The sequence below is a fragment of the Maribacter algae genome (assembly GCF_047345745.1).
GTDB lineage: Bacteria > Bacteroidota > Bacteroidia > Flavobacteriales > Flavobacteriaceae > Maribacter.
In genome coordinates, this window is record NZ_JBLFES010000004.1 from 230,686 (window position 1) to 346,028 (window position 115,343).

The window sequence follows — 115,343 nt, forward strand, 5'->3', positions numbered from 1 at the left end:
ACTTTCCGTAATGGCGACCACGCGCTCGAAACCTTCGGTCGTAAATTGAAAGGTTTCACTGGCCGTTTCGGCGCCTTTGCCATCTTTGGCTACCACGCGCCAATAGTAGGTACGGATTATATCAAGTTCGCCCTCAATATCATAAGTAGTAGTTGTAAGATCAGTCGCTACCATCACCGATGGTTCTGAAACCACATCAACATAGACATCATAGGTCACTACATCTCCATCTGGATCAGTGGCCTGTTCCCAACTCAGGGTCGGGAGTCGGCTTACATCGGTATCCATATCAGGAATTTGCAATAGCCCAAAAGCACCAGGTGCTTGGTTTTGAGGTGTCGGATCTGGATCAGGGTCTGGATCGGGTTGCCCAATTGGATCCGGATTTACAATTTTGGGTGCGTCGTCTTTGTTACAGGCACCGCTACCCATTACTAACATAATCACAAGAACTAATTTTATTTTTTTCATGACTTCACTTTTTTGGCTAAATATTCTGAGTTCTTTTTTTTACCCAATCGCACATCGCCCTTGGCTAATTGCAAAGGATTTTAGCAAGATGGCCGGTATCTATTTATAGCTAATCATCTTCATAACTGTACGTTACGAGGCCCGTAATGTTACCCTGAGAATCTTGTAATGTGGACGATATGGGGTAACCGCTTTCATTGTATTCATGCTGAAAGCGCAGCGTGTTAATAGATATGCCAGTACTGGACCTGACGACCATGGTCCTTTGGGTGAGATTGTTCTTAAGTGGCCTGATAAGCTCGCCGCTAAAACTAGGGAATACCAAGCCTAAATAAACAGGCCCGTAAATACCTCCATAAAACCCGTTAAACACAAACTTCTCATCTACGATACGAGACCAAGGGTTTTTCATGGCGTCATAGGCAAATGTTATCTCCTCCTTAAGTTTAAAACCCTCCCCATCGCTCCTATTGATTTCATACGTGTCTTTAACGAGATTGTCATTTTCGTCCCACACTAGTGTTTTTCTGTGCAGAACGTCCTTAACCTCTGTATTTTCTTGGCTATCTACTACGGTGTATGACGAAGGCAAATCGGCGTCACCAGTGTACGAATATGTTGTTTTCCTATACGTATATCCGCGGCTTTCCAGCTCAGTAGTAAATACCCGATTTTTAGTGTCATAAAATATGGTCGTCGTTATGTCATTATAATCCTCATTCTTTCTCCTTAGCTGTATCATTTTACCGGCACTATCATATGATAACTCTCTTGTCTCTTTTGCATCTCCGCTTCCTATATTAAAAGATATTAGCCTTCCGTCACCATCGTATTCCATACTCTCCCAACTCCCTTCATTGCCAACCAAACCATTAAAGGTTATCTGCATATTGTTCATAATGTTTAAAGAGTCAAAGGTGAATTGATATTCTTCCTTAATTGTTTCTTCTTGATTTGATAATTCAACGGAATACTTGCTTAAGTAAGGGAGGGGAGCTACAGTAAAGTTTCGAACTTCTGTAAGGGTGGTCGCGCCATTGTTATCTTTGGCAAGTACTTTCCAAAAATATTCTGTGTTTCTCAAGAGCATATCATCTAGTTTAAACGATGTAGTACCTAAATTCATGGCGATAGGAGACAAGGTGCTTTTTTCGGCACCTAAATAAATATCGTAGGTAACCGGATCACCATCGGGATCAGTAGCGGCCTCCCAACTTAACTCTGGTAGTACATCTACATCGGTCGCATTGTTATGAACTGTTAAAAGAGAGAAACTCCCCGGTGGCCTATTTTCTGGCTTTGGATTTGGATCTGGATTACCTATTGGTTCAGGATTCTGTGTTTTGGGTGCGTCGTCTTTGCTGCAACCCAGCACGAAAAGCGCTAAACCCGTTGTGACTAAAATTCGCTTTATTTTTTTCATAGTATATCTTTTAATCAAAGACCCAGATATCGTTGTAGTACTTTTCTGGGTTATCCCAATCCCAGCCACCAATCAATAACAGCTGGTCGTTTAAGGCATTTAAGGTTGGTCTTACCCTTCTTTCATAATTTCCCTCAAGTGCAAAGCGAGTCCAGTCTTGTCCGTTTTCCGAATACCAGATATCGCCAAATACTCTCGAAGGGTCATCGCCCCCGTAAAGCCAAATCTTATTGTCGTGCACGACTGCGGCATGAGATACCCTCGGTAAAAAAGGGGCATTAGGCGTAGCCTCTGTCCATGTGGCACCATCGGCAGTGTACCATACATCGTTCAGATAATCGGTGCCATCAAAGCCGCCAATGACCCAAAGTTTGTTATCGAATACGACCGAAGCATGACCAAATCTGCCAGATGGGAGTGCTGATTCTTCATTCCAATCGGTCATATTTTCCGATGTCCATACCTCATCCAAATATTCGTTATTTGGCCCTACCCCACCAAGAATCCAGACTTTATCTTGAAAGACTGCTGCCGTATGCAATTCCCTTGCCGACCATTCGGCGGGAAATTTCGAACCATTCTCATCAATACCAATCGTAGGTATTATTTGATTCGTACGGGAGTCGATGCTCGATGTGGTTCTACCACCAAGAAACCATAACGTTTCTTGAAAAGAAACGGCTGCATGCCCCCTTAACGGACCAAAACCAGGATCTGCGCGATTTGTCCAATTGATACCATCATCAGAAGACCAGACGTCTACCAAGATTCCGTCTTTGTTCTGACCCCCATAGAGCCACAGCTTACCATTGAAAAAAGTGACCGTATGTAGCATTCTTGGGGCGAAGTCGGCCATTGGAATGGTGGCCGACGAAGGTTTGTTCAATCTACGCGTAACAAACGACAGGGTATCGGTAACTGTTTCTAAACCTGCACTGTCTTTTGCTTTTACTTGCCAGAAGTATTCAGTAAATAAAGAGAGACGGTCATTAATGGTATGGGTAGCCGTATTCAAATCGGTTATTATACTATCAAGTGCGTTTTCTTCTTTGCCCAAGAAAAGATCATAGCGCACCATATCCCCATCGGGATCTGTCGCCGTATTCCACCTAAAAGTAGGGGTCAAGGTTACTGCTGTATCCTTATCTTTAACTTCCAATAAAGAAAATGCACCCGGAGCTCTATTTTCTGGCTCAGGTTCGGGTTCAGGTTTGTCTACCGTTTCAGGTTTTGGTGTGGGTGGTGCATCATCTTTATTGCATCCCCACGCAAATGCTATTAAAGCTATTACTATTAAGGTTCTTGCCTTTTTCATGTTCGAAATTTGTAAATGGTTTTATTTATAGCACTAAAATCGATTGGGGAAGAACTATGCTTTTAGTGGGTGTTGGGTTTCAATAGGGTAAAAGTATTTTATACGATGTATAGGGGTTGTGAGAGGAGTTCCAAAATTGAAACGATCGTTGAAAAAGAATACTTTGGACATACCAAACCATCTCTTTTACTTCGGTTTTCAAAGGCTAATGAGCAACAAAACCCCGACTACGGCAACATCGGATTTCTAGGTGTAAAAATCCCCTCCGGATTTTCCATGGGCACCCAAACGTGTAAAGTCCAAAGGCTAAATTCGGCATCTATTTTCCAAACGTCCTCACTACCCGAATATCCTTCGGGCGGGGGTGGTGGGTTATCTAAATCCTTAATGGGAACACCATATTCTACCGCCACCAATTCCATACCACCCGATGCAGTTTCGATAAAGATCAAAACCTCAGGGTTCTCCACATCAAAAGTTTCATCCAACAAGTCGGCATTCAAATAATGAAAGCCCATTTGAGTACGATATTCCGTAGCTTTAATATCATAACCCTTGCTTTTTGCAGTATCAAAATCTTTCAATGGGGCAACGGCCAGTTTCAGTTGTTCCACTTCATTTTCCCAAGCTTCTATATTCTCCTTGTCGCAGGCATTGAGGATAAAAACGGCAAAGAGCAGCAGTATAAACCAGAAAAATGATTCAAAACCGGTATTTTCTCTACTTTCTAAATCTTTCATGATGTTATCATTTAAAGGTTAATGGTTCAAAACAAAATTTTGGGGAATCTTCTTCTTTGAATGGAAGTAGTTTGGGAAACCACCCGTCATTCGCTTTTGAAGAGTCCTGATGGGTAGATTTCCGCCTAACACTAACTCAAACACTCAATTTTTAGCTGTAGCAGGATTGATTATGGTTGCCAATTCGGTAATGCTATTTGCAGGAAAACCGCCTTTTTCGGCGTGTTGTTTAAGGGCTTCTTCATTTTCAGCCTTGTAAACACAGTACACTTTGTTTTCGGTCACATAACTATGGACCCATTCTAAGCCGTTGCCCATTTCTGCAATAACGGCATTCGATTTTTGTGCGATGCCCGCTAATTGCTCCTGAGAAAGTTGCCCGGCATTGGGTATATCGCGTTCTATGAGGTAGGTTTTTAAGGCTGTCGATTCCATATTTTTTGTTATTGGGTTCTTATCAGTTTTTTGGGCATGCGACCCTATGGTCGTCAATACTATTGAAATGATAAGCACTTTGAATAATCCTTTGGTTTTCATGTTGTCCTTGTTTAGAATTTATACTCCAAAAGTAGCGGAGCATTTTCCCAAGAACGCCTACATTTCGTTCAAAAAATGAAACAAATAATGCACAATGAGCTACCTCGATTCAGGAATACGGAATATCCCCCGAAATGTCGGGTTCAATAAAAACAAAGTCCAAAATCAAACAGAAAAAATACGTGCTTCTCGAAATTAAACCCTAAGAGATTAAAGTGTAGACACACCTCTTTCAGTTGACAATATCATATTGACCAACAAACAGCTATACTAACTTTTAAAAGTATAACGCGGTTTAAGAATTATGTAAAAGGATATTGGTTTTGCACTACATTTTAAGGTATTGTAGTGGTGCTAATCCGAAACGTTTTTGAAAACACTTCGTGAAATAGGAGGGACTGCTAAATCCGGTTTCGAAGGTCGTTTCCGAAACATTGCAACGAGCATCTAGCATATGCAGGGATTTGACCAAACGGTATTCCCTGATTAAATTATTAGGCGACATCTTAAAAAGTGCAACACATTTTCGATACAGCTGCGATTTGCTTAGGCCAAGTTTATGACAACAATCTTCTACGGTAAGTTCGGCATCTTGCCAGTTCTTTTCCAAAACTTGCATCATCAGTTCCAAGAATTTTTCTTCCCCGATGGTCATACTTTTTACGCGTTCTAATCGCTGGTCATTTTGACGATCCGACTTATTCAACTCATCAACTATTGAGGCCAGCACGATTTGGTTGCTATCGGCTATAGTGCAGAGGTGGCGCGCAAACTTAATAGTGGTGCCGAACAGTCTATCGCTCTTATCAACCGGTAAGCCGGCATTGAGGCTCATGCCCAAACCTATTTCCTCAGAAAGACCAGCCACCTCATTTTGAATACCTAATGCACAATTTATTCCTTGTGAGGCAGAAATGAACGAGACTACGAATCCCTCACCCTCCATTTCAACGAGACGCCCCTCATGTTTTGCAATCTGCTGCTTGACATTCTTTGTAAACTCGTATAAAACTTCCCTTGCCTTGGCAGTTCCTAAATCGTGTTCAAGCAGTTTTGCTTTAATTGTGGTAATAACCAATATGATTCGAAAGGCAGGGTCGTTAAAAATCTTCAGACCGGTATCAACGGAAACACTGTGGTTTTCGGGGTATTTTATTCTTCCTAAAAAAGCTTGTACAATACCGCTATTCACTTCTATGATTTCGTGGGGTATGAGTCCGTGGGCATCATTATGCATCTCGATAACCGATTCTTTGTCCGGCGCTTCAAGCAAACAAAAGGCGCTGCCATGGGCCTCATCGACCCAATATGTCATTACCCTGCAGCCATAATTCCCCTGTATCTTAAGGTCTTCCTGATGCGCTTGAGCAACATGTTCGGCGATTACTCCGGGAACAATATGTAAATCCATATAAATTGGCATAGTGGGCTTATTATGTTATGACTCAAGATACTCAAATGTATCGAAGATTCATTTTCTGTGGCAAAGAAACGAAGTCTAGACATCTAAAAATGACAGATTTAGTTCAAATACTTGTAGAAATAAGTCAATCTCTATTCATGCTAGCTTGAAATTAAGCATATAGAAGTATGATAATTTGACTTTTAACAAAAAATACAATTTTTTGCACCCAGATACGAATAGACAAGTTGACTCACACTTATACTTCAATCAGGCAAAATTTGGAGTATTATCACACTATAGCTATTTTCCATTTGTCCGTCGAAATGTCACAAAAATGCAAAGAATATTGTAGGGTAAGTATTGTATGTTATGGGTTAATGTTTTGCTCTAGCGATATTGTTTTCCTAGGTAAACTAAGAACTGAAAACAGATTTTCTTGAATACTTTTATGAAGCCTAATTAATGGTAGAATTCGATAAGTTATTACAAGATTAAGTAATGCCGTACGAAGAACTTTTTATAGGACTTTCTATTCCTCATCAATTCAAAATCAATTATACTAGAATCTCAATTTTTGAATTCAGAAATATTATATTTGAAATGTGTTCAACTATAAACTCCAAAGCCCCAACGGAAATCGCACAACCCTACCACTCCAATCCCTCCCATGCGGACATGCTTCGCCAGTCCGTATCGGTAGTCTTTCCGCTCTCGGCTTTCCCTACACCCTCGGAACCGCACGAAAGAACAAGCGGCAAGAGGCCGCTTGACCATTCTTCTCCCTACCCACAATAATAAGCAGCCCTAGCCTATGTGCCCATAACCCAAAAATCGCTCCATACATCTACAATACGTGCCTTTGCCCCTGTAAAGTAGTAACTTAGGAACATGGATATCCTTATCAAATATCTCTTATTGGCATGTTTCGCCTATGTCTATGTACGGTTATTGATTCCCTATATTGGATTCTTTACCCGATTTATGTTCAACGAAAGAGTTGGGTGGGACAAGTACATAGAGAAACCTCGACTGGTATTTTATGGTCTAGGGTTAGCTCTGATGCACGGTAGTTATTCGACATTTTTTGAGCGAATTGAAATCTTGCCCCAACTTTTCTATACACTCAATTGGTTCGTTTTTATTTGTGGCATTGCACTTACACTATTAACCTGGACTAAAAAATTCAAAAATGTTTTTATTCCTAAGATTAAGGAAAAATTAAAAAGCAGAAGGAATTTCAACATTTCGATTACCGAAGACCAATTAAAGAATATCTACAACAGTCTTGTCCGTTATGATATGATTATCTGCGAGCGAACGGAAATTGATGATTTCATGAAGGTCTTCAAGGAAGATTGGAATGCCCATGATTCCAAAATATATTTCAAATTGGATGCACCGAGTTGCAGGGAGTTCTTTGAATTATTTAAGGTCAACTTCCCTAAAAATTCATTAACCGTAATCGACTTCTTCAAAAGATCTGATACCATCCGAAGGGAAGATGGCAACCCCTACACCTACTCTACCGTCAAGGATGCCAAATCAAGAACTCCGATTTCCAAAAAGAGCAACGAGTTACAATCTATCTTTTATAACCTATAGTAGTCGTTTGTTTGCTTTTGCCCTTAATATGCCTGCATTGCCTTAAATGCTGACATTTCCTTTCCATTCCCTTATTAGTTTAGCGCTAGAATTCTGCTAAAAAGAACAAAAGTTTTTGTGCATTGTTTAATCCAAAATTAGAAATAAATGGACTATCTGGAATTAGAAGAACGGCTCGACCGTATAGAACGCTTATTGGTGGCGAATAAAGAAGTACTCACGTTTGAGGAAGCCTGTGAATACACCGGTATATCACGTAGCTACCTATACAAGTTAACCGCAGCAAGGGAAATCCCCCACTCTAAACCCAACGGCAAAATGCTGTTTTTTGAGAAGACAAAACTTAACATTTGGTTACTACAAAATCGTCGAAAATCAAAAGCGGAAATTGAGAAAGAAGCTTTGGAATTCACCTTTAAAAATAGACAGGTTTAGATTAGTAAATGACTTTTAAAGTCATCGTTAAATACTCTTTCTCTCCTAAATATTTAGATGATAATACATGATTAAACTTTTATGGATAGGGAGAAGGAAGAAAAATGAAAACAGTAATAATAATTACATCTGAGTGAGAATTCAAGATGTGTCATTGTAATGACAAATCTTGCTTTTGCTCCCGAAGGTCGCAAAAGAATAGGAACTGGTAATCGAGTTTTCGATGTATGATTGAGCATAAAGTATTTTGATGAATAAAGATTTTAAAACCTAAAATGAAAAGAGAGTTTGTACAATTTCGATGTTCTATTTATGAAAAGAAGCTCTTAAAAATAAAGGCAAAAAAGAGTGGGCTTTCCATAAGTGAATATTGTCGTCGTGCCGCTTTTGACCATAGGATTATTGAACGGTTTTCCGATGAACAAATCAATGTATACAAATTACTGGTTCAGTATCAGGTCAATTTTAAACGTATTGGAAATATGTACAAAAAACGGAATCCAAAATTATCAGAAGAGGTTGTGCAATTAGCGAATGAAATACGGAAACATCTTTACAATTTTAAGAAATGATAGGCATGGGGAAATCCATATCGCACACGGGTGCTTCTATAGGCTATGGATGGAATGAGGAGAAAGAGGCCAAAGTTATCTATCGAGGTCATTTGGCTGGCGACAACCCCAAAGAAATTACCCAAGAGTTTAAAATCATACAATCCCAAAACCAGCGATGCAAAAAGAACACCATGAGTTTTGTGCTGAGTCCCACCATAAAAGACGGACAAGAATTGAAGGACAAACAACTTACAGAAATCACACAACGGTTCATAAAAGAAATGAAATTACAAGAACGACAGGCAATTGCATTTGTGCATCGGGATAAAAGTCATTTGCACATCCATTTATATGTGAACCGTATTGGTTTTGATGGCAAGGCTTACAAAGACAACTTTATAGGAAAAAGAAGCCAGCAGGCTGCAGAAAAAGTGGCGCAGCAAATGGGATTGACCACAGTTCGGGAGGTACAACAAGAAAGACTAAATGAAATTCAAAGCATACGACAAGAAATAAGGCAAGTTCACGAAAAGGTTCTAACCGAATTGAAACCCAACGATTTTGACCAGTATATCAAATACATGAAACAAAGAAATGTAGAAGTTATTCCAAGTATCAACAAATCAAATCAGTTGCAGGGCTTTCGCTTTGAATACAACGGGCAAAACTTAAAGGGAAGTGAAGTACACCGTTCTATGTCAATGGCAAGAATCGCAGAGCGAATTGGTTTTGGCAAAACCGCTTCCCAAAAGATAGTGAAGGACAATACGCTAGAACTATTGGGCAAGACGGTTGGAATATCGCCCAACATCGCAGCCACAATTACTAAAAAGGTTATCAAAATGGCTGTCAAGAAAACAATTGGTTTAGGAATGGAAATATAAGATTATGGCAAAATTAGATGAAATAGCAGAGTTGCTAACGGAAGAAATCAAAGGCTTCGAGAATTCGGTCAACCGAATGGAAGAATTGAAAGCCTTTTTGATGACCTATAAAGTACAAGCCGATACCTCAGATATCGACTTTATTCTAAAGGAATATAACGGCTATCAAAGGAAATCCGTTGAAGACCAACATAAGCTGATGGCCAATGTGGTCTACTACATTAAAAAGTCCATCACATTTCCAAAATGGGCGATAAGGTTGTTCTGGGGTCTTTTGGTCTGCATCATTTTGGTTTTAGGATTTTCCGTTTATAAAGTATCTCAAATTTCTGAAATAAAGCATGAAGCATTCGAGCAAGGAGAAGAAAAAGCGGTGGCGCACTTTAGAGCTTTTTTCGAGTCCATCCCAGAGGCAGGCGAACTCTATCAAGAATGGCGTGAACCCAAAAGCAAAAAGTAAGATGCGCCCTATCCGGTTTTTGCTTCACGTTTATCTGCCGGAACACTACAAAAACCGGACAGGATCCACGCGCAAAGTTTTTGGGTAAGATTTGGGGGGGATTCTATCAATTAAGAATTAAACTTTTCATATAAATCCCTCAAAAAATATTGTCCGTTTTTGGCAAACTCATTACAAATCCTGTTAGAATAGTTTGTTAGTTTTTCATTTTCAAGGAGATACATGGATTCAGTAAATTCGATAATCTCTTTCTGCATTATTGAGGCATAATAGAAATCCTTAAATACTGATTCCATGAAAATATCACAGGCATAAATGCTGCTTTCTATAACATCACCTTGCAATTTTAATCTATTTAAATTTTTAATTAGTTCATCGAAATCCCTACCATGCCTTGCGAAATTTGAAGTTTGTATTATGAGCTCATAGTTTTCCTCATTAAGTTCTTCGATATATTTGATAAGATAAAATAAGGTAGGCATGTCCTTAGATTCGACATCGGCACTATCTTCTAGAATTTCAAGGGTAAGGTTCCAAATTTTAAAAATCTTTCTCTTGAATAGGCTTTTACCATTGGCATCCTGATTTTCCAAATATTGGTCATATTTAAATGACAAGGAGTGAATAATACTTCTTATTTTCTGAATATTCTTTTGATTCAAAATATAAGTTAGAATTTCTCCTTCTCTTAAATCTTCATAATCAAAGATGTAAAAAATGGTTGCATGAACCTCCAAAGGGTCAGTACGCATTGTTGAATCCTCGACTTTCCAATCTTCTTTTATCGCCTTTATATAAACATCCTTAAATGTCTCATACTCAAATTTTGAATTTGGATATTCAATCAAATGACCGCCAAAGTAGGACTTGATGGTCTGATTATTTTTTGATGGTATAGACTGTAATTGATTACTTGTCCAAGTATAATCTAAAAAATAAAATCGATTTCTGTGCCAGCCTAAATACATATAGAACTCCTGGATATTTTTTTCGATTAATTTCTCGTAGGCTTCTTTTTCTTTATCTGACCACCTTGGGCTTTTATCTTCCAAACTTTTACCTTGTAACCGTGCTTTTCTTAAAGACAAGTCGAATAATGTGCCTATTATAACTCCCGATGTTGAGTTAATGGCATGCATGGCGGACCCCAATTTTCCTTTTGCTTTGTCCTCTAATTCGTCACTTAAATATTTATCCAAAAAAACAAATACAATTTTCTCAGCTATCGGCAATAATTTAGCATTAAAGGCTTGTTCATCTCTTCGCATCCCAGCACTTAGTAGTCTACAAAAACTCTTAACTACATCTAAGTGATCATGTTTATATGATGCGTTTTTTAATTGTAGATGATTTGTAGCAAATTCAGTCTGTTTAATATACTTAAAAATAAAATTTAGAACATTTTTCCAATTGATTTCCCTGTCATTCTTCCAACTCTCAGTAAGTGCGGAACAAATCTCTGAAATGTGTCTATAAGGCGTTTGCAAAAACAAATCACAATCATCATAAAATTTTTCAGGTGATTCTTTAATAAAAGTATTTAGGTTACTTGCCAAACCTTCAACGCAGGGCTCTCGAGAACTCCTTTCAGGGTCAAATGTTTTTAAAATCCCGACTAAATTTCTTACTGAAATGGTTTTTAGTTCTTTCTTACTAATTGGAGAGGTACTTCCAAAGGTGATATTACCCTGTTCTCTTGGCCTAATTTGCTTTTTTTCCTTATTTAATTTCTTGGAAAACAATTCATATTTTTTCTCAAATAATAAATTGGTGCTTAGTGCTGAATACCACAGAAGCTTATAATCATCTAGGTATTTACTCTTATCGTAATAGTCTTTATCCTGAGAACCATTCTCAATTATTTTTTCAATAACTGAAGCCTCCCTGAGGTCTAAGGAATCAGCAATTTCTTCTAATAAAAAATAAAGATCATGTGCCCAAAAATTATTAGAAAATAGCATTTTCTCATCATTATTCTTTATCAAATCAAAGAAGATTTGTTTTGAATATTTCCATGTTTTAGCAAATAGAAACAAAGAAAGTTTAATAAAGTGTTTATGATTATATGTATCACTTAAAAAGGCAGATATAATTTCCCTTATTCGCGTTTTAGATTGCTTAGATATTTCTACGCATGTAGTTTTTAAGAAGATTGAATAAATTGTTTCAATGGAGTATGATTGTTTGTCAACTTCATCGATGTGAAATATGCTCTTAATCCAGAACTCACTTATATATTCGGCCTTCAAATAAATTAGTAGATTATGGGCAATAAAAAAAATAATCTTATTAGAGCAATATTTTGAAACACCTGAATAAAAAACTGGATTCTCACAAGCTTGTTTTAATCTATACGCCCTAATAATAGGGGAATACTTACCAGTTTCATAGCTTGACCGATCTCTAAATATTTGCTGGTCCGATATTTCAAAAACTAATTTGACTAATTTTTCAATTTTCAGCTTGTCTTTATTAGTTATTTCCTCTTTATCGAAAAAAGAATATATGAGCTTAAAAATTGATTCGCTTTGAAGGTTGTTCTCATATTTTGTATTAAAAAAACTAGGTATGTAATCAACTATTCTATCCGGTACGTAATCTTTGGGTAAATTTGTTAGTATATCTAGAAGAAAGTACCAAATTCTGTAATTTTCAAGTATTTTTATGTTCTTGGAGTAGCTGCATATCTCAAGTATAATTTTTATTAAAACTTCAGAGTTTTTGTCATCTACATTACCCTTTTTAATCTCGAGGGATATAAATTCTAAGTATTCAGCTTGGTTCCATAAGGCCTCATCCAATATATATTCAGGAGAAAAAAAGCCATTGTTATGTAAAGGTTTTAGCCAACTTACATTTTTAAGGCTAATATAAAAATGTCTCTCCTTCTGTTTGTCTTTAAAGATGTTGCTTAATGCTGCAAGGATTTGTTTTGTAGGCTTCTCAAACTTGACAATTCGTTCAATTTGCTTTAATTGGTTAATAAAGCTCCCCAGTAGCTTCAAAAGAATTAATTCATAATCAAACCATAACTGTATAACTTCTTTTGGATCTCTAGGTGATTTTGTTGCGCCTCTCCGATGCGCATACTTTACAAATTTTGTGGCAACTTCGATATACTGTTTGGCAAAACTATCATCGATAGGCAAATCTAGAGCCACTAATATTGATACTACATTCCCTCGGTCTTTAAGTGAAGGTTCTTTGAGCATTTTCTCCTTTGCACCTATTGGCGCAAGAATATCCCTCAAGCCACCATCTATTTCCCGTGCAACATGTGCTAAGAGATAAGATTTTGATTTCAGGTTTTCAGTATGAAGAATATCCAATGCATCCATGTAAAAAGATGATATCTCTTCTCCTATACTTTTTAAACCGTTATATATATTTTGTTGTGCTTCGTTCATTGCCATGAATGTAATTTATAGTAATTAGACAGATTTAAGAAGTATCCCGAAAAATAGATTTTAAATATCCCTATGAATTTGCTTAACAACTAAATTTAAAAAATATTTCACTAATTGTAATTAAATTACCATATATGTAATTTTAATTATATCTTTGCGTTCTAATTAATACCATTGATCAAGTGCACGTCATTTCATTTAAAAAGCTGAGGGAGTATTTTTTCAAAGAAACCAATGCTAAAGTGGCCTTACAGGATTGGTATAAAAAAGCAAATAAAGCCGAATGGGATAGTTTTGCCGATTTAAAGAACACCTTCAATTCTGCTGATAGCGTTGGAAATGGCAGGTTCGTTTTTAACATAAAGGGAAATCATTACCGAGTTGTTGCCATAGTACGATTTAAGTTTAAGAAAGTATTGATTCGATGGGTCGGTAATCATCGGGATTACGACAAAATAAAGAATATAGATAAGTTATAAGATTATGGGAAAATTAATAACACATGCAGCATATGTAAAAGCGAATCTTCGCTTAGAAGAGTTGATAGATGTTGTGGATGATAATACCCTAACTGATGACCCGTTAGCAAAAGAGTTTCTAGAGATTACCGATATTATTGAACAATATGAAGAAATACATTTCCCCATCGGTTTACCGACCTTACAGGAAATGATTGAGTTACGAATGTTCGAGATGGGTCTGAAACGAAAAGATTTAGCTGCGCTATTAGATACAAGTGCTTCAAGAATCAGCGATTATTTAAACGGTAAAAGGGAAATCACATTGAATGTTGCCAAAGCCTTACATCAAAAATTGAATATCGATAGTGATATTATTCTTCAATAAAAACAGCATGGAAAGCATTATCCTATCAAAAGAAAACAAAAGTGTTCACCTATTTTCCACCTCGAACGCCCCTACCCCAATGTTTACGGGAGAAAGAAGATACTGCATCGGGAAGTAATATTAGAAGTACAACATATAAACTATTATACCACAGTAAGGGTATGAAGGATATTCTTAATCTTATTAAATACTTCTAATAGAATACTTGTCACATAAACTATCCGTTAAAACAATACTTATCCATAATCTGTCGTTTGAAAAATGAATTAACTATGAATCAATGACAAACACATTACTACTACATGTTTAATTTTTTTACAAAGAAAAATTATTTAGTTGATTATTTAGACGGGTTTGTAGACATCCATAATCACATATTACCTGGATTAGATGATGGTGCTAAAACCGTTGAAGATTCTATCTCACTACTAAAAGGTATGGGAGAATTTGGAATTACAAATTTTATATGTACTCCACATATTATGGATAACTATTATCCCAACGATATTGATACGATAAAATCTTCTTATAAAAAGCTTGAAAAAAGTTTACCGGAGAATAGCCTTGATGATGTAAAAATAGATTTTGCGGCAGAGCATATGATTGATTCTAATTTTGAGAATCTACTTGACCTAAATCAAATTATACCCTTGGCAAAAAGTTATATTCTTGTTGAAATGTCCTACTTACAGGCTTCTATTAACTTTGAAAGTTCATTAGAGAAAATAAAGGAAAAGGGACTTTTCCCTATTTTGGCTCATCCTGAGCGTTATGTTTTCTTACATACTTATTTTAACAAATACAATGTTATAAAAAATAAAGGAATCCTTTTTCAACTTAATCTACTCTCTTTGAGCGATTACTATGGAAAAGAGGTCAAGAAAATTGCGTTGAAATTATTGGATAAAGGATTAATAGATTTTGTTGCTTCCGATGTTCATAACCTGCAGCAAATTAATCATCTAAAGGAAATAAAACTAAACAAGCATGAACTAGATAGCATTGAACCGTTAATTGAAAAAACAAAATATAATTTCAGTTAGTTTCATAAATTAGAATTTCCACCATTTTTTGGTGTTTTTCCCATAACCATAGCCATATTTGCCTCCATATCCAAGATTATCATGCTTTACATCATTGACTACAAAAGATAAAGCGGGCAACTTACCTTCTTCATGAAGCTTAACCGGAAAATCTATAACTTTAGTCTCTGTATTACCAGCTCTTACCACGTACAATACATGGTCCGCATACTCTGTCAACAGCAAAGTATCCGTAACTACCATCAAAGGAGCTGTATCTACAATAATATAGTCATAAAGAGAACTTATCTCTTCAAATAGCGTTTTTACTCTCCCGTTCATTAGCAATTCAGATGGGTTTGGCGGTACTTTTCCGGAATAAATAATATCTATTGTATTTGTGTGAACCAACATGGGGTTAATTACATCCTTCGCCGATAAAGATTTGTTAAACAGATATTCAGTAAAACCTAAATCACCTTTGCTTTCTGATATATTAAGCTTATCAACATTTTTGCCTCCAAAAAAGGTGTGTAGCTTTGGATTTCTAATATCAGCCCCGATTAAAAGAATTTTCTTATCAGTACTCGCTAATATCATGGCCAAATTAGAAGAAACGAATGTTTTACCTTCTCCAGGTACAGTAGAAGTTACGTAAACTATATTTCCATTCCCTGATTTTTTTGATTTCAAAATATAATCAAGATTTGTACGTAAAATACGCATGGATTCAGACAAGGCAGACCTGTCATCTTTTTGTACAAGTAAACTTTCTTTTTTTCCAATGCTGGGAACTTCACCTATTACACTAAGATTGTTAACTAGTCCTTCCAATTGGGTCCTACTGTTTATCTTATTATCGAACATTTGTCCAGCATAAATAGCGGAAAAAGGAATTAGTAAACCTAAAATAACAGAAGCCAAGAAAATTATTTGCTTTTTTGGCTTAACCGGAGCCCTTTTAGCTAAATGAGCTTTATCAATTACTTTTGATTTGGGTGAACTAGATGCTAAGGTTATCTGGGACTCTTCTCTTTTCTGAAGCAAGTATAAAAATAAGGATTCAGTTGTTTGTTGTTGTCTTTCAATATCTCTTAACTGTCTTGAATTACTAGGAGCCGAGTAAATTTTAGTGTTGATTCTGGACAACTGACTAGATAAATTGTTCACTTGCATCCCAAGGTTTCTTTCCATGCCAGAGAGACTTGAACTAATACCTTCCTTTAAACTGTTTAACTGTTGATCCAAGTTTACAATAACCGGATTCTGTTCGTCAGCACTTTTTAAAAGTCTTTTTCGCTCCAAGACCAATTCATTATAGCGAGCTGTTGTATTGGCTATGCTCCCATCGTTCAAACCAACATTTGACGGTAATACTTCATAGCTATCTTCTTCAGCAAGATATTGATTCATCCCAGCTGCAATATTCAGCTGTGTCCTTGCATTCTCAAGCTCAGCCCTGTTAGAGGCACTTACGTTTAAGGCTATATTGGATTCACTTGCAATATCCGTTACCCCTTTCTGGGTCTTAAAATCTTCTGCACTTTGATCAACCGTATTTAATTCAAGAGATATTTCTTCTATTCTATCGTCAATAAAATTAGAAGTTCGGTCAGCGATTATTTTTTTATCCTCTATTGCATTTTGATTATACACATAAATCAATTTATCCAAAATGTTTATCGCTTTCTCTTTAATAGGATCTGTCAAGGATATGTCAATAATATTGGAGCCCTCCTCAGCTGAAACAACGATGACCTTTTTTTGATAAGTCTCTGCAACGGTAAAGATCGGGCGAATGTCAATTCTAATTTTTCGGTCAATATACTTTTCTAATAAAGAGAGATTAGGCGTTAAAACAATATCCCCTATCTCTGTTTTGATGTTCTTTCCGTAGGCATATATTTTTCTGGGGCTATCTTCTTCCAATCCATAACCAAAAGTATTGTCCGATTGTATATCTACAAAAAAAGTAAACTCAGAATTATTTATAATCGAGTCGTTTTCAATAAAATTGATATTAAAGGGCCTGTTATGATAAATCTCGGTGCTCTTAACATTACCTAGGACAGTATGTGTAATATTAAGTTTTAAATCTTGAACTACTTCTATAAAATTTCCCCTAGAATTAAGAATTTCAATTTCATCTTCTACCTTATTGGTTCCTGCTCCTAAAATATCCAAATCATTAAATGCAGATAGTTCTGAAGACGCATTTTTATCTTCTAGAATATGAATTTTGGCATTTGCTTCATATTCTGGAGTGGCATATCTGATGTATAGAAACGCAACGATCAGTCCCAAAAGAGCGAATATTATAAACCATTTCCAATGTTTGGTATAGGTCTTAACGATTTCCGAAATATCAGTTTGAGTACTTAAGCTTTGTTTTGATTCCATTTATTTTGAAATAAATTATTGAAAGTAAGGGCAGCAGATTATAACAACTATCTAATTATCTATTTCTAGAGATAAGAATAACAGTTGAAGTTATTAATAAGGATACTATAGAAACGTAAATTGATGCTCTATTATCCAATGAAGAAGACGTGATAGCCGATTTGTTTGGTTCAACATAAACCACATCATTCTGAGTAAGATAATAAACAGGAGAATTCAAAGCTTCCTTTTGAGTTAAATCTATTCTAGTATATATTTTTGAGCCATTGAAATCCCTTATGACTAATATATTGTCTCTAACCCCTCTTATTGTTAAATCCTTTGCAAGTCCCAAGGCTTCTAGAATGGTAATTTGTTCTCCATTGACCAAATAAGTGCCTGGCGAATTTACTTCGCCCAAAACCGTAATGGTAAAATTCTTAAGTCTTATGTTAATAATAGGGTCTTTAAGGTAAGGTTCAAGCTTGGATTTTAGTAATTGTCTAGTTTCCTCGGAAGATAGTCCTATGATTTTTACATTGCCCAAGACCGGAAAATTAATTTCGCCGTTTTTATCAATAATATAGTCCACCTGTTCTGGGGAAACGCCTCCCTCTTCCGCTCCTTTCAATAAGTTGAAAGGGATACTTGCTTCTGGATCTAATGTAGAAACATGAATACTTATAACGTCGTCTACCTTAAATTTTTGACTATACGAATTATCACTTATCAAAGTTTCATATGCGCTAGCATTTTGGAAATAAACCACATCTTTTTTAGATGCACAAGAGGTAATTAAAAGAAGTAATAATGCATAAAAGCTATTACGATAAGAATTTGTTTTCGTTAACATTATATTGTATTTAAAGTGTTTAGAATTTCTGCAAGAATAGTAAAAAACTAGGATTCTACTATTTTCAAATTATTGGTTTTTTTATCGTTCTCATTATTTTTCTTGTCCAATTCACAAAGTTCAGAGTTTTTGGAAATATATTCAGGTACGATTTCCTTCATCATTTTCACTGTATTTCCATTAAAGAACATATTTGTTATGCAAAGCTCTTCAATTTTAGACCTTGTTTTTATATAATCGATTTCTCTTACCTTACTGATTTTTATCTTATTATGGTATGTAGGCATGGTATTCTCGCCGTTGGCCAATAATTCTTCGTACAGTTTCTCTCCTGGACGAAGCCCTGTAATCTTAATATCAATATCTTCTGGATATCTTAGACCTGACAATTTTATCATGTTTTTGGCCAAATCATATATTTTGACGGATTCCCCCATGTCAAAAATAAAAATTTCACCTCCTTCACCCATAGATCCAGCCTCAAGAACAAGTTGTGAAGCCTCTGGAATGGTCATGAAGAACCTTGTAATGTCTTTATGTGTAAGTGTTAATGGACCTCCTTTTTCAATTTGTTTTCTAAATAGAGGTATGACCGAACCATTAGATCCAAGAACATTGCCAAATCTAGTAGTGATGAATTTTGTTCTTTTTTCTTGTTGCATACAGCTAATATACATTTCGGCAATTCTTTTACTGGCCCCCATAACATTTGTAGGGTTCACCGCCTTATCCGTGGATACCAACACGAATTTGTCCACTCCATGCAACAGGGATAAATCTGCCACTGTTTTGGTTCCGGCTATATTAATTTTGATAGCTTCATAGGAATTATATTCCATTAAGGGAACATGTTTATAAGCAGCGGCATGAAAAACAATATTGGGCCTATATTCTTCAAAAAGGGCATTAAGTTTATTTTTATCCCTAACATCTCCCACGATTGGGATAAAATTATGAAACCCATTTTGTTTTAATTCTTGTTGTAAATCATAGAGAGCGGATTCCGCTTGATCAAGTACAATAAGTGATTTATAAGAATATGTGCATATTTGCCTAACAATTTCACTACCAATAGAACCTGCACCACCGGTAACGATGATGGTTTTATTTAGCAGCTCCATGGCAATTTTACTATTCTTGATTTTAATAGGTGCCCTGTCCAATAAATCTTCTATCTGAACATTTTTAATTTGAGAGACTTTTAGCTCTCCGTTTATCCAATCTTCGATAGGAGGCACAATCTTAACGCTCACTGGAAAGTCTACAAGACCTTCCACCATAGTGCGAAGCTTTTTAGATTCTATATTTTGAATGGAAAAAATAATTTCTGAAATATGGTTCTTCTCTATAAAATTTCTATTTAAGGAATTCACACCATAAACTCTTACTCCATTTATACTTTTTCCAACTTTTTGTTCATCATTATCTATATAACCTACAACTTTTATATTACTTTTTGAGTGGCTGGTCAAAGCACTATGGGTCAATATTCCAGATTCTCCGGCACCATATATAAATACTCGCTTAGCACTTCTTATTTCACCTGAAAGGTTTTCATAAATGGCTTTAAAAATATATCTTGAAGAGGTCAATGCAACAAAACTAATCAAGCTATTAATAATAATAATACTTAGCGGAATCGTAAAGTTGTCCAAAAACAAAACCTGTCTATTGATCATAATCAGAAATATCATGATAATGCTTGATAAACATATGGCATTGAATAAATTATACACGTCCCTTACTCCCGTATGCCTAATTACTCCTTTATAGGAACCTACCGCTACAAACGAAAGTAAGGCACAAAAGACGATTACCGGTAATTGAACTAAAAGATTTTCAACTTCAAAATTAAGTGTAAGATTAAATCTTATAACGTAGGATAATATAAAAGATAGGCCTACCGTGACTAAGTCAATAGCAAGAACCAACCATTTTGATGCGTATTTCTGAGCATTATAGCTTAAGTATTTCCGTATCATTTTATAATATTTTTTATTATACTGACAACTCTTAATAAATCCTCTTTAGTGAGGTTAGAACCACTTGGCAGACAAAGACCTCTATTAAACAAATCTTCCGAAGTGCCGTCAGAGTAATTTAACCTATCTTTAAATATAGGTTGTAAATGCATGGGTTTCCACAGAGGTCTTGATTCAATATTCTCTGCTTGCAATTCAAGTCGTATTTTTTCCCTAATTTCAAAAGAAGGGGTAAGAATGCAGGACAACCATCTGTTTGAATACGTTTGAGCGGGTTCTTGTAAGAATTTTATTCCCGGTAAATCCCCTAAACTATCCTTATAAAAACTATAGTTAGACCTTCTGGCATCTACCCGCTCCTGAAGAACTTCCATTTGCCCTCTTCCTATACCAGCCAATACATTACTCATCCTATAATTATATCCGATTTTGGAATGTTGGTAATGTGGGGCGTTATCTCTGGCCTGCGTAGAAAGGTGAATGGCTTGTGCAATGTGATCTTTGTTTTTCGATAATAAAGCCCCGCCACCAGAAGTAGTGATTATTTTATTGCCATTAAATGAAAGTATGGATATCGCTGCAAGGCTACCACACTTTTCGCCTTTATAAATACTACCTAGAGCTTCAGCACTATCCTCTATTACGGGTATGTCGTACTTTTCGGCTATTTGATTGATTTCATCTACCTGGTATGGCATCCCATATAAATGAACCGCAATAATTGCCTTTGGTTTCTTATAGTGTTTTATTCTATGCTCAATAGCATCCTCTAACAATTTAGGAGACATATTCCAAGTATAGCTTTCGCTATCTATGAAAACAGGTTCGGCACCAAGATAAACTATTGGATTTGCAGATGCCGAGAAGGTAAAGCTTTGACATAAAACTTCATCACCTTTCCCTACACCAAGAATTTGAAGTGCTAGATGAATTGCACCCGTTCCAGAACTTAGCGCGGCTGCATGAACGTTAGATTGGATAAAACTTTCAATATCACTTTCAAATCCATTTACATTCGGCCCTAAAGGGGCAATCCAATTAGATTCAAAAGCATCGTTTACATAGCCTCTTTCAGTACCTCCCATGTGGGGAGACGAAAGCCATATTTTACTTTGCGTGGTTGTTTTCAAACTAAATAGGTTATTCAGATTTATGTACGGCCAAAAATTAAATTTAGCCTATCGGGTCAGGTACAAATGTAAGTTTATTCAATTTAAGCTAATAATATAGAAAGGTTATTTCGCTAAAACCTTTAAAAAAATCGGTTTAGGACATACTTCAAGATATTCAACTAAAAATATAGCTCTTGTTGAAACTATTAATGCTTTAATCAAAAAGGAAAACAAATCCGTATCTGTAATGTTTTAGGTATTCACATATATAATAACACACTTACCTCTATTCTTTCACAGTGTTCTGCTATGCGATATGTCATTTTAAATTTATTGCCCATAAGCTTATCTTCAAACTTATAAATTCATATTTTTCCTGTATTTAAAAGAGAACAACTGTAATTTAACGATAAACATTCCCTGATTTTATAGAAAACGCTTTCTTTTGCACTTTTCAAACAAAAACCATTAACTAATTGCAAATTTAATATCCAATACTAAAATTCTAAATTTGCATAATATAGTATAAAATTAAAATTAGATGAATTTAACCGTAATTGGAACAGGATATGTAGGCCTAGTCAGTGGTACCTGTTTTGCTGAAATGGGTAATTATGTTACCTGTATTGATATAGACAATGCCAAAATCGAAAAATTGGAGCAGGGAATCATTCCTATATATGAACCGGGCCTAGAGGCTATGGTCAAAAGGAATACAGCAAACGGAACATTACATTTTAGCACCAAACTTTCAGAAAACTTGGATAAGTGTGATATCGCCTTTATTGCAGTGGGCACACCAATGGGAGATGACGGTTCGGCAGATTTACAATATGTATTGAAAGTGGCTCAAGAAATTGGGCAAAACATGACTAGCCCCCTTATCATTGTTGATAAATCTACGGTTCCGGTAGGCACAGCGGACAAAGTAAGGGCCACGATAACAAAAGAGCTTGAGAAAAGAAAACTTTCCATAGAATTTCATGTGGTATCCAATCCCGAATTTTTAAAAGAAGGCGATGCCATCAATGATTTTATGAAACCGGATAGAGTGGTTATCGGATCGGACGATGATGAGGCAACGGAAATGATGAGAACGCTCTATTCTCCTTTTTTTAGAAGCAGCCAGGATAGGTTGATTACTATGGATGTAAAATCTGCGGAAATGACCAAGTATGTAGCAAATGCTATGCTCGCTACCAAAATATCCTTTATGAATGAAATTGCCAATATTTGTGAACTGGTTGGGGCGGATGTGAACAAGGTAAGGATAGGAATAGGTTCGGATAGTAGAATAGGTTATAGTTTTATATATCCCGGTAGTGGTTATGGTGGTTCTTGCTTTCCTAAAGATGTCAAGGCATTGAAAAAGACTGCGCAAGAGAATGGTTATGATGCACGCTTAATAGGATCGGTAGAGGATGTGAACAATGACCAAAAGTTTGTCATTGCCCAAAAAGTGGTAAAACGGTTTGGAGAAAATCTTAAAGGGTTGACCTTTTCTATTTGGGGGCTGGCCTTTAAACCAGAAACGGATGATATGCGGGAAGCTCCGGCTATCTATATCATCAAAGATTTGATAGCACGGGGAGCTACTATCAATGCTTATGACCCTAAAGCTATGGATGAGGCCAAGCATTTTTATCTAAAGGACGTTCCCAATATCACTTACTTCAATTCCAAATACGAGACCTTGGTAAATTCGGATGCCGTAATACTATTAACGGAATGGAAAGAGTTTAGATCTCCAGACTTTAACGAATTGCAAAAACAATTAAAACAACCTGTATTTTTTGACGGTAGAAATCAGTTCAAAGATGAACGTATGAAAAAATTAGGGTTTGAATATTTCCAAATTGGGAAAAAGTCTACTTTCGAATAAGTTTTATCAATATTATTCTTACTTTCTCACTGAACTCATTCATTATAAAGGCCGGTTTATAAAATACCGGCCTTTTTGGTTTTTATATTCAACATTTTAAAACAAAATATAAATAGAAGTTTTGAAAGAGGAAAAGCATACCAATATTGAACTGTTTTAGAGTTTGTCTAAAAATAATCTTACTAAGTTCTTGGGGTGCAACATTGTTAATGAAAAATATAATTATTTTATCTGCACTTAATAATCATACTATTAAAAAACATAAAGAAACGTTAAAAAAACAAGCGGTTCATCGAAAAGAGAGTTAGCCAAAAAACAAATACACCAACTTAAACGTATTGGTATAGTGTTTAGGTGCATTTCATCGAAAAAAAATGAAATACAACGATGATTTACATCACTGATGATATTTTTGAACCCCAAATAAATTAAACTTAACGTTTGCTTTTATGAAACTTGACCTACCCAACTTCTTTACCATGGTATATCTATGCTTTTTCTTAACCATCTTTTCATCTTGCAGTAAAGATTCTGACCTACTGACTGACTATGTTATCAATGATTCCGAAACTATTTCAGGAATTTCCAGATATGTAGTAGACGATACCTATTATGTCAACTTTAATAACAGTATGGTACTGGATGTTCTTGAAAATGATTCGTTTCCAAACAATAGCGAAGTAATTATTACAGAGACCTCTGACCCTAATAATGGTACGGTCGTTATCAATGCAGACAACACCCTAACGTATACTCCCGGCGAAAACTCGGAAGAAGAAACAGAAGGCGATACGTTCACTTATACAGCGGAAGAAACGACAGAGGAAGGTGAGGTCGTTGTGGAGGAAGGTTCGGTCACCTTAGCTGATTTAGATAAGAAGTTGCCCACCTCAGGAGATAACATCTATTATGCAACAGTATCTGGTAGAGCTTCCAGCGATGGTAAAACCGAAGAAACGGCATGGGATTTAGTACATGCTTTCAAAACTGCAAAAGCTGGGGACATTGTTCATGTAAAGGCTGGGGAATACAAGGATTTAAAAATTTTTACTTCAAGAAGCGGCACTTCTAACAGTCCAATTAAATTTATTGGATACAAAAATAAACCTGGAGATGTAGTATCAACTATTTTTTCAACTTACACAAAAAATGATTTTGACCAAGATAATTCAGTATTAAAAGGAGATAGTATGCCTCTTTTAACCAACAATAGGGGATCGAATAAAGACCCTGATCCGGAAGATAGAGCTTTTAACATTGATCATAGTTTTATACATATCGAAAATTTTATGACTCAGTATTATGACTATGGTTATGATATCGATACGCGAACCACGGGAAATGTACTTATCAATTTCGTAGCAAATGAAATGGGAAACTGGAACCCTTCAAATTCTGGATGGAATCAAAGTTTTGCCCTACCAGATTCTCAGGGAGGTAATCTAAGTGGGTTTGGTATTAGAGCCAAATCATCTGAAAACTTATTAGTAAAAAATGTAATCACTTTTAATGCCGGCCACGCAAATGTAGATTTTATAAGTTGTAATAATGTTGTATATGAAAATGCTAAATGTTATGCGACAAAAAGAGGCAATAGTACAGACTATATGACAATTTTCTATGGAACTTCAAATTCTAAAGTGAAAAATTATGAAGCCTACAGGGTTTCTGGTCTTCCACATGCGAATAGGGCTTTAGTTTTAATATGTAACTCAAGTAACAATGTCATAGAAGATGTGTATACAGAGAATTTAAGAATGGTTGTCCATATTAATTCTAATAACAATATTTTTAGAAATATCACGTCCCAAGGCAGCGGAAATCCTTTTGAAGCAGAATTTTCAATCAGTACAAATTCAAACAATAACATAATCTACAACTTCAAGGCAGATAATAGTGGAGGTATTAACTTTAGAGGCGGGGATAACCAATGTGGTGGATCAAAAAGCACGGGGACAGGAAATAACAACTTTTTTATAAACCCTGTAATAACCAATGTAATTCCTTGGCACGAGGCTGCTATTGATTTTGGTTTTCAATCAGCTGGTAACGGGAGTGCTGGGAAGAATTATATAATTGGAGGCACATTTGATAATGCCCCGAACTTAATAAAAGTCGATAGACCAAATGAAATGTTATTTTTAGTCAACTGTACATTTAGTAATATCTCTAAGGGTTTCATGGGATCAAGGGACAATGAAGGTTTTGTCCCAAAGGTTACCTATGATCACGTCAATTTTTACAATATTCCTTTTTCTTTACCATCAGGAACCAGTATTACATCATTAAACCCGAATTTTAATGATGATAAATCGTTGAAGAATTCAAGTGGCCTTGTTGATAAAGGTACTGATGCCACAAAATATTTTAAAGATTCAAAGCTAGATTTTAATGGTATAGTACGTGGAAAAGGTGATGGATGGGATATTGGTGCGTTTGAGCATTAATTTAAATCTCTATAAAGAAAAAGCTTTCGAAAAATCAGATTTTTCGAAAGCTTTTTTTTTATGATTACATAACTACTAAAGAGCAAAAGAAAATGATAATTGACTTATTTGGACTAAATTTTAGGTATCTACATCCAAAATTGACCGTAAGTAGACATAAAACGAATTATAGGGATTATTTTAGCAACGAATTAAACAATTCATTCTCAATTTATATACATCCAAACAGATCTATATTTAAATGTCTAGAGTAGAAAAAGCATTGAAGAACGCTAAAGTTAGTGTACTATTTTATTTACTGGCGACATTTACAGCTTTTTTTACAAGAAAGATTTTTTTAAACTATTTAGGGGATGATTTTATGGGGCTCACAGGAACCCTAAAAAGTATTCTCGGCTTTTTGAACTTAGCTGAATTAGGTATAGGGACAGCAATAGGCTTTACTCTATATAAGCCATTATTTGATAACAACGAAAATGAGATTAAACGTTTAGTAAATTTAATTGGTTATTTATATAAGAGATTAGGCTTTATTATTATTGGAGCTGGGATTATAGTTTCGCTTTTTTTTCCATTGATATTTGAGAATCAGTCTATAGATAAGAAAATAATATATATTGGATTTTACTCTTACTTGATATCGGCCGGTTTTGGTTTCTTTATAAATTATTCACAAGTAGTTCTTCAATCAGATCAGAAAGGTTATGTAATTACCTCTATATTTCAAAGTTTCAATATAAGTCGTCAAATCGTACAGGCTCTCATAGCATTTTATCTAAAGGATTTTGTTTTATGGTTGATTATGGAGTTGGTTTTTTCACTTCTCAATAGTTATTACATTAATAAGAAAGTCAAAAAAACATATCCGTTTTTAAATGGCAAAGTAAACCTAAGTACCAGTATCCGAAATGAATATCCTACGGTTATAAAAAAAATCAAACAGGTTTTTGTACATCGAATTTCTTCGTTTGTCACTTCCGGTACGGATCAGATATTGATTTATGCCTTAGTTAATTTGAAAAGTGTTGCTTTTTTTGGCAACTATTCTATGATTTTTACTCAAGTCTCTACTCTAATTAATACGATTTTCTCAGGAATTGGTTCAGGTATTGGCAATTTAGTAGCAGAGAATGATGCTAAAAAGATAAATGATGTATTTTGGGAAATGATGGGTATTAGATTCTTTTTAACCGGAGTTTTCGTAATTAACTTATTCTTTTTAATTAATCCTTTAATAACTGTTTGGTTAGGTTCAGAATATATTTTGAGTGATTTATTCGTTTATTTAATGCTTTTTAATTTGGCCATGCAAATAATTCGACTTCCTATTGACAATTATGTAACCGCATATGGCCTATATCAGGACACATGGGCCCCTATAGCCCAAATGTCCATAAATCTAGGTGTCTCTATATTTTTTGGAATCAAAATGGGAATCTCTGGCATTATGCTGGGAACAAGCATTAGTATGTTTCTAATTATTTTCCTTTGGAAACCATATTTTCTTTTTAAAAAAGGATTTAACCAAAAAGCTTCTATAAAATTCTGGCCTAAGTTTCTAGTTATGTTACTCTCATTTACGCTCTCATTTATTGCCACTTATATCATAGTAAATAAATTTATTGAAATTAAATATCTAACACTCTTTGAAATAGGTTGGTCCGCCATTAAAATCAATCTTGTTCTTTTACCTTTTTTAAGCCTTATTTTTTATTCATTAAATGAAGGGTTTAGAAAATTCTCTTCTCGAATTTTAATTATGTTAAGAAAATATGCTCCATAAAATAAGTGTAATAGTTCCTGTATACAATGCCCAAAAATATTTAGCCAGATGTTTGGAAAGCATAAAAAATCAGACGTATGAAAATATAGAGGTTCTTCTTATTAATGATGGATCCACAGATTCTAGTGGTGAAATCTGCGATAAGTTCTATCAAAATGATGAAAGATTTCAAGTTTTTCACAAAAGAAATGAAGGAACAAGTAGTGCTAGAAACAAAGGATTAGAATATGCTTCCGGTAATTATATAATCTTTATAGATTGCGATGATTACATCAAACCCAATATGTTTATTGAACTAATAAACTGTGCGTTGAACGAAGATTTAGAATTGGTAACATGCCAATATATTACTACAAGAGATGAAGTTGTAGGCTTAAAGTCAATAAAGACCAACCAGAATAAAAGCGCTGTAGAGGATTTTTTAGAGGGTATGAAGTATAATCCTCATGGGGTTTTTAATGTTTGGAATAAATTAATTTCTTCTAGTTTGGCCAAAAGTGACCTTTTTATTCATGGAAAGATTCATCAAGATGCGCTATACATATCCAACTTGCTCGGAAGAATTGATGAGATAGGGGTCATAAAAAAACCACTATACATTTATAATGTTGAAAATGAAAGCGTTACAAGAAGCAATTATACACTTAAAAGGGTGGAAGGAATAGAAGTTGTTCTACGTGCTCATTCTAATCTAGCTAAAATAGCACGCACCGAAGAATCCAAAGAAGCTATTCGTGTCTGGTTTACTGAATTTTTATTTGGTCATTATAGCCAACTGGCAACTAATCGGCAATTTGACAAAACTGGTAAATTAAAGAAAACTCTTATTTCCCTTATCAAATTAAATCATAAGAAAGGCACAAAAGACTTAAGATATGTTATAGCTATATTTACCCCTCCAAGTATATTTGGATTATTTCATTCCTTATATCTGAAATTCAAAAACTCATGATATGTGTACTTTAAAAATGAGAGCAAATAATTGTCAAAAAATAGCGTTGAATATATAAATCATGATATTGAAACAATACCAAAGAGGCAATTTTCTTATAGGTTCGTTCCTGATAATAACTATCGTATTCTATTACGCTGGTTTGCATCTTGATTTGCAAGAATTAGGGTTCACTATATTATTTCCTAGCTTATTTCTATTAGCATTAGCTTTGGACATAAAGACAATAGCCATAAATAGTAAGGAAATTACAATCTACTTATTATTTTTAATTTTATCAATGGTGTCTATATTTTATGAAAATATTGTAGTAGATCAGTTTTTATTTTCAACTCCTAAAATATTAGCCTCCTTTATGGCCGCTTATGTGGCTGTAGCACTTAATAAGAATAATAAAAACTATGAAGATTTTTTTCATTATGGCTATTTACTAATTTTATTTTTTATAATCTTCTTTGAATATTTATTGGGGAACTTCAATATTCTTGAATTTTACAAGCCACAGGTATCAAGGGGAGTTTTTCTCTACAACGCAAACTATTATTCATATATAAGCTTGTTTGCCAATTTTTCTATTTTCAGACTTTATCTTAAATACCCAAATAAATTGACTGTTTTTGGTTGTTTTATTTTGCCTATACTAGCTTTGGCCATGTCTTTTACCACACAATCTAGATCAGGTTTGCTCTTCGTTATATTAATTAATATTGCTTTTTGGTTTTGGGTAAATACATTGAAAAAAAATGTCCATCCCCTGAAAAAATTATTCAGGAAAGTAATATTAGTAGTCGGCGCACTTTTTTTCTCAATTCAATTTTTTAATTTTTATAGTCAGTCAAGTATTCAAGAAAGAGCAACTCAAGATGGAGGTAGGGGGTATTTATTCAAAAGAGGATTGGAAGTATTTGCGGAGTACCCATTTACAGGAGTTGGGACTGGTAATTTTATTTATTACAATAAAGGAGGTTTATTTACTCATAGTTCTTATTCAGAAGCTTTGGCAGAACACGGACTTTTTATTGGAGGTTTAATGATATTAGTTTTTGTACTACCACTAATAAAATCTTTTAAATTATACTGGGAAAACAAAACAAATACAGAAGTTAAGTTAAGTCTCCTATTTTTCGCAACCTTTTTAATTTACAACAACGTTTATGTTTTTTATAAAGCAAGTTTTGCAATGATGTATTTTTTCCTAATGATAGGTATTCATTATCAAATTGAAAGTAGAATAAAAAAATTGGATGGAGGACAATAAAAAACCTAACATAGCTTTTTTACTAGGCAGTACAAGTTCTAATGGTGGAATTGAACGTGTAACATCCATCATTGCACATCACCTAATAGAAGAAAAAATTGCACATATACATGCTATAGGATTTCATCCAAGAGCTACCAAAAGATATTATGAATGGAATCAAAGTGTTTCATTTTTCGATTTGTTGTCAGAAAAAAAGACGATGAAATCAGGTATTCTTGAAGCTAGAAAAAGGCTTAGACAATACCTTAGAGAAAATAATATTGATATTCTAATTTCTTGTGGCCATATTTATTGTCTTCTTGGGTTTTTATCAACCTTTGGATTAAAAACCAAGTTTATCTATTGGTCCCACTCAAGTTTGTTTGGCGCAGAAAAAAACAACTTTAAAAAAGTTAACGAACATATAGGAGCCCTTTTCTCAAATACATTGATTACGTTAACAAAAACGGATGAAAAAAATTACAGGAAAAATACTTTCGCTAAAAATGTCGTTCAAATATATAATCCAATTGATGAAAAATTATTGGACGAGAAAATCGAGTATAGGAAAACTTCAAAAAAGATTATTAGTGTTGGTAGATTAACATATCAAAAACAATTTCACACTAATCTTATTGATGTTGCGAATAGGGTTCTAAAAGCCAATCCAGAATTCACATGGCATATTTATGGGAAAGGGGAGTTAGAGGCTGAGATAATTGAACGGATTAAATTTCTAGGACTAGAAGATAGAATTATCCTTGAAGGAAATGTAAATAATCTATATGAACTCTACCGTGAATACGCTATGATGGTCATGACATCCGCTTACGAAGGGTTTCCTATGACACTTTTAGAGGGTATGGCATGCAAATTACCCCTAATTAGCTTTGACATACCGACAGGTCCAAATGAAATAATTGTAAATGGTAAAAACGGGTTTTTGATACCAGCTTTTGATTGTGATGAAATGGCAAAGAAAACCGAAATATTAATTCTTGATGAAAACTTAAGAACTAACTTTTCAGAAACACAAAGTTCAATGATAAATGAATTTCAAATGAATCCTATAATTAATAAATGGAAGGAATTGATAAACAATCTAACTAATTAAGTTAGTGTAAAATTATCTGATGAATAGGCCGATATTCCAAAATTGATTTTAACATCTGAAAATACTTTCTCGCTTTAAATTATGAAAAAAAAAGTATTGGTTATTAGTAATATTGCGCCATTATATAGAAATATCTTATGGCAAAAATTATTGGATAACATAAAATACGATTTTCATTTTCTATTTGGCAAAGATTCAAACTCAGGCATAAAACAAATTAATACTGAAAGTGAAGAATTCGCAACGTCTTATTCGGATAGAATACATATTTTAAGAAATAAGTATTACAAGGGAAAAGTGCTTTTTTGGCAAAGTAATCTAATTACCAATCCTTTATTTTCTTCTGCTGATTATGCTATAATCACTGCAGATTTTTGGGTACTTACTAATTGGATTTCTGCAATTATTCTGAGGATAAGAGGCGTAAAAGTTATTTTTTGGAGTCATGGTTTCTATGGTAACGAAGCTTTTTTGAAAAAACAGTTGAGGCTTATTTTTTTTAAGCTAGCAAATAAGCATTTGCTCTACGAAAGGCGTGGCAAAAAATTAATGGTCGCAAAGGGGTTTAATGAAAAAAACCTTCATGTCATATTTAATTCATTAGATTATGGAAATAGCCTAAAATTTAGAAAGAATATTAAAGATTTTTCAAAAAGGTCAATTTATCCCTTTTTTTCAGATGTAAATGCTGCAACACTAATATTCATTGGGCGATTGACAAAAATAAAAAAGCTAGACTTATTAATAAATAGTGTAGCGCATTTGGTAAAAGAAGGTAGGAATCTTAATTTATTAATTATCGGGAACGGAAATGAAATTGATAATTTAAAAAACCTTGTAAGCATCAGAAAAATTAATAACCACTGCCATTTTTACGGACCCTGTTATTCAGAACAAATGTTATCACGTCTTATTTCCAGTGCAGACTTGTGCGTTAGTCCTGGAAATGTTGGACTCACGGCAATACATTGTTTAAGCTATGGTACGCCGGTCCTTACACATGGTAATTTATCCAATCAAATGCCAGAAGCAGAAGCAATAGAAGAAGGTTATAACGGTTTGTTTTTTGAAGAAGATAATATGGATAGTATGGTTGAAAGTTTAAGACAATGGCTTTTCGAAAATCAACTATCGAGAGAACAAATAAGAAATAATTGCTATAATATAATAGATAAATTTTACAATCCTCGTTATCAAATGATGGTGATAGAAAATTTATTGAATGGAAACGCGCCTTTAGTTTAATCCTCGATATTAATGATAAAAATCTTACAAATAAACTCTGTAGTTAATACAGGATCAACTGGCAGAATCGCAGAAGACATAGGTAATCGCGTACTATCAAAAAAATGGGAAAGCCATATAGCCTATGGCCGTTATGCTAATCAAAGCTCTTCTAGGCTAAAAAATATCGGAGATAAATTCAGTAATTATTACCATGTTTACTTAACTAGGGTTTTTGACAAACATGGATTGGGTTCTACATCTGGCACAAAAAAATTAATATCCTACATTGATGATCTTTCACCAGATGTCGTTCATCTACACAATATACACGGATACTATCTGAACTATAAATTGCTTTTCAGTTATTTATCGGAAAAATCAACGCCAACAGTTTGGACTTTACATGATTGTTGGTCATTTACGGGCCATTGCGTTCACTTTGAGAGTATAAATTGTACAAAATGGATGGTTTCGTGCAACAAATGTCCTCAAAAAACATCATATCCCTCTAGTTATTTATTTGACCGCTCCGAAAAAAACTTTAATGATAAAAAAAAGAGTTTCAATTCCTCAAATTTAACAATTGTTCCAGTATCCCATTGGCTAGAAAATTTGGTTAAAAAATCCTTTCTTTCCAAGAATAAAATTCAAGTAATTCAGAATGGCATAGATTTAAACATTTTCAAACCAATAAAAAACAGTAATCTAAAAAAATTACTTGGAGTTGAAAATAAATTCATCATTCTTTGCGTTGCTAGTATTTGGAATGAGGGAAAAGGATTTAAAGATATAATTGAGATCAGTCAAAAAATTGACAGGGATGAAATTATAATCATAGTGGGCTTGAACAAAAAACAGCTGAATTCTATTCCCAATAATATAATAGGTGTTGAAAAAACGGGAAACATAAAGGAATTAGCGGAATTTTATTCAGAATCTGATGTTTTTCTAAACCCCACTTATGCGGATACTTTTCCTACTACTAATTTGGAATCTCTAGCTTGCGGAACGCCAATTGTCACATATGACACAGGTGGAAGTCCCGAAGCCATATCGAAAGAGACAGGTTACGTAGTTGATCAAGGTGATAAGAAAGGGTTATTGCGCGCATTAAAAAAGATAAAAGCAAAAGGTAAAAATTATTTTATGAATGCATGCATTAAACGTGCACGGGACAACTTTAACAAGGAAGATCGCTATAATGATTATATAGAACTTTACAATAATTTAATACAAAGAAATAAATCTAATGTTTAAAGATAAGACACTACTTATTACAGGAGGTACAGGTTCTTTTGGGAATGCGGTACTGAACAGATTTCTAGAAACGGACATAAAGGAAATTCGTATTTTTTCAAGAGATGAAAAAAAACAGGATGACATGCGGAATGAGCTTAAAAATAAAAAGGTGAAATTCTATATTGGCGATGTACGCAATTATGCCAGTATCGAAAAAGCAATGCGTGGTGTTGATTATGTATTTCACGCAGCTGCCTTAAAACAAGTGCCTTCCTGCGAATTCTTTCCTCTAGAGGCCGCAAAAACGAATGTTTTCGGTACACAGAACACTATAGATGCTGCCGTTGCCAACGGAGTCAAAAGAATTATTTGCCTTAGTACGGACAAGGCCGCCTACCCTATCAATGCCATGGGTATAAGCAAAGCGCTTATGGAGAAGGTAGCCGTTGCCGCATCACGTAACATACCCAACGATGATACTATTGTCTGCTTGACAAGGTACGGCAATGTTATGGCCTCTAGAGGTTCAGTTATACCTTTATTCGTAAAGCAAATAGAGGATAAATTACCATTAACGGTAACCGATCCCAAAATGACCAGATTTCTCATGTCATTGGAAGATGCTGTTGATTTGGTGATTTTTGCCTTTACCAACGGAAACCAAGGTGATCTTTTTGTAAACAAAGCTCCGGCGAGCACCATAGGCGATCTTGCCAAGGCCGTTAAGGATATTTTTAATGCGGATAACGATATAAAAGTTATTGGAACACGACATGGCGAAAAATTATACGAGACCCTATGTACCCGGGAAGAAATGCAAAAGGCCGAAGACATGGGAGAATTTTACAGAATCCCAGCAGATAATAGAGATTTAAATTATAGTAGGTATTTTTCCGAAGGGGACTCCAATATGAGCGAAATAGAGGATTACCATTCCCATAATACGGAACAGCTCACGGATAATGAATTAAAAAATACACTCTTGAACTTGGATTACATCAAAAATCTTCTATAAATGTCAGAACATTCGTTAATTACTGGTAACACGTTTTCCGATGAAAGAGGTACGCTTTCCTTTTTCAATTCGTTGGATATGTCACCTATTGTTAGAATGTATCATATTGCTCCAAAAAACAAAACTCAAATAAGGGCATGGCAGGGGCACAAAATTGAAAAAAAATGGTTCTACTGTACCCACGGTAGTTTTATCATACACTTAATCCAAGTTGACGATTTCAAAAATCCCTCTCAAAAACTTATATCAAATAAAATCAAATTAAAAGAGAATGAACCTCAGGTTTTATGTGTACCCAAAGGATATGCATCTGGTATAAAAGCCACCGAAGAGAACTCAAAATTATTGGTTTTTTCGAACGCTAATTTGAGTACTTCAAAAGAGGATGACTACAGATTTAAAGCCGATTTCTGGAAAGTGGATTGGAATTAAAGCTTTTAAACATTAAAAAAGTATGAAAAGAAAAGTTGGTATTACGGGCCAAGCAGGTTTTGTAGGAGACCATTTGTATAGAACACTTCAGTTAAAGGAAAATATTGAACTTGTTCATTTTAAGCGTTCCTATTTTGAAAACGAAGATGATTTGACAGCATTTGTGGCCAATTGTGATGTGATTGTCCATTTGGCGGCAATGAACCGACATAAAGATCCACAGGTAATCTACGACACCAATGTTGAACTGGTTTCCAAATTAATTAAAGCTTGCGAACAAAAAAATGTAAAGCCGCACATAATCTTTTCATCTTCATCTCAGGAAAGTAATGACAACTTATACGGACAGTCCAAAAAAGAAGGCAAAAAACTATTTATGGATTGGTCCGCCAAAAGTGGGGCAAAAGTAACTTCATTGACTATACCAAACGTATTTGGACCTTTTGGCAAACCAAATTATAATTCTGTTGTAGCTACTTTCTGCCACAAAGTTGCGCATAATGAAGAACCTACGATTATCAATAATAGTGAAGTAGGCCTTATCTACATCAATGATTTGGTATCAATTATTATCAAAGCCATAAATGAGGATACGATTGGAGTAAGCTTTAGCGACAAAATTACCGAGGTTCCTATTGCACCTCCTACTCACGTGAAAGTATCAAAAATACTTTCTTTGCTTTTAAAGTATAAAGAAGACTATATGGGGAAGGGAATTTTCCCAAGCTTGGAAGACTCTTTCGAAAAAGCGCTGTTCAACACATTCCGATGCTATGTCCCTAAAGAACACTACCCCGTAAAATATACCAAACATACCGACAACAGAGGAAGTTTTGTTGAAATTGCCAGAACAGAAACAAGTGGTCAATTCTCATTTTCCACCACCGTACCAGGTATAACCAGAGGCAACCACTACCATACTAGAAAAGCGGAACGGTTTGCCGTAATCAGTGGAAAAGCCTTAATTCAATTAAGAAAAATTGGAACTGAAGAAATCATAGACTATTATTTGGACGGAAACGAACCCTCTTATGTGGATATGCCTATTTGGCATACACATAATATTAAAAATATAGGGAAGGAAGAATTGATTACGCTTTTCTGGATCAACGAACCATTTGATCCAGAAAATGCTGATACCTATTTTGAAAATGTTTAATAAAACTAAATCATAAAAATATTCATTTGAAAAAGCTAAAAGTTTTAACCGTTGTAGGAACACGCCCGGAAATTATTCGTTTGGCATGTGTTTTAAATGCATTGGATGCTAACAACGCAATTGATCATACCCTTGTGCATACAGGTCAAAATTACGATTACGAGCTTAACGAAATTTTCTTTGAGGATTTAGGCATTCGTAAACCTGATGTATTCCTGAATGCTGCGGGAAAAAACGCCACGGAAACCGTTGGTAATATTTTAATTAAAATAGACCCTGTTTTGGAAAACGTACAACCTGATGCTTTTTTGGTGCTGGGTGATACCAATTCCTGTCTATGTGCAATTCCTGCCAAAAAAAGAAAGATACCTGTTTTTCATATGGAGGCGGGCAATAGATGCTTTGATCAGCGCGTGCCGGAAGAAACCAATAGAAAAATAGTAGACCACGTAGCGGATATTAACCTCACCTACAGCGATATCGCCAGGGAATATCTTCTGAGGGAAGGTCTATCTCCGGACAGGGTTATCAAAACGGGAAGTCCAATGTTTGAGGTGCTCCATAAATTTAAAGGGAAAATTGAATCTTCTAATGTACTTCAAAAGCTAAATCTAGAAGAAGGCAGGTTTTTTGTTGTGTCTTCACATAGAGAAGAGAACATAAGTAATCCGAAAAATTTTGAGGGACTTATTACTTCATTGAACCAAATTGCAGAAAAATATGATTATCCCGTAATAGTATCTACACATCCTAGGACTCGGAACATGTTGGATTCAAAAAAAATAAAGGCGCATAAAAATGTCCAATTTTTAAAGCCATTAGGATTTTCGGACTATAACGCATTGCAATATCATTCCTTTGCTGTATTATCCGATAGTGGAACTATTTCTGAAGAATCTTCTATCCTTAATTTCAGGGCACTGAATATTAGAGAGGCGCATGAGCGTCCCGAAGCTATGGAAGAGGCTTCCGTAATGATGGTAGGGCTTAATCCTGAACGGATTTTACAAGCATTGGTTGCATTAGAGGTTCAAGAAAGAAATCCCAATAGAAATTTTAGACCCGTCGCAGATTATTCCATGCCCAATGTCAGTGAGAAAGTGGTTCGTATTATTCTCTCTTATGTAGATTATGTCAACAGAGTGGTCTGGTCCAAGAACCTATGAGCGTTCCATGAAAAAAATTATCTTTCTTTCTTTAGGTTTTCCTGATGTAACAGTTTCTACACACTTGTATACGGATTTAATGCACGAATTTCTAAAACATGGACATGATGTTTTGGTGATGGCTCCTTCATTTGACAATAAAAAAAAAACAGAGCAGGTAATAGAAAGTGGAATGAAAATCATCAGAGTACCCACTGTAGGGGTTTATGGAAACAATAAATTCATAAAAGGATTTTCGAACATACTTCTTCCCTATCAGTATAAAATGGCGTTGAAAAAATTTAAGGTCGATCTTGATTTTGATTTGGTGATTATGCCCACGCCTCCCATTACGCTTATAGATTTGGCTCAATGGATTAAGAAAAAATCAAAAGCAAAGCTATATCTCATTCTAAGAGACATTTTTCCGCAAAATGCCATAGACCTGAAAATGATGAAAGCGAATGGAATGATACATCGTTATTTTAGAAAAAAAGAAATCAAGGTCTATAACTTAGCGGATAAGATAGGGTGTATGTCCCCGGCCAATATTACCTATTTGAAGAAGCACAATTTAAATTTGGATGATGACAAATTACATCTATTACCCAATTGGGAAAATCTTCAAAACTTAAACAGTGCGGTAAGTGAAGCGGAAATACGAAAAAAATATGAGTTGGAGAATAAGCTAATAGCCATATTTGGTGGAAGCATGGGTATTCCGCAACAAGTAGAAAATATTATTGAACTAGCACGTAAATGTATTCATCTTAACGATTTGGTTTTTTTACTTATAGGAAGGGGCACGGAATATGAAAAAATATCAAAAATGGTGACAGATTTAAAGCTCACCAACGTAATTCTTAAAAAAGCACTTCCTAAGCCAGAGTATTTTGAATTGCTCAGGATTTCAGATATAGGGCTTATTTCGTTGAACAAAGATTTCACTATACCTAATTTTCCTTCTAGGGTAAATTCGTATTATGGATTGAAAATACCTATTTTGGCCTCAGTTGATGAGAATACAGATTTTGGGGTAATTCAAGAAGCTATAGGTTGTGGCCTCTATTCAAAGGCCGGAGATACAGAAGCCTTTATGAAAAACCTTTTAATCTTGTATGGCGATAAAAAATTAAGACAGCAAATGGGACAGAAAGGATATGACTATAAATTAAAAAACCTATTGGCAAATAACGCTTACGAAACAATTAAAACAAACATTTTTTAGAAATCAAAATATTATTTTCTAAAATGACAACAATTAATCAGGTTTTGATAGGTTGGTTTGACTTTATACTCCTAATATAATCTTATCACGCTTATAGCCTTTCTGTATTTCCCTAAAATTTAAAAAACTTAGTGATTGAGCCGCATTAACCAGCAGTTCTTATCATAACAGGATGTTTACGGTACGCAGGAAAAAAACCTTCATAAAGATTCGCTGTTAACATGTCACTGGGAATGGTACCATTTGTTAATAGATGGTATGCTTTTTCATCAACAATATACTTCCATAATTTAAAAGGTCTATGATCTTTTGAGAAACCACTTTTAAATCTAAATAGTGAATCCTCATGTCCACCTCTACCACCTCCAAGATTAAAATATTTGAACCCTTCTTGAGTAGCTTTAATTCTCATCTCGTCTATAATGAGTTTAACAGGATTTAAATCAAAATGGTCACCGCTCATTCCTGACAAGTGATATTGTACAATGCTTCCCGTTTTGATAAAAATGGCACCTCCTATTATTTCCTTTGTATCATTATGAACACAGATAGAGAGTTCTGATTCAAAATCATTACTTGCTAGAATTTCATAAAAATACTTTTCTTCAAAAAAATAGCTGTCATCCGCATCTACGCGTTTCATATTTTCATAATAAAGACGAATAAATGTTGGTAAATGCTCATGGACATTACCTTTAATAACAGAACAGGATTTTCGAGATTTATTTAAATATGTCTTTAGCCTTCTATTGAACTTAGCCCTTTGATTTTCAATAGTATCCGTTAAATCTATATTGACCACTTGACCGGATACTATGACTTTACCTAATCCTTCAAGGTGATTCTCTTGATAGTTAAAAAACGGATGCAATCTTGAAAAAACAGTGATTATATTATTTTTCTTAAAAAAATCTTGTAATTCTTTTTTAAAATTATTTTGTTCAAAATTGCTGTTTATGTTCTGTTCCAACACGCCGGTATAACCATACACAGATGTAGCATCTTTATAATTTGAATTTTCTATATCTCTGATTAGTAGTGGTAACAATAAAGAGTTTTCACCATCAGTATATCTTAAAAGGATAGGCGATTCATTATTGTTCTTCGAAAAATGATGATAATCGTAGGTAAAGTAAAAATCCGAGTCGTTGACTAGGGCCAAATTCTCATCCCAAGCCTTTTTATCTTTTATAACTTGAATCATTTTAATGGTAATTTTGGTTATACTATTGGTTAATTAAATCTAACAAATAAATCCTAACGCCACTATAACAAATGGTTTACTTTTAGATAGTAATAGATTGGGTACTAATTATAATTATATTATCGGTTTGTATTCAATTGAAATAAATGGCTTTCCAATCTTAGGTTCTGAACATAGAGGCAGACGGTGTAAGTCCTAAATATGCCATTCCCGCTTGATTCATCCAATGTGGCTGAACAATACCATGCTGAAGAACGGCATGAATGTCTCTATGTATCCTTTCAATCCTGAATAGACTGTATAAGGATGATGTTCCTGCAACGGCATAGATTTCTGATACCATAGCTCTAGATGCATTCGCGGCCTGACATGAGGCAGTCCATACATCTGCTAATTCTTCATCAGTATAAGATTCTCCCTTGGATGATTTCTCCCAAAGTTTAGTAACGGAATTGTGTAATTGTAATCTCTGGGAACTTAATATAGTCCTACTTTTAGCAATAGCGGATTGTACTGTGAGCCTATCGCGTAAATCCGGGTTTTTTCCAGGTGTGACCCTCTCCATGCACATACCTGTCAACTCATCTATAGCAGCTTTTAAAAGTCCTAATGACATAGCAGCGCAACCAGATGCATTAATACAACCTATTGGCAATCTACTGTAAGCGGTATCAATAGGTACAGGGCTATTAAAATCTACCGCAAATTTTTCCGGGACAAAAGTTTCGGCTACCTCTATATCATGACTTCCAGTGCCTTTAAGCCCACCAACCTTCCAAGTATCGAGTATTTTTACGGCACTTTTAGGAATAAAAAACAATTTTAATTTTGCTCCTGGCCCAAGGGTTTTAGGTAAATCCTTCGAGGTCACTAAACATCTTAGAACAAACCAATCGGCTAATTCGCAACCGGATACCAATGTCCAACGACCTGAAACCATATAACCATCCGCAACTACATTTGCTAGACCTTCCGGGCGAGTTGAATTTGCATATACATGGGAAAAATTACCATATACATTCTCCATATCTTCTTTAGCAAGATAACGGCCAAAAGTACATGCTAAATGATTGTTCCAAACAATCCATGCAACAGCAGCTTCTGCACTACTTAGCGTTTCATATACTCTGAGTGTTTCTACAGGATTATCCTCCCATCCGCCCATAAATTTTGGTAAACCCATTCTAAACAATTCAGCTCCCTTAAGATGCTCAACGATAGGACAGGCCAGTTTTCTAGAGTTTTCAGTTTCTTCCCTATTCGAAATGGCTAAAGGGTAAATTTCCTTTGCTTTCTGTGATGGTGATAGTTTAGTTGATTGTGCAGAAGAAAGAGTATGCATAAATAAAACTTTTTTATCTAAATATTAACAATACTTTAAAAATAAGATCAAAATACTAATAATCATAATGATGCTAATCATATATAAAAATATTCTTAATTAAACAGTGCTTAAAAAAAAATAGTTTAAACGATAAAAAATAATGCCAAGGGGAGTATTCCTAAATAAAGTTTCAAACTATTAATAGTTTTACTATTAAAACCTGTTATAACTACCATTAATACAACATTCTACGAAAACGATAATGATTATTTCATAAAAGCTTTTTTCTAAAAAATCTTTCTTTCAACCAACGATTTAATTTTATATGGTAATAGGATAAGTTTAATATCCAACCCATCCAAAACTTATTTTTTCTGAATAGGAAAGGTTTAATTTTTACCAAATATCTAAATATCTTTTCTGGCGAAATTATAAATTGTCCGAGTAGTTTTGATTTCGTGAATCCCAGTTCGTTTGGATCATAATTTATGCCTACTTCATTAGCTCCCACATTTTGATAAAACCCTTGGGAAATTTGGTGTATAAATTTTATCTTCTTTTTTCCTGCTAACAATCCCAGTCGCAATGCCATATTAGTCATATACTTTTGAGCTATTTCCTGCGAATATGAAATAGGTCTTAGTTCTTTACAAAGCTTATCAAATTGAAGATTCATAAAGTCTTGAATTGGAGCTATGTAACTTTCAAAAATTTTCTTTTCGTTTGCTTCATGAAATTCTATGGTAGGAGAATTTTCAGACACGCTATAGCCGACGGTGCTTCCGTGCGGAGCGGCTAAAAGTTGTTCGTAAAGTTGACCATTTGCAAGCAATATTTCATCAGAAAAATCCCTGTACGGGTAAATAGAGAAATTTAGCCCAAAACGCTTAGTTTTTTCGGTAATAGTATATATTTCTTTTAATCCAATGTAATAACCGGTTACAGCTATGGTTCCTCCTAAAAATTCATGAATACATTCTTGCATGGTACCTCCCCAACCTACATCTACCAAAGTGACACCATTTTTATGGAAATCTACATTAAAAGAATTCAGATATTCCTTAAAAGCATGATTTTGTTCCTTTCTATTCTTGTTATAGTGTTCAACAAATAAGGGTTCTCTTTTTAAGGATTCAAGTACATCCGATGAAACAAAATCATCAATGATAGCGTCCAAGTCTATATTTACTCTTTTGCCTAAAAGTTCTGCAGTATCACTATTAATACTAAAAGAGTCTAAAAAATCTCTTGTGGACATTTTATCATATTTCTTTTTTATGTAAGCAAATTCCTCTACCTCTATTTCCTTAAAAGAAACTTGCATTGCAGCGTGCCGCGATACTTTTAAATAATGTGTGTTTATTTTAAAATCTTCGAATACACTATTTACGGCTTGGTATTTGTCAAATAATTCCTTTAAATAATGTCCTTCCCTTGCGAGAAAAAAAAGGTCTTTCACTCCTTTTTTTCTACATTCTAAATAGAGTCTTTCAGTAAAAAAATAAAAATGTATGATGTATTCACTAAATATGAAGTTACTCTTTCTACAGTTTCTCTCAATCTTTTTACATATGGATTTAAAATCGTTTTCAACCGTGCCAAACAGATTTTTCTTATTTCTGATTTTATGTTTGGTATGTTTTAAATATTGAGCAAATATTCCGTTTTTGGCTGCATTTAAAAAATCGCTTTTTTTATTGTCCCCTAACATTGCCGTTTTTTCGGCTATAGAATTTGTTTCTTTTAAAAGATATGGATATAGATTCCCATTCTCTTTGCTTTTTCCGTAATCACATGAAACAAAGACATCATCAAAAATATCTTTGATACCATGGAATGCCAACACTCTATCAATAATTACTTTGGGTAAATGAAAATCCGAAATAGCAAAAATCCGGTAACCCTTTTCTTTCAAATAGGATAGATTACTGATCAATCCTTCATTAATAAATTGAACGGATATTTCCGCTAGATAATCCGTCTCCGAAAACACATCAAAAAAAACAGAAAAATTAAGAGATGGCTTAAGGTACTCGGCATTGATCAGCCGATTATAGATATCAGTCACTAATTTATCATAGGGTATTTCTGCTTTGTTACAACTCAAGTCTCCAGTAAGCGTCTCAATGGCATTTAGACGTATTTTATATAAAATTATGATGTCAATTTCCAATCCAAGTTCGCCGATCATCATTTTTGACCATATGCGATAGACTTCATATGGATGAACGGTCCTATGCAATAACGTATCAAAAAGATCTGTGAAGACATTTTTAATTTCTTTCCTTTTTTCAATATTTCGAGTAATTTTATCCAAGATTATTTATTCTTAAAATTATTCAAATGTAATATCTAAAAGTAATTCTTTCTGTTGTTATCGTAGGTTTCAAATCTAGTTAAACATCCTATTTTAATAAGTATTATCTCTTAAAATAAAATGTAAAAAGGGATAATTTAAAGAAATTATATTAACGAAATATATTATATGAAATTGCCATATAAACATTTTAAACGATAACGTAAAAATTTAATACCAAAACTAAATCATAAAGAATAAAATACCATGAATTTCGTTACCCTATTGAAAAAGAGTGAATTCAATAGTATTTTTTAAAAAAAGTATTATTAGTTCATTTTTATTTAAAGTGTTCATAACAGTTGGTAAATGAGGTAATTAATTTACAGCTACTACTGATTTATCTACTCAAAATCACCTATGAAAATTCGAGTCTATCCCTAAATAATTTATGAAAAAAGTCGCATTTATTGCCCTTAAATATTCTAGTATCACCTCTGAGCCTAACCTCTACACTGATTTAATGTCCACTTTTTTCGAAAATGGACATGAAGCATTTGTTGTTGCTCCTACACTAGAAGAAAACGATGAAATATCTCTAAACATAGAGGCTGGTGTAAATGTATTGAGAGTACCAACATTAAGATTATTTGGAAACGGTCTAATCAAAAAAGGAATATCCAATATTTTGTTACCCTATCAATATAAAAGGGCATTAAAAAAAATGAAGATTCAAATTGATTTCGATTTAATCATTATTCCTACTCCCCCGATAACCTTAATTTCTGTCGCCCTATGGATGAAGAAACGCTCCAATGCCAAGTTATATCTTGTTCTACGTGATATTTTTCCACAAAACGGAGTTGATTTAGAGCTGATATCTAAAACGGGGCCTGCCTATCGCTATTTTAGAAAACTGGAAAAAAAATTGTATAAAAAGTCTGACTTTATAGGATGTATGTCACCAGGGAACGTTAACTACATAAAGAGGCATAATCCCTATATGGATTTTTCAAAATTACATTTACTTCCCAATTGGGAAGGATTGGATACAAATGAGAGAGATGAAAGTGTTACAATTGAATTACAAGAACGCTACAACATTTCAAATAAAGTGGTAGCATTATATGGTGGCAATATTGGCATGCCCCAACAAATGGAAAATATCATACATCTAGCGGAAAGTGTTCAACATTTAGAGGACCTTGCTTTTTTGATTATCGGTTGGGGATCAGAGAAAGAACGGATTATTGCAATGGCCAAGGAAAAAAAACTAAAGAACATGATTTTTGTGGATAGCGTAACACGTATTGAATTTTCAGATATTTTAAAAATAGCCGATATAGGACTGGTATCACTTAATGAGAATTTCACCATCCCTAATTATCCTTCAAAAGTAAATGCTTATTACAAATTTAAAATACCTGTATTGGCCGCTGTAGATAAGAATACAGATTTTGGAGTTGAACAGGAAAAAATTGGCTGCGGTTTTTGGTCCGTATCAGGAGATACAAAAACTTTTACTGAAAATTTATTACGGTTATATGAAAACGAAACACTACGAAAAGAGATGGGACAAAAAGGGTATGAGTATATGATAAACAATCTAACGCCAAAACATGCGTATGAACGAATCATTGCCCAATTGAATTAATTATATATTTCTTTTGTTATTGATTCACAATCTTTTTATAGTTTAAACACGTTATTTTAAAAATTTTCGTTAGAATATTTTAGAGTAGTTTGAAGATGTTTTGAAAAACAGAGATTGATATATAATCTAACAATTGTTAACTTTAAAATTAAGATAGATAACTCTTTCAGCAATAAGTCATTCAAAAATAAATAGAGCTATGAAACGAAGAACATTTTTTCTAAGGACCGGAGCGGCAGTTTGTGTGGCCACAGTTGGTTCGTTGGCATATGTATATACTCAAGATGACCCTGCAAATGGAATTTTTCATCCTTTTATCGAGGAGTTTTTATCCGATGAGGATCTAGAAAAAATTGCGAAAGCTCATTTAAGTAAAGAAAAAAATGTTCCTGATGTTCAGGAGCAATCGCCAGATAAGTTACGCAACAGCATTATAGAAGATTTCAATGGGGAAAATATTGAAATTTGTGACGGTTGGGTACTCTCCAAAACAGAAATAAATCATTTAGTTCAAAAAATGCAAAATGAAACAAACTCTTAAATCAGAGGAAATAGAGAAAATAATCGAATCCGAGATTTGTATTGTCGGTGCCGGTGCTGCAGGTATTTCGCTTGCTCGCAAACTAGATGAATTAGGCCGTTCCGTTTTGCTTTTGGAAAGTGGAGGATTTGATTATGACGCCGACACTCATGCTTTAAATGCTGGTGAAAACATAGGACAGAACTATTTTCCCATACAACCGTGTAGATTACGTTTTTTTGGTGGAACAACGGGGCATTGGACTGGGCAATGTTCTACTTTGGACGATATAGATTTTGAAGAAAGAGACTGGGTTGCAAATAGTGGATGGCCCATCAAAAAGAAAGACTTGGATAAGTACTATGAAGAGGCTCACGAAATTTGTGATCTTCAGGAATATAATTACAGCACCGATCATTGGGAGAAAAAGTTGGATGAAAAATTTATTGCATTTAACAACAAATTGGCCAGAACCAAAGTTTTCCAAAAAAGTGCACCTACTAGATTTGGAACAAAATTCAGGAAGGATATTGTAGAGTCCAAAAATGTAAGGCTCATAACAAATGCAAACCTTACTTACATAAATCTAACAGAATATGGCAATGAGGTCGAAAGTCTTACATTATCCACTTTGGAAAGTAAAAAAACACATACGGTAAAGGCCAAAGTATTTGTATTGGCTTGTGGCGCTTTTCAAAATGTAAGACACTTGCTCAATTCCAATAATGTTATTAACAAAGGAGTAGGTAACGAAAATGATTTGGTTGGAAGGTACTTTATGGACCAACCACATGTTGACACCTCTGATATGTTATTGCTTTCCCATATTAAAATGGGTTTTTATTATGATCACTCCCTAAATTCAAAAGCCTTTGGAATGTTTGCCACTTCTGAGGAAATACAACGTAAATTAAAATTGCAGAATTACTCAACTCGAATTGTAACAAAATCAGAAGCGGGGTCTTTAGGTTATAGCAAAAACCCTAAAAGTTATTTAGACCAATGGCAAAGACTTGATAAAAGAGTCAAAAATGTAGGAAAGCTTAGAAATATAATTGGAGATGATTCCGTTGACTGGATTATAGAGAAATTAGTGATCAACAAAAAAGAGGTGAAAATAAAGGAAGATGGTAAAATAGAAACATCTCATTACATTTTTAATACAAGATGTGAACAAGCTCCAAATCCTGATTCTAGAGTTGATTTGGCCGATACCAAAGATGCCTTGGGTGTTCCCCATGTAAGACTTAATTGGCAATTATCGGAATCCGATAAATTGTCAATTTTAAAATCCAATATTATTTTAGGTTCAGAATTGGGAAGGCTAGGAATAGGGCGCCTTAAAATAGATGACTGGCTTTTAAAAGAAAAAATCGAGTGGTCCAAATTACTCAGTGGAGGTTACCATCATCTAGGAGTAACACGTATGAGCAACAACCCGAAAGAGGGCGTAGTAGATAAAAACTGTAAAGTCCATAGTGTAAACAATTTGTTCATTGGAGGGTCCTCCGTTTTTACAACCTCTGGTGTATCCAACCCTACCCTGACCATTGTAGCCCTGGCCTTGAGGCTCGCCAACCATTTGGATGGTCAATATTTAAAAGGAAAAACCTCAAACGCCTAATGAATAAGACACATAGTAATTTTAAACCCATAGAAATATCCTATGCGCCCCATTTAGCTTTCTAAAATGAAAAGCATATTGAAGCTTTAAATTGGTCAAAAAAAATGGTTTAGTGTTAAAACTAAAAACTGGTATTTTTGCTTAAGCTTATGTCCATAACGTTTAAGGTAGTGTGTTTCCATACCATGTAACTTTGCATTGGCTATATCGCTTACCGGGTTATCCCCAACCATTAAAATCTCATTAAATTGCAGTTCTTCTTTCTCTTTTATATGCTGAAATAGAAAGCCTTTATTTTCCTTACTAGCATTTTGTGAAGCGGAGACAAAAATTTTATCATAAAGATGTTCTATTTCATGATAACGAAGAAGTTGGGAAATCAGCTCTTCATCTGAATGAAAATCTGAAACACAATATATTTTATAGCCCAATTCCTTCAACATTTTTAAATCGGCCACCGTTTTTTTGTTCAAGTATTGCACGCTAGATTCCGATTCAAAGTCTGCTTCAGAAGAATACTTTAAAAAATTTTCAAAAGACGTTTCTAAACTTAGCTCTTTCTTTTCCAACAACCTCTCATAAATTTCCTTAATCACGACATGGTAACTAAGCTCAGATTCTACTCTGCCCAGCTTTTTGCTAAGTGATTTCATAGCTCCTCTTCTTATCTCATAGATTTCTGTAATGGAAATTGAGAGCTTTAACTTGGTCTTTAAAATCTTTGCCCAAATTTTGAAAGGTTTTAAGGGGTGTACTTTTCTGTGTATTACCGTATCATAATAATCAAAGAATACATATTTTACAGATTCTAGGCTTTTGGCCTTTGCAATTAACTGGCTATTCATTTATAAGGGTATTTGGGTAATTCTGAAGTGAATGTTCTTTATGAGTTATGCCCTGTAAAAGTGGTCATGGTTTTACTATCACTACTATTTATACCTTCGGATTTGAAAACCTTGGCAACAGTCAAAATAAAAATTTTAACATCCAATACAAAAGAAAGATTGTCAACATAGTACACATCTAAGCTGAACTTTTCTGGCCAACTTATGCTGTTACGGCCGTTCACCTGGGCCCAACCGGTAATTCCAGGCTTCACCTCATGCCTTCGCAATTCTTCCTTTGAATACAGCGGCAAGTATTTTACCAATAATGGTCTCGGGCCAATAAGGCTCATATCACCTTTGAGAACACTCACTAGCTGTGGTATTTCATCAAGGGAATACTTTCTCACAAAATTCCCGACCTTTGTCATACGCTCAAAGTCTGGTAAAAGTTCCCCGGCTTCATCCACCTCATCTGTCATTGTTTTAAATTTAATGATAGTGAATATTTCATTATTTTTTCCAGGTCTTCTTTGAAAGAAAAAAGGCGTCCCTTTGTTTACTAAGCTTAATAATATTATCAATATTACCAAAACGGGTGAAAATATAAGCAAACCAAAAAAAGCCGCGATAAAATCAAAGAACCTCTTAAAAAATAATCGGTACATATTTTAATTTGTTTTTCGTTATTAATCTTTAAAAGTAATTTACTAATTATCTTAGCTCTATATACACAATTTAAGTCGCGAATTACGATAAATAATTTCTTATTACTTACAAAAAATATACAATTAACTGGTTTATTCGTTAAAAATCATTCGAGTTCTTTTTTCAAATTAAAAAAAGAATACTTCGCGTAATTAAAACCGTTTATTTACGTTTCGTATTATGACCAATAATATAAGTCAATCAATTTTCAAATTAAAAACCACTTCACAAAGCGGAAATGTCCAATAAACTTTTTTCTAAGTTATCGTCCATTAAAAATTGTAAAGTAATTTTTTGTGATTTTCATGATTTGACTATACATGAAAGTGTACAACAAGACCATATTCATAGGTTATGGTCAAAATTAATGATACGCGAACTTGGACTTGGTTTAAAAATCGATGAACTTTATTTATTAAGAAAAGAAGCTGAAAAACATTTAGCGGAAGAATCAAATAAAAAGATAATTGAAGTCAGTTCTGTAGAGCTAATCCCAGAAGTTTACAATAGATTAGTTTGTACCGATAATATTAGGCATAATGAATTTTCCAAATTCAAAGCGTATTTTTTGGATTTGGATTTCAAAGCTGAAGTATTGATTAAAAATCCTAATGCGAAATTGGTACAAGCATTAAAAAAAATCAAGGAAAAAGGATATACCATTCATTGTGTATCTCAAATATCGGTTTCTTCCAAACTTCTTCAAAAGTGTATAGCGTATTATGAACTTGACAATATTTTTGAAGCTGTTCATGTTCCTGCCGATTTTAAACATAGCGAACAATCGTGGAACATATACGCCAATATATTGGACAAACTAGCTTTGGGATGGGAACAAGTAGCCATACTGAATGCAAACTCAAACATTAAAAATTCCAATTTCAATGAATCAGAAATACAAGTAATTGATATATACAATGAGCTTAATATAATTACCAAGGAAAAAATCTTAAAAAATTCAGATCAGCGTAGTTATAGAAGGGTGGTACGTAATCTTTATAAAAAGTGTAATAATAAATCAGCACCCCCACACAGTGATTACATTCTATTCTATTACGTTTATATAGAGCGTCTATATAAAAAAGCGAAAAAAGACAATATCAAAACCATCTTTTTTTTGGCTCGAGAAGGATTGTTTCTTAAAAAGCTATTTGACTATTATCAAAATGAGGTGTCTATTAACGAAAAAGATAACATAACTGCTTATTACTTCAAAGCTTCTAGAAATTCACTTATGTTGGCATCTTTCAAGGATTTGAAGGTAGAAGAATTTGAGTATTTGAAAAGAAGATGGCCAACGTTATCAATAAATAGTTTTCTAAAAAATTTCAATTTTACCCAAGAAATAATTTTAAGCATCGTTAAAAATGCTGGTTTGGAGGAAAAAAAAGATGAGGTTCTAGAAAATTTCCTAGATTCCAAAACTTTTGAAACGCTTATGAAAAATGAGCGGTTCATAGAAGCTTATGATAAAACACGTAACGATCAAAAAAGGTTTTTTAAAAATTATTTAAGTTCTTTTAATGTTGATATCGAATCCGATGGCTTCCATTTGGCGGATGTTGGTTGGGGGGGGACTATGCAAAATCGCTTATATGATTTCTTTAATGAAAAAATAGAGGTCCATGGTTATTATTTAGGGGTAAGAGAAATAAATAACATACGGAAAAGAACCATAAAGAATGGACTTAATTTTAGCGTATACCCCTATCCTGATTTTTTTGATCATATTTTGATGGCCAACGTTGAATTGAATGAGCAACTATTAGCGGCAGGTCATGGCAGTACCGTTGCCTACACGAATAAAGATGATTCTTATACGATAGAACATCACGAAGAAATTGACAAAAAGATATTCGAGAAATTTATCCGTGAAACCCAAGACTTTATGTTCAGTCGTTTCAAGGAACTCACCCATAGTCTTAAAACTATTTGTTATGACTATGATTTGGAACAGTACGAGATGACAGACCATGCCCTTAGAATAGGCCTTTTTGCAAGTAAAAGAAAGGTCAGAAGAGAAGTAGAAATCTATAAGGGATTCTACCAAAACGTTGGGAATTTTTCCGTTGGGCTCGCCATGGGAGAAAATTTTGATAGCGCACAAAAAATAAGACTGGTCAAAGATTTCTTTTTAAAGCCTGAACATGTTTTTAGATACGTATTGCGACTTAAGCCAATGCTATTGCGCAAAAAGAAATATCTATTGGCTCATCTTATCCCCACCCGTTTTATGTATTACCATATAAAGTTAAGGTGCCACACCAAACAGCTAACGCCAAAAAGAAACAGTATAGAGTAACATAAATGACTTTCTCATCAAATAGTTGAATGAGAAACCTAGTGTATGACATTGTTATAGTTCAAATTAGAATAGTTTTAGGTTTATGAAAACAGTAATGATTTTGGGAGGTGCCAAAGGTGTTGGAAAGGAAATTTTACGATCTTGTCTAACAAAAGGTTATAACGTAGCTTTTAGTGGCAGAAATACTGATGAGGGTAATGAAGTAATCAAATCCTTCGGTTCGGAAGGCAATCTATATTTTCATAAAATAGATTTGAACAGTATTGTTGAAATTAAGAATTTTTACAAACAGACCCTTGAACATTTCGGAACTATAGATGCCTTGGTGTTATATGCCGGAATAACTCCGGTATCTTCAATCATAGACACGGAAGAAAACGTCTATGATAGCGTTTTCAACATAAATCTTAAAGCTCCGTTTTTCTTATTGCAATATGTATTAAAATACATGATGGAACAAAAATTTGGTTCTATTATATTTTTTGGATCTGCTCACATGGATTATGGGGAAATTGATCGAGCACCATATGCACTGACCAAAGGTGCACTCTACACATTGTCTAATCATATTGCACACCACTACGCAAAATTTGGAATCAGATCAAATTATATCGTGATGGGTTGGACAAATACAGAGGGCGAAGTTGAATTGAGATCTAAAGAAGGTATGAGTGAGGAAGAACTTATTAAAAAAGCATCGAATATACTTCCTATGGGAAGAATGTTAAACCGTTTTGATCCTGTACCGGCAGTAATGCACCTTATCTCTGATGACTCCGCAATGACCACAGGCTCAATTATAAGGGTAACCGGTGGGGAGTACATTTGAGAATCCAGATTATGCCTTTTTAAAACTTTTTAGCTATATTATGAAAAGGCTCTCTTACACTTTTAAAGCCAAAAGCCATTGCTTTAAAGTGCATAGTTTTGACTAATTTTGGAGTCGATAAAATTTCACCCCATGAGCACAACTAAAATCAGTGTTATTGTTCCGATATATCGAATAGAGCAATATCTTCCAAAATGTATTGATAGTCTTTTACAGCAATCCTTTGTAGACTTTGAACTAATATTGGTAGATGATGGAAGTCCTGATAATTGTCCTCAAATCTGTGATGATTATGCCAAAAACGATAAAAGAATTATTGTAATCCATAAAAAAAATGGTGGCCTCCTAAGTGCAAGAAAAGAGGGGCTTAAACATGCCAAAGGAAAATACATTGCCTATGTGGATGGGGATGATTGGGTAGATAAATATTACTTGGATACCCTATTCAAGCTAGCTGAAGCAAATAATGCAGACTTAGTAATAACAGGGCATTTTAGAGAGTTTAATGGGAAAATTGAAACGATTAAACCAAAAATGGTGGGGATTTATGATGAAAGTAAACTCAAATCCTCGATAATTCCGAATGCTATTTATAACGGTAATTTTTGCGAACATGGAATCTCCACATATGTTTGGAACAAGCTATTCAAAAAAGAATTATTAGTTCCTGTTCTTTCCGAAATTCCAAACGAGATAATTATGGGCGAAGATGCCGCAATAACATATTCCTACTTGTCAATTACCAAGAGATTGGTAATTAGTAGTATTCCGCTTTACTACTATAGACAAAGGCATGATTCTATAGTCAAATCGATAGAAAACCCAAAAACGGAGTATTATCGTTTAGGATTACTAATGAATTTATTAAAAGCGAAACTCAGTACGGTTTTAGATAAGAAAAGTTTACAATTACAAATAAAGTTATATTTATACTCACAAATCCTTGTGAGATCTGGAGGGGTTGTTCTCAACGAGGCCGGCAATGTGTTTTTCAATCCTTTCTCAAAAATAAAGAAGAATTCGAAGGTGGTCGTTTATAGCTCTGGGTCTTTTGGACAGCACATTTTAACGACAAATCTTAAAAGCGGTTACTTTAAAGTCGTTCAATGGATAGACGTTGATTTTCATAACTTAAAAATTGGAGAAAATTTAGTACAACCTATCAGTTCTATAACAAATGAAGAATTCGATTATTTAATAATTGCAACTATAAATCCTTCTATTTATGAGCTAATTAAAACAGAATTGCAATTAATGGGTATAGACAACGAAAAGATAGTCACGATAACTACCAACGAAAAGGATATTGATGACGTTCTCCATAATCTTGGTTTTGATGAAAATTTTATATTTCAAGAAAAACAAATTTTAGATAAAAGTTTGCTCCATAAATAATTATATTACATACTTTCAAAACCTACACAAATTATCAACCAGTTAACATGAATAAAAAACTTATAATACTAGGGGGAAATCCGGAGACTGCTGTTTTTGTTAAAACGGCTATGGAAATGGGAATATATACGATCGTAATAGATATGAGTCCTGATTCTCCAGCAAAAAAAGTTGGAGACAAAAGCTATGACCTAGATGTTTTTGATATTGACAGTGTAGTAAAAGTGGCAAAGGAAAATAACGTTGATGGAGTAATAGTAGGGGTAGCGGATATTTTAGTAAAACCTTACAAAGAAATTTGTGATAAATTGGGCTTTCCCTGTTACGTTACCGAGGAAGCCGTTAAAGCCTTTTGTAGTAAAGACGGATTCAAAAAATACTGTCTTAAGCATAATATTCAGGATATTCCCGGTATTTATATAGATAGCAACAATATAGACAAGCCACATAATTTAGGTTATCCCCTTATGGTCAAACCGGTAGATAATGGCGGCGGCGTTGGTATGAAAATCTGTAGAGATGAAAAGGATTATAATGCGTCTGTCAAAACGGCTCTAGAGTTCTCCAAAAAAGGTGTTGTTTTGGTTGAAAGGTATATGGATTGTGATGACATGGCCGCTTATTATACCTTTAGAAACGGCATACCTTACTTATCGGCAGTTTCCGATAGGGTAACAACAAAAAAACAAGGAGATGCAAGTCCAGTCTGCATTGGAGCCATCTTCCCCTCAAAATATTCTGATTTATTTGTAAAAACGGTGCATCCAAAATTATGTGAATTATTCAAAGCACTGAACATTCAAAATGGTATTTTGAATATCCAATTTTTTGTTGAGGACAATATCATCTATGCCTACGATCCCGGATTTAGATTACAAGGCGAGGCGCCCAATATCCCAATTGAACATATTAACGGATTTGACCATAGAGAAATGCTTATAAATTTTGCATTGACCGGTGTTTTCGGCGAGGATGATATAGCTGAAAAGAATGATTATATGTTTAAAGGAAAAATGTCCTGTACAATTTGGGTTTTACTAAAGGGTGGTAAAATTACTTCAATTAAAGGCTTGGATACGATAGAATCCGATAATAGTGTGATCTTTATTTTGGATAGATTCAAAACCGGAGACATTATTTCTTCCGATATGTTAGGCACAGAAAAACAAGTTTTTGCCCGTATTTATCTAGTAGAAAATTCTATTTTCGAGATTAACGATAAAATAAAAGAATTTCAAAAAGTATTGAAAATAAACGATACTAATGGGGAGGATATGATTTTGGAATGGTTAAAACCTTTCAATACCGATTATTACAGTTCATAAATAAGGATGGATTTAGCCTATACTTTCAATCAATCATTATATCATATTTAAGAATGACTAAAGAAAAAGCCATATATGATTTTATTTACAACCCCTTATATCTTAATCAAGTAATATATTAATATTAAGTTTAGAAACTAATTACTTGAAAATCAGACCTCCTATTCACCTTATGCTTTTCTTCAGGACAATAGGTATTATCGTCACATCCGTTAAGTAGTTTTTGTTCACCATAGGCTTCGGTAGTTAGCCTATCGGACATTATTCCTTTCGAAATCAGATAATCTTTTGTCTTTTCGACCCTTCTTTGCGATAACCAATCATTATACTTGGAACTGCCCCGAGAATCTGTGTGCGACGTAATCAGCAGCTTTAGTGCTGGGGTTTCATTTAATATAAGCGTTAAGGAATCTAACAGTATTTCCGATTCTTTCCTTAGAACGGAGGAATTCAAGCCAAAATATACATGTCCCAAACTATTTATTCTGTTGGTGATATCTTGTTTTCGCTTATTTTCCGCGTCTAATTTAGCTTGTTCGGCAGCCGCTAATTGTGCAGCTTCTTTTTCTTTTTTCATTCGCTCCGCCAATAGTGCTTCATCCCGTAACCTGTTCACTTCATTAATAGAATCTTGCTGGCGTTGTTTTTCTTTTTCAATAGCTGCTAACAATTCTTGTTTTTCCTCTCCCCTTTTTGACAATCCTTTTTCTATTCCAAATTGATAAACAACACCTGCAGCATGCTGTAAATGATTTGTTGCTCCACCGTCTTGACTCATGGCCCATTTTCCCGACGAATTAAAATCCAAGCCCCATTTATCGGAAATCCAAGTTCTAAATCCTACAACGGCGTTGTAAGTACCTCTTCCTATATTGTTGGCATCAGTATAACCGGCACCAATACCAACATAAGGGTCAAACCAAGCTGTCTGACCTATAATCTTGTTCAAATCGTATGTAATTCGAGCATCTACCCCAAAATAATTAATATCATCGGTGTTTATGCTTTGGTCAACAATTTTGCCTTCCTTGTATCTATTTAAGGTACCTATAGCCTCAATTCCTAATCCATTTTTAAAATATCTACCGATACTTACTCTAGATGGATAAGGTAGAATATTCCATTCATCACTTACATTAAACAACCCATCAAAGACATTTCCGGAATCGTCTACGGCATTTATCCCTATACCAACGATCCAAGAACTTTGTACAATACTGTCTTTAGCAGTAATTTGTAGTTCATCTTGTGCCTGCAATGTAAAAATACCTTGAAATACAAATAAGATTATGATAAGTGATGAGGTCTTCATAGTAAATTAAATTTAGGGTTCTAATGAGCAAAACTAAGTTCAATATAAAATAATATCAAAAAAGAACTATGAATGACAAGGATTCTCGTTAGATAGATAAAAGGCTATTTTTCAACGATGTAAATAAACTACTCAATAACAACTAACTTTTTGCTGAGCGGCATTTTATAGATATAGAAAGGACTAACCAATGCATTGGTAGTGTCTGATTTTTGAAGTTTTCTCTTTTGAATGACAAAAGAGGAATCCGTTTCTTTAGTGATAAATGGTACTTTAGGATTTGCACTTGATTTTTCACCGGAACACCAAACAAAAAGCATCTCTTTTTCAAAGTCTACCGCAGGCAATGGCAAACCGGGTTTTCTAGTTCTGTTTATTTGCCCATAAAATTTCATTAAGGCTTTTTGGTCTTTGATTAGAAGATGCTCCTCAGTTTCTGCACCACTATAATTATCTTGAACAATAAGTTCCATTTTTACGTTATCGTCATCAATATTACTCGCAGAGATATTCTTTTGCCCTTTACAAGCCGTACTAAGAATGGCTATAACAAAAATTAATGATAAGCATCTAAGCATTTTTGAACCTGCTTTTATAAGCGTTCTCATAAAGTTCTTCATATAAAGGTAGAATATTCAAAATATCAAACTTTTGGGCTTCAAATACTGCTCTTTGTTTGAATTCTTCCAGTACAATATCATCTTTCAGTATTTTCAAAGCATTATTGGCCATCTCATCTACATCACCAACATCGCTCAAAAAGCCTGTTACTCCATGAATATTTACCTCTGGTATTCCTCCAGTATTGCTAGATATGACCGGAACTTTGTTAATCATTGCCTCCAACGCTGCCAAACCAAAACTTTCCGATTTTGATGGTAAAAGAAATAAGTCCGAGAAGCAAAGTATTTTATCAATTTCATTGCTGTTTCCCAAGAAAATTACCTTATCGGCAATTCCAAGTTGTTCGCTAAGAACTTCTGCTCCTTCTTTTTCGGGACCCTCACCTACCATAATTAACTTGGCAGGTATCTGTTCCTGAATTTTATAGAATATACTTATCACATCAGGAATGCGTTTCACCTTTCTGAAATTACTAATATGCGTTACTATACGTTCATTGTCATCTGCCATATTGGCTCTTTGGCAATCGGTAAAAGAAATACTATATTTTGATTTATCGATAAAATTAGGAACAACTTTAATCTCCTTTTTAATATCAAATATTTCCAAGGTCCTTTCTTTTAAACTTTGGGAAACGGAAGTGACCACGTCCGACTGATTGATGCTAAAAGTCACTGCCGGTTTGTAAAAATGATGTTTCCCCACCAAAGTAATATCCGTTCCATGCAAAGTGGTGATCATAGGAACATGAATTCCTTCTTCCTCCAACATCTTTTTCGCCATATAACCTGCATAGGCGTGGGGAATGGCATAATGTACATGTAAAAGATCAATGCCGTACAATTTTATCGTATCCACCAGTTTACTGGATAAGGCGAGCTCGTAAGGCTGATATTTAAACAGGGGGTATTCCGGGACGTGTACCTCGTGAAAATGGATGTTATTGGTCAATAAATCCAAACGTACGGGTTGTTTGTAAGTTACAAAATGAACCTCGTGTCCCCGTTCTGCCAGTGCTATTCCCAACTCGGTAGCCACAACGCCACTACCACCAAAAGTTGGATAACATACTATTGCTATCTTCATCTTACAAAACTAGTTTTTAATTTAAAATAGCATCATAAATAGCTTGCTGAATTCTTGTTCTTAACCCAGATTTAACTAAAAGTGTATTGGATGCGGACGGATAAGTCCTGTTCGAAAGAAAAACATAAACAATTTCCTCTTCTGGGTCGGCCCAGGTATAAGTCCCCGTAAAACCGCTGTGCCCGAAGCTTTTTCTAGAAACACAACCACAGGTGGGACCACTTTTTTCTAGCTGGGGTTTATCAAAACCTACACCACGCCTAACATTTTTATCGCAGAAATAGCACTTGTTGAATTTCTCTACGGTCCTTGATTCAAAAAATCGATTGCCACCATAGTATCCATTTTGAAGGTACATCTGCATAATTTTGGCTACATCGTTAGCATTGCTAAAAAGTCCGGCATGCCCTCCTACTCCTCCCTGCATTGCGGCTCCCATATCATGTACGTAACCCTGAACGGTCTGGTATCTGTAATATTTGTCCTCTTCCGAAGGAACTATTTTATTTTTGGGAAACTGATCCAGCGGATTATAGGTAGTGTGTGTTGCCCCAATTCGTTCATAAAGAAACTCATTGTTTAAAGTATCCAAACGCTGATGATACGTGTCCTCAATATACTTTTTCATAACATAATAAGGTACATCACTGTATCTGTAACGGTTAGATTTTAAATCCTGTCTTCCAATTCTATTATATATTGAATCGTTATAAGCATCTGTCAAATAGAGATTATCCGCAACTTTGGTTGAAAAGCCCGGAGCAAGCGAGGTACGATAAAATTCCTTGGAAGGCTTTCTGTTCTTATCCAAGGTTCTCACGTAAAACGGAATCCAAGCGGGAAGCCTACCGTAGTGAGATAACGCTTTTAAAACGGTAACATTCTTAATCTCCGTGTCCGAATAATCGGGTACAAGTTCTTCAAAAGTATTGCTCAAATCTATTTTATCGTCTTCTTCCATCCGCATTACTTGCGGCAACGTTGAGAGAATCTTCGTCAACGATGCCAGATCATAAATATGTTCCTCAGTGACATTAGATTCTGAGGTATAGGTTGGTTTCCCAAAACTTTTGTTATAGATTACCTTTCCTTTACGGGCAACCAAAATTTGCGCTCCCGGGAACATCAAACTATCCAAACCATGCTGGACCAGAGTATCTACTTTACTCAATCTTTTTGAACTCAGCCCAACTTTTTCCGGAAAACTATAACCCAAACGTTTTAAAGGTTTGGTTGAAACCCCAGAATTGGCAGGAAATTCTGAATGTGCCGTTACCGGTAGTTTTCCTTTGGCAGGAATAGCTCCAAAAATGAGTTCCGCTGTCTTTTGTTGTGCCAAATCACTATTCTGGTAGCTCATCACCACTGCATCTATATTCTGAAAAGAATCGATATCAGATAAGGCATAGGGCTTTGCAAATACAGATAAAATGAGGTTTGAAGTTCTCAGATCAGCAAGCTCTTTAAGCCATGTCAACTCTTTATTGGTAAATTTATAGGCTTTCCACGGACTTTCGTTACTTTTATGATGTCCTACGATAATTAGATTGTAATCGGTAAGCTTACTTTTTAAAGAAGCGATATCACCTGCATTTACCTGCGTTACCTTGGTATATTTGTTCAATCTTTTCAGGAAGGCGTCATTTGAAGCATCCCCCAATTTTACATAGGCAATCTTCTTGTTATGAAGATTTCTGATTCCTAAAAGGTCAAACCTGTTTTTTACTACCGTTATGGCATTTTCAATGGCTTCTTCATAGACTAGATCGTTTTCCAAGGAATTAAGGTCCTCATATAAATTTTTTAAATCGATAGGTTGATAATTATTAAGCCCTACTTTATATTTGGCCATCAGTATTTTCTTTACGGATGCGGACAATCGCTCTTCCGTAATCCTGCCCTTTTCGTATTGTTTTAAAAGTTTTTCTTTAGCTTCCAAAATATTTTCCGGCATCAATAAGATATCGTTTCCAGCATAAAAGGCTTTCAGCGCTACCTCGCCTTCGGACCCAAATTCAGAAGCTCCTTTCATATTTAGCGCATCCGTGAATACGAGGCCTTCAAAACCCATTTCATCCCTAAGAATTCCTGAAATAATCTGTTCTGAAAGCGATGAGGGCAAGCCTTCTTTCAGTTCCAGGGCAGGTACTTCCAAATGGGCGACCATAACACTGCTCAGACCGGAATCGATAATTTTTTGATAGGGATATAGCTCTAAACTGTCCAATCTTTTTCTTGAAAAAGGAATAATAGGCAAAGATTTATGTGAATCCGTGGCGGTATCTCCATGTCCCGGAAAGTGTTTCCCGGTAGAAAGTACCCCGGCACTTTCCAATCCTTTCATAAAAGCGATACCCTTCTCCGTGACCACCTCCCTATTTTCCCCAAAAGAACGGTTTCCGATAATCGGGTTTTTTGGGTTTGTATTGATGTCGATATCCGGTGCAAAATTGATGTGAACTCCTAGTCTTTTAGCATGTTTCCCAATCTGCTTTCCTACTTTTTCCACAATGGCGTTGTCGGCTATGGCCCCTAAAGTCATATTCCATGGAAAAGCATAGGTAGAATCCAAACGCATGGCCAGTCCCCATTCCGCATCCATACCTATGAGCAATGGTATTTTTGAAATCGACTGTAGTTCATTGGTAATCTGTGCTTGCCTAACCGGACCTCCGTTAGAAAAGATTATTCCGCCCAAACTATGGTCCTTCACCAACTTTTTGAATCCGTCTATTTGTTGTGAACTTTGATTGGAAGCTATACTGACCATAAACAACTGGCCCACGCGCTCTTCCAATGTCATTTTTTCGTATTGGGAATTGACCCACTGTATTTGGGAAAGACTGTCTTTAACAACCAATGGATTTTGACCGTAAAGTCTATTAAAAGCTAAAAATAAAAGAAAGTAAATAAGACAGGGGCGCATATACTTTTTAGTGTAGTAAGATAACTTAAAAGGACTAAAAATATTGCATTTCATCGATGAAACCTAATAAAATCAATATGTATAGCCTTGTTCTTTAAAGAAATCTTGAGTGCCAACTCTCCGATGCGGGCACCTCCCAATGTTCTGTATACTCCCCTTTAGTAGCTACAAGATTATTGAACACAATCGTGTTTTTAGAAATAGATTTGTTTTTTGCCATCTTTTTAAAATCAAGCAGGGGCTTGTAGGCCACAAATTCTCCTTGCTTGAAAGAAACATTCATTTTATCCAGTAGCATTACGTTATATTTTTGCTCCAAATGTTTAATGAAATGTACGGAAGCATCAATGGAACAGCCTGTGGCAGTTTGTTGACCTTGGTCCAAAGCGATAATTAAAAACCGATTGTATTTGATTTCATAACCCGCTCTTAAATCATTCCCATGTGCAGTCCACAGTTGTAAAAATGAATCGAGTTCTTCCGTTATTGCCTCAAGTTCGCTTTCCGAAAAACTTCGATTGCATTGGTATATCCATATTCTGGAATCATCAGGAAGTTGTTCAAAAGGAACCAACATATTTTTGAATGTGTTTTTAATTAATCGAGAATTTTTTTTAACCCTTCCTTGGCATTATAGATACGTTCTATTTCCATAGCATCCAAAGGTCTTTTAAATATAGACAATTCATCAAACAAACCAATATAGCTTAAGCCTAACAAAATATTGGCATTTTCCTCGTCCCACGTAAAAGGGTCTTTAATTTCTGGACTTTTACCCATACTCTTACCATTCACGAACAATTCAGAACTACCGTTTTCAGTATTCAATTTAGAGAAATTCATCACGATATGTGTCCATTCCTTATCACTAAAAGGAGGATTTTCTACCCATACCAATCTTTTTGAAAAATCTGGATTTTCGTCAGGTCCTAATTTATTTGGGTTCCAGATTTCTAAATCGCCCAGAACTCCTAAACGAAAGTTCCTGGGATTATCTTTTGTAAAGTCTACCCATAGCGCAGCATCATTATAGTTTACATCCGTTATTTGAATCGGGTCGCAATATCCTGGTTCCAAATCTTTCTCAGGATTCAATTTAAGCCAGAAAGAGATTGCTCCGCTCCAATTTTCCGTGGAATATCCTATGTTTTTAGCTGCTTTGAAAAAAGTAACCATCTTACTTTTTTTCTTAAAGCGGATTGCATTGCCGGATAGACCCTGACCTTCTGCAAGTATGACATCCGGATTCAACAATCCGGGTTTTGCCTTTTCTATGTTTTTTCTTAAATCTGCCGTATAGATACGTTTGTCGCCAACAGCGATATCCGCAGATGTTCCCTCATCAAAGGAGGCGTAGAACAACAAATCATCCGCTATTTTCTTTTCGCTTTCAAAAGAAAATAAAAAAACAGCGCAAAAAGGTAACATCAAACTTTTAAAAAAGTATTTCATAGTGTTCCAGTATTGTTTCAATTATAAATCTTCAGCTGTGGCAATAAGTTCTGCAATATCCATCACCGCTATGGAAGCTTCTTTTTCCTTGTTTTTAACCCCATCCGTCATCATGGTGTTGCAAAAAGGGCAGCCTGCGGCTATAATTTCCGGTTTGGTTTCCAAGGCCTGCTCCGTTCTTTCAATATTTACATCCTTATCTCCTTTTTCAGGCTCTTTGAACATTTGGGCACCTCCGGCACCACAACATAGGCCTCTGGATTTACAGCTCTTCATTTCTACCAATTCAGCATCGAGCTTACGGATAAGGTCTCTTGGAGCTTCGTAAACATCATTGGCCCTTCCTAAGTAGCATGGGTCGTGAAAAGTGATTCGCTTTCCCTTAAAACTTCCACCTTCCATTGAAATTCTTCCTTCCTCCAGCAATTGCTTTAGGAACTGGGTGTGGTGTACTACCTCATAGTTACCACCTAGCCCGGGATATTCATTTTTTATGGTATTGAAACAGTGGGGACAAGCGGTGACTATTTTCTTTATTTCATAGGCGTTCATGACCTCTATATTGGTAACCGCCTGCATTTGGAACAAAAATTCGTTCCCGGCACGTTTGGCAGGATCACCAGTGCAGCTTTCCTCTGTTCCCAAGACGGCAAAAGAAACATTGGCCTTGTTCAATATTTTTACGAAAGCCTTGGTTATCTTCTTTGCCCTATCGTCAAAACTACCTGCACAACCTACCCAGAAAAGTACTTCGGGCTTTTGACCGGCAGAAAACAATTCTGCCATCGTGGGCACTCTTAGTTCATTAGCCATAACAACGTTTTTATGATTCTTGACTCCAATTGAGTCTATCCATTTGGTTAAACGGCCAAGGTGCGCCGTTGTTCTCTATATTTCCCATCATATTGTTCAAGTCCGAGGGTGCCGCCGATTGTTCCATGACCAGATACTGGCGCATGTCCATAATAATGGATAGTGGGTCAATACTTACCGGACAAGCTTCAACACAGGCATTGCAAGAAGTACAAGCCCATAGTTCTTCATTTGTAATATAATCCCCTAGAAGCTGTTTGCCGTCTTCTTTGAACTCTCCTTTGTTCGCATCTATATTTTTTCCCACTTCTTCCAATCTATCGCGCGTATCCATCATGATTTTACGAGGAGAAAGTTTCTTTCCGGTCTGGTTTGCGGGGCACTCGCTCGTGCAACGTCCACATTCCGTGCAGGTATAGGCATTCAGAAGTTGTACCCAATTCAAATCCTGTACGTCTGAAGCCCCAAATTTTTCAGGATCTGGAGCGTCCTCGGCCGAAGCAGCGAATGGGTCGGCATCTGGGTCCATCATCATTTTCACTTCTTTTGTGACTATATCCGAGTTTGGAAACTGTCCTTTTGGCGTTAGCTTTCCATAAAAAGTATTTGGAAATGCCAATAAAATATGTAGGTGTTTGGAATAATAGAGGTAATTCAGGAAAAATAATATTCCCGCAATGTGCAACCACCATGCAGTCCTTTCAATCAGAATTAAGCTGCTTTCTTGCATTCCATCGAACAGTGGTACTAACAAACCACTGACCGGAAATGCACCTGCCTGGGTATAATGTGCCGCTCCCAGTTGTTGCAATTGAAAATCTGTTGCGTTCATGGTCAAGAACAGAAACATCAAAACCAATTCTATATAAAGAATAAGATTTCCGTCTTTTTTTGGCCACCCTTCCATTTCCGGTTTCAGAAATCGTTTCAGTTTAATGACATTTCTTCTGACCCAAAAAGCTACTACTGCTATGATGACCAAGAGTGCCAATATTTCAAAGGAAGCAATTAAAAAATCATATACAGGGCCCAAAAAGGCAAATATCCTGTGGGTACCGGAAATACCATCAATAATGATTTCCAACACCTCAATATTGATGATTACAAAACCAATATAAACGACTATGTGCAAAAAACCTGCAATGGGCCTTACCACCATTTTTGTTTGACCAAGGGCAATCCTGGCCATATTTTTCCACCGTTGCGGTTTATTGTCGCTTACATCGGTATCCTTACCCAGAAAAATATTCCGTTTTAATTTGCCAACATTTTTGGCAAAAAAACCAATTCCGAAAATCAGTAAGCCAACAAAAATTATATTTGGAACGTATTGCATTTTAATTTTCTATTTTCTCAGCGGGATCTTCTTCCGGCACGGTATAATCTCTCTGCTTCTTTCCAAAGACCGAGACATTGACATAGCGTTTGGGATTCAATCTAAAATCCTGTAACAAAAGGTCCAGCTCTCTTGAAGCATTGCTCAGGTTCGTATATAATTCCTCGTCGCTCATCAATTTACCCAACGTACCGTCCCCACTTTCGATCTTCGCCATAACCTTATCCAAATTGGCCATGGTAGATTCCAAATTGGACAATGTGCGTCCTAGGTTCGCATTGTTCAGGGTGTCGGACAATTTTGCAAAATTAGCCGTAAGCATCTCTAGATTAGAGAACGAGCTGTCCAGCTTTGTCTCATTGTTTTTAAGGATATTGTTGAGTACTTTGGCACTTCCGTTTAGGCTTGCCATAAGTTCGCTGAGACCATTTATAGCCTTTTGTAAATCTTTCTTGGTCTTGGTGTCCAATACATTGTTCACATTTATTAAAACGGAATCTGCATCTGTTACGGCGGACTCGAATTTTTTGAACAGAGGTGTGAGTTTTTGCTGGGCAAGTTCCGTAAGTCCCGGTCGCGTATTTGTTTTTAAGGTATCTCCCGAAGCAACAAATCCCATATTATCGAAAATCGGGGTGATTTGAAGCCCCTTTCCTCCTATAATCCCCGTATCATAAAGCTCAACCGTACTGTTTTTGGAAAACTGAAATTCACTGTCTACCGTAAAAGTGACCAATAAATTTCCGGCATCATCTATAAAACGAATGTCATTCACTTTCCCGACACCCAATCCGTTAATGGATACTACCGTTCCGGGTTGTAGACCACCTACGTTGGGATATATTGCGTAGAGGGTTTTACTATCATCGAATAAAGGGGATGATTTTAAATAGCTGAAGCCCATGATAAATAAAAGAACCCCTCCTATAACTATTATTCCTGTTTTTAATTCCCTGGATAGTTTCAAATAATTCGTTTTTTGATTCCTTACAAAATTAGAAATAAATATGACAAGCCAACTTTTACTGTGAAAGCGCTTTTAAGGCTACAGGAACCGAAATGCGTTCACCTCCCTTATAGGCAACAATATAGGCAGTAGTGTACCCTTTCAATACCGCATTGGATTTTAACTTTTCAGCTGCACTATATGAATTGGTCTCGCCATACATATACCTGAAAAGGTCTTTATAGGGTTCTTTGGAAATATTGCCCAATCCTCTAAAGTTACTGGAAATCAATGGCAAATCTTTACTCCCCGCCATAAGTTGTACTTTGAAAATAATGTCCTCAACTTTCTTTACATCTGGGATAATACTTTTGTTTTCAGCAGTGGTTTCAGTGGTCGTAGGAACTTTTTTAGTAATAGACTCTTCTTTTGTAGTCGATGGAGTTTCCATTTTTTTCTCGGGAACTATAGCTACTTCCTCCTTTTTTTCAGGAATTGGTTCTTTTTCTATTGCTTTTGGGACCGTTTTCTCAACAACAGTGATCTTTTCTTCCGTTTGAGGAATTCCGGTGTCTTGAACCGTATTGGCTTGAACTCCTTTTTTATAGTTTAAAATAGCCTCCGCAATGGCCTTGCCCATTTCAGCTTGACCCTTTTTCGAGTTTAGATAGGCACCTTCATTTTTATTGGTAAGAAAACCTGTTTCAACCAGAACACTCGGCATGAATGTCTGGTGTAAAACTATAAAACCTGCTTGCTTCACTTTTCTATTCTTGCGTTTCAGCTTGCCCGAAAAATTATCTTGAATCATTTTTGCCAAGGCTATGCTCTGATCCAAAAATTCCTCTTGCATAATGGTAAGTCCAATGACGGATTCAGGAGAATTTATATCATAGTCCGCATATCTAGTTTCATAGTTATCCTCCAGATAGATTACCGAGTTTTCCTTTTTCGCAATTTCAAAATTCTGTTTGTTCGCATGGAGTCCCAAAACAAAAGTTCCTGCCCCGTTCGCGTCGGAAGAATGCGAATCACAATGTACCGAAACGAACAAATCCGCATTGGCCTTGTTCGCAATTTCACCCCTTACATATAAATCAACGAAGGTATCATCCTCACGCGTGTAAATAACTTTTATATTTTCATGTTGTGCTAAAATTTCGCCAACTTTCAGGACAATATTCAAAGCTATTTTCTTTTCCAAATAACCGTTGCCAAGATTTCCCGGATCATGCCCTCCATGCCCCGCATCCAAAACCACCACGAAGGGATCATCTACTTGAGGCATTTTTATAAAATTTGGAGAAGCAATAACAAATGGGGAAAACGCAAAAAGACCTAAAACAAAAAGCAGTTTTATTTTCATAAAAAGAGGGGTTATTATAGCCCGTATCATGGTTAAAATTATGGTAATTACCTATTAGGGGAACAAAAAATATATGTATGTTTGACAACTAAAACCAACGGCTCATAAACCGCCAAACCTTTACAAAAATAGGATATATAGCCTTGCAATCAAATAAACACTACGTACTTTTCCTACTTCTTCTTTTTATTGGCGTGTTTTTTACACAAGCTCAGGAAGATAAGATTGTGCCTTTACCAATAAAAGCCGAGCAAGATACCATCATTGCCCCACTTTTTCCGGTTCCGGTACAACGAGACAGTGTTTTGGCCGATTCTTTGGCAAATGATTCCATAAACAAAAAACCACCTTTATTACTGGATAAGATTACCTATAAAGCAAAGGATTACGTAAAGCTCAGTCAAAAAGAAAACAAGATCTATCTCTACAACGAAGCGGAAATCTATTACCAAGATACCGAACTAAAAGCGGGTATTATCATTATGGATTATGTTAAAAACGAGGTTTATGCCGGTAGATTAAAGGATTCCCTCGGAAACTACACTCAGCTTCCCTACTTTAAGCAGGGTACCAATGTGGTTATCCCGGATTCTATCCGATTTAATTTCGATACACAAAAAGCGCTTATTTGGAACTCCAGAACGGAACAGAGTGCCAATGCGGGGTCCTTGGGAAGCGATGCCATGAAGGTATATGCCGAAATCACCAAAAAGGAAAACGATTCCGTTTATTTTTTAAGCGAAGCTAAACTCACCACCTCAAAAGACACCATTAACCCTGACTATTACATACGTGTACGAAAGGCCAAATTTGTGCCTAAGAAAAAAGTGATCGCAGGGTATAGCAATCTTTATATTGCGGATGTGCCAACTCCCATCGCTATGCCATTTGCATATTTTCCTCTTTCCGTGGGGAGGGCAGCCGGAATTTTAATGCCTTCCTTTGGGAACGACCCGAATACAGGGTACTTCCTCCAAGATATGGGATACTATGTTCCCATAGGCGATTATGCTGATATTACGTTTAGTGGTGATTTTTATACAAATGGGAGCTGGGGTTTTCGGACAGCCTCCATCTATACAAAAAGGTATAAGTATAGGGGAAACATAAACTTCAGATTTGAAAATCAAATACGAAGTCAAAAGGGTTTTAGTGATTTTAGTAGGTCCGAAAACTATAATATTCAAATTTCACATTCCCAAGACCCTAAAGCCAGTCCAAACTCAAGGTTTTCCGCTTCGGTAAACCTTGGTAGCAGCCAATTTTTTAGGAATTCCCTGCAACAACGAAATTTACCCAATACGCAAAATAATACGTTATCCTCATCCATCTCATATTCTAAAACCTTTCCGGCATATCCTTCGGTGAACATGAGTCTTACGGCAACACATACGCAATTAACATCACCAACGGCTCTGGAAGACAACCCGGATAATATCACTATGACCTTGCCAACACTACAGGCCAGTATGGAGCGTATTTTCCCGTTCGCAAAACGTGATGGTATCAAAAAAGGCGTCATACAGAACATCAATTTTCAATACGATGTGAATGCTCAGAATAGACTCACGACCAATGATGAGGATTTTTTAACGGGAGCTATGTTCGATAATGCCAGAGTGGGTGCAAGGCACAGAATTCCGATAAGCACCAACTTTAAGGTCGCCAAATATTTTAGTGTAAGTATGGGCGGTAGCTATGAAGATGTATGGACCCTCGAAACATTTAACCAACGCTTTGATGAGGAGACCGAATCTGTAGTTACTGATACTATCAGTGGCTTTGACCGTTACAACCAATATAATTTTAGCACAAGCTTGGGAACCACTTTATACGGAACCTTCAATTTTGGCGAGGATAAAAAAATACAGGCCATACGCCATACGGTAAGGCCTCAGGTAAGTTATGGATATGCCCCCTCTTTTGAGCAGTTTTATGATGAATACAGAATTCCCGGTGATGAAGAACCGGTTCAGTTTAGTCGTTTTCAAGGGACTTTGAACGGTGCCCCTAGATTAGGAAAATCCAGCAGTATCAATTTTTCCATTGCAAATACGCTAGAAGCCAAGGTGCGGGATAAGGATTCTACTAAACTGGAGCCCAAAAAGATTCCTATCTTAAGTAATTTCAATATCTCTTCAGGATATAATCTAGAAGCGGATTCCCTTCGGATAAGTCCTTTGACCATAAACGGTGGTACTTCAATTTTGGATAACAAGATGTCCATAAATTTTGCTGCAGGACTGGACCCTTATGCCATTGATAATAACGGTCGCCGTATAAATACCTTCAATATTGATAATGGAGGTAGTTTGCTAAGATTGACCCGCGCGAATGCCAATATTTCCTACTCCATAAGCAGTGAAATGTTCGGAAAAAAAGATGGCGAGGAAGAAGAGGAAGAAGAGGATCCTTTTGACTATGTTGCGCAAAGTGGTGGAAGGACGGACGATTTATTCGGTAGGGCCGATAGTTTTTCTGACCGGCCTTATGAAAGGGAAGATAAAGATGAGGATATAGAGAATCCGGTCTACGGAACAAAAATTCCTTGGAATTTCAGGTTGGCCTATGCTGCCACCTATTCCAATACTGCCAGGCAGAATGAGTTTACTACACATTCATTAATGTTTTCCGGAGACATAGAGTTTGCCCCAAGATGGAAAATTGGGGGGTCTTCGGGTTATGATTTTAAGAATAAAGGATTTACATTAACCCAACTTCGGTTTCAGCGCGATTTAAAAAGTTTTAGCATGCGCTTTAATTGGACTCCTTTCGGACAGTTTAAAAGATGGTATTTCTTTATTGGGATAGATGCCTCTATCTTAAAAGATCTGAAATGGGAAAACAGAAGTCAACCTGTTAGAAATTAACATATGAAAAAAATTATCAATACTTCCAAAGCACCTGCACCTATAGGCCCTTACAATCAAGCAGTTTTAAGTGGCGACACCCTTTTTATCTCCGGACAAATACCCATGAACCCGCAAACCAATACGCTCGTTACAGGTGATATTAAGGCTGAAACAAAGCAATCCATGGAAAACCTCAAGGCTATTCTAAACGAAGCAAACATGACTTTTGAAAATGTAGTGAAGTCCTCCATTTTTTTAAGTGATATGAATCAATTTTCAGAAGTAAACGAGGTATATGCCAACTATTTTAATGCAGATACGGCACCGGCCAGAGAAACCGTGGAAGTGGCAAATTTACCAAAGTTTGTAAATGTTGAAATTTCTATGATTGCGGTGAAATAAACTTCACATATTCTCCCTGTGAAACTCTACAAGACCATCAATAGGCCTTTGACGGATCACCCCCACGATAAGGTCATTTCGCTTTAAAACCATTGTCAATTCATCCCTTAAATAATGGGCAATACTACCCACAAAATTTACAGGCACCTTTGTGGCCAACTCAAACTGCATTACATAATTATTAATAAACTGTTGGAAACCTTTATCAATAACTCCCTTGGAATAAGGATGTTCTTTGTTTTCTATTAAGAAGCGTGCAAAAGTGGCCAAATAGGTGTTGGGGTTGGGTTGTTTGTAAAGGTTTTCTTTAATGACATCTGCATCCAAATCATATTGTTTTGCAAACTGGATACCCAAATCCTGGGGCATTTTATGAAAATAATAATCACGGATCAATTTGCGGCCAAAATAATTACCGCTTCCATCGTCCATAGGAATATATCCCAATGAGGTAACTTTTTGAAATAATTGATGCCCGTCATAATAGCTACAATTAGAACCGGTACCTAAGATACAGACAATACCTTGATGTCCAATTTTGGTAGTAGCGAAAATAGCAGCATAAGTATCTTCTTTCACGTCCGCTTTCGCATTTGGAAAATATTCGTTAAAAATATCCTTTAGGAATTTTTTCATGCGATCTGTGCCACATCCGGCACCGTAAAAATATAGATGTGTGACCTCTTTTCTATTTTTGGAAAGTTCAAAGTTGTTGGCTAGTCGGTCTTCTATGACTTCCCGGGTCAACACTTCTGGGCTCAAACCCAACGTTTGCGTCAAAAAAAGCTGCTTCCCTTTACTATCCAAAGCAATCCAATCCGATTTGGTCGCTCCACTATCTACAATTAAAATCATTTGCTATCGCTTTTAAAAAAGATTCCTGAAAATAAGGAAAAAACCTCATTTTCAGGAATTTATTATAATTTTGAATATCTTTTTTAAAGACTGTTCACGTGCTGTATTAAATCGACCATCTTATTTGAAAAACCGGCTTCGTTATCATACCAATTGATCAATTTAAAGAATTTAGAGTTCAATTCTATACCTGCATTGGCATCAAATACACTGGTATGGGACTCACCTACAAAATCTTGGGAAACTACCAATTCTTCGGTATATCCCAAAATCCCTTTCAATTCGCCCTCACTCGCATCTTTGAATGCTTTTTTGATTTCATCGTAAGAGGTCTCTTTTTGCAAGCGAACCGTTAAATCAACTACGGATACATCAGCCGTTGGCACACGAAAAGCCATTCCGGTCAATTTACCTTCCAATGCAGGGATAACTTTGGTCACCGCTTTGGCCGCTCCAGTGGAAGCAGGGATAATATTGAGCATGGCACTTCTACCACCTCTCCAATCTTTCTTTGATGGACCATCAACAGTCATTTGTGTGGCCGTGGTAGCATGAACCGTAGTCATTAATGCCTCCTCGATCCCAAAAGCATCGTTCAACACTTTGGCCATCGGCGCCAAACAATTCGTAGTACAGGAAGCGTTTGAAACAATCTTGTCAGATGCTTTTACTTCTTTATGGTTTACGCCCATTACGAACATAGGTGCATCTTTGGACGGAGCGGAAATTACCACTTTCTTGGCACCACCATCAATATGATATTGAGCGGTTTCCAAAGTCGTAAAGATTCCGGTACACTCTGCGACAATTTCGGCATCGGCCGCATCCCAAGCAATGTTCTTAGGGTCTCTTTCTGCGGTAATTCTTACCGTTTTACCATTTACGATTAGATTTCCATCTTTAACATCTACCGTTCCATCAAATTTTCCGTGAACGGAATCGTACTTTAACAAGTAAGCTAGGTGTTCTACATCTAACAAATCATTAATCGCTACTACATCTACGTCACCTCTTTTAACGGTAGTTCTGAAGACCAATCTTCCTATTCTACCAAATCCATTAATTCCTATTTTCAAATTTGACATTTTTACTTGTTTTTATCTATTAAAATTATGTTGTCATTATTTCGGATACCCTTATGAGTTCCTTGTCTATTTTTGTGTGCCCTTTTATTGCCTTTTCAATAGGGGTTAGAATAAGTTTGTTGTCCTGTACCCCCACCATTAGATTCGTTTTTCCTTCGAGCAGTGCTTCTACGGCTTTTACTCCCATCCTACTGGCCAAAACCCGATCATAACAAGAGGGAGAACCACCACGCTGCATATGTCCCAAAACAGAAACACGCACATCATAAATTGGCAGATGTTCTTCTACGTATTCTTTAAGTTCAAAAACATTTTTACCTGATTTATCGCCTTCGGCAACAATTACGATACTAGAAGATTTACCGGACTGTTTACTTCGCTTTAAGGATTCCAACAGTCTGTCCAATCCTAGGTTTTCTTCCGGTATCAAAATTTCCTCCGCTCCTGCCCCAACACCTGCGTTCAAGGCAATGTGCCCAACATCACGGCCCATAACCTCAACAAAAAATAAGCGATTATGAGAACTTGCCGTATCGCGGATTTTATCGATTGCTTCAACGACAGTGTTCAAAGAAGTATCAAAACCTAAAGTGAAGGTGGTCCCAAAAATATCATTATCAATGGTTCCGGGGATACCTATAATCGGGAAGTTATATTCTTGATTAAAAATCATGGCACCGGTAAAACTACCGTCCCCGCCAATTACCACAAAAGCATCTATGCCTTCTTTTACAAGTTGTCTGTAAGCCCTTTTCCTACCTTCGGGAGTCCTAAATTCCGTACATCTGGCAGACTTCAAAATAGTACCTCCTTTATTGATGATATTGTTGACACTCCGGGCGTCCATGGGCTTAAAATCACCTTCGATCATTCCTTGGTAGCCTCTGTAGATACCTACACAATCTTTTTTCAAATAAGCACAGGTCCTTACTACGGAACGAATGGCCGCATTCATCCCCGGGGAATCCCCGCCAGAAGTAAGCACTGCGATCTTTTTGATTTCTGAAGACATAAAAAAATTTAAGCCAACGAAATTACTAAAACTTATATCAAAAAAGAAATGACAACCTTTTGAAAACAAGGAAAATTAATAGAAAACGTTTGCGCTGTTAAATTTTAATCAAATATTGACCTAAACCTATGATTTAATAACATTAAAACTGTTAAAATCATTATTGAATTGATTTTGGTTTAGAAGAAAAGCGAATTAAGCTGTCCCTACCCATGACAGACTCTGGATTAGGTTCCACAACTTCTACTTTTTTAATTTCATTTTCCTTTTTTTCTTTTCCCAAAATTTTCCTGAAAAGCTCCTTAAAATCATTGAAGTCTACATCATAGGACAATCCCGCACCTTGGGTAGAACCTTGCTGGTCTGGAAGAAATGCCTGGATCTCACTTTGTCTGCTGAAAAATTTGGCACTCAATGTGCCTTCCTCATTTAACAGTACCTGAATCTCAAAATCTCCAGCGACCAAGGTTTCGCTGGAACCGCCGACCGGAACACCTACTTTGCCATTGAAAAGTACCCTGTCACTTATTTGAGTGGAAACCGTTACACCAATACGATCATCCGTATCGATCTCGGAAGCACGGTCTTGAATACCCTGCTCGTAGGACAGACCAAAATTCAATTTATCATTACCACCGCCCAGTATGGAATTGAGAATACCGGAAGCACTTTGTACGAGATTACCGGTGATGGCCTGCTGATTGATGCCACTTTGATCGTTTACAAAAGTACCCTGTGCCAATAGAAAAATGGCATTTTTCTCTTCTACCGTAGGATCCTGAAGCCTATACTGTAATTCCGATTGAACAATAGAATTGGTCCCGGGAAAATCTATGCCAAATTCAATATCCGGGCTTTGTAATTCTCCCGTGAGTTTTATGATTACGTCAGTGGGTATTCTCCTGGTGAATTCCTGACCATCCAATAATGGCGCGGGATTGGCATTTAAGGAATATATCGCTTCCATATTCAAATCCGCTTCTAAGGGTTTTTGGTCCCAATTAATGGTTCCACCGGGTTTTACCCTAAATCTTTTATCGATGATACCACCAAATTTATAATTGAATTCTCCCGTTACGACAACGAAATCCCCATACATTTCAAATTTACCATTGGTGTTGATCTGTATCAACAAAATTCCTTCTCCGGTACCCTTCAAAGAACTTCCCGTTTTAGTGTCCGTTACAATTTCTACTTCCGCATCTGGAGTCACATCCAAGTTGAATTCCAACTCCAACCCTTGGTAATCTTTGAGTTTTAATTGCTCTTCGATTGTTTTTAACCCCTTCTTTTCAACAAAATTGATAAAGGAATAGTCCCCAACACTGGCTACATCGCTCAGCGGAATTTTTAAGGAGGTCCCCCTGGCCGTTTTACCATCAACAGTGATATTTAATGCCGTAGTGGGTCCAAAAATACGTCCCGTACCATTTAGATATCCAGTACCATAATAGAGATCACCTTCTTCAAACTCCTTGTTCAGGATTAAAAAACGGTCGTTATTGGTGTCTACATCCAAATTCAACACCCAGTCCTTAAAATAACTATGGGTAATGGTCCCGTCTATAGTCCCTTTGGTATTTTTATAAATGTCCGTTAACCCTATATTATCAAAATTGAAGGTTTGATTGGAAAGTTCTACCCTGGAACGTGGTGCAAAACTATAGTCCACGTTCAGGTATGGGATGGCAATCCCGGCATCGTCCATCGTCAAAAGGCCATCAAAATTAGGGTTGTCCACACTTCCCGTAATGGAGACCCTTCCATCTACCTCTCCCCTAATATTATCAATGACCCCTTCTCCAAGCGGGCTAAAAGGGTCTAGTTTAAAATCATTGAAATTGGCAATTAAATTTGCTTTTGGCATTTTTCCCCTATTCTCTACCATTCCTATAACACCAAACTTTTCTATGCCGTTTTCACTGAGTTGGGAATTCACCTGAAATTCAGTTAAATCCCTATTCCCAACAATACTTACGCCCAAATCGCCTAAGGGCACTTCATTGATGCCGAACCCCTCTATATTCAAGTTAGAAGAAGGTAGGTAGATACCATCTTTCTGAAGAATATTCAACGTTCCATTGACCTCTCCTTCCAATTTAAGACTATCTATAAGCGGTGTAATTTTATCCAAGGATACTATTTTGAACTGTAACTGTAAATCTTTGTAGGTTGAATCTGCCAACTGACCCCTTAAACGTATCTGTTCTCTTTGCTCATTGTTCATGACTATTTCTTGAATAGTAATACTATCCAAAGAGCGATTAATAATGACTTTGTTCTTGGAATTCCCTTCTTTGTTCAGCACCCATTTGTTTCCTTTAAAATTAACATCCGAAGTTTTAAGGCCGATGACCGATTTGTTTTCTTTATTAAAGGTGTGATAGAAATTAAGGTTATAACTATCATTGAGCTCACTACCTCCCTTGAATTCCGAACGAAAAAAGAGAGTGTCTTTCAGGGTAGTATTAATTAAATTGAAATCTTTTAAATCATAATAAGGCGTAGTCAAATCCCCTACGGAAACGAAGGTGTTGAACAAAGGATTTTTATTGTCGATTTTTATTTCAATATTATCGGCCTCATTGCCATAAGCGACAATACTGGGCGATTCAAAATTTAATTTAAAATCCCCATCGTCCGCCACTATTTTTCCTTTTATAAATGTATTGGGATCAAACTTCACCTCAGGAAAGAACACATCTACAATTTTATTATAAATTTTGAAATTAAACGATAAATTTTGACCACCGGTAATCTTGAACGGGCGGTAATTGGTATATACGCTTCCCAATGAATTTTGCACCAATTTACCCAGCTCCCTTACTTTAAAATTACCTTTCATAAAACCGGTAATGATATCGGGAGAATTAATGTTTATAGTCCTTACCGAATCGTTTTCGAACTTTGAAGAAATGGTAAAATCATCAAAATAATAGGTATCGTTCACGTTTTGATAATTGGTATTTGCAAAGTTGACATCACCCACCAAATTATCCAGATTGGTTCCGTTGATGTCCATATTTACATCTCCTTTAAAGACGGAAACACTATCGTTGATGAAATTCAATTTCTTGAAATCTGCATAGGCGACGGAAGCTACGAAATTGAAATTGTTACGTTCTTCGGCAAAATCTGCCAACCCTTTAAAATTAAATTGGATGTTCTCATCGTTGCTCACCAAGGATCCATCAAACAATTGCTCTTTTAAAATTCCCGAAACCTTTAAATCCTTATAATTATAATTGTTAAATTCAATGGAATACACCTGCCCGATTACTTCCGTATTCAACTTATCCTTTACAAAACCCTGCCCTTCCACATTAAAGTCCAAGGTTGTTTTTCCTAAACTTTTCCGTTCCACAAAATCCCCTAAATCAAAATCTATCAAAGAAATAAATCCTTTATAGGAGGCTTCATCTATATCATTGAAATTGCTTAGGACCATGTCTACATAGCTACTACCAATCCTAGTATTCAAATTCACTTTTGCTTCAACAGAGGATTCCGTTATGAGGGCATCTCCCCTAACGGTAAATTGCCCCAATTTACTCAAGGTAGATGGTAAGGAATTCCCAATTAAATTGGGCAGCAAAGCGTTTAATTGATAATAACTGCTCGTAACGTTTTTCATCTTGGCATCCAAAATGAAAGCTTTTTGTTTGTTGAAAAGATTTTTGAAATTAAAATCTCCTCGTATCCCCGTATTATCCGTGAACAAGAAAAGATCTTCCATGTTCAAGTCGTTCAGCACACCGTTTACATTGGTAGAAAGTGTAGCAACTTTTCCTCTGCCAAATTCATCATATAACAGATTAACTTCGTCAAATGCAACAGTAGATTCCTTAAAATCGGCAACTACTTTTACTTTATTTAAAAAATCTTGAAAATCTTTTCTGTCATAATTAAAAAGAAGGTTCCCGTCCAAAGTAGATTTAGGCGTTTTTATATTTAGGGAATCAAACCGCATTTGTTGTTTGGTATACTTGAAATTGGTCGCCAAATTTTCTACGCTAATGCCCCGTTTACTAAAAAAGGACATCCTGTCAATATCCGTGGAAACCTCAGGACCTAGAATTTGAAAAGTTCCTGCCTTGATATTTAGGTTCTTAAAATCCAGCACCTGATCGTTTTCAAGGTTTGCATCAATATATTGAAATTTACTTTCTTTGATATCCACAAAAGATGAGGAAAGAAAAAATGGTGGTGTGCCAGGTTTTCTCGGTTTGCCATCGTCTAATTTATCAATGAATACCTCTAAATTGGTATTTCTTTCGCCGTAATAGGTCTTTAACTTAAAATTGAGCTTGTTAATGGCGATATCCCCAAACTCCAATCTTCCCTGTGCAAGATTTCCAATACTAAGAATCGAAGTTTTTAGTTCATCAATGTAAAAAAGTGTATCCTTTTGGTAATCTTCAACATACACACCTTCCAAGGCGGTATCCCATGATATCAAGGATGCCTTTAACTTATCAATACTGATATTCGTCCCAAATTCTTTGTTAATGGTATTGGTCGCATATTTTGCCAACTGCGTTTGCACGTAAGGCAGGGATAGTACCAATGTCCCCAAAACACATATCAGAACAAGGACCAGAACGGTTCTAAGCAGTATTTTTCTTAATTTTCTGATAGGCCTTTATGTTTTACCTTTGTACTCCAATTTTTATTCCAAAAACCTTGGAAAAAGAAACTATTTACATTTTAGCAATAGAATCGTCCTGTGACGACACTTCTGCCGCTGTTTTAAAGAACGATACCGTACTTAGCAATGTAGTGGCCAGTCAGGAAATTCACGAGGAATATGGAGGTGTAGTACCGGAGCTAGCGTCCCGTGCACACCAGCAAAATATTGTTCCCGTAGTCAATCAAGCATTGGCTCAGGCAAATATCGATAAAAAACAATTATCAGCCATAGCATTTACTAGAGGACCCGGTTTAATGGGCTCACTTTTAGTGGGCACCTCTTTTGCGAAATCACTGGCATTGGGTTTGGACATTCCTTTAATCGAAGTGAACCATATGCAGGCGCATATTTTAGCACATTTTATTAACGATGCTTCCATGGCAAAACCTAGTTTTCCTTTTTTGGCATTGACCATTAGTGGCGGGCATACCCAAATTGTAAAAGTCTCCGATTATTTTAAAATGGAAATTTTAGGACAGACCTTGGATGATGCCGTTGGGGAAGCTTTTGACAAAAGTGCGAAATTATTGGGTTTACCGTACCCCGGTGGTCCTTTAATCGATAAATATGCTACCCATGGAAACCCTTTAAAATTTCCTTTTCCAAAACCAAAAGTAAAAGGACTGGATTTCAGTTTTAGTGGATTAAAAACGAGCATCCTTTATTTTATTCAAAAAAAGACTGCCCATAATCCAAACTTCATTAAAGAAAATTTAGAGGATATATGTGCCTCTGTTCAATACACTATCGTAAATATTCTAATGGACAAGCTAAAAAAGGCTACCAAATTAACAGGAATTAAAGAAGTGGCCATTGGAGGAGGCGTTTCAGCAAATTCAGGTATTCGGAAAGCGTTAAAAGATGTTCAAAAGAGCCATCAATGGAATGTTTATTTGCCTAACTTCGAATATTGCACGGACAATGCGGCGATGATAGGAATAGTAGGTTATCTGAAATTCAAGAACAAGGATTTTTCGGCACAGGACATTACGGCCAAAGCGCGCTATGCGATTTCTTAGTTATTTAAAAACGGTACTATGCAACTTTTCTACAGTCAAGATATTAATGAAAATGACAGCACTTTCACTTTTGATGCCACGGAAAGCAAACACATTATAAAAGTATTGCGAAAGCGCACCGGTGACACATTATTTATCACCAATGGAAACGGCTTGTTGGCCAAGGGGCAAATTTCAGATGAAAGTCCAAAAAGCTGTACGGTGACACTAAATACCTTTAAGCAAAAACATCCGGACAGACATTATTTGCACATGGCGGTAGCTCCTACCAAAAGTAACGATCGGTTTGAATGGTTTTTGGAAAAGGCAACGGAAATCGGCGTTCATGAAATTACACCTATCATCTGCGAGCATTCCGAAAGAAAAGTAATCAAAATGGAGCGTATGCAGAGAATAGTGCAAGCAGCCATGAAACAATCGTTACAGACGTATCTTCCAAAAGTCAATGAAGCGGTCAGCTTTCAACATTTTATAGAAACCCATCAAGAGAACATACGTTTTATTGCCCATTGTGACCCCTCGGAAAGGTTTGAACTTAAAAGAAACGTAGCTCCGGACAAACCTATCATAATCTTGATAGGTCCTGAAGGTGATTTTTCCAAAATAGAAATTAAAAACGCACTGCAATCCGGTTATTTGCCTATTTCCATGGGAAAAAATAGATTGCGCACGGAAACAGCGGCAGTAGTTGCTTGCCATACTGTTGCGCTAATCAACAACGCTTAATTTTTTAAATGGCCAATTGGGCAGCTCCGGTGATCTTTAAATCCGAATCTTGAGAAATCAGCAGCAGTGATAGTTCATCTTTTTCATTGTCCAAATTCGGTATTGAAATAGTATTGGTCCCACTGGGTTCTTTAATATCCAAATATTTTTCGGCCACAACGATATTGGAATTTTTTAGCACTCGATTTCTATTCTCTCCTCTCTTTACGGAAGTAATTCTTTCATTCAAGACCAAAACGGCCCTAATTTCTTTATTCTCTAAAATTCCACCGATCTCATACTCAAAATTAATTTTCCTACCTACTCTGTCGGCATTGAATTTTATGTTGTTTTCATTTACTTTTTTTCCATATTCATCAATTTTGTACAAAACTTTGGAACGGTTAGAACCTACTAAGTGCTCTTGACCATTAATTACAAGTTGTGGGGTGTAATTACTTCTACTTCTGAATTTTCGATTATAATTTCGTTGTTTTACCGTGTAGGCGGACTTGCTAAATGGATCTTCCCAACCAATGTAGTTCCAATAATCTACGTGATAGGACAAGGCCAACACATTATCGTTCTTTTCTTTTACCTCTTTGAGTAAATTATCCGCCGGAGGGCAACTGGAACAGCCTTGGGAAGTAAACAATTCCAAAACTATGGTCGATTTATCCATAGGAGTAGATTCTTTCGTCTCTACCATAGCTTCATGACTTACTTTATATTCTTCAAACGCCATAAGCCCAAGAACAAAACTTAGTAAAACAGGGAGAATAAATTTTTTCATAGCGATATTATGTAAATTTGATGTAGAATTATTCGTGTATACATGAAACAACTTACAATCTTGCCGATACTTTGTGTTTTTTTTATGATAACGATGTCCTTTGGTCAAGAAATTGCCATATTAAAATACTCCGGTGGTGGTGATTGGTATGCAAATCCTACGGCATTGCCCAATCTTATCCGGTTTTGTAATACGAATATCAACACAGCTATAGAAACGAAACCAAAAACTGTTGAAGCTGATGGTTCGCTTTTGTATCAATACCCCTTTCTTCATATGACAGGACATGGAAATGTTGTTTTTTCCGCAGAAGAAATTCAAAATTTAAGAATGTACTTATTGTCCGGTGGATTTTTACATATTGATGACAATTATGGTATGAAACCCTATGCTATACGAGAAATAAAAAGAATTTTTCCGGATAAGGAATTAGAGGAACTCGGGGTGGATCACCCCATTTTCGCAACAGCTTATAAATTCCCCCAAGGGTTACCAAAAATACATGAACACGATAATGCTAGACCACAAGCTATGGGAATATTTCATGAGAATAGATTGGTTCTACTTCTTACTTTGGAAAGTGATCTTGGCGATGGCTGGGAAGACCCCACCGTGCATAACGATCCTGAGGAAATACGCCAAAAAGCTTTAAAAATGGGTGCTAACATCATTTCTTATGTATTTAAAAATTAGTGTATGACATCCAGAACAATTTCACAAGGTATTTTACGTGCTGTCGGAATAATTGTTGGCACAGTACTTTTATTCTACTTTCTGTACTTGATTCGTTCAGTATTGGCTTATTTGGCTTTTGCAGCTGTCATTGCATTGATAGGAAGGCCAATTGTACTCTTTCTAAGAAGAAAACTGAAATTTCCGAATATATTGGCAGTAATCCTCACAATGGTTCTTATGGTTGGAATACTCATTGGCATAATAGCTTTGTTCATCCCCTTAATTTCGGAGCAAGGAAAGAATTTATCGCTTTTGAATATTGATGAGCTTCAAGGCAACATCAATACTTTATATTATCAAATAACGGACTATTTAGGACTTTCCAAACAAGTGGTCGAGGAAGTTATTGAAGAAACGGAAATAGAGAAAAATATATTGGAAGGATTGGATTTAGGGTTTATTCCCAACTTTCTAAATTCCTTTTTGGACATTCTTAGTACCGTCAGCGTCGGACTCTTTTCTGTGATTTTTATTTCTTTCTTCTTTCTGAAAGATAGTAAGCTTTTCCAAAAAGGGCTCCTTACGTTTGTTCCAAAAACAAAAGAAACCGGTACAGTAAATTCCATAGATAAAATAAACAATCTACTATCCAGGTATTTCGTGGGGCTGTTGTTACAGATATTCATCCTTTTCATAATTTATACGATTGTGTTATTGGTGGTAGGCATAGAAAATGCCATTGTTATCGCCTTTCTGTGTGCGCTTTTCAATATCATTCCTTACATAGGCCCCATTATTGGCGGTGTACTTATGCTAACGTTAACGATGACCAGTAACTTGGATGCGGATTTTAGCACTGTCATTTTACCCAAAACAGGATATGTTTTAATCGGTTTAGTAATTGGTCAATTGGTAGATAATTTCTTTTCCCAGCCCTTTATTTTCTCAAATAGCGTAAAGTCCCATCCGTTGGAAATATTCCTAGTCATCATTATTGCCGGTCTTCTATTCGGTGTGGTCGGTATGATTGTAGCCGTGCCAGGCTACACTGCCATTAAGGTAATTTTAAAAGAATTCTTGGCCGAAAACAAGATTGTGAAATCCCTCACGGAAAATCTTTGATGTAGCTGTGAATCCGGTTATCCTAGAACAAGAAGTACAGGACTATATAGCTGCAAATTTAAAAAGCGACCCGATAAGGCTCCTTTTTAAGAAGTCTCCTTTTCCCAATATTTCCCAAAAAGAACTGGTGGCCCAAATTGAAGCTAAATCTAAAAGCGAAAAAAAACTGCCCACTTGGTTTTCAAGGTCTAATATTTACTACGCCAATAAGCTCAATATTTCCCAAACCTCGTCGGAAGCCACCGCAACTTACAAAGCGAAACTGCTAAATGGTAAAACCGTCATAGATCTTACCGGCGGTTTTGGAGTAGATACCTTTGCCTTTAGTAAATGTATGGATACCGTTTTCCATCTTGAAAAGAATAAATCATTATCGGCCATTGCAGCACATAATTTTTCAGTCTTAGGAAAAAAGAATATAAATATAGTCGAAGGAGATGGTATTGAGTTCTTGAAAAATAGCGATCAAGATTTTGATTGGATTTATATAGACCCTTCCCGGAGGTCCGAAAACAACAAAAAGGTGTTCTTTTTGGAAGATTGTGAGCCAAATGTTACACAGCATTTGGACTTGTTTTTTTCCAGGAGTGAAAACATTCTTATCAAAACAGGACCCTTACTGGATATTTCATCGGGTATAAAACAATTGAAAAATGTTAGTGAAATTCACATTGTTGCCCTAAAAAACGAAGTAAAGGAGATACTTTGGTTGTTGTATAAAAATCATCATGCAAAACCTATTATAAAAGCGGTAAATATTAGTGAAAAATCCATCCATTCTTTCGACTTCACCATCGAGGAAGAAAAGAGTGCTATCGCAGAATATTCTGAGCCTAAAATCTATCTATACGAACCAAATGCAGCCATATTAAAATCCGGAGCCTACAACACGATAGCGGAAAGGTTCAAATTAAAAAAACTACATCAACATTCACATTTGTATACTGCCGATACATTGATCGATTTTCCCGGGAGAAGCTTCAAGATAGAGTTCGTATCACTTTACAACAAGAAAGCGATAAAATCATTCGATTTTAAAAGAGCGAACATAACCACACGCAACTTTCCTTATTCGGTGGTAGAAATAAGACAAAAAACAAGACTGGCAGATGGTGGGGATATTTACCTGTTTTTCACTACAAGTTTTGAAGATAAGTTAGTTATTCTACAAACATCAAAAGTTTAAACAAATCAACTTCAGTTTTGGTTTTAAATTGAAAATTGACTTAATAGGTAAGAATAGTGAATATTTACAATTCATAGAAGTTCAAGGATTGAATAACTTTAAAATTGCAGCTAAGTAAATAGGGATTTATTCTTTATCCGATCTCAACCTTTGTTCATTGAACCAATCAAATAAACCATCAGTTTTATATGCTTTTGTCCAGGAATTATGCCCTGTTTGTGGATATCTGGTAAATCGTACATCATAGCCCATCGCTTCTAGTTTTTCAACCATCGTTTCCGATTCGGAAAAAGGAATGGATTCATCCTGCTCCCCATGAAAAACCCAGATGGGCATTTCCTTATTGATCCATGAAGCGTATGGTAATGGTGTCATTCCACACACAACCGCCATAGCTGCGAAAGTATCAGGGTATTGAACCGCCATTTCCCATGCAGCACCTCCTCCCCTGCTTAAACCAGTAATATAAACTCGTTCTTTATCCACTCTATTATCAGCGATGACAGAATCTAACAATTGTTTTACAGCTCTTGTATTCCACCACTTTTTTGAATTTGGATTCTGTGGAGCAAGAATCAAAAATGGAAACTCATGACCATCCGCAATCATTTTAGGAGGTCCACTGCTTTTTAACGTATTTAATTCACTACCGGCTTCACCCCCGCCATGTAGAAATAGTAATATTCCATATTCTTTGGTATTTTCTGAAGAATATTCCTTCGGGAAGTAGAGATAATATCTGAGATTTTCAACAACATTGGTCTGCAGTTCGTCATCTATTAGATTAATACCGGTTTGTGAGGCGCAGCTTTGAATAACTACAAATAAAAATATCTTTAAAATTACATTCAAAGTACTTTTTAAAACATTGTTCTTCAAAAACATAACGAATCAAAAAAATTAAAACCAATATGAATTTAGTTTTTATTCAGGACATAGCATTTGACTCGCACAAAAAAGGAGCCTAAAAAGGCTCCTTTTTTATGGATTTTATTTTATATACTATCGGTATAACGTAAAGTGACCTACATATCGCTGTACACTTTTACTGCTGTTGGCATTAACGACATACCAATAATCACCGGTAGGCACTTCCTTACCTTCATATTTTCCGTCCCAGCCTTTTACTTTATCCAATACAGCCACTACCCTTCCGTAGCGGTCGTAAATTTTAACCTCAACATCATTGAAAAGCTCTCTATTATTAGGAGACCAAACATCATTTTGGGTATCCCCATCAGGTGTAAAGAAATTTGGGATTTCGATCATACCATTAAATTCAAATGGGACTTGTAACAAGGCTACGCAACCTCTAATGTCAACTACTCTTACGTCCACTATTCCGCTTTCATCTGTGATATAAACGTTTTCCTCACCAAAGGACTCACTATTAAAGAAATACTCATATCCGCCAAATCCGCCTTCTGCCGTGGCCGTCAACTCATTTTCAGCAGTTTTGATGACGGTCAAGGTCAACGGTTCATAACTATCAATGGTAAAATCTTCAAAACTGGTACATCCATTACTGTGATACACATAAACGGTATGGTCGCCAGGAACTAAATCTCCCCATGTATTCTCTACACCGGCCTCGGCCGTTATTGCATCAGTGGGATCCGCAGGATCTAGTGCATACATTAAATCAGGAAGCAAGCTTTGATCCTCGATGGTAATAGTAGTTGTGCTATTTGGAAAAATACCCTCGCAACCGTATTCAACTACAGGTTCTATCCTTAAATCGACACCAATACCAATGGTAAATACAGCTGTATCGGGACATAAATTCGCATCCTGTATATAAATTGCATAAGAAGCGCCTCCCTGTAAATTCTCGATAGGTTGTCCGGTAAAAGGTTCAAAAACTGCTGTTCCCGTCTCGTCTACTGGATCAATCATCTCTACTTTGTACTCAAAATATGGAGTTGGACTCACAGCCATATCCACAAATGGTGTTCCACCAGAAATATTAAATTGTGCGGTACCGTCGCTAGCACCTATACATAATTCAGGAGTGGTACTGATATCAACTATTTGTAAAACATCCGGTTCTGTTATTTCTACAGTTCTTTTTTCCGAACAACCCTTATCATCCTTGACCAATACTTCATAAGTTCCTGCTGCCAAATCTTCAAAGGTGAAGATACCAGGAGTAGCGGGATCGCTAAAGAATTCATCAAAATTAGGCTCAATGGCAAATTGTAACAGTCCTATTCCTCCACTCTCAACCTCTACGGTAATAGTACCATCCTCTTCCCCGTTACAGGTAACAGGTGTTGGTGTTGCATCTACCACGATTGGATCAGGTCTAATTATGGCGAATGGCCCTCCTATCTCTTCACAATTGGCCACACCACTGGTTACACCAATATAATAATCCGTTCCCGGCCCTAAGTTTTCAAAGGCTCCATCCGTAGTACTTGTTGCCAGTATCGTTGCACTAGGGCTAGGATTATATGCGTCTGGACCAGGGTCGCCTTGATACAAGGTGAATTGATATATTCCCAAACCTTGCGTTGCGGAATACTCTATTCTACCATCCAACTCACTTGCACACGATATATCATCTGGAGAACTTACAAATAAATTTACGTCTGTTGCATCCGTTAAAGTAACCCCATCAGAAGGAACAGGGGCACAAGACGAACCTTTTTCCCTAACCTCAAAAATATAAGCGTTTACATCTGCCGGTCTTGGTAAGGTTACTGCTGTATTACCATCCTCGTTCATATCCTGCCATGGTTCACTTCCATCATTTCTCCTATACTCATATACAACGCTTGGGTCTGTATCACCGTTTTCGACACGCAAACGCAAAATACCGTCCCCACCACAGCCAGGAACCTGAACCAAGTCCAAGTTTGGAATAAGTGGTGGCGGCGCGATTACCTCATAAGGTTGCGTTATATGCGAACATCCAAAACCGGATTCAATCTCAATGGCATACCAACCTGCCCCGATTGTACCTCCAGAACTACCGGTAAATACGAACGGGTCTTGATAACCTCCTGTTTCCCTGATATCCGTAGGATTACCAGAACCATCTACCGCATTACTGTTCAAGTATAACAAGCGTAGCTTATAACCGGCACCCGGAACACCTCCGGACACACCTGTAGTCGCGGTAACAATATCTCCCGTTCTGGGGTCGTACACCTCCAATACAGCGTTATTATCTCCCGGACAAATTAAATTCGAAGGCTCCCTAATTTCTGCTTGGATTTCAATGGTTTCTACCACGGATATATCAAATGTTGCCGGGCATCCTTCCTCGTCCCTTACTTCTACCCGATAATCACCAAAAGCCAAGTTTTCAAAAAGACTATTTGTTGAAAATGGTACTACTATGTTAGGGTAAGTACTTGTCCCATCGTCTATTCTTAATTGATATTCATATGGATTGCCAGCAGAAATCCATCCTCCTAAACCGGTAGCGTCTATTTGTCCAAAATCATTGGAACACCCGGCTTCCTGTAATGCTATTGCAGTAACCGATAATGGAATAGGAGTCCTAATCGTTGCTACATTACTGGATGCTGGACATTTTGTTCCATCACTAGTAGTTATATCCACCCTATAGTTTCCTCCTGGAAGACCGCTGATAAGTTCGGGATTGGTGCTGGTATTTAAGCTTACCGGTACTCCGATAGCAGTTTCTACACCTGTACCATCAATACTATACAATTGATATTGATAGTTTCCGGGTGTGACATAATTCCCAATATTTATTGATAATGCCCCATCGCTACCCGGTATTAATGGTGTAGAACATGTTACTCTTTGCGCTTCGCTTATCGTAACTGTAGGTGGTATAGGATTGTTTACGGTATATGGTAAAATTGGATATGTACATCCACCATTGTCATTCACCTGCAAACGATATTCCCCTGCCTGCATTGGTAGGTCAAACTCTACAAAACCTGCTCCGGAAACAACTTGGTCGGCCACGGCGGCAATAGAAGTTCCTTGGTCCTCTATAGTAAAATTGGTAGTTCCGGTAACCGCTATTCGTATCCGCTCTGGATCTTCACAGTTCATAGGTGTTACTTGTGTAATTGTTGCCGTTACATTTGTAGGAGGAGCAATTGTTATATCAAAAGTATCTTCACAATTATTACTATCTATAGCATAGATAGTTATTGTTTGCGTTGTCCCATCGTCTACAATAACAAAATCACCACTACTTTGGTAGCTATCAGTCGGATTTATTCTATATCGATATGGTGCTCCATTACCGGGATTATCTATCTGTGTAGAAATGGTAGCCGTACTGAATCTATTAGCCCCAGTTTCACAAGCGAAACTTACTGCAGGTGCAGAAATTTCAAAAAGTGGCGGATTAATAATATCAAACTGCTCTTCATCAAAACAACCTCTGTCCGTAACCACTTGGACCGTATAGGTATCCTCATCCAAATTGTCAAAGGAGCCCGAAGCATTTGTAGCTATTGGTGTTTCCGTTCCAGGAACAGGTAATGCGCCGGAATATCTATATAAATTATATTCTCTGATGCCGTCAATATCCGTACCGGATTGTAAAACGATTCCTATACTACCATCTACCACATCACGACAGCTCATATCACTTTTACCAATATCCTGAATCACTGGTGCCGTTGGGTCTTCCCTTAAAATATCATCCACAGTAAACGAACAAAATTGACTGCCATCACCTGCTATATCATCGGTTACCACCACTTGGTAATCTCCTGGAGGAATTCCCGAAAATATACCCGTGGCATTATTGTCAATATAGCCTCCTACTGCATTTTGCAGTTCAAAATCGAAATTACCACTACCCCCGTCCGCGTTTATGGTTATTACACCATCACTGTCCGTACAAGTAGGATCTGTAGAAAAACCACCTGAAGCCGATAGAATTTGAAAAACCTCTGCCGTAGTGTCCACATCACAACCATTGGCATCTATTACATTGACATCATAGGTACCTATGCCTCCAACGGTAAAAACAGCTTGTGTTGGCACTCCTGGTACATATGTCGGTGTCTGTACAACACCATTCAAGGTAAAAGTAGGCGTATCCACATTTCCGGGCATTTCTACCGTAATGGTAAAACTACTTGGCGGAGTACCCGTAATACACTGGTTGTTCACTACTACATCCGGAATCGGTAAATCCTCGTCCAATTGGACTACTGCCGCCGAAGTCATAAATTGACAACCTCTGCCATCCTGTACCCATATATCGTATGAAATACCTGGTGCAAGTGATCCAGGCAAAGCTACCGTAGTTTCAGTCCCGAATTCCGATGGCGCTATTGGAGATGGTGTACCAGCTGGAACAAATGCATAAACATAAGGTCCGCCATCACCGCCACTACCTCTTACGGTAAGTTGACCCAATGCGTTACAATTGGCATTTATATTTTCTATTACATCTACTCTGGGCATGTCAAGAGTGGCTATTGCCGTATCGCCTCCAGAACAGGTGGTTCCATTATCATATATCAAAATAGAATATTCACCTTGGGGAACGTTATAGCTAAATGTGGTATCGGTTCTGCTGTCCGTGATAACTGCTCCGGTATCCAAGTTCAATATTTCAATATCCAGGTTCCCAGTGGTTCCGGCAACCGTGTACGTAAGTTCCACCAAATCTCCCGGAATACATGTTCCGTTGTCTATTGTTAAATTAACGTCCAAATCAAAAGTTTGATCTGGTACGGTTATCTCTTCTTCATAGATACAACCAGTATCGTTATCGCGCACTTCCACAACAAATGTCTCTCCAAGCTGAATGTTTGGAAAACAATGTCTCCTGGCTCCTGAGTTAGGTGTGCCAAACGCTGACGCCGGAACTGTGACCAAACGAATATCAAAAGGACCAACTCCTCCTACAATATCCACACAATAAGTAAAACCGGTAGCCGAACAACTTACCGGTAAAGTGGTATTATCCGGAACTATATCTACAATCGTATTTCCTACCGTAACGTCATCAATATCATTACATCCTCTTGAATCCAGCGTTATTAAACGATAGTTTCCAGAAACGATAGCATCATTTATTATATCCAAAGGATAAGTTGTTGAACCGTCCGTAGTTACTCTGGTTATCTCATTTCCAAAAAGGTCCTCTACGATAAACGTGTATTCGGGAACTCCTCCTACTGGTGCGTTCAAAATTCTAACCCCTCCGGAAACGACATCACTTAAAGGATCACAACTAGCATCTATGGGGGCTACGTTTGTATCAGGAGCTGGTGTGCCATCTGCCACAACCTCAATTCTCGTAACCGCCGTAACGCAATCCCTATCGTCCTTAACCACATATTCATAGAAACCTGCGGGTAGACCAGAGTAAATGGTTTGATCTGTAAATGTAAAAGATGTAGCACCGGCATTGGGATTATTTGGGTCTGCCACCAAAACACCAGGTGTTGGCGCAGGAGCAAAAACAATCTCAAAAGGTGGTACTCCGGATGAAACCGTAGGAAGAATTTCAACAAATCCACTATTGGGATCACTACAACTTGGCCCCACTATTCTTTCTGTGGCCGCAATGTTATTAGGTGGGTCGAAAACGATTGGAGCAGACGTTCTTGGACAACCATTGTTATCCGTAATTTCAACCGTATAGCTACCCGCTGTTGATACGGAGAAGTCATAAGGATTTGATGGTAAACCGGATCCAGATTCTACTGATGAAGGTGGATTGATACCATCGTCCAGTATAATATTATAGGATACCAAACTTAAGTCTGAAATATCACCCTCGCTTACCGAAATTCTCATTTCCCCATTTCCACCACATGGTATCTCATCCCTAATTTCCAGATCTACCTCTACTTGTCTTGGTATGATAACTGGAAACGGTAACTCAGTGCTACAATTGGTAACTACGTTTACTACTTCTATCTCGTAAGTTCCCGGAACCAAATTATCAAAAGTGAAGGTTCCAGCAGTCCCAGGTACTTGTAGGCTTCCCCCGACAATCCTATATTGATGATCGTTAATATTTCCAGAACCGACAGTGGAAGAGACCGTTATGGAGGCTTCGTCTCCCGGGCCGTAACAATAGTCCACTACTCCCAAAGAAATGGAAGGTGCATCAACCTCAGTAAGAGTAAAAGTATCCGTTGCTTCACATCCTTCGGAATCTATCACGGTAAGGGTATATGTCCCCGCTATTATTAGATTTCCAAAGAACCGTCCTGTCTTAGGGCCTTGAGTAGTAAAACCTGTAGGACCGTCCAGTCGGTAGCGATATCCACCAAAACCACCACTGGCCACCCCGGCAACTCTACCAATATTATTGTTCGCACAACTCATGGCAGTCTCGTTTGCCGTAGCGGACAAAGGCGTTACGGGTTCTTCGACATCAAAATCTGCCGTTGCCGTACAATTGGTATCATTGTCCGTTACCGTTATTGAGTAATTACCAGCGCCCAATCCAGTAATGGGAATTTCCAAATCACTACTGGAACCGGTACTGAACGCAGGGTCAACCGGACCTACCAGAGGAGTGTATGTTACCACATAATTGTAATCATTTCCTGGAGTATCCGGTAAAAAACCATCGATTAAAAATACTCCTGTACCATCTGCTACGCTAGGGCAAACTCTTCTATCTCCGCCTGATTTTACTCTGGCTCTTAATGAACTATCTATAGTGGGTATGTAATTTTCCTCATACGTACAGTTATTGGCATCGGTAATTCTAAAGGTATAATTGGTTCCCGATAGAAGACCCGTAAATACACCGCTTGCATTAGATGCCGTAGGTGCCGGGGCTATAATCTCATATGTAGAAATAGTCGCACTGGCCGTTTCCGTCAAAGTGATATCCAATGTACCGGCCGCACAGTCTATATTGCTCAAGGCAAAATCCAGATCTGTCGGAGGATCGATTGCATTTATGGTTATGGGCGTCAAATCCCTCACACAACCTGGATTGGCAGAATCCCTAATATATGGGGTATAGTTTCCTGGCAAAAGCCCCGTAAAGGTACTGGTTCCACCAAAATTGACACCATCTATGCTATATTCGTAGCTACCGGAACCTCCCGTTGGGGATTGTACTTCTATACTTCCTCCAGCAGTACCACCACCGGCCAAACAGGTTTGATCTGCTATTTTTACAGAGGTACCGTCCACACCACCATCACTAGTTACCGTAATAGCGGGTTGCGGTGGTGTTAATTGTAATATACAGTCATTAGCACCCAATTGGTATCTGACTTGAATATCGTTATATGTACCTGGAGCAACAGATAAACTAGAACTTGGACTCCACGGGTCGGCAGAATCCGCTCTAAAAGACAAGGTATATCCTTTAGCATCTAAAACGTTGAATTCCAATCTGGCACCACCGTTGGTACATGTACCGTTTACACCGGAAACTGTAACATCCGGAGGCGTTATTTCTTCTACGGGATCAGATACCGTAATCTCACAATTATTGGCATCCCTTATCGTAAAAACATAAGTATCTGCAGTAGTTACCGTGTAGGTATCCGTTCCTCCAATGGGTCCGTATGTAGCTCCATCTCCGCTTACCGTATATGTGTATGGAGCGGTTCCACCACTTATATTCAATGAAATATCAACACTATTTACACCACAGGCAACACTTAAACTTTCCGTATGCTCCGCACTAGCGGTAATTTGGGTAATTCCCGAACCGATTACAAGAGGATTCCCTGAAGTATCCAAATTTTGTCTTGGAGGTGGAATTCCCATAGAGGCATCCCCGGCACATTGCGGAGTTTCTACCTGTATTGAGTAAGTACCAAAAGCTACAGCACCAAACACATGGGAATTATTCGTGATAAAAGATGTAAATTCCTGAACATTCCCACTATCGTCCAACAGGGTATATTTGTAAGGTCCAGGTACATTGTTATCAACAGCTACCGAAATACTACCATTTTGTCCAAAACAAACGGCGTCTGTAACAGTAACATTAATATTGATATCTTCTTCGGTAATCCTAATCGTTTCATAAGGATATTCGCAAGCACCGGGAGTACCTTGTAATCTTGTTATTATATTGTAATCGCCTACGGGCAAATCAGGAAAAACAGGTGAAGGTTGCCATGTAGTACCACCATTTATACTATACTCATAAGCACTTGAAAGACCTAGCAGTTGAATCCTTCCCGGTACGCCGCATATAAAATTCCTTGAATCAAAATCCAAGGTTATACTACTCTTTTTGACCTTAAAATAGAAAATCTGTCCATCGGCCACTACCCTATATTCCGCACCCGTAGTTGATGGTACACCACTGGCATCCAAAGAGAAAGTCTGCCCTGAGGCAATGGCGTTATAACAAGATGCGCTGGTATTGGGACACTCTGCATTGATGTCCGGAGTACAGGAATCCATTATTTCCCAAGAAACCGTACTGTAGGGGCCTCCTGATAAACTAATAATTCTATCGTCGGAATCTCCACAAAGATTAAATCTAGCTATGGTAAATCCGTTATCATCACAATTTTCTTCACCATCTGCACCTTGAATTATGGTAGCGAACATAGGTGCTGAAAATGCTTTTGATACTGTGTTTTTAGTATTATGAACGTTATTGGAAGTTTTCGTAGTAGCTTCCGGGTTTGAACGCTTCGTAGAAGTTGCAGTATTGACTACTTCTTCCAACACAAGGCTAACCTCATCGAAAAGAACACGAACTTTCGAATTTGCGATTGCTGTAGAACCGACTACCAACAGTGAGAGCAGTAGTACCGTATACAGCGTATACTTCGGTTTTTTTGGGAGCATAGGTTAAGTAGAGTTTTGATGAGAACACTATTGATTTGGGGGTCTATAATTATCCTCTGGTGTAATTCTTTAAACTTATAATTTCTGCTTATTTTTAGTTTATTTCAATACCTTATAACATATTTCTAACGCCGACAAATGAAAAAAAGTATCTTTTCCCTTTATTTTTTCGTTATAATGCTCAATTTTTCATGTGGACAAAATTCTGAAAACAAGGTAATTACGCCTGAAGATGTTCCTTTTAATGCGGAGCTGTTCATCGATGAGCTACAGATACCATGGGGCTTTGCGTTTCTACCGGATGGCAGTATATTGATCACTGAAAAAAAAGGAGAATTGATTCATTTCTTAAATGAAAAAAAAATAAAAATTTCAAACGTTCCCGAAGTATACCAACGTGGTCAAGGCGGGCTTTTAGATATTCAATTACACCCGGAATACTCCAAAAACGGATGGATTTATATAACCTATTCTTCTACAGATGGAAATCAAAAAGGAGGACATACCGCTTTAATGAGAGCTAAATTGAAAAACAATGCTTTAGTTGATAAAGAAGTACTCTACAAAGCAGTACCAAATACTACAAAAGGACAGCATTTTGGGTCTAGAATCGTGTTTGACAATGATGGTTATCTCTATTTTTCCATTGGAGAACGCGGTGCCAGAGATGTCAACCCCCAGGATATTACTCGAGATGGCGGTAAAATTTACCGTTTGCACGATGATGGGAAAATTCCTTCGAATAATCCATTTGTTGGAAAAAAGAATGCCAAAACAGCAATTTACAGTTACGGACACAGAAACCCCCAAGGGTTGATAAAACATCCGGAAACAGGTAAAATTTGGGATCATGAACATGGACCCAGAGGTGGAGATGAAGTAAATATTATTAAAAAAGGAGCTAATTATGGATGGCCAGTTATCACCTACGGAATCAACTACAGCGGTACGGAAATAACGGATAAAACAGCCATGGATGGAATGGAACAACCCATTCACTATTGGATTCCGTCCATTGCTCCTAGCGGTATGGCCTTTGTGACATCCAATAAATATGAAAATTGGAAAGGAAGTATTCTGGTAGGCTCTTTATCTTTTCAATATTTGGAACGCCTCGTTTTAGAAGGTACCAAAGTAGTTAAGAGGGAAAAACTGCTAGAAGGGAAAGGACGCGTTCGCGATGTAAAACAAGGACCTGACGGACTCATTTACGTTGCGGTGGAAGGAAAAGGAATCTATAAACTCATTCCTAAAAAATAGGCAATATTATTTATTTGCATCCAAGGCTTTTTTGACGGAACCGTATCGCTTTAACATTTTCTCGGCCTCCTCATAAGGAATATGCAACCCTTCCATAATATAGCGTGTACCACGGTCTACCAACTTATCATTGCTCAACTGCATATTCACCATTTTATTCCCTTTCACTCGACCTATTTGTATCATTAAGGCGGTCGAAATCATATTCAACACGAGTTTTTGCGAAGTACCACTTTTCATTCGTGTACTGCCGGTCACGAATTCCGGCCCCACATTTACCGCAATGGCAATATCGGCGGCTTCCGTCAATGGCGAACCGGGATTGTTCGTAATACAAGCCGTCAATATACCGCTGCCACGGGCATCCTTTAAACCGCCAATGACATAGGGCGTAGTTCCCGAAGCGGCAATACCTACCACAGCATCATTTGTATTGATATCGTGCGCTTTTAAATCCAACCAAGCTTGTTCCGTATCATCCTCGGCATTTTCAACAGCTTTTCGTATGGCGCTATCCCCACCGGCTATGAGTCCCACGACTCTTTCGTGTGGCATCCCAAAAGTTGGCGGAATCTCGGAAGCGTCCAATATTCCAAGCCTACCACTGGTACCGGCACCAATGTAAAACAATCTGCCTCCTTTTTGAAATCGTTCGCTCAATGCATCGACCAATTGGGTAATTTGCGGAATCACTTTCGCTACCGCATCGGCAACTTTTTTATCCTCCTTGTTCATATTTTCTAGAATACTTTGGGTATCCATAAGTTCTAGATTATCATAGTTAGAAGGTGTTTCCGTTATTTTTACAAAATCCATTGGTTACAGCAATTTTATATCTAAGTTTTTAAATGGTTTCAACAGGTTGTTCTCGGGATCCAATTCGGTAATCATGGTATTAATTGTATTGATATCACATGTTTTATAACGATGCTGGGAATTCAATTTCTCTGAAATGGATAACAAAACGGTCTTTTTTGAAGCTTTTATCACCGCTTTCTTCATTTGAACAATATCCCAATCAAATTCGGTAAGGCCATATACGGCATCTACATATCCGGTTCCAATAAAGCTATAGTCCACCTTAATTTCCGAGAGGGCATGTATTGCATTGGCCCCTATGGCTATCTGCGCTTCTTGGGTAATTTGGCCCCCAATGGAGATTACCGTAACATTCGGTTTTCCGGAGAGTTCTATAGCGACCGGAAGGCTGATCGTAAAACAGGTAAGTTTCAGATAATCGGGAATCAATCGCGCCATTTCCAAACAAGTTGTGCCGCCATCAATAAAAACCACAGCACCATCTTTAAGCATATCTATTGCTTTTTTAGCAATGGTCATCTTTTCCTTACGCGCATATACATTGGTGTTTACCGTACTGTTCGTGGTAAAACCAAGGGAAATTGCCCCACCGTGAACTTTCTTGAGTTTATTGCATGAATCCAATTCCTTTACATCCCTACGAACCGTATCTATAGAAACATTCAGTGTTTCTGCGATATCCGTGAGGAGTATGCGATTGTGTAACGCTACTTCATTAAGAATGGTTTGTTGCCGTTCTTCCTTTAACATTCTAAAGTTTATTATGCCTACATAGGATCAAAGATAATCAAATTAACTGTTTGCCATTTTATGTCCGTTATGTAAACAAATTGTTATTAAAAGCATAAAACAGCATAATATAATTGCAAAAAACAGCAAAAATAAGCATCATTGCATATATTTGCATGGTTTAAATTTTGAAAAACTGTTTGGTTATTATTAAGGAAGCTACATAAATATGGAAGAAAATACATTAAGGGAGACCACTGACATCACCTATAAGCCTGTTGGGCAATTTGAGGAAACGCGTTTTGAGAAAATACATAATGTTATTTTTCACGATTCCAATAAAGCATCTATCAGTGTAGCGGAAGAAATAGCAAAACTTATCAGAACAAAACAAGCAAAGGGAAAAAATTGTGTTTTGGGTTTGGCCACCGGTTCATCACCTATTCGCGTTTACGAAGAGTTGGTCCGCATGCACAAAGAAGAGGGTTTGAGTTTTAAGAATGTAATCACCTTCAATTTAGATGAATATCTCCCCATGGAAAAAAGTAACATCCAAAGTTATTATTATTTCATGCATGAACATTTGTTCAACCATATTGATATCCTCCCGGAAAATATACATATTCCGGACGGTACCGTTCCCATGGAAAATACCGTTGAATATTGCCTATCCTACGAAAAGAAGATAAAAGAATCCGGTGGACTGGATTTTCAGTTGCTGGGTATTGGTAGGACAGGTCATATTGGATTCAATGAACCTGGCTCCCATGAAAACTCCGGAACACGTGTCATTACTTTGGACCACATTACAAGAGTAGATGCGGCACCTGCTTTTCTAGGGATAGAAAATGTACCTAGAAAAGCTATAACCATGGGGATTGCAACCGTAAGAAAAGCAAAAAGAATAGTACTATTGGGTTGGGGCGAAAACAAGGCGAGCATTATCAAAAAGACCATTGAAGGTGAAATATCCTCCCATGTTCCCGCAACCTATTTGCAAGAGCACGAAAATTGCACTTTTGTATTGGACGACGGAGCTGGAAGCCAACTTACCAGGAATAAAACGCCATGGTTGGTACGCAGTTGTGAATGGAACGAAGAGCTCATTTCCAAAGCCATTGTATGGCTTTGCGGGATTACCGAAAAAACTATTTTGAGCTTAACAGATAAGGACTATAACGATAATGGTATGGCCGATTTATTGGCCTTGGAAGATTCATACGACCTTAATATAAAAATGTTCAACCGTTTACAGCATACTATAACAGGATGGCCCGGAGGAAAGCCTGGCGCTGACGATACCAATAGACCGGAAAGGGCACGACCGGAGAAGAAGAGGGTCATTATCTTTAGCCCGCACCCAGATGACGATGTTATTTCAATGGGCGGAACTTTTGATCGGCTTGTGGAACAGGGACATGATGTTCATGTCGCATACCAAACCTCTGGAAATATTGCGGTTTCGGATAAAGATGCACGAAAGTATGCAGAAATAGCCTTACAAATCGAGCCTTCTAAAAAAGCGCAGCAACTCATAGATAACATATCAAAAAAGACGGAAAGTTCCATTGATTCCGTTGAAGTGAGGAAATTAAAAGGAAGTATAAGAAGGAGCGAATCTTACGCGGCAACTCGATACATGGGATTGAATGATAAAAACGTGCATTTTTTGAACCTTCCGTTCTATGAAACCGGAACCATTAAAAAAAAGAGTCTTTCCGAGGAGGATATTACTATTATGATGAACATCATTTCGGAAATAAAACCCCATCAAATTTATGCCGCCGGGGATTTGGCGGATCCACATGGAACACACAAGGTATGTTTGGATGCCGTTTTGGAATCCTTAAAAAGACTCTCAACAAAAGACTTCATAAAAGACTGTTGGCTTTGGCTATACCGTGGGGCTTGGCATGAATGGGACATCAATGAAATTGAAATGGCGGTACCCATGAGTCCCAGTCAAGTGCTCAAAAAAAGAAATGCTATTTTCTGTCACCAGTCCCAAAAAGATGGCGTCATGTTCCAAGGAGATGATAGCCGTGAATTTTGGATGCGTGCAGAAGAGCGCAATAAAAACACGGCCAATAGATATAGGGCTTTGGGCATGGCCTCCTATTCCGCCATGGAAGCATTTGTCAGGCATAAATTTTAACTTCTTTTATACCACTCCAAAAAGGTCTATTTTAGTAAAAAAGTAGACCTTTTTCAGTACATGACAAAATATATACGCTCCTCGTTAATACTGCTTTTATTCAGTTCCTGTAGTATCTTAAAATCCGATATCCCACAACCACAGAGAGAATTTAGGGGAGTTTGGGTCGCTACAGTGGTAAATATAGACTGGCCCAAAAGTGGGAAGGATAAAAGTGATCAACAAAAAGCCGATTATTTAAAAATCTTGGATTTCTACAAAGATTTGAACTTCAATGCCATAATTTTTCAGGTAAGAACAGCCGGGGATGCTTTTTACCCATCCAAACTATCGCCTTGGTCCAGATTTTTATCCGGAAAAGAAGGTGAAAAACCAAATTGGGAAGAAGATCCATTGCAATGGATCATTGATGAAACCCATAAACGGGGTATGGAATTTCATGCTTGGTTCAATCCTTATAGGGCTACTTTCGACTTAAATACGGAAATCCTGAGTCCAGATCACGATTATTTCAAACATCCGGAATGGATGGTGAAATACGGAAAAAAATATTACTACGATCCTGGTCTGCCGCAGGTACGCCAAAAGTTTTCAAATATCGTTGCAGAGGTGGTTTCCAAATATGATATAGATGGAGTTCATCTTGACGATTATTTTTATCCCTATAAAATCAAAAATGAAGTGTTTTCGGATTCCATTTCTTACTACAATTGTGCTTTGGAAAACCAATCATTAGCGGACTGGCGTAGAAGTAATATTGATTCCCTAGTAAAAAACGTAAATACTACCATCAAGGAAATGAAACCTTGGTTACCCTTTGGTATCAGTCCGTTCGGGGTGTGGAAAAATAATACGACAGACCCAAAAGGTTCCGACACAAAGGCCGGGCAAACCACCTATGAGGACCTGTATGCAGACCCTTTGCTTTGGATGGAAAAACGTTGGGTAGACTATATGGCCCCACAGGTATATTGGAGTATGGATTTGCCCGTAGCCTCGCACCGAAAAATTATGGCTTGGTGGTCCAAAAATGCTTCGGAAACAAATCTTTACATTGGCAACGGGGCCTATAAAGTGCGAAATAATAGCGATGAAGCGTGGAACGAAAAGAAAGAATTACCGGAGCAAATAAAATTGGCCAGGAAAACGCCTGAAGTAACCGGTAATATTTTGTTCAGCGCAAAGTCCTTGATGAACAATAACCCCGATGTTGTAAAATACCTAAAACGGAACTATTATAAATTTCCCGCGCTACCTCCAAAAAAAACTTTTCTTCGGAATACATCGCCAGAACCAATACAACTAGTATATCTAGAAAAAAACAAAAGCCGTATTAAAGCTATTATAAATAAAGACGCTTTGGTCAACAGCGTTTTAATTTATCGCTCTAAAAAGAAAATGGAAGCGTATTCCGCAAAAAAAATCAGAAAACAGGTTTGGATCGACCCCAAGGATAATTCCTTTATTATTCCCCGTGAACTTATTGACTGTAAACGCTTTGCCGTTACATTTTTAGACCCATATGGCAGGGAATCCAAACCAATAGTTTTACATTTAAACCAAATACCCGATAAATGATTCAGAAAGACAAAGGAGCCTGGCTCTGGGTCCCAATTTTGTATTTTACCCAAGGACTGCCTTACGTACTCGTCGTTACCGTTTCTGTAATCATGTATAAAAAATTAGGAATAAGCAATAGTGATATTGGGCTGTACACCAGCTGGCTGTATCTACCATGGGTCTTAAAGCCCTTATGGAGCCCATTCGTTGATCTTAAAAGCAAAAAACGAAATTGGTTTTTAATCATGCAATTGCTTATCGCGATTGCGCTTTTTGGAGTCGGTATTACCATCCCCACCAATATGTTCTTCGTAACGACTTTGGCCTGTTTTTGGATGGCCGCTTTTGCATCGGCAACAAATGATATAGCCTCAGATGGTTATTACATGATAGGCCTAACGGAAAAAAAACAATCTTTTTTTGTAGGTATGCGGAGTACCTTTTACAGATTGGCAATGGTTACTGGGGAAGGATTGATTGTGATTTTGGCAGGATTTCTTGAAACAAAATACGGGGGTAGTTCCAAAGCATGGAGTTTGACCATGATGGCCGCAGCGACTCTAATGCTGATCATGGTTTTATCCAATTTTTTTGCCACTCCAAAATATGAAAATTCAAAAATCCTGGAGAGGGAGAAACCACGGGGCTTTTGGGAGGTATTTGTTTCTTTTTTTAATAAACCGGGCATCGGCATTGCATTGGCGTTCATACTAACCTTTCGTTTAGGAGAATCGCAATTGGTAAAAATGGCAGCGCCTTTTATGTTGGATGACGCCAGTAAAGGAGGACTGGGTTATTCTACGAAACAGATCGGGACCATTTTTGGAACCGCTGGCGTGGTCATGCTCTCTATTGGTGGCATTCTAGGAGGCATCCTAATTTCAAGGGACGGTCTTAAAAAATGGATGTTACCCATGGTGCTATCCTTGAATGTTCCGAACATATTATATGCGCTTTTGGCCTTTACCAAAACAACAAATATCGTTGCCGTAACGGCAACCGTTATTTTTGAAAAATTTGGTTACGGATTCGGGTTTACCGCATTCCTGATGTACCTCATCTATATCGCGGATGGAAAATCCAAAACTTCACATTATGCCATTGCTACAGGGTTCATGGCACTGGGAATGATGCTCCCCGGCATGATAAGCGGGTATATGCAAGAATGGCTGGGCTATAGCGGATTTTTCATTTGGGTGGTCGTTGCAGCGCTACCTGTAATTTTCTTATTAAAATTTATTCATTATCCGGCAGATTTCGGAAAAAAATCAAATCCAAAAAATGCCTAAATCTACTACGCCGACCGAATTGAAAAAAAGTATTTCACTAAAAGAAAAAGTGGGACAGTTGTTTATGCCTGCCGTTTTTATAAACGATACCGAACAAGAAATTAGGGAAATGGAAGAATTGATTGCCCAATATTACGTTGGAGGTTTATGCTTTTTTCATTCCAGGGCAAGTGCCGCCACCAATTTTGAAAGTAAAAAAGAGGTCATTTATAACGCCGATAGTTATGAAACACTGAAAACGCTTATAAATCGCTATCAAAATGTTTCAAAATATCCTTTACTAATTGCAATCGATGCGGAATGGGGCTTGGCGATGCGCGTAGAAAACACACCACAGTACCCGTACGCTATTACCATGGGAGCTATGCAAAATGCTACCGAACTGCTCTTTGAGGTTGGGAAAAATATCGCCAACAATTGTAAAACTGCCGGAATACATTGGAATTTAGCTCCCTGCGTAGACCTGAACAACAATCCAAATAATCCGGTAATTGGCTACAGGTCCTTTGGAGAAAATAAAGAACTGGTCACGGAAAAGGCTTCTGCCTTTATAAAAGGTACTCAAAGTGAAGGCGTACTAACAAGCATAAAGCATTTTCCGGGGCATGGCGATACAGCGACCGACTCTCACCTTGGGTTACCATTGATTGAAAAAAGCGAGACGGAATTGGTGAAAAATGAGCTTTATCCTTTTCAAAAATTAATCGATGAAGGAGTAGATTCGGTTATGGTGGGGCATCTCTCCGTCCCCTCTTTGGCCAATGGCAAAAGAATATCTTCAAGTATTTCAAAGGAAATTATAAAAGGAGTATTGCGAAAAGAGATGGGGTTTGATGGAGTGGTCATTTCCGACGCTTTGAACATGCATGCCGTTGCTAAAAATTATCCTACACCGGGAGAATTGGAATGGCTCGCCTTTGATGCCGGAAATGATGTGCTGTGCTTTGCCGAACATACCAAAGAAGGTATTGATACCATTCTCTCAAAAGCGTCCAAACACCAAATTGAGGAAAGTTTTGAGCGCATTTGGAAATTGAAAGCAAAAGCTTTTAAAATTGAAAAATTAAATTCAAAAAGAATACCCTCTTCTGAACTCAATATTAAAATAGCAGCACAAAGTTTGACGCTATTCTCGGGGACGGAAGAAGTGATTGCATCGTTTCGTAATACCGATTATTGTACTTTGACCCTAAAACGATGGGGAAATCAAACCGAGGAAGAAATTTTAAAAGATCTCAAAACGATAGCAAAAGAGGTGTCCGATGAAGAAAATATACTACTGTTGCTAACACCTCCTCAAGTTAAGCCTAATTCAAATTTTGGGTTTTTACCAGAAGAAATCGATTTTATAAATCAATTGATTTCAGAAAAAAAAGTAGTGTTATACCATTATGGGAATCCATATGCACTGCGCCTGTTCAAAACAGATAAAACGTTGGCCACTGTTATTGTCTATCAAGATTTCAAGGAATTTCAAGAGGTTGCAACAGCACATTTTATGGGGAAATTAAAAGCCAATGGAAAATTACCGGTCAAACTAAAATAGATACAACACCAAATCAACCACAAAAATGAAGCAATATAGAATCTTAGGGATGATGTCCGGAACTTCTTTGGACGGGCTGGATTTGGCCTACTGTCATATTGGACGGGAAAATGATAAATGGACCTTTGAAATTCTTGAAAAAAAGACGATTCCCTATACACAGGACATGCAATATGAACTAAAGGATGCCATACACTTGCCTGCTGAAAAATTGCTTGAATTTCATAATACCTACGGAAGCTGGCTGGGTGAGAAAGCCAAAAAATTCATTTTGGAAAATAAATTGTCCGTGGACTACATTGCAAGCCATGGCCACACCACGCATCATCGTCCTGAGCTAGGGCTAACCTATCAAATTGGTTCCGGACAACATTTGGCAAACGTTTCCGGTCATAAGGTCATATGTGATTTTAGGACCAATGATGTTGCCCTTGGCGGTCAGGGAGCTCCTTTGGTCCCGATCGGTGATCGTTTGTTCTTTGGTGAATATGATTTTTGCCTTAACCTCGGAGGTATAAGCAACATCTCTTTTGAAGTAAAGGATAAACGTATTGCCTACGACATCGGCCTGGCCAATATGATTTTAAACTACATTACCCGAAAGACCGATTTAGATTATGACGAAGACGGAAAATTGGCGCGTTCCGGAACCCTGAATCAAAAAATGTTAAAACAGCTAAATGACCTAAAGTATTACCTGCTTTCCCATCCTAAGTCAATTGGTTATGAATGGTTTTTAGACGAAGTTGTCCCCATTGTGGAACAAACGGACGATACCCTTGAGAATTTACTGTATACTTCCATTCATCACATTTGTGAAAAGATAGCCCAGCAGGTAAAACTGAACTCTTCCAAGCAAAACCAGCGTATGCTCGTAACCGGAGGTGGAGCCTTGAATTCTTTCCTAGTAGAAACGCTACAGGAAAAACTAGGCCAAAGAACAACGGTGGTCATACCGGACAAAACCATCATTGCTTTTAAAGAGGCATTGGTCTTTGCACTAATGGGGGTATTGCGGGTAGAAAGACAAATAAACGTTTTAAGTTCAGTGACCGGAGCTAAAAAAGACTCTTCAAGTGGTGTGATATACTTACCCAATTAATGATTAAATACTTAAATTTCATCATGCAAACGTTCACATACTTCTAAAAATCAACTTATGTCCGAAAAACAAAAAAAAGCAACTGCTTACTGGAAGGAAAATATAAGATATCTATTCATCCTCTTAACAATTTGGTTTTTGGTATCCTACGGTGCGGGAATACTTTTCAAAGAAACATTGGACGGTATAAAAATTGGTGGGTTTAAACTTGGCTTTTGGTTCGCTCAACAAGGTGCTATCTACGTGTTCGTAGTACTTATCTTCATTTACGTTAGATTGATGAACAAACTGGACAAGAAATACGGATACGATGAATAATCAATAAAACGAACAATAATAAACCAAATGAGCGTACAAACTTGGACCTATATTTTAGTAGGAATAACCTTTGCAATTTATATAGGAATTGCCATATGGTCTCGTGCTGCTTCTACAAAAGATTTTTATGTGGCGGGAGGAGGTGTTTCGCCATTGGCCAACGGAATGGCCACTGCCGCAGATTGGATGTCCGCGGCTTCTTTTATCTCCATGGCGGGCATTATCGCCTTTGCCGGTTATGATGGTTCCGTGTATCTTATGGGTTGGACAGGCGGCTATGTACTCCTTGCCTTATTACTGGCCCCGTACTTGCGAAAATTCGGAAAATTCACAGTGCCCGATTTTATAGGAGATCGCTATTATTCAAAAACGGCACGTATCGTTGCCGTATTGTGCGCCTTAATAGTCTCTTTCACCTACGTAGCCGGGCAGATGAGAGGCGTTGGCGTTGTTTTCTCACGCTTTTTAGAAGTAGATATCAATACCGGTGTTGTCATTGGTATGATTATCGTTTTATTTTATGCTGTTTTAGGAGGCATGAAAGGTATCACCTATACCCAAGTAGCACAATATTGCGTATTGATTTTTGCTTTTATGGTCCCCGCTATTTTTATATCGATTCAAATGACCGGAAATCCAATTCCACAATTGGGTATGGGTTCCACACTAAGCGATGGTTCCGGAACATACCTTTTGGATAAATTGGATGGGCTTTCTACGGAACTGGGTTTTAATGAATACACGAACGGTTCTAAATCTGTCGTAGATATCTTTGCCATCACTCTGGCATTGATGGTTGGCACTGCAGGACTTCCCCATGTTATAGTCCGTTTTTTTACGGTAAAGCGTGTGAAAGATGCTAGAAAATCAGCCGGTTTGGCTTTATTGCTCATTGCTATTCTTTACACTACGGCACCTGCTGTTTCGGTTTTTGCAAAAACAAATCTATTAAACACGGTTAGCGATAAAGAATATAGCAAAATGCCCGTTTGGTTCAAAAACTGGGAAAAAACAGGACTATTAACTTTTGAAGATAAAAATAAGGATGGAAAAATAAATTATGTGGCGAACAAGCAAATTAACGAATTAAAAATTGATAATGATATTATGGTCTTGGCCAATCCTGAAATTGCAGATCTGCCAGCATGGGTTATTGCTTTGGTCGCTGCCGGGGGGTTGGCCGCGGCACTATCCACCGCCGCTGGATTATTACTTGTCATATCCGCGTCGGTATCGCATGATCTAATCAAGAAAACGTTCAGACCCAATATTTCTGAAAAAGGAGAACTTTGGGCCGCCAGAATTTCCGCCACTTTCGCCGTTATTATTGCAGGGTACTTCGGAATCAATCCACCCGGTTTTGTTGCCGCAGTAGTGGCCCTTGCTTTCGGGCTTGCCGCGGCATCGTTCTTTCCGGCCATTGTACTCGGCATTTTTTATAAAAAAATGAACAAAGAAGGGGCTGTTACCGGAATGGTAGTAGGAATTCTATTAATGCTCTATTATATGACGCGGTTTAAATTTGGATGGTTTGGTGGAGGTGCTCAAGACAATTGGTGGTTTGGGATTTCCCCTGAAGGATTTGGCAGCATAGCGATGTTTGCTAACTTCATCGTTTCCATTACCGTTATGAAATTTACACCTGCACCACCTGAAGCCGTACAGGAAATAGTTGAAGATATTCGTATTCCAAGTGGCGCAGGGACCGCTTCAAAACACTAATTTTTATTAATTTTAAGATTGAAACAAATCTTTACTAGGCAGCTATTGAACTATGAGCAATTATCATATAAAACATTTAGAGGAATATTATCAAGTATACCGAAAATCGGTTCGTAATCCGGAGGCTTTTTGGGAAGAAATCGCAGAAGAACATTTTGTTTGGCGCAAAAGATGGGACAATGTTTTAAGTTGGGATTTCTCCAAACCTGAAATAAAATGGTTTGAAGGTGCAAAATTGAACATTACCGAAAACTGTTTGGACAGGCATTTGCCAACTAGAGGGGAAAAAACGGCTATTCTTTTTGAACCTAACGATCCCAATGCCGAAGCGGAGCATATTACCTATAGACAATTGCACGAAAGAGTATGCAGAATGTCCAATGTGTTATTGGAACAGGGCATAAAAAAAGGAGATCGGGTTTGCATCTATCTACCTATGATTCCGGAATTGGCGATTTCCGTCTTGGCGTGTGCCCGTATCGGTGCCATTCATTCTGTGGTATTTGCAGGTTTTTCGGCCAATGCCTTGTCAACTAGAATCAATGATTCCGATTGTAAAATGGTGATTACTTCAGATGGTTCCTACCGCGGGGCCAAAACCATCGATTTAAAAGGAATCGTAGATAAAGCCTTAGAAGATTGCCCCGGAGTAAATTCGGTTTTGGTAGCTAAACGTATCAACAGCAATGTTAAAATGAAAGAAGGCCGCGACCACTGGTTGCAACCTTTATTGGATGATGCCTATGCAGATTATGTAGCCGAAATTATGGACGCAGAGGACCCTTTATTTATTTTATATACCTCTGGTTCTACGGGAAAACCCAAAGGAATGGTCCATACGACTGCGGGGTACATGGTGTACACGGCCTACACCTTCAAAAACGTTTTCCAGTATAAAGAGGAGGATGTATATTGGTGTACGGCTGATATCGGTTGGATCACCGGTCATTCCTATATTGTTTATGGCCCATTGGCCAATGGGGCTACCACGGTCATGTTTGAAGGTGTTCCCTCCTACCCGGATTATGGACGCTTTTGGGAGGTAGTTGAAAAACATAAGATAAATCAGTTTTATACAGCTCCCACTGCGATTAGAGCTTTAGCAAAAGAAAATTTGGATTTCGTAGAAAAATATGATCTATCCAGTTTAAAAGTTTTAGGATCAGTAGGGGAACCCATAAATGAAGAAGCATGGCATTGGTATAATAATAATGTGGGTAAAAAGAACAGTCCTATCGTGGACACTTGGTGGCAAACGGAAACCGGAGGAATCATGATAACGCCCATTCCCTATGTAACGCCTACTACCCCTACCTACGCTACGCTACCATTTATAGGTATTCAACCTGCTTTGATGGATGAGAATGCAAAGGAAATCAAGGGTAATCAAGTGGATGGCCGTTTGTGCATAAAATACCCATGGCCGTCCATGGCACGGACCATTTGGGGGAATCACGATAGGTATAGAGATACCTATTTTACGGCATATAAAAATATGTATTTTACGGGCGATGGTGCTTTACGCGATGCAGTGGGCTATTATAGGATTACGGGCCGCGTTGATGATGTAATTATCGTTTCCGGCCATAATTTGGGCACGGCGCCTATCGAAGATTCCATCAATGAGCACCCTGCCGTGGCAGAATCCGCTATTGTAGGTTTTCCACACGATGTAAAAGGGAATGCGCTATATGGTTATGTCATTTTAAAAGAAGTTGGGGAAACAAGGGATAGAGAAAATCTCAGAAAAGAAATCAATCAACAAATAAACGAGCAGATCGGTCCCATTGCAAAGTTGGATAAAATTCAGTTCGTCCCCGGACTTCCCAAAACACGCAGCGGAAAAATAATGAGGCGTATTTTAAGAAAAATTGCCAGTAAGGACACTTCCAATCTTGGCGATACAAGTACATTATTAAATCCAGAGATAGTTAAAGAGGTTATAGAGAACGCACTTTAAAATATATGGAATACGAACATTAGTTGCATATTATAAAACATCTGTTACCCAAATCTAAAGTTTAAATTTTAAGCTTTGTAAAAAAACCTATTATGCTAAAAAAAGCCTTTTTAATTAAATCTGCATCATTATTACTTATACTTTTCATTGGTTGCAGCAGCGATGAAAATAATGGAGAACCGGAAAAACCTATAGATAGCATTACTCCTACGATAACATGTGTCTCCAATATCGATGAAACAGTAGATGCACTGTCCGCCGGTAAACAAGTTACTTATACCGCTCCAACTGGAAACGATAATCTACCGGGATTTGAAGTATCCCAGATAGAAGGTTTGGCTTCAGGGGAACTATTTCCGGTAGGAACCACTACAAATACCTACGAAGTCAAGGATGCCGCTGGCAATACTGCAACATGTAGCTTTGACATCACCGTAACCAGAAGCGAACCTTCCTCCAGTTTGCCCTATTTTATCGGGGCTGACCCTACTCCGTCAGATAAGGTATGGAGTAAGGTAGAAAACTTATCGGATGAGTTCAACGATGGAGTTTTTGATGAAAGCAAATGGTTAAATACCGATCCGGCAAGATGGATAGGCAGAGCACCGGGTCTTTTTAAGAAAAATACGGTAAGCGAAGCCGATGACAATCTTAAATTGACAGCTTACATGTTGGATGCTCCAGAGGTCGTAAATGGAAGTACGTTTACCCATGCAGGGTCAAATATTTATTCTAAAGAAGCGGCTCAAGTAGGATATTACACAGAATGTAGAATGAAAGCAAACCAAACATTCATGTCTTCAACATTTTGGTTGATCAATAACAGAAATGATGGTACTGGTTGTGATGTAAGAGTTACTGAATTAGATATTCAAGAATGTGTAGGACAGGTTACGGGAACCGCAAATTTTGCCCAAAATTTTGATGAAACCATGCATTCCAATACGCATAGCAGACAGACCGATTGTCCAGAAACCCCAACGGGATCAGCAGGAGGAAGTAGTGAAATAGGTGCGAAGGTTTACTCGGACTATTTTGTTTATGGCGTTTGGTGGAAGAGTGCTACCGAGATAGAATTTTATTTAAATGGTGAAAACGTGTACACTATTACCCCGGAAGCTGATTTTGACTTGCCCATGTTCTTAAGGATGGTGATTGAAACTTATGACTGGAACCCTGTTCCATCAGATGGTGGTATGACCGGAACAGAAGAACAAAGAACAACATATTATGATTGGGTAAGAACGTGGAAATTGGAATAAATCATATTTTTCCGATCTAGGAGTAAAAAAGATTTTTAAAATGCCAAGTCTCCATGTAGGATTTGGCATTCTTTGTTTTTTACAACTTCAATATTCGTTTTAACGCTTGTTTAAGTATTATTTGAAACTCATCAAATAAAGCTTTTGGAAACATTAGGCATCGATAGTTATAAACATAAATTATGCATTCTAAAGGTTTACAAAAAGACGGTTTAAAATAAAAGTATTTCAGGAAGCCGATTTGATCATCACCGGTTTTTGCCTGAAAGTTTGAAACAATACCAAGGATAACAAACCGCAGATTGCCAAACCAATGAAAAGAGGAAGCACCTTGTCCTCAACGAAACTTCCTATAAAAGTTGCAATAGGTATGGAAAATACGGTGGAAATAAATCCCGTTATAGCAGCTCCTATTCCAGCAATATGACCAATGGGTTCCATAGCTATGGAACGCATATTTCCCCAAATAAAACCTAGACAGAAAAAAGTCACGGACATAAAAGCAACCAGTACTGCAACACTTGGGTTTGCAGCATCCCAAAAAAGCAAAACATATAAAAAGGATAAACCCGTAAAACTCAATAGTGCCGCAAAGGCCAATTTTCGCATCCCGAAACGCAATACCAGAGTTCCGTTCAGAAAAGTAGATAGTCCAATGGACAAAGCCAATGCCGCGAAAATATAGGGGAATGATTCCTTAAGTCCATATTGATTTTCAAAAATGTGCTGTGCAGTGCTTAGGTACACTAAAAAAGATCCTGTAATAAATCCGGAAACCATGGTGCAAGCAATCGTTTCCTTGTATTTAAACAGTTCTTTGGTGCCTTGGGTGAAAATCTTACCGGAAAAAGGAATCTTAAATTCGGGCTTAAGTGTTTCAGGCTGTCTTTTCCAGAACCAAAGGGTTACCACCAAACCGAATACTATCTGAAAATAAAAAATGGCCTCCCATCCAAAAAAATCCAAAATAACCTTTCCAATAGCCGGTGCTACTACGGGTACCAATATAAAAAAAGCAACGATAAAGGACATGATTTTTGCCATGTAATCACCTTTGTAGGTATCTCTAATAATTGATATCGCTATTGTTCTAGCTGCGGACAGACCAATCCCTTGAAATATACGCCCAACGAGCATCCATTCTAATGAAGGCGAAAAAATACAGAGGATACTGGACAATATAAAAACCAAGAAACCAATGTAAACCATAGGTTTTCTGCCATAACTATCGGACAAGGGACCAAAAAATAATTGCCCCACTCCCAATCCTAAAAAAATCATGGTAATCAGCTTTTGGTTCTCCGTAGGATCCAAACTGTTGATCGCAATGCCTATATGGGAAATAGCAGGCAATAAGGCATCGATGGCCAATGCAACGATTGACATTAAAGATGCCATAAGTGCAATAAATTCAAAATTAGGTTTAACCTGTTTATTTTGCATTTTGCAAAAGTAGGCTTTTCCGGCCCCAAGGAATATTCTTAAAAGTTCATTTTTGAGTTTAATATAAAATGAAACTCAATTCTGTATTTTTGTCGAAAATGATTTCATGCTCATAATAGGTATAGCGGGTGGAACGGGCTGCGGTAAAACAACGGTAGTACGACAAATTATAGATGAATTGCCCAATGAGGAAGTGGGTGTTATCTCGCAGGATTCTTACTACAACGACCTTTCCCATTTAACATTGGAAGAAAGACGCCGGATTAATTTTGACCATCCAAGCTCAATAGATTTTGGCCTGTTGACCAAACACTTAAAAGAACTTAAATCGGGAAAGTCCATTAAGCAGCCCGTTTACTCCTTTTTAGAGTGCAACCGAACCGAAAAAACCATACTTACCCATCCTACCAAAGTGGTGATTGTAGAGGGAATACTTATTATGGCCAACCCGGAAATTCGGAGTATGATCGATATCAAAATATTTGTTCACGCTGATTCCGATGAACGATTAATACGGAGGTTAAAGAGAGATGTAAATGAAAGGGGGTGGAATTTAGACGAAACCTTGGAAAAATATCAAACCATCCTAAAACCCATGCACGACCAATTTATAGAGCCTACCAAAGAATACGCTGATATTATCATCCCGAACAACAAATACAACACTGTTGCCGTTGAAATAGTAAGAAGTATTATCAACGAAAAATTAGCTGAATCTTAATGGGAATCAAGGAACTAAGAAAAAAAAAGTGGTTCAGAATATTGACCAATATGTATGTCTTGGTCCTGACCATTTTTGTCATATGGATGGTATTTTTTGATACCAACTCGCTTTTGATTCATTTGGAGCTAAAAAAAGAAATTAAAAAACTGGAGAAAACACAGGACTTTCTAAAAAAGGAAATCTCCAAGGATAAAAAAATCATTGAAAAACTCTCCGACACTGTGGAACTTGAAAAATTTGCTAGAGAGGAATATTACCTTAAAAAAAAGAATGAGGAAATTTATCTGATCGAATATGAGGACAGTTTAAGGCTGTTAAAAAAAGAATAGATATTTAAAGCAATATTCCGTTCTTATGACGATAACCATCTCATGATGAAAACTTTAACTGTTTTTTAAAGAAAAGAGGTTTGTTATTCACCTAGTGTTAACAAAATCCTTTCCCCAGCCTAGTAAATAATCGTATTTTTACGCTCTAACTTACTTTATTTATGGGCAAGATAATTGCTATCGCAAACCAAAAAGGAGGTGTTGGTAAAACTACGACGACCGTAAACCTAGCTGCCTCGCTGGGTGTACTGGAAAAGAAAGTTTTATTGATAGATGCCGACCCCCAAGCCAACGCTACTTCTGGACTGGGTATTGATGTCGAGGGAGTGGAAGTGGGCACATATCAGCTTCTGGAACATACAAAAACAGCAAAAAAAACCATTATCTCCACTACATCCCCTAATGTAGATTTGATACCTGCGCATATAGATTTAGTCGCAATCGAGATTGAACTGGTAGACAAGGACGAACGGGAGTATATGATGAAGAAGGCCATTTTGGACCTAAAAGATGAATACGATTACATCTTAATTGATTGTGCACCGTCTTTAGGATTATTGACCTTGAACGCACTTACAGCCTCGGACTCGGTCATCATACCCATACAATGTGAGTATTTTGCGCTGGAAGGCTTAGGTAAATTATTGAATACCATAAAAAGTGTACAACGCATTCATAACCCGGCCTTGGATATAGAAGGCATGCTGTTGACCATGTATGATTCCAGGTTAAGACTATCCAACCAAGTAGTGGAAGAAGTGCGTAAACATTTTGGCGATATGGTCTTTGATACGATTATACAACGTAACGTACGTTTGAGCGAAGCCCCCAGTTATGGCGAAAGTATCATCAAATACGATGCTTCCAGTAAAGGTGCTACCAATTATCTTAACATGGCAAATGAGGTGGTAAAGAAAAATAAGCAGACCGTTTAATATGGCAAGAGCGACCAAAAAACAAGCTTTGGGGAGAGGCCTTTCCGCCCTTCTGAAAGACCCGGAAAATGATATCCAATCTGCTTCGGATAAAAACGCGGATAAAGTTGTAGGGAATATTATTGAGTTGGATTTGGAACATATCGAGGTAAATCCATTTCAACCACGTTCTAATTTTAATGACGAAACGCTTCGCGAATTGGCGACTTCCATCAAAGAGCTTGGCGTTATCCAACCGATAACCGTCAGAAAACTTGGATTTAACAAGTATCAATTGGTTTCCGGAGAGCGAAGGTTCAGGGCTTCCAAACTCATCGATTTAGAAACCATTCCTGCGTACATACGTATCGCCAATGACCAAGAGTCTCTGGAAATGGCCTTGGTGGAAAATATCCAAAGACAAGATTTAGACCCTATAGAAATTGCACTTTCCTACCAAAGGTTAATTGATGAAATCAACTTGACCCAAGAAAAATTAAGTGACCGTGTTGGTAAAAAAAGGTCTACCATTGCCAACTATTTACGCTTACTTAAATTGGACCCTATTATCCAAACCGGAATGCGAGATGGTTTTCTCAGCATGGGACATGGTAGGGCTTTGGTCAATATTGATAAAAAACAAGATCAATTGGACCTCTATGAAAAAATTATACGTGAAAATTTATCCGTCAGGGATACCGAAAGTGCCGTAAAAGCATATCATGCTCAAACCGAAACAGAAAAAAGGGAATCCAAAACGGTTACCTCGCCTATTCAAGATTTTGTAAAAGAGGGTGTCCAAGAACTTACGGATTGCCTATCGGTAAAAGTAGCTATTAAAGCTACCGATGAATCCAAAGGTAAAATAACAATCCCTTTTAACTCCAAGGAAGAATTTGAACGCATCAAAAAAAGAATTACAGGTGCATAAAAAATTCGGCATACTTATCTCATTCATTTTTCTAGTTACCGTTGTTTTTTCGCAAGAGGAAGAGCAGCAAAAAGTAGATCAAGAAACGGATAGCTTAAAAACGTCTTTGCGTGAAAGTGGGGTCGTGATGCAAGACTCCTTGTTGAAAAAAGTCAAGGTTTCCAATCCACTTGCCCCGAGCAGGGCCGCTTTTTATTCGGCTATGCTACCAGGGCTTGGACAGGTATATAATAAACGATATTGGAAACTACCTATCGTTTATGGTGTGATAGGCGGTAGTATATACCTCTATGATTTTAACAATAAGCAATACAATCGTTTTAGAACGGCATTTAAAAGAAGGCAGGCCGGTTTTACGGACGATGAATTTTTTGATATCGATGATAATAATCCGGTAGGCTCTCCTCCAGATTTAGATCAATTGGACTTGGAAAGTCAGCAAGAACGGTTTCAACGCGATAGGGACTTATGGTTGGTGATATCCATAGCGATGTATGCGCTGAATATTGTTGATGCCAATGTAGATGCACACTTAAAACAGTTTAATATCGATGAAAATTTGAGTTTTGATTTCCAACCGTATTTAGATTTAAATCCGGTGACGAACGACCCAAATTATGGTATGGCAATGATAATAAAATTTTAAATATGAGAATAGCGCTTTTCGGCTATGGAAAAATGGGGAAAATGATTGAAGGAATCGCTTTGGAGCGAGGACATGAAATTGTTGCCAAGATTGAGGTAGATACCAAGGAGATTAATTTTTCCAATATGGACGTTGCCATAGATTTTAGTATGCCATCGTCCGCTTTTTCTAATATAACCAAGTGTCTTGAACATAATGTACCCGTAATTTCCGGAACAACGGGATGGTTGGACAAGTATGATGATGCCATAAAGATTTGCAACGAACATAAAGGTGCATTTATTTATGCATCCAATTTTAGTTTGGGCGTGAATTTATTCTTTGAATTGAACGAGTATCTGGCAAAAATGATGGGTAATCTGAATCAATACAACGTATCGATGGAAGAAATTCATCATACACAAAAATTGGATGCGCCCAGCGGAACTGCAATTACACTGACAGAAGGTATTATAGCAAATTCAGCATATGAGGATTGGAAATTGGACGAAGCCGACCCGAATACAATTTCCATTGTTTCCAAGAGAATAGGAAACGTACCCGGAACACACACTGTGGACTACTCCAATGATGTGGATAGTATAGCCATAACCCATACGGCCCACAATCGTAAAGGATTTGCGTTAGGTGCAGTAATCGCTTCAGAATGGATAGTGGGCAAAACAGGAGTTTTTACGATGAGAGATGTGTTAAACCTTGGTTAAAAAAAGTAACTATTTTTACTCCCGTAGACAAATGGGAAACGAATCGATCGATTTTTTTAAAATCGAATTAATCAACAAACAACAATATTATGAACGGTACACAATGGATTATTTTTATTCTTATTGTACAGGTCATCCATTTTTTAGGCACTTGGAAACTTTATGTCAAAGCAGGTAGAAAAGCTTGGGAAGCGGCAATACCCGTTTACAATGCCATCATCCTTATGCAGATTATCAACAGGCCAAAATGGTGGGTCATCCTTCTGTTCATCCCGATAATAAACTTATTGATATTCCCGGTGATTTGGGTAGAGACCATACGCAGTTTTGGTAGAAACAGTCAGATGGAATCTTGGTTGGTAGTGCTCACGCTCGGGTTTTATATTTATTACGTTAATTATGCGCTGGACGTAAAGTACATTGAAAATAGAAGTTTACAACCTAAAACGGCTCTAGGGGAATGGGTCAGTTCCATTGTCTTTGCCATTGTGGCGGCCACTTTGGTGCATACCTACTTTATACAGCCTTACGTAATACCCACAGGCTCTTTGGAAAGGACGTTGAGGGTAGGTGATTTCCTTTTTGTCAGCAAATTCCATTATGGTGCACGAACGCCAATGACCACTGTTGCTGCCCCAATGGTACACGACACCTTGCCTATTTTAGGAGTACGTTCCTATCTGAACAAACCTCAACTCCCCTATTTTAGATTGCCCGGTTTTACCAAAGTGGCCCGAAAAGATATAGTTGTGTTTAGCTGGCCTGCGGATACGGTTCGGGTGTTCTTCAAAAAGGAAGAAGGTGTTAAAAAACCTATCGATAAAAAATCCAATTATGTAAAACGCTGTGTGGGCCTACCAGGGGATTCGCTTGAGGTAAGGGATGGTTATGTTTTTGTAAATGGAAAACAACTGGAACTTCCCGGTAGTGCAAAACCACAGTTTGATTATAATATTTATAGCTCCAAAGGGGTTTCCTCTAGAACTTTGGAAAATTTAGGTATTAACGATTATACAAGAAAATATGTATCCGGCCCACTTAATCAGGAGCAGGCACAAGCTGTGAACCGTTATTTGTTGGGTTACAATCAAGCGGAAAATGGGCAATTGGAACTATACACCAAAAGTACAGGGATTCCTTCTAGTGCCATTAAAAAATACAGATTGTCCCTAAAAGAGATTACGGATAGAGAACGATTGGCTCCCTTGACCGATGACATGGTCGCTGCTTTAAAGAGTGATCCATCCATAGATTCCGTTGTACGTCAAATTGTACCAAAAGGAAAAAGAGGTGTCAATTTATTTCCTCAAAGTCCAGACTATCCATGGAACTACAGCCAAATGGGACCAATTTATATTCCAAAGGAAGGTACTACGGTACCTTTGAACTTAAAAGTACTTCCATTGTACAAAAAAATTATCAGGGACTACGAGCATAATGAAATCAGTGTAAATGGAAATCAGATATTGCTCAACGGAAAACCCGTTACTTCCTACACCTTTAAACAAGATTATTACTGGATGATGGGAGATAATCGCGATCACTCCGAAGATAGTCGCGCTTGGGGTTATGTTCCTGAAAACCACATCGTTGGAACACCTATTTTTGTTTGGATGAGTTTTGATAATTTCACG

General features: G+C 37.0%; 89 protein-coding genes (2 of these 89 only partly in view). 53 read left to right on the top strand and 36 right to left on the bottom strand.

What is annotated here, in order from left to right; genetic code table 11:
- The 6 genes from ACKWBX_RS15620 to ACKWBX_RS15645 all read right to left on the bottom strand — a co-directional run.
- A protein-coding gene (locus ACKWBX_RS15620) for a Kelch repeat-containing protein (RefSeq protein WP_413969657.1) crosses the window boundary here: on the bottom strand, window positions 1–471 show its 5' portion. It extends 849 nt beyond the left edge of the window; 471 of the gene's 1,320 nt are visible here — the first part of the coding sequence; it begins with the start codon at window positions 469–471; its stop codon lies beyond the left edge, outside the window.
- Between the two features lie 109 nt (window positions 472–580).
- Window positions 581–1,894 carry a hypothetical protein gene (locus ACKWBX_RS15625; protein ID WP_413969658.1) on the bottom strand — a complete coding sequence of 438 codons (1,314 nt, stop codon included), beginning with the start codon at window positions 1,892–1,894 and terminating at the stop codon, window positions 581–583.
- A gap of 10 nt (window positions 1,895–1,904) precedes the next feature.
- Window positions 1,905–3,209 carry a Kelch repeat-containing protein gene (locus ACKWBX_RS15630; RefSeq protein ID WP_413969659.1) on the bottom strand — a complete coding sequence of 435 codons (1,305 nt, stop codon included), beginning with the start codon at window positions 3,207–3,209 and terminating at the stop codon, window positions 1,905–1,907.
- Between the two features lie 227 nt (window positions 3,210–3,436).
- Window positions 3,437–3,949 carry a hypothetical protein gene (locus ACKWBX_RS15635; RefSeq protein WP_413969660.1) on the bottom strand — a complete coding sequence of 171 codons (513 nt, stop codon included), beginning with the start codon at window positions 3,947–3,949 and terminating at the stop codon, window positions 3,437–3,439.
- Between the two features lie 144 nt (window positions 3,950–4,093).
- Window positions 4,094–4,486 (bottom strand): DUF4242 domain-containing protein, encoded by a 393-nt coding sequence (locus ACKWBX_RS15640; protein WP_413969661.1) that lies wholly within the window; start codon window positions 4,484–4,486, stop codon window positions 4,094–4,096.
- A 328-nt stretch (window positions 4,487–4,814) separates the two neighbouring features.
- Window positions 4,815–5,909 carry a nickel-binding protein gene (locus ACKWBX_RS15645; protein ID WP_413969662.1) on the bottom strand — a complete coding sequence of 365 codons (1,095 nt, stop codon included), beginning with the start codon at window positions 5,907–5,909 and terminating at the stop codon, window positions 4,815–4,817.
- Window positions 5,910–6,389: 480 nt separating this feature from the next.
- Between ACKWBX_RS15645 and ACKWBX_RS15650 the strand changes: the two genes are divergently transcribed.
- The 6 genes from ACKWBX_RS15650 (at window position 6,390) to ACKWBX_RS15675 (ending at window position 9,826) form a co-directional block, all read left to right on the top strand.
- Window positions 6,390–6,686 (top strand): hypothetical protein, encoded by a 297-nt coding sequence (locus ACKWBX_RS15650; protein ID WP_413969663.1) that lies wholly within the window; start codon window positions 6,390–6,392, stop codon window positions 6,684–6,686.
- Between the two features lie 93 nt (window positions 6,687–6,779).
- Window positions 6,780–7,493: a hypothetical protein gene (locus ACKWBX_RS15655; protein WP_413969664.1), complete on the top strand. Its 714-nt coding sequence runs from the start codon at window positions 6,780–6,782 to the stop codon at window positions 7,491–7,493.
- A gap of 147 nt (window positions 7,494–7,640) precedes the next feature.
- Entirely contained in the window at window positions 7,641–7,928 is a 288-nt protein-coding gene (locus tag ACKWBX_RS15660; RefSeq protein WP_413969665.1) for a helix-turn-helix domain-containing protein, read from the top strand.
- 275 nt (window positions 7,929–8,203) lie between these two features.
- Window positions 8,204–8,500, top strand: a complete 297-nt coding sequence (mbpA, locus tag ACKWBX_RS15665; protein WP_411030397.1) for a mobilization protein MbpA — start codon at window positions 8,204–8,206, stop codon at window positions 8,498–8,500.
- A 5-nt stretch (window positions 8,501–8,505) separates the two neighbouring features.
- Window positions 8,506–9,366 carry a relaxase/mobilization nuclease domain-containing protein gene (locus ACKWBX_RS15670; RefSeq protein WP_413969666.1) on the top strand — a complete coding sequence of 287 codons (861 nt, stop codon included), beginning with the start codon at window positions 8,506–8,508 and terminating at the stop codon, window positions 9,364–9,366.
- A 4-nt stretch (window positions 9,367–9,370) separates the two neighbouring features.
- Complete coding sequence (locus tag ACKWBX_RS15675; protein WP_413969667.1) at window positions 9,371–9,826, top strand: DUF6730 family protein; 456 nt, start codon at window positions 9,371–9,373, stop codon at window positions 9,824–9,826.
- Window positions 9,827–9,936: 110 nt separating this feature from the next.
- Here the strand turns inward: ACKWBX_RS15675 and ACKWBX_RS15680 are convergent, their stop codons facing one another.
- Window positions 9,937–13,239, bottom strand: a complete 3,303-nt coding sequence (locus ACKWBX_RS15680) for a hypothetical protein (protein WP_413969668.1) — start codon at window positions 13,237–13,239, stop codon at window positions 9,937–9,939.
- Between the two features lie 176 nt (window positions 13,240–13,415).
- On the opposite strand from ACKWBX_RS15680, the gene ACKWBX_RS15685 reads away from it, so the two are divergent.
- The 3 genes from ACKWBX_RS15685 (at window position 13,416) to ACKWBX_RS15695 (ending at window position 15,122) form a co-directional block, all read left to right on the top strand.
- Complete coding sequence (locus ACKWBX_RS15685) at window positions 13,416–13,712, top strand: type II toxin-antitoxin system HigB family toxin (RefSeq protein WP_413969669.1); 297 nt, start codon at window positions 13,416–13,418, stop codon at window positions 13,710–13,712.
- A gap of 4 nt (window positions 13,713–13,716) precedes the next feature.
- Window positions 13,717–14,079 (top strand): helix-turn-helix domain-containing protein, encoded by a 363-nt coding sequence (locus tag ACKWBX_RS15690; protein ID WP_413969670.1) that lies wholly within the window; start codon window positions 13,717–13,719, stop codon window positions 14,077–14,079.
- A 302-nt stretch (window positions 14,080–14,381) separates the two neighbouring features.
- On the top strand, window positions 14,382–15,122 hold the full coding sequence (locus ACKWBX_RS15695) for a tyrosine-protein phosphatase (RefSeq protein WP_413969671.1): 741 nt from the start codon (window positions 14,382–14,384) through the stop codon (window positions 15,120–15,122).
- Window positions 15,123–15,131: 9 nt separating this feature from the next.
- On the opposite strand, the gene ACKWBX_RS15700 is transcribed toward ACKWBX_RS15695, so the two are convergent.
- From ACKWBX_RS15700 to ACKWBX_RS15715, 4 genes are read right to left on the bottom strand one after another with little or no spacing between them, the layout of a single operon-like run.
- A complete protein-coding gene (locus ACKWBX_RS15700) occupies window positions 15,132–17,501 on the bottom strand; it encodes a GumC family protein (protein ID WP_413969672.1) in 2,370 nt (789 codons plus the stop codon).
- 55 nt (window positions 17,502–17,556) lie between these two features.
- Entirely contained in the window at window positions 17,557–18,333 is a 777-nt protein-coding gene (locus ACKWBX_RS15705; RefSeq protein ID WP_413969673.1) for a polysaccharide biosynthesis/export family protein, read from the bottom strand.
- A 47-nt stretch (window positions 18,334–18,380) separates the two neighbouring features.
- Entirely contained in the window at window positions 18,381–20,315 is a 1,935-nt protein-coding gene (locus ACKWBX_RS15710; RefSeq protein WP_413969674.1) for a polysaccharide biosynthesis protein, read from the bottom strand.
- A complete protein-coding gene (locus tag ACKWBX_RS15715; protein WP_413969823.1) occupies window positions 20,312–21,400 on the bottom strand; it encodes a DegT/DnrJ/EryC1/StrS family aminotransferase in 1,089 nt (362 codons plus the stop codon). Before ACKWBX_RS15715 ends, ACKWBX_RS15710 begins: the two co-directional genes overlap by 4 nt.
- A gap of 568 nt (window positions 21,401–21,968) precedes the next feature.
- Here ACKWBX_RS15715 and ACKWBX_RS15720 point away from each other — a divergent pair.
- From ACKWBX_RS15720 to ACKWBX_RS15780, 13 genes are all read left to right on the top strand, one after another.
- On the top strand, window positions 21,969–23,309 hold the full coding sequence (locus ACKWBX_RS15720; RefSeq protein WP_413969675.1) for a UDP-glucose dehydrogenase family protein: 1,341 nt from the start codon (window positions 21,969–21,971) through the stop codon (window positions 23,307–23,309).
- 449 nt (window positions 23,310–23,758) lie between these two features.
- A complete protein-coding gene (locus tag ACKWBX_RS15725) occupies window positions 23,759–25,756 on the top strand; it encodes an Ig-like domain-containing protein (protein ID WP_413969676.1) in 1,998 nt (665 codons plus the stop codon).
- 241 nt (window positions 25,757–25,997) lie between these two features.
- Complete coding sequence (locus ACKWBX_RS15730) at window positions 25,998–27,539, top strand: lipopolysaccharide biosynthesis protein (RefSeq protein ID WP_413969677.1); 1,542 nt, start codon at window positions 25,998–26,000, stop codon at window positions 27,537–27,539.
- Window positions 27,529–28,491, top strand: a complete 963-nt coding sequence (locus ACKWBX_RS15735) for a glycosyltransferase family 2 protein (RefSeq protein ID WP_413969678.1) — start codon at window positions 27,529–27,531, stop codon at window positions 28,489–28,491. Before ACKWBX_RS15730 ends, ACKWBX_RS15735 begins: the two co-directional genes overlap by 11 nt.
- 67 nt (window positions 28,492–28,558) lie before the next feature.
- Window positions 28,559–29,749 (top strand): O-antigen ligase family protein, encoded by a 1,191-nt coding sequence (locus ACKWBX_RS15740; protein WP_413969679.1) that lies wholly within the window; start codon window positions 28,559–28,561, stop codon window positions 29,747–29,749.
- Window positions 29,736–30,845, top strand: a complete 1,110-nt coding sequence (locus ACKWBX_RS15745; protein ID WP_413969680.1) for a glycosyltransferase family 4 protein — start codon at window positions 29,736–29,738, stop codon at window positions 30,843–30,845. The genes ACKWBX_RS15740 and ACKWBX_RS15745 overlap by 14 nt, the downstream gene beginning before the upstream one ends.
- An 81-nt stretch (window positions 30,846–30,926) precedes the next feature.
- The gene (locus ACKWBX_RS15750; protein ID WP_413969681.1) at window positions 30,927–32,090 is read left to right on the top strand and encodes a glycosyltransferase; all 1,164 of its coding nucleotides are present in this window, start codon (window positions 30,927–30,929) and stop codon (window positions 32,088–32,090) included.
- A gap of 12 nt (window positions 32,091–32,102) precedes the next feature.
- The gene (locus tag ACKWBX_RS15755) at window positions 32,103–33,329 is read left to right on the top strand and encodes a glycosyltransferase (RefSeq protein WP_413969682.1); all 1,227 of its coding nucleotides are present in this window, start codon (window positions 32,103–32,105) and stop codon (window positions 33,327–33,329) included.
- On the top strand, window positions 33,322–34,326 hold the full coding sequence (locus ACKWBX_RS15760) for a polysaccharide biosynthesis protein (protein ID WP_413969683.1): 1,005 nt from the start codon (window positions 33,322–33,324) through the stop codon (window positions 34,324–34,326). Before ACKWBX_RS15755 ends, ACKWBX_RS15760 begins: the two co-directional genes overlap by 8 nt.
- Window positions 34,327–34,758: a WxcM-like domain-containing protein gene (locus ACKWBX_RS15765; RefSeq protein ID WP_413969684.1), complete on the top strand. Its 432-nt coding sequence runs from the start codon at window positions 34,327–34,329 to the stop codon at window positions 34,756–34,758.
- Between the two features lie 22 nt (window positions 34,759–34,780).
- Entirely contained in the window at window positions 34,781–35,917 is a 1,137-nt protein-coding gene (locus ACKWBX_RS15770; protein ID WP_413969685.1) for a polysaccharide biosynthesis C-terminal domain-containing protein, read from the top strand.
- A gap of 26 nt (window positions 35,918–35,943) precedes the next feature.
- Window positions 35,944–37,083: a non-hydrolyzing UDP-N-acetylglucosamine 2-epimerase gene (wecB, locus tag ACKWBX_RS15775; RefSeq protein WP_413969686.1), complete on the top strand. Its 1,140-nt coding sequence runs from the start codon at window positions 35,944–35,946 to the stop codon at window positions 37,081–37,083.
- Between the two features lie 7 nt (window positions 37,084–37,090).
- On the top strand, window positions 37,091–38,290 hold the full coding sequence (locus ACKWBX_RS15780; protein WP_413969687.1) for a glycosyltransferase family 4 protein: 1,200 nt from the start codon (window positions 37,091–37,093) through the stop codon (window positions 38,288–38,290).
- A 145-nt stretch (window positions 38,291–38,435) separates the two neighbouring features.
- Here ACKWBX_RS15780 and ACKWBX_RS15785 read toward each other — a convergent pair whose 3' ends face one another.
- From ACKWBX_RS15785 to ACKWBX_RS15795, 3 genes are all read right to left on the bottom strand, one after another.
- A complete protein-coding gene (locus tag ACKWBX_RS15785) occupies window positions 38,436–39,494 on the bottom strand; it encodes a GNAT family N-acetyltransferase (protein ID WP_413969688.1) in 1,059 nt (352 codons plus the stop codon).
- Window positions 39,495–39,654: 160 nt separating this feature from the next.
- Complete coding sequence (locus tag ACKWBX_RS15790) at window positions 39,655–40,836, bottom strand: acyl-CoA dehydrogenase family protein (protein WP_413969689.1); 1,182 nt, start codon at window positions 40,834–40,836, stop codon at window positions 39,655–39,657.
- A 253-nt stretch (window positions 40,837–41,089) separates the two neighbouring features.
- A complete protein-coding gene (locus tag ACKWBX_RS15795; protein WP_413969690.1) occupies window positions 41,090–43,135 on the bottom strand; it encodes an HAD family hydrolase in 2,046 nt (681 codons plus the stop codon).
- Window positions 43,136–43,565: 430 nt separating this feature from the next.
- Here ACKWBX_RS15795 and ACKWBX_RS15800 point away from each other — a divergent pair, with 430 nt between their 5' ends.
- The 3 genes from ACKWBX_RS15800 (at window position 43,566) to ACKWBX_RS15810 (ending at window position 46,912) form a co-directional block, all read left to right on the top strand.
- Complete coding sequence (locus ACKWBX_RS15800; RefSeq protein ID WP_413969691.1) at window positions 43,566–44,768, top strand: glycosyltransferase family 4 protein; 1,203 nt, start codon at window positions 43,566–43,568, stop codon at window positions 44,766–44,768.
- A 199-nt stretch (window positions 44,769–44,967) separates the two neighbouring features.
- Window positions 44,968–45,309, top strand: a complete 342-nt coding sequence (locus ACKWBX_RS15805) for a hypothetical protein (protein WP_413969692.1) — start codon at window positions 44,968–44,970, stop codon at window positions 45,307–45,309.
- Window positions 45,293–46,912: an FAD-dependent oxidoreductase gene (locus tag ACKWBX_RS15810; RefSeq protein ID WP_413969693.1), complete on the top strand. Its 1,620-nt coding sequence runs from the start codon at window positions 45,293–45,295 to the stop codon at window positions 46,910–46,912. Before ACKWBX_RS15805 ends, ACKWBX_RS15810 begins: the two co-directional genes overlap by 17 nt.
- A 95-nt stretch (window positions 46,913–47,007) precedes the next feature.
- Here ACKWBX_RS15810 and ACKWBX_RS15815 read toward each other — a convergent pair whose 3' ends face one another.
- Window positions 47,008–47,757 carry an HAD-IA family hydrolase gene (locus tag ACKWBX_RS15815; protein ID WP_413969694.1) on the bottom strand — a complete coding sequence of 250 codons (750 nt, stop codon included), beginning with the start codon at window positions 47,755–47,757 and terminating at the stop codon, window positions 47,008–47,010.
- Window positions 47,758–47,795: 38 nt separating this feature from the next.
- Complete coding sequence (locus ACKWBX_RS15820) at window positions 47,796–48,404, bottom strand: sugar transferase (protein ID WP_413969695.1); 609 nt, start codon at window positions 48,402–48,404, stop codon at window positions 47,796–47,798.
- Window positions 48,405–48,811: 407 nt separating this feature from the next.
- Between ACKWBX_RS15820 and ACKWBX_RS15825 the strand changes: the two genes are divergently transcribed.
- From ACKWBX_RS15825 to ACKWBX_RS15840, 4 genes are all read left to right on the top strand, one after another.
- Window positions 48,812–50,746, top strand: coding sequence for a hypothetical protein (locus ACKWBX_RS15825; RefSeq protein ID WP_413969696.1), 1,935 nt, complete (start codon window positions 48,812–48,814; stop codon window positions 50,744–50,746).
- 85 nt (window positions 50,747–50,831) lie between these two features.
- Entirely contained in the window at window positions 50,832–51,578 is a 747-nt protein-coding gene (locus tag ACKWBX_RS15830) for an SDR family NAD(P)-dependent oxidoreductase (protein WP_413969697.1), read from the top strand.
- A 132-nt stretch (window positions 51,579–51,710) separates the two neighbouring features.
- Window positions 51,711–52,973, top strand: a complete 1,263-nt coding sequence (locus tag ACKWBX_RS15835; protein WP_413969698.1) for a glycosyltransferase family 2 protein — start codon at window positions 51,711–51,713, stop codon at window positions 52,971–52,973.
- Between the two features lie 47 nt (window positions 52,974–53,020).
- Window positions 53,021–54,298, top strand: coding sequence for an ATP-binding protein (locus tag ACKWBX_RS15840; RefSeq protein WP_413969699.1), 1,278 nt, complete (start codon window positions 53,021–53,023; stop codon window positions 54,296–54,298).
- Between the two features lie 130 nt (window positions 54,299–54,428).
- On the opposite strand, the gene ACKWBX_RS15845 is transcribed toward ACKWBX_RS15840, so the two are convergent.
- The 10 genes from ACKWBX_RS15845 to ACKWBX_RS15890 form a co-directional block, all read right to left on the bottom strand.
- Complete coding sequence (locus tag ACKWBX_RS15845; RefSeq protein ID WP_413969700.1) at window positions 54,429–55,610, bottom strand: OmpA family protein; 1,182 nt, start codon at window positions 55,608–55,610, stop codon at window positions 54,429–54,431.
- 128 nt (window positions 55,611–55,738) lie between these two features.
- The gene (locus ACKWBX_RS15850; protein WP_413969701.1) at window positions 55,739–56,218 is read right to left on the bottom strand and encodes a hypothetical protein; all 480 of its coding nucleotides are present in this window, start codon (window positions 56,216–56,218) and stop codon (window positions 55,739–55,741) included.
- Window positions 56,181–57,320, bottom strand: a complete 1,140-nt coding sequence (bshA, locus tag ACKWBX_RS15855) for an N-acetyl-alpha-D-glucosaminyl L-malate synthase BshA (RefSeq protein ID WP_413969702.1) — start codon at window positions 57,318–57,320, stop codon at window positions 56,181–56,183. The genes ACKWBX_RS15850 and bshA overlap by 38 nt, the downstream gene beginning before the upstream one ends.
- Before the next feature lie 16 nt (window positions 57,321–57,336).
- On the bottom strand, window positions 57,337–60,246 hold the full coding sequence (locus ACKWBX_RS15860; protein WP_413969703.1) for a glycoside hydrolase family 3 N-terminal domain-containing protein: 2,910 nt from the start codon (window positions 60,244–60,246) through the stop codon (window positions 57,337–57,339).
- A gap of 94 nt (window positions 60,247–60,340) precedes the next feature.
- Entirely contained in the window at window positions 60,341–60,823 is a 483-nt protein-coding gene (locus ACKWBX_RS15865; protein ID WP_413969704.1) for an ABC transporter ATPase, read from the bottom strand.
- Between the two features lie 20 nt (window positions 60,824–60,843).
- Complete coding sequence (locus ACKWBX_RS15870) at window positions 60,844–61,698, bottom strand: LamG-like jellyroll fold domain-containing protein (protein WP_413969705.1); 855 nt, start codon at window positions 61,696–61,698, stop codon at window positions 60,844–60,846.
- Window positions 61,699–61,719: 21 nt separating this feature from the next.
- Entirely contained in the window at window positions 61,720–62,511 is a 792-nt protein-coding gene (locus ACKWBX_RS15875) for a (Fe-S)-binding protein (protein WP_413969706.1), read from the bottom strand.
- Window positions 62,512–62,521: 10 nt separating this feature from the next.
- A complete protein-coding gene (locus ACKWBX_RS15880) occupies window positions 62,522–63,847 on the bottom strand; it encodes a 4Fe-4S dicluster domain-containing protein (RefSeq protein WP_413969707.1) in 1,326 nt (441 codons plus the stop codon).
- A gap of 1 nt (window position 63,848) precedes the next feature.
- Window positions 63,849–64,814, bottom strand: coding sequence for an MlaD family protein (locus ACKWBX_RS15885; protein WP_413969708.1), 966 nt, complete (start codon window positions 64,812–64,814; stop codon window positions 63,849–63,851).
- Between the two features lie 55 nt (window positions 64,815–64,869).
- Window positions 64,870–66,159, bottom strand: a complete 1,290-nt coding sequence (locus ACKWBX_RS15890; RefSeq protein ID WP_413969709.1) for an N-acetylmuramoyl-L-alanine amidase family protein — start codon at window positions 66,157–66,159, stop codon at window positions 64,870–64,872.
- Between the two features lie 143 nt (window positions 66,160–66,302).
- Here ACKWBX_RS15890 and ACKWBX_RS15895 point away from each other — a divergent pair, with 143 nt between their 5' ends.
- Both ACKWBX_RS15895 and ACKWBX_RS15900 read left to right on the top strand, forming a co-directional pair.
- Complete coding sequence (locus ACKWBX_RS15895) at window positions 66,303–69,029, top strand: putative LPS assembly protein LptD (RefSeq protein WP_413969710.1); 2,727 nt, start codon at window positions 66,303–66,305, stop codon at window positions 69,027–69,029.
- A gap of 3 nt (window positions 69,030–69,032) precedes the next feature.
- The gene (locus ACKWBX_RS15900) at window positions 69,033–69,413 is read left to right on the top strand and encodes a RidA family protein (RefSeq protein ID WP_413969711.1); all 381 of its coding nucleotides are present in this window, start codon (window positions 69,033–69,035) and stop codon (window positions 69,411–69,413) included.
- Between the two features lie 3 nt (window positions 69,414–69,416).
- On the opposite strand, the gene ACKWBX_RS15905 is transcribed toward ACKWBX_RS15900, so the two are convergent.
- The 4 genes from ACKWBX_RS15905 to ACKWBX_RS15920 form a co-directional block, all read right to left on the bottom strand.
- On the bottom strand, window positions 69,417–70,268 hold the full coding sequence (locus tag ACKWBX_RS15905) for an N-acetylglucosamine kinase (protein WP_413969712.1): 852 nt from the start codon (window positions 70,266–70,268) through the stop codon (window positions 69,417–69,419).
- 83 nt (window positions 70,269–70,351) lie between these two features.
- The gene (gap, locus tag ACKWBX_RS15910) at window positions 70,352–71,353 is read right to left on the bottom strand and encodes a type I glyceraldehyde-3-phosphate dehydrogenase (protein WP_413969713.1); all 1,002 of its coding nucleotides are present in this window, start codon (window positions 71,351–71,353) and stop codon (window positions 70,352–70,354) included.
- A gap of 25 nt (window positions 71,354–71,378) precedes the next feature.
- Window positions 71,379–72,365: a 6-phosphofructokinase gene (gene pfkA, locus ACKWBX_RS15915; RefSeq protein ID WP_413969714.1), complete on the bottom strand. Its 987-nt coding sequence runs from the start codon at window positions 72,363–72,365 to the stop codon at window positions 71,379–71,381.
- Window positions 72,366–72,525: 160 nt separating this feature from the next.
- Window positions 72,526–76,941, bottom strand: coding sequence for a translocation/assembly module TamB domain-containing protein (locus ACKWBX_RS15920; RefSeq protein WP_413969715.1), 4,416 nt, complete (start codon window positions 76,939–76,941; stop codon window positions 72,526–72,528).
- 68 nt (window positions 76,942–77,009) lie between these two features.
- Here ACKWBX_RS15920 and tsaD point away from each other — a divergent pair, with 68 nt between their 5' ends.
- A complete protein-coding gene (gene tsaD, locus ACKWBX_RS15925; RefSeq protein WP_413969716.1) occupies window positions 77,010–78,074 on the top strand; it encodes a tRNA (adenosine(37)-N6)-threonylcarbamoyltransferase complex transferase subunit TsaD in 1,065 nt (354 codons plus the stop codon).
- An 18-nt stretch (window positions 78,075–78,092) separates the two neighbouring features.
- Entirely contained in the window at window positions 78,093–78,800 is a 708-nt protein-coding gene (locus tag ACKWBX_RS15930) for a 16S rRNA (uracil(1498)-N(3))-methyltransferase (protein ID WP_413969717.1), read from the top strand.
- A 4-nt stretch (window positions 78,801–78,804) separates the two neighbouring features.
- On the opposite strand, the gene ACKWBX_RS15935 is transcribed toward ACKWBX_RS15930, so the two are convergent.
- A complete protein-coding gene (locus ACKWBX_RS15935; protein ID WP_413969718.1) occupies window positions 78,805–79,572 on the bottom strand; it encodes a DUF1223 domain-containing protein in 768 nt (255 codons plus the stop codon).
- Window positions 79,573–79,614: 42 nt separating this feature from the next.
- On the opposite strand from ACKWBX_RS15935, the gene ACKWBX_RS15940 reads away from it, so the two are divergent.
- Genes ACKWBX_RS15940 through ACKWBX_RS15950 form a run of 3 tightly spaced genes read left to right on the top strand, consistent with a single transcriptional unit; the run spans window position 79,615 to window position 82,555 of the window.
- Window positions 79,615–80,265, top strand: coding sequence for a DUF4159 domain-containing protein (locus tag ACKWBX_RS15940; RefSeq protein WP_413969719.1), 651 nt, complete (start codon window positions 79,615–79,617; stop codon window positions 80,263–80,265).
- 3 nt (window positions 80,266–80,268) lie between these two features.
- Window positions 80,269–81,369: an AI-2E family transporter gene (locus tag ACKWBX_RS15945; RefSeq protein WP_413969720.1), complete on the top strand. Its 1,101-nt coding sequence runs from the start codon at window positions 80,269–80,271 to the stop codon at window positions 81,367–81,369.
- A gap of 7 nt (window positions 81,370–81,376) precedes the next feature.
- Window positions 81,377–82,555, top strand: a complete 1,179-nt coding sequence (locus ACKWBX_RS15950) for a class I SAM-dependent methyltransferase (protein ID WP_413969721.1) — start codon at window positions 81,377–81,379, stop codon at window positions 82,553–82,555.
- Window positions 82,556–82,681: 126 nt separating this feature from the next.
- Here the strand turns inward: ACKWBX_RS15950 and ACKWBX_RS15955 are convergent, their stop codons facing one another.
- Both ACKWBX_RS15955 and ACKWBX_RS15960 read right to left on the bottom strand, forming a co-directional pair.
- Window positions 82,682–83,440 carry a carboxylesterase family protein gene (locus ACKWBX_RS15955; RefSeq protein WP_413969722.1) on the bottom strand — a complete coding sequence of 253 codons (759 nt, stop codon included), beginning with the start codon at window positions 83,438–83,440 and terminating at the stop codon, window positions 82,682–82,684.
- A gap of 117 nt (window positions 83,441–83,557) precedes the next feature.
- Window positions 83,558–92,296 carry a T9SS type B sorting domain-containing protein gene (locus ACKWBX_RS15960; protein ID WP_413969723.1) on the bottom strand — a complete coding sequence of 2,913 codons (8,739 nt, stop codon included), beginning with the start codon at window positions 92,294–92,296 and terminating at the stop codon, window positions 83,558–83,560.
- A gap of 138 nt (window positions 92,297–92,434) precedes the next feature.
- Here ACKWBX_RS15960 and ACKWBX_RS15965 point away from each other — a divergent pair, with 138 nt between their 5' ends.
- Window positions 92,435–93,556 carry a PQQ-dependent sugar dehydrogenase gene (locus tag ACKWBX_RS15965; RefSeq protein WP_413969724.1) on the top strand — a complete coding sequence of 374 codons (1,122 nt, stop codon included), beginning with the start codon at window positions 92,435–92,437 and terminating at the stop codon, window positions 93,554–93,556.
- A gap of 6 nt (window positions 93,557–93,562) precedes the next feature.
- Here the strand turns inward: ACKWBX_RS15965 and murQ are convergent, their stop codons facing one another.
- On the bottom strand, window positions 93,563–94,372 hold the full coding sequence (gene murQ, locus ACKWBX_RS15970) for an N-acetylmuramic acid 6-phosphate etherase (RefSeq protein WP_413969725.1): 810 nt from the start codon (window positions 94,370–94,372) through the stop codon (window positions 93,563–93,565).
- A gap of 3 nt (window positions 94,373–94,375) precedes the next feature.
- On the bottom strand, window positions 94,376–95,125 hold the full coding sequence (locus ACKWBX_RS15975; protein ID WP_413969726.1) for a DeoR/GlpR family DNA-binding transcription regulator: 750 nt from the start codon (window positions 95,123–95,125) through the stop codon (window positions 94,376–94,378).
- Between the two features lie 208 nt (window positions 95,126–95,333).
- On the opposite strand from ACKWBX_RS15975, the gene nagB reads away from it, so the two are divergent.
- The 9 genes from nagB to ACKWBX_RS16020 all read left to right on the top strand — a co-directional run bounded on the left by nagB (window position 95,334) and on the right by ACKWBX_RS16020 (window position 108,018).
- Window positions 95,334–97,259 carry a glucosamine-6-phosphate deaminase gene (nagB, locus tag ACKWBX_RS15980; protein ID WP_413969727.1) on the top strand — a complete coding sequence of 642 codons (1,926 nt, stop codon included), beginning with the start codon at window positions 95,334–95,336 and terminating at the stop codon, window positions 97,257–97,259.
- Between the two features lie 60 nt (window positions 97,260–97,319).
- Window positions 97,320–98,837 carry a glycoside hydrolase family 10 protein gene (locus ACKWBX_RS15985; RefSeq protein WP_413969728.1) on the top strand — a complete coding sequence of 506 codons (1,518 nt, stop codon included), beginning with the start codon at window positions 97,320–97,322 and terminating at the stop codon, window positions 98,835–98,837.
- Complete coding sequence (locus ACKWBX_RS15990) at window positions 98,834–100,108, top strand: MFS transporter (RefSeq protein ID WP_413969729.1); 1,275 nt, start codon at window positions 98,834–98,836, stop codon at window positions 100,106–100,108. The genes ACKWBX_RS15985 and ACKWBX_RS15990 overlap by 4 nt, the downstream gene beginning before the upstream one ends.
- The gene (locus ACKWBX_RS15995; RefSeq protein WP_413969730.1) at window positions 100,101–101,654 is read left to right on the top strand and encodes a glycoside hydrolase family 3 protein; all 1,554 of its coding nucleotides are present in this window, start codon (window positions 100,101–100,103) and stop codon (window positions 101,652–101,654) included. The genes ACKWBX_RS15990 and ACKWBX_RS15995 overlap by 8 nt, the downstream gene beginning before the upstream one ends.
- A gap of 25 nt (window positions 101,655–101,679) precedes the next feature.
- Window positions 101,680–102,756 carry an anhydro-N-acetylmuramic acid kinase gene (locus ACKWBX_RS16000; protein ID WP_413969731.1) on the top strand — a complete coding sequence of 359 codons (1,077 nt, stop codon included), beginning with the start codon at window positions 101,680–101,682 and terminating at the stop codon, window positions 102,754–102,756.
- Between the two features lie 57 nt (window positions 102,757–102,813).
- Window positions 102,814–103,074, top strand: coding sequence for a DUF4212 domain-containing protein (locus ACKWBX_RS16005; RefSeq protein ID WP_413969732.1), 261 nt, complete (start codon window positions 102,814–102,816; stop codon window positions 103,072–103,074).
- Window positions 103,075–103,101: 27 nt separating this feature from the next.
- Window positions 103,102–104,796, top strand: coding sequence for a sodium:solute symporter family protein (locus ACKWBX_RS16010; protein WP_413969733.1), 1,695 nt, complete (start codon window positions 103,102–103,104; stop codon window positions 104,794–104,796).
- Between the two features lie 52 nt (window positions 104,797–104,848).
- Window positions 104,849–106,756 (top strand): acetate--CoA ligase, encoded by a 1,908-nt coding sequence (acs, locus tag ACKWBX_RS16015; RefSeq protein ID WP_413969734.1) that lies wholly within the window; start codon window positions 104,849–104,851, stop codon window positions 106,754–106,756.
- Window positions 106,757–106,848: 92 nt separating this feature from the next.
- Window positions 106,849–108,018 carry an HYR domain-containing protein gene (locus ACKWBX_RS16020; protein ID WP_413969735.1) on the top strand — a complete coding sequence of 390 codons (1,170 nt, stop codon included), beginning with the start codon at window positions 106,849–106,851 and terminating at the stop codon, window positions 108,016–108,018.
- Window positions 108,019–108,246: 228 nt separating this feature from the next.
- On the opposite strand, the gene ACKWBX_RS16025 is transcribed toward ACKWBX_RS16020, so the two are convergent.
- A complete protein-coding gene (locus ACKWBX_RS16025; protein WP_413969736.1) occupies window positions 108,247–109,461 on the bottom strand; it encodes a multidrug effflux MFS transporter in 1,215 nt (404 codons plus the stop codon).
- A 106-nt stretch (window positions 109,462–109,567) separates the two neighbouring features.
- Between ACKWBX_RS16025 and udk the strand changes: the two genes are divergently transcribed.
- The 7 genes from udk to lepB all read left to right on the top strand — a co-directional run.
- Window positions 109,568–110,182, top strand: a complete 615-nt coding sequence (gene udk / locus ACKWBX_RS16030; RefSeq protein ID WP_413969737.1) for a uridine kinase — start codon at window positions 109,568–109,570, stop codon at window positions 110,180–110,182.
- Window positions 110,182–110,514 (top strand): FtsB family cell division protein, encoded by a 333-nt coding sequence (locus tag ACKWBX_RS16035; protein ID WP_413969738.1) that lies wholly within the window; start codon window positions 110,182–110,184, stop codon window positions 110,512–110,514. The genes udk and ACKWBX_RS16035 overlap by 1 nt, the downstream gene beginning before the upstream one ends.
- A gap of 161 nt (window positions 110,515–110,675) precedes the next feature.
- Window positions 110,676–111,449, top strand: a complete 774-nt coding sequence (locus ACKWBX_RS16040; RefSeq protein WP_413969739.1) for a ParA family protein — start codon at window positions 110,676–110,678, stop codon at window positions 111,447–111,449.
- A gap of 1 nt (window position 111,450) precedes the next feature.
- Entirely contained in the window at window positions 111,451–112,359 is a 909-nt protein-coding gene (locus tag ACKWBX_RS16045) for a ParB/RepB/Spo0J family partition protein (protein WP_413969740.1), read from the top strand.
- On the top strand, window positions 112,352–113,005 hold the full coding sequence (locus ACKWBX_RS16050) for a DUF5683 domain-containing protein (RefSeq protein WP_413969741.1): 654 nt from the start codon (window positions 112,352–112,354) through the stop codon (window positions 113,003–113,005). The genes ACKWBX_RS16045 and ACKWBX_RS16050 overlap by 8 nt, the downstream gene beginning before the upstream one ends.
- A gap of 2 nt (window positions 113,006–113,007) precedes the next feature.
- Window positions 113,008–113,709, top strand: a complete 702-nt coding sequence (gene dapB, locus ACKWBX_RS16055) for a 4-hydroxy-tetrahydrodipicolinate reductase (RefSeq protein WP_413969742.1) — start codon at window positions 113,008–113,010, stop codon at window positions 113,707–113,709.
- Window positions 113,710–113,798: 89 nt separating this feature from the next.
- Window positions 113,799–115,343: the 5' portion of a signal peptidase I gene (gene lepB, locus ACKWBX_RS16060; protein WP_413969743.1), read on the top strand. Its footprint extends 156 nt past the window's final position; 1,545 of the gene's 1,701 nt are visible here — the first part of the coding sequence; it begins with the start codon at window positions 113,799–113,801; the stop codon falls past the right edge of the window.

Coding starts and splice junctions, on each gene's coding strand:
- ACKWBX_RS15625 (WP_413969658.1), bottom strand. CDS start 1,894: ATGAAAAAAATAAAGCGAATTTTAGTCACAACGGGTTTAGCGCTTTTC.
- ACKWBX_RS15630 (WP_413969659.1), bottom strand. CDS start 3,209: ATGAAAAAGGCAAGAACCTTAATAGTAATAGCTTTAATAGCATTTGCG.
- ACKWBX_RS15635 (WP_413969660.1), bottom strand. CDS start 3,949: ATGAAAGATTTAGAAAGTAGAGAAAATACCGGTTTTGAATCATTTTTC.
- ACKWBX_RS15640 (WP_413969661.1), bottom strand. CDS start 4,486: ATGAAAACCAAAGGATTATTCAAAGTGCTTATCATTTCAATAGTATTG.
- ACKWBX_RS15645 (WP_413969662.1), bottom strand. CDS start 5,909: ATGCCAATTTATATGGATTTACATATTGTTCCCGGAGTAATCGCCGAA.
- ACKWBX_RS15650 (WP_413969663.1), top strand. CDS start 6,390: ATGCCGTACGAAGAACTTTTTATAGGACTTTCTATTCCTCATCAATTC.
- ACKWBX_RS15655 (WP_413969664.1), top strand. CDS start 6,780: ATGGATATCCTTATCAAATATCTCTTATTGGCATGTTTCGCCTATGTC.
- ACKWBX_RS15660 (WP_413969665.1), top strand. CDS start 7,641: ATGGACTATCTGGAATTAGAAGAACGGCTCGACCGTATAGAACGCTTA.
- mbpA (WP_411030397.1), top strand. CDS start 8,204: ATGAAAAGAGAGTTTGTACAATTTCGATGTTCTATTTATGAAAAGAAG.
- ACKWBX_RS15670 (WP_413969666.1), top strand. CDS start 8,506: ATGGGGAAATCCATATCGCACACGGGTGCTTCTATAGGCTATGGATGG.
- ACKWBX_RS15675 (WP_413969667.1), top strand. CDS start 9,371: ATGGCAAAATTAGATGAAATAGCAGAGTTGCTAACGGAAGAAATCAAA.
- ACKWBX_RS15680 (WP_413969668.1), bottom strand. CDS start 13,239: ATGGCAATGAACGAAGCACAACAAAATATATATAACGGTTTAAAAAGT.
- ACKWBX_RS15690 (WP_413969670.1), top strand. CDS start 13,717: ATGGGAAAATTAATAACACATGCAGCATATGTAAAAGCGAATCTTCGC.
- ACKWBX_RS15695 (WP_413969671.1), top strand. CDS start 14,382: ATGTTTAATTTTTTTACAAAGAAAAATTATTTAGTTGATTATTTAGAC.
- ACKWBX_RS15700 (WP_413969672.1), bottom strand. CDS start 17,501: ATGGAATCAAAACAAAGCTTAAGTACTCAAACTGATATTTCGGAAATC.
- ACKWBX_RS15705 (WP_413969673.1), bottom strand. CDS start 18,333: ATGTTAACGAAAACAAATTCTTATCGTAATAGCTTTTATGCATTATTA.
- ACKWBX_RS15710 (WP_413969674.1), bottom strand. CDS start 20,315: ATGATACGGAAATACTTAAGCTATAATGCTCAGAAATACGCATCAAAA.
- ACKWBX_RS15715 (WP_413969823.1), bottom strand. CDS start 21,400: ATGGGAGGTACTGAAAGAGGCTATGTAAACGATGCTTTTGAATCTAAT.
- ACKWBX_RS15720 (WP_413969675.1), top strand. CDS start 21,969: ATGAATTTAACCGTAATTGGAACAGGATATGTAGGCCTAGTCAGTGGT.
- ACKWBX_RS15725 (WP_413969676.1), top strand. CDS start 23,759: ATGAAACTTGACCTACCCAACTTCTTTACCATGGTATATCTATGCTTT.
- ACKWBX_RS15730 (WP_413969677.1), top strand. CDS start 25,998: ATGTCTAGAGTAGAAAAAGCATTGAAGAACGCTAAAGTTAGTGTACTA.
- ACKWBX_RS15735 (WP_413969678.1), top strand. CDS start 27,529: ATGCTCCATAAAATAAGTGTAATAGTTCCTGTATACAATGCCCAAAAA.
- ACKWBX_RS15745 (WP_413969680.1), top strand. CDS start 29,736: ATGGAGGACAATAAAAAACCTAACATAGCTTTTTTACTAGGCAGTACA.
- ACKWBX_RS15750 (WP_413969681.1), top strand. CDS start 30,927: ATGAAAAAAAAAGTATTGGTTATTAGTAATATTGCGCCATTATATAGA.
- ACKWBX_RS15755 (WP_413969682.1), top strand. CDS start 32,103: ATGATAAAAATCTTACAAATAAACTCTGTAGTTAATACAGGATCAACT.
- ACKWBX_RS15760 (WP_413969683.1), top strand. CDS start 33,322: ATGTTTAAAGATAAGACACTACTTATTACAGGAGGTACAGGTTCTTTT.
- ACKWBX_RS15765 (WP_413969684.1), top strand. CDS start 34,327: ATGTCAGAACATTCGTTAATTACTGGTAACACGTTTTCCGATGAAAGA.
- ACKWBX_RS15770 (WP_413969685.1), top strand. CDS start 34,781: ATGAAAAGAAAAGTTGGTATTACGGGCCAAGCAGGTTTTGTAGGAGAC.
- ACKWBX_RS15780 (WP_413969687.1), top strand. CDS start 37,091: ATGAAAAAAATTATCTTTCTTTCTTTAGGTTTTCCTGATGTAACAGTT.
- ACKWBX_RS15785 (WP_413969688.1), bottom strand. CDS start 39,494: ATGATTCAAGTTATAAAAGATAAAAAGGCTTGGGATGAGAATTTGGCC.
- ACKWBX_RS15790 (WP_413969689.1), bottom strand. CDS start 40,836: ATGCATACTCTTTCTTCTGCACAATCAACTAAACTATCACCATCACAG.
- ACKWBX_RS15800 (WP_413969691.1), top strand. CDS start 43,566: ATGAAAAAAGTCGCATTTATTGCCCTTAAATATTCTAGTATCACCTCT.
- ACKWBX_RS15805 (WP_413969692.1), top strand. CDS start 44,968: ATGAAACGAAGAACATTTTTTCTAAGGACCGGAGCGGCAGTTTGTGTG.
- ACKWBX_RS15810 (WP_413969693.1), top strand. CDS start 45,293: ATGAAACAAACTCTTAAATCAGAGGAAATAGAGAAAATAATCGAATCC.
- ACKWBX_RS15815 (WP_413969694.1), bottom strand. CDS start 47,757: ATGAATAGCCAGTTAATTGCAAAGGCCAAAAGCCTAGAATCTGTAAAA.
- ACKWBX_RS15820 (WP_413969695.1), bottom strand. CDS start 48,404: ATGTACCGATTATTTTTTAAGAGGTTCTTTGATTTTATCGCGGCTTTT.
- ACKWBX_RS15825 (WP_413969696.1), top strand. CDS start 48,812: ATGATACGCGAACTTGGACTTGGTTTAAAAATCGATGAACTTTATTTA.
- ACKWBX_RS15830 (WP_413969697.1), top strand. CDS start 50,832: ATGAAAACAGTAATGATTTTGGGAGGTGCCAAAGGTGTTGGAAAGGAA.
- ACKWBX_RS15835 (WP_413969698.1), top strand. CDS start 51,711: ATGAGCACAACTAAAATCAGTGTTATTGTTCCGATATATCGAATAGAG.
- ACKWBX_RS15840 (WP_413969699.1), top strand. CDS start 53,021: ATGAATAAAAAACTTATAATACTAGGGGGAAATCCGGAGACTGCTGTT.
- ACKWBX_RS15845 (WP_413969700.1), bottom strand. CDS start 55,610: ATGAAGACCTCATCACTTATCATAATCTTATTTGTATTTCAAGGTATT.
- ACKWBX_RS15850 (WP_413969701.1), bottom strand. CDS start 56,218: ATGAGAACGCTTATAAAAGCAGGTTCAAAAATGCTTAGATGCTTATCA.
- bshA (WP_413969702.1), bottom strand. CDS start 57,320: ATGAAGATAGCAATAGTATGTTATCCAACTTTTGGTGGTAGTGGCGTT.
- ACKWBX_RS15860 (WP_413969703.1), bottom strand. CDS start 60,246: ATGCGCCCCTGTCTTATTTACTTTCTTTTATTTTTAGCTTTTAATAGA.
- ACKWBX_RS15865 (WP_413969704.1), bottom strand. CDS start 60,823: ATGTTGGTTCCTTTTGAACAACTTCCTGATGATTCCAGAATATGGATA.
- ACKWBX_RS15870 (WP_413969705.1), bottom strand. CDS start 61,698: ATGAAATACTTTTTTAAAAGTTTGATGTTACCTTTTTGCGCTGTTTTT.
- ACKWBX_RS15875 (WP_413969706.1), bottom strand. CDS start 62,511: ATGGCTAATGAACTAAGAGTGCCCACGATGGCAGAATTGTTTTCTGCC.
- ACKWBX_RS15880 (WP_413969707.1), bottom strand. CDS start 63,847: ATGCAATACGTTCCAAATATAATTTTTGTTGGCTTACTGATTTTCGGA.
- ACKWBX_RS15890 (WP_413969709.1), bottom strand. CDS start 66,159: ATGAAAATAAAACTGCTTTTTGTTTTAGGTCTTTTTGCGTTTTCCCCA.
- ACKWBX_RS15900 (WP_413969711.1), top strand. CDS start 69,033: ATGAAAAAAATTATCAATACTTCCAAAGCACCTGCACCTATAGGCCCT.
- ACKWBX_RS15905 (WP_413969712.1), bottom strand. CDS start 70,268: ATGATTTTAATTGTAGATAGTGGAGCGACCAAATCGGATTGGATTGCT.
- gap (WP_413969713.1), bottom strand. CDS start 71,353: ATGTCAAATTTGAAAATAGGAATTAATGGATTTGGTAGAATAGGAAGA.
- pfkA (WP_413969714.1), bottom strand. CDS start 72,365: ATGTCTTCAGAAATCAAAAAGATCGCAGTGCTTACTTCTGGCGGGGAT.
- tsaD (WP_413969716.1), top strand. CDS start 77,010: ATGTTTTACCTTTGTACTCCAATTTTTATTCCAAAAACCTTGGAAAAA.
- ACKWBX_RS15930 (WP_413969717.1), top strand. CDS start 78,093: ATGCAACTTTTCTACAGTCAAGATATTAATGAAAATGACAGCACTTTC.
- ACKWBX_RS15935 (WP_413969718.1), bottom strand. CDS start 79,572: ATGAAAAAATTTATTCTCCCTGTTTTACTAAGTTTTGTTCTTGGGCTT.
- ACKWBX_RS15940 (WP_413969719.1), top strand. CDS start 79,615: ATGAAACAACTTACAATCTTGCCGATACTTTGTGTTTTTTTTATGATA.
- ACKWBX_RS15945 (WP_413969720.1), top strand. CDS start 80,269: ATGACATCCAGAACAATTTCACAAGGTATTTTACGTGCTGTCGGAATA.
- ACKWBX_RS15955 (WP_413969722.1), bottom strand. CDS start 83,440: ATGTTTTTGAAGAACAATGTTTTAAAAAGTACTTTGAATGTAATTTTA.
- ACKWBX_RS15960 (WP_413969723.1), bottom strand. CDS start 92,296: ATGCTCCCAAAAAAACCGAAGTATACGCTGTATACGGTACTACTGCTC.
- ACKWBX_RS15965 (WP_413969724.1), top strand. CDS start 92,435: ATGAAAAAAAGTATCTTTTCCCTTTATTTTTTCGTTATAATGCTCAAT.
- murQ (WP_413969725.1), bottom strand. CDS start 94,372: ATGGATTTTGTAAAAATAACGGAAACACCTTCTAACTATGATAATCTA.
- ACKWBX_RS15975 (WP_413969726.1), bottom strand. CDS start 95,125: ATGTTAAAGGAAGAACGGCAACAAACCATTCTTAATGAAGTAGCGTTA.
- nagB (WP_413969727.1), top strand. CDS start 95,334: ATGGAAGAAAATACATTAAGGGAGACCACTGACATCACCTATAAGCCT.
- ACKWBX_RS15985 (WP_413969728.1), top strand. CDS start 97,320: ATGACAAAATATATACGCTCCTCGTTAATACTGCTTTTATTCAGTTCC.
- ACKWBX_RS15990 (WP_413969729.1), top strand. CDS start 98,834: ATGATTCAGAAAGACAAAGGAGCCTGGCTCTGGGTCCCAATTTTGTAT.
- ACKWBX_RS15995 (WP_413969730.1), top strand. CDS start 100,101: ATGCCTAAATCTACTACGCCGACCGAATTGAAAAAAAGTATTTCACTA.
- ACKWBX_RS16000 (WP_413969731.1), top strand. CDS start 101,680: ATGAAGCAATATAGAATCTTAGGGATGATGTCCGGAACTTCTTTGGAC.
- ACKWBX_RS16005 (WP_413969732.1), top strand. CDS start 102,814: ATGTCCGAAAAACAAAAAAAAGCAACTGCTTACTGGAAGGAAAATATA.
- ACKWBX_RS16010 (WP_413969733.1), top strand. CDS start 103,102: ATGAGCGTACAAACTTGGACCTATATTTTAGTAGGAATAACCTTTGCA.
- acs (WP_413969734.1), top strand. CDS start 104,849: ATGAGCAATTATCATATAAAACATTTAGAGGAATATTATCAAGTATAC.
- ACKWBX_RS16020 (WP_413969735.1), top strand. CDS start 106,849: ATGCTAAAAAAAGCCTTTTTAATTAAATCTGCATCATTATTACTTATA.
- ACKWBX_RS16025 (WP_413969736.1), bottom strand. CDS start 109,461: ATGCAAAATAAACAGGTTAAACCTAATTTTGAATTTATTGCACTTATG.
- udk (WP_413969737.1), top strand. CDS start 109,568: ATGCTCATAATAGGTATAGCGGGTGGAACGGGCTGCGGTAAAACAACG.
- ACKWBX_RS16035 (WP_413969738.1), top strand. CDS start 110,182: ATGGGAATCAAGGAACTAAGAAAAAAAAAGTGGTTCAGAATATTGACC.
- ACKWBX_RS16040 (WP_413969739.1), top strand. CDS start 110,676: ATGGGCAAGATAATTGCTATCGCAAACCAAAAAGGAGGTGTTGGTAAA.
- ACKWBX_RS16045 (WP_413969740.1), top strand. CDS start 111,451: ATGGCAAGAGCGACCAAAAAACAAGCTTTGGGGAGAGGCCTTTCCGCC.
- dapB (WP_413969742.1), top strand. CDS start 113,008: ATGAGAATAGCGCTTTTCGGCTATGGAAAAATGGGGAAAATGATTGAA.